This is a genomic window from Collinsella sp. AM13-34, assembly GCF_003473055.1.
GTDB lineage: Bacteria > Actinomycetota > Coriobacteriia > Coriobacteriales > Coriobacteriaceae > Collinsella.
Genome location: NZ_QRLE01000008.1, coordinates 1 through 114760, shown reverse-complemented (window position 1 = coordinate 114760; position 114760 = coordinate 1). Strand labels below are relative to the sequence as shown.

Genomic DNA, 114760 nt, shown 5'->3' with positions numbered 1-114760 from the left:
GGCGGAGGCAAGACGGACGCTAAACTGCGTGAGACCGCCGGGCAGCAGGCGGCCGAGCACCTCGCCGATAACAATAGCGGCAAGACCGATAACGATGGCGCCGGTACCCATGCCAATGTCGGCATACTTTTGGCTCTGGCAGATAAGCGCGCCAGAGAGGCCGATGAGGGCGTTGGAGAGCACGAGGGCGATCATCTTGGTGGAGTTGGTGTTGACGCCCAGGGCGCGGATCATGTACTCGTTGTTGCCGGTAGCGCGCAGTGCCGAGCCGATCTCGGTGCCAAAGAACCAATACAGGATGGCAACGATAGCCACGGCGAGCAAGATGCCCAAGATAATGGCAACGGTGGACTGCGGCAGGCCGGTCATGTTGCTGACGGACGAGAAGATGGTGCCCTTGGCGAGGATGGGCGTGTTGGACTTGCCCATGATGCGCAGGTTGATGGACCACAGGCTGATCTGCGTTAGGATTCCGGCAAGGATTGCGGGGATCTCAAAGACGGTGGTCAAAATGCCCGTGACGGCACCGGCGATGGCACCGGCGCACATGCCGGCAAGCACGGCGAGCAGCGGGTCGACGTTATTGTTGACGATGAGTACGGCGCAGACACAGCCGCCGAGGGCAAAGCTGCCGTCGCAGGTCATATCGGGGATGTCGAGCAGGCGGAACGTGATAAACACACCAAGCACCATAATGCCCCAGAGGACGCCCTGCGAAACGGCGCCCTGCAATGCAATGAGCATGCTTCATACCTCCTAGGATAGGGTGGACACGTGAGTCACCATGATAGCGGTAACAATGCATGAAAGAGCTGTGGCCGGATGTTTTGTCTCATCCGTAACAAGCAGGGCGAACGCCGGTCTTTGGCGTTCGCCCCTGTGGCTCAGATATTGAAAAACACGGCAACGGCGCGAGTATGGGCCCTAGGCACATCGCCGCGCATGCCGTTACTCGTCCAGAGCGGAAAGGTCGATGCCCAGAGCCTCGGCCATCTCGTCGTTCTTGACGACGACCAGGTCCTTGCTCGAGAGGTGCTTGATCGGCATATCCTCGGGCTTGGCCTCGCCCTTCAGGATCTTGACGGCCATCTCGCCCGCGGCGTAGCCCAGATCCTCGTAGTTGATGGAGAGGGTGAACAGGCCACCGGCCATGCACATGCCCTCCTCGCCAGTCACGTAGGGAAGCTTGTTTTCCTTGCAGATCTGGCCCACCTGCGAAGCGCCCGCGGCGATGGTGTTGTCGGTGGGGGAGTAGAGCGCGTCGACCTTGCCCACGGCGGACTCGACGACGGACTGGATCTCGTTGGAGCTCGAGACGGTGAAGTCGGTGTACTCCAGGCCCAGCTTGCCGAGTTCCTTCTTGGCGGCCTTGATTTGGACGTCGGAGTTGGACTCGGCGGTGCAGTAGAGCAGACCGACCTTCTTTACATCGGGCAGGACCTTCTGCATCATCTCGAGCTGCTCGGCGACCGGGGTGAGGTCGGAGGCACCGGTGACGTTGGTGCCGGGCCTGTCGTTGTCCTGGACCAGGCCGGAGGCGGCGTAGTCGGTGATGGCGCAGCCCACGATGGGGATATCGGCCGTGGCGCCGGCGGCGGCCTGCGCGGCAGGCGTGGCGATGGCGTAGATCAGGTCGACGTTGTCGCCCACAAACTTGTCGGCGATGGACTTACACGTGGACTGGTCGTTCTGGGCATTTTTCTGGTCGATCTTGACCTTGAGACCGCTCTTCTTGATGGCCTTGACAAAGCCGTCGTTGGCGGCGTCGAGTGCGGAGTGTTCGGTGAGCTGTAGAACGCCGACGGTGTAGTCGGAACCGGCGGCAGCGGAGCCGGAACCAGAGTTGCCGCCGCATCCGGCGAGCGGGGCGAGCGCGAGCAGGCCGGCGGAGACCAGAAGGCTCCTGCGGCTGATGGTGATGTCCTTCATATCATTACCCCCAGTATAAAAATGGCTGGAAACACTGCACTGGGACAAAGTGCAAGTGGAACTATAGTAGCGCTGATGTCCATTTTTACAACAGCCTGGCGGGTTTTTTAATACAGAATCGGATGGGCGGTACGGGTAGTCGAATGGGCGGCGGAGGGCCTTATGCGGCGGAGGAGGCGTCGTCCTCGTCCAGGGCGGCGAAGAGCTTCTTGCCGTCGAGGAGACGTGTGGTGACGTTTCTCATGCGGCCGATCTCAACGGTACGCAGCGTGTCGTCGGCGCCTCGCGCGTCATAGACCGTTCCCAGCAAATACGAGATGCCGTCTCGTTGCTTGATGGCAAAGGGCCGGAGTGTCATCCGCGCCACTTCGACCTCTCCGCGTGCCGTGACACTCGAAATATCAAAACTCACCGTGGTTCCGTGGTCGATGGCCTGCTCGATGAGCTCGCAGGCATCGATGCGCTTGACGGGCGTGCGTGTGGCCTTGGTGGATTTGTCGCCTGCGCTTGGAGCAGGCTCGGGTGCATCGAGGTAGCCGCGAACGTCGGCACTCGCCATGGCGACCAGGTGCTGCGCCATGCTCTTTCGAATGGCGATGGGCGTGGAGCGGTTGCGCATGACCATGCCGTGGAGCCGGATGATCTCTTCATCGGTGAGCGGGCGGGTAAGAAGTTTGTAGCCCACGCCGCGTTTGTACTCAATTTCGTATCCGGCATGGCGAAGCGCAGAGATGGCGGTGTAGATACTGCGCCGCGCCGCCGAGATGGGCATGCGGGCGGGGTCGTCGGGATGGGCGAGGCGCCGGATCAACTCATCGGAAAGCATGGCCTTGTCCTCGCCGGTGTTTTCGCTTAATAGTTGCAGGATGCGAACGGCGCGATAGGCTGCCATCGAGGCGGCGCCTCTAGTCGTGGTGTCGTAGGTTTCAACAGCGGCTTCGGTCATGGTGCCCACGTCCTTTCCGTTTTGGGTGGCGACGGTATGGAGCCTAGGACGTGGGGCTTTCCCAGGGGCGCAGGGCGCTCTGGGCGGTCGGTAGTCGTCGGCAAACGGCGGGTCGAGTTTTCAACAGCCCTGCTCAACTGACCAAAAACTTGCCAAAAGCTTGACGGGTGCTGTTGAAAAAAAGCGCCTCTCGACCGATGTCGAGAGGCGCTTGTGCGATGAGCGTTGGCGTGTGGCGACGCGAGCTAGCGTCCGACGATTAGAAGTCGGCGTTGCCCACGGTGCGCGGGTGCGGCAGGACGTCGCGGATGTTGCCCACGCCGGTCAGATACATGACCAAGCGCTCGAAGCCCAAGCCGTAGCCGGCGTGCTTGCAGGAACCGTAGCGGCGCAGGTCAAGGTAGTACTTGTACTGCTCGGGATTCATGCCCAGGTCCTTGATGCGGGCCTCGAGCAGATCCAGGCGCTCCTCGCGCTGGGAGCCGCCGATGATCTCGCCGATGCCGGGAACCAGGCAGTCGGCAGCGGCGACGGTCTTGCCGTCCTCGTTCATGCGCATGTAGAACGCCTTGATCTCGGCCGGGTAGTCGGTTACGAAGGTCGGGCGCTTAAAGTGCTCCTCGGTCAGGAAACGCTCGTGCTCGGTTTGCAGGTCGATGCCCCAGCTCACGGGATAGTCAAACTTGTGACCGGCGGCGACGGCCTGCTCCAGGATCTCGACGGCCTCGGTGTAGGTGACACGGGCAAAGTCGGAGTTGGCGACATGGTCCAGGCGCTCAAGCAGACCCTTGTCCACAAACTTGTTGAGCATATTGAGCTCGTCGGGGCAGGTTGCCATGACGTCCTTGAGGACATACTTGAGCATGGCCTCGGCGTTGTCCATGTAGTCGTTGAGGTCGGCGAAGGCCATCTCGGGCTCGATCATCCAAAACTCGGCGGCATGGCGCGTGGTGTTGGAGTTTTCGGCACGGAAGGTGGGGCCAAAGGTGTACACGTCGCCAAAGGCCATGGCAAAGTTTTCGGCATTGAGCTGTCCGGAAACGGTGAGGCTCGCATGCTTGCCAAAGAAGTCCTGGCTCCAGTCGACCTCGCCGGACTCGGTGAGGGGCGGGTTTTTGGGATCGAGCGTGGTCACGCGGAACATCTCGCCGGCGCCCTCGCAGTCACTCGTGGTGATGATGGGGGTGTTGACGTAGACAAAGCCCTGCTCCTGGAAGAAGCGGTGGATAGCGGCAGCCGCGACAGAGCGGATGCGGAACACGGCGCGGAACAGGTTGGTGCGCGGGCGCAGGTGCTGCTGGGTGCGCAGGAACTCGACGGTTGCGCGCTTCTTCTGCAGCGGGTAATCCGGGGCACTCGTGCCCTCGACCTCGATGGAGGTGGCAGAAAGCTCGAAGGGCTGGGGCGCATCGGGGGTCAGCTTGACGGTGCCGGTGCAAATGAGTGCGGCCGAGACGTTTTGATGGGCGATCTCGTCGTAGTTGTCGAGTGCCTCGCGGTTCATGACGACCTGCAGGTCGCGGAAGCAGCTGCCGTCGTTGAGCGTAACAAAGCCAAAGTTCTTCATGTCGCGGATGGACTTGACCCAGCCGGCGACGGTGACGGTCTGGCCGCCAAGCGACTCGGCATCGGCGTAAAGCTGCGCGATTTTGGTGCGGTTCACGTATCCTCCCATAACGGTTGAATGATAGTTATCCATACAGTTCGATATTCTAGCAGCTCGGCTCATTTGGGCTATACAGATAAGGCATTGGCGGGATGGTTTTTCAAACGAAAAGCGCCCACGGCAAATGCTCGTGGGCGCTTTTCGTGTTGCCTTTTGGCTGTGTGGCGCGGGGCCTGGCTACTTGGTCTTGGCTACCAGCAGCGGGTCGCCCAGCTTGACGAGCGGGTTGCCGCCGATAAGCGTTCCGGACTCGCCGACGTGGTCGATGCTCTTGAGGCGGTCGAGCTCAGAGATGATGACGGTCACGATGTCCTCGTGACCGGCGGCCTTGATAGCGTCGCGGTCGAAGCTGATGAGCGGCTGGCCGGCCTTGACCGTGTCGCCCATCTCGACAAAGCGGGCAAAACCCTTGCCGTTCATTTCCACGGTGCCCAGGCCAACATGGATGAACACGCGCAGGCCGTCCTCGGTGATCATGCCGATGGAGTGGTTGGTGACGGTGGTGGCGCCGATGCGACCGTTGGCGGGGGCGTAAATGGTGCCGGTAATGGGCTCGATGCCGTAGCCCTGGCCGAGCATGCCCGAGGCGATGGTCTCGTCGGGAACCTCACTCAGATTGACGAGCACGCCGTTGACGGGAGCGTAGATGACGCCTTCGCGGGTGGCGAAGCTTGCTGCGGGCGGAACGGACGCCTCGCCCGACGAAGTGAACGTGGACTTGAGCGAATCGAGCAGACCCATAGATGCCTCCAACGTATCAGGCGTGCATGTTGCACGCGTGTGGTTTGCCGGAAACGTTTCGTACGTGTTTCCCAGCACGGTCAGCGCTCCTATTTTACGCTGCCCAACGATACCTCTGAACAGCGATTTTGTGATATATCAGTTGAAGGCCAACTTATTGCGGGGGTGTTTCTGCGCCGCGGGCTCAAGTGGGGTACGCTAAGGTGCGAAAAACGAGTGCGCACGAATCGCACGGAGGGAGCACCTATGATTATTGAGAACCATGCGCTGTGGGGCGAGGAGCCGACCGAGGATTATCCGGCGACGTATACGTATCTGGGTGCCGAGCCGCTGCCCGACAAGCCCAATGGCCGCCGCCCCGCGGTGATCATCTGCGGCGGAGGCGGGTTTACGCATATCGCTCCGCACGAGCAGGACCCGGTGGCGTTTGCGTTTTTGGACCGCGGCTACCAGGCCTTTGTGCTCAACTATGTGACGAGCGCCACGGGCGACGTGAGCTTTCCGCACCCGCAGGCGGACCTCGCCAAGATGGTCGCTACCGTGCGCGCCAACGCCGACGAGTGGCATGTCGATCCCAAGCGCGTGTGCATCGTGGGTTTCTCGGCGGGCGGCATGATCTGCGCCTCGTTGGCAACGCAGTGGAAGACCGGACCCTTCGCGGGCCTTGCCGGGGCTCGTCCGGAGGATATTCGTCCCGACGCCGTGGTGCTGGGCTATCCGTTGCTCGACCTTGCCTATGTGCGCGATATGCAGACGCGCGACCCGCGCATCGACCTGCGCGTGCCCAAGACGGGTGGCAAGACAGGGCGCGATTTGCTCAACGACTATCTGTCGATGGTGACGGGCGGCGAGGCGACCGATGAGCACCTGACCGACATTTGCCCTACCACGCACGTTTCGCGCCAGATGCCCCCGACCTTTGTGTGGGGCGTTTCGGACGATAAGACGGCGCCGGTCGCGCAGGTCTACCCGTTCGCGCAGCGCATGGCCGAGGAGGGTGTTGCATGTGAGATGCACGTCTTTGACCAGGGTGGCCACGGCCTTTCGCTCGGCAACGCCAATACCGCGGTCGACAACGAGGACAAGCAGGTTTCCGTCCGCCCCTGGATTCGCCTAGCTTTCCGCTTTTTGGAACGCCATCTGTAAGAGGACGGACATCCCCTCAATAACTTGCGGTGAAATAGTTCCTATTTAAGCCCTCAACCAGCCCAAGCAGGGACTATTCCACCGCAACTTTGTTTTTGATGCCCCGCCCGGAAACTGCGTCCCGGTTTGGGCACGGATTCCGGGATGCAGTTTCCCGTAGGGCCTCGACTGGGAAAGCGCGTCCCGTTTCGGGCAGGGATTCCGGGATGCATTTTCCGCAAGAGGCCTGTTTGGGAAACCATATCCCGTTTCGAGCCAGAATTCTGGGACGCAATTTCCCCGAGAGGCCCCATCGGGAAACGGTATCCCGGAATTCGCCCGGATGGTGGGATGCGCTTTCCAGAAGGGCGTCGCTGATCCCTCGGGGACGGAGGAAAATGGATCAGTTTGGGCGGTGCTGGCGTCAAGGTTTAAGACCGATGTCGTCCCTTGTTGCTTTCCTACCAAACGGTGAACTGGGCGTTCTCCGTGTTCCAATGGACATCGCGAATGTAGTCTCGCACGGCCGCCGCATCCCGCGCTTCGAACAGCTCAAGAATGTGGGCATGCTCGGCATTGGCTATACCCAGCAGTTTGCACGCCGTCTCCTGATCGACGGTCTCGTAATCGCGTTTGATAAAGCAACGCTCGAGTTGCGAAATCATGTCGCGCAGACGGTCGTTGCCGCAGCGGTTGAAGTCCGTAAGGTGAAAGTCCCGCTGAATGTCGTCGTACTTTCGGATAAGACCGCCTTGGATCGCGAGGTCCATGGATCCAACCAAGAACTTTAGCTGCATGATGTCCTCTTCGGTCAGGAGGGGGCAGGCAAGGTATGCCGCCTGCCCGTCGAGCGGCCCCATAATCTCAAAGACTTCAACGGCGTTTTGCTGATCGAACCCACGGACGCGGAATCCGCGGCGGGGGAGGTTGTCCAGATAGCCGTCGCTTGCCAGCTGGATGAGCGCCTCGCGAACCGGCGTGCGCGACACGCCCATGGCATCGCAGATCGCTTGCTCGCTCACACGGTCGCCGGCCGAAAGCTCGCCGGCGTCTATGCGACTCGAAATATAGTCGTATACATGATCCTTCAAGGGTCTTCTGAGTGTTTCCATGAGCTTATATACCTTAACTGTATATTTTCAAATTTAAATACGTTTGGTTTGAATAGGCTAATTTGATTATAGAACGACCAGCTAAATCACGCTACCTGACCCTAGGAAGCAAAAATACGTTCACCGAAAAATATCTACCGTTCAGGATTGTATACAATATACAAAACAGCAAAGACACCCTAAGATAAAGCCATCGGAAGGAAGGCGGACGCAAGGAAGTCCGCTCAGTACTATGAGATCCAAGGAGGATTATCATGACCAAGTTCAGCCACGTCATCATCCGTCGTCCCGGCAAGTCCCTGAGCAATGGCATCACGAGCGCTCCCGAGCTTGGCCAGCCCATCTACGAGCGCGCTATCGAGGAGCATTACGATTACGAGCACGCACTCGAGCAGTGCGGCGTTGACGTGTCGGTGCTGCCGGCTCTCGAGCAGTATCCCGACAGCTGCTTCGTCGAAGATCCGGCCGTTATCACTCGCTGCGGCGCCATCATTACCAACCCCGGTGCCGATAGCCGCAACGGCGAGAAGGATGAGATCGAGCCGGCCGTCCGCCGCTTCTTTGACGACGAGCATGTTAAGCACATCGTTTCTCCGGGCACGCTCGACGGCGGCGACGTCATGATGGTCGGCGACCATTTCTACGTCGGTCGCTCCGCTCGCACCAACGAAGAGGGCATCCGCCAGTTCTGCGAGATTCTCGAGGGCTGGGGCCTCGAGGGTTCCGAGGTTCCGCTGGAGGAGGTCCTGCACCTCAAGACGGGCGTCAACTATATCGAGGACAACAACATGCTCGTCTCTGGTGAGTTCATCGATAAGCCCGACTTTGCCCAGTACAACAAGATCGTCGTGCCCGAGGACGAGGCTTACGGCGCCAACTGCATCTGGGTCAACGGTACGGTCATCGTTGCCGAGGGCTATCCGACCGTGCTCAAGGCCGTGCAGGATCTGGGCTACAAGACGCTCGTCGTCGACACCTCCGAGTATCGCAAGGTCGACGGCGGCCTTTCTTGCCTGTCGCTGCGCTTCTAACGCGATAGCTGTAACAGTCTGATGATCGCTTGACCGATGGCCCGGCACCCGATTCGGGACGTCCGGGCCATCTTTCGTTCGATCACATGATGAAGGGGGTGCACATACAATGGCCTCTAAAGCTCAAAATGAAGAGATTATCGACCCTAATGGCCTCGATCTCTTTCGTCTGACCATGATGGTCATCACTGCGAGCATTTGCGGCGGCATCTTTTCTCTTGCCGGCGATATGGCGGCAGGCGGAGCCAATACCGGCGCGGTTATCGTTTCGTGGGGAATTTGCTTCATTGGCGTCTTTGCGCTGATGATGGTATTCAACGGTTTATCTCAGGCTCGTCCAGACCTGACTGGCGGCATCTATGCATACGCTGCGGCCGGTTTTGGCGATTACGTTGGATTCAACTCCGCTTGGGGCTACTGGATCAGCGCATGTCTTTCCAATGTGAGCTTTGCGCTCTTGCTGTTTAGCGCGCTGGGCTATTTCTTCCCTGCGTTCGGTACGGGCAACAATATGCTTTCCATCGTCTGCGCCAGCGTGTTTTTGTGGTTCCTAACCGCTCTCGTGCTTCGCGGCGTTAAGGAAGCTGCCGGCATCAACACGATCGTCACCTTGGCGAAGCTGGTGCCGCTGGGGCTTTTTGTGCTGAGCATTGTGCTCCTGGGTAAGTTCAACGTCGATATCTTTATGGACAACTTCTGGGGAGAGCCGGCTGGCCCCGGTTTTGGTGAGCAGGTTGTCTCGACCATGATTGCCCTTGTCTGGGTCTTTACGGGTATCGAAGGCGCTGTCGTCATTTCGGGCCGTGCAAAGTATGTGCGCGACGTCGGTCGTTCGACGGCGCTTGGATTTGCAGCCGTGTTTACGCTGTATCTGATTATCTCGATGCTGTCGCTCGGCATTATGCCGCGCGAGGAGATGGCACAACTTGCAACGCCCTCCATGGCGGGAATTCTTGAGTGCGCAATCGGTCCGGTTGGTGCAGCCATCGTAAACCTTGGCGTTATTCTCTCGCTGGTCGGTGCGATGCTGGGCTATGTCATCATTGCATCCGAGACGCCGTTTGAGGCGGCGCGTCAGGGCTCCTTCCCGCTGGCGTTTGCTAAGACGAACAAGCACGATGCCCCGGTGGTAACGGTTCTCGTAAGCTCCGGCATCACGCAGCTCTTCTTGATTGTTTCGTATGTGGCGGCGAGCACCTACCAGTTCTTCTATAGCTGCGCGGTCAACACGATTTTAGTTCCGTATGTCTGTTCGGCTGCCTATTACATGGTGATCGGCTGGAAGAACGAGCATCTGGACGGGCCGCATGCGCCAAGCGTTGGCAAGGCACGCTTCTTCGGTACGCTCGGTTTTATCTACACGTTGTTCCTTGTGTGGTCGACGGGTCTTCAGGGCGTCATGATCACGACGATCCTTTTTGCCCCAGCCATCCCCGTCTATATTCTGGGCGAGCGCGGCCGCGGCAAGCAGGTGCTTCCGCATCTGCACGACAAGCTGATCGCAGCAGTGGTCATTGTCGTGGCAGTTATCTCGCTGTATCTGCACTTTGCCGGTATTGCGCCGATTGTCTAAGGCTACGGCGAGCTTCGTTGCTTGGTAAGCCAGCGGGCATCGCGCATCGGTGCTGCTCGGCATTCCATAACTGATGTGGGTCTCTGTAACGTGCCTTTTTGAACGCCCGCCAAGCCCGCGCAGGTGACATTTGTTGCCAGCGCGGGCTTTTGCAGTTGCGGTGAAACAGTTCCTGTTTTTGCTGGTTAAAGCATCAAACAGGAACTATTCCACCGCAACTTCGTTTTGATTCGCTGGGGGACGGAGGAAGCGACGATCCGGAATCCACCTGCACGGTCGTCGCTCCGCATCCCGTCCGTTGGCGCAAATGGTGTCAAAAGTAATCTGTCCCCCTTGCACGCTTGTTCCCCTTGCAGCAATCTGTTGATTGAACGTCATTGTGTACTCGCGGTTTCTGGGCAAGCCGTCTCGCAGCAAAGTAGACTAGATGCCCGTTTCAAAAAGTCTGCTTAGAGGAGGAGCCATGCTTGAGGGTACGTATGTGGTTTTGGCCCAGACGCCGGTGGGGAGCAAGCGCGGCGAGGTGACGTTTTCACATGGGGTGAACGGCGTGCTCAGGGCAGTACTAAACGTCAGGGGTCTCAATATCGCTCTCTCGAGTGCCCGCGCTGAGGGCGATTTCTTTGAACTCTCGGGTACTATCTCCCACGTCTTGATGGGCAAGGCGCCCTTTACATGCACGGGGTCAGTCGAGGGTGATCGACTCACTGCTACCGCGCGGTCGGGTTCCATTTCGATCTCGCTGAGCGGTATGCGCAAAGAGCTTTCGGGGCGCACCGCATAAAGTTTGCGCAGGTAAACATCGGTATTTGACTTTATAAAAAAGTCCAGAGCGCTATCATTTGTCGTTACGAGTTGGTTAGCCCCGGTAAACGGTTAACCGCGTCTAACGAAAGGATGAGCGCGTGAAGCTCGATACACTCGAGATTGGAAAGGACGCCGTTGTCGCATCGGTGGCATCGGACGATCAGGCACTCCGACAGCATATTTTGGACATGGGCCTAACGCCGGGCACCGAAGTCACCATGATGAAGTACGCTCCTATGGGCGACCCGCTCGAGATTCGCCTGCGTGGCTACGAGTTGACGCTGCGCAAGGACGATGCCGCTCGCATCGAGCTCGTGGGTGTTCACGATACAGATACGGGTCCGCGCGCTAACGCCGCAATCGGCACGACAGATCACCCGGCACTGGGCGAGGGGACGTATTCGCCTCGTGCTGCCAAGACGGCCGTGCCCGAGGGCGCACCGCTGCATTTTGCCCTCGCCGGCAACCAAAACTGCGGTAAGACCACACTGTTCAACCAGCTTACGGGCTCCAACCAGCACGTTGGTAACTTTCCCGGCGTAACGGTCGACCGCAAGGACGGCACCATCCGCAACCATCCTGAGGCAAGCGTTACCGACCTGCCCGGCATTTACTCCCTGTCACCGTACACGGGCGAAGAGATCGTCAGCCGCCAATTCATCTTGGACGAAACCCCCGACGCCATCATCGATATCATCGACGCCACCAACATCGAACGCAACCTGTACCTGACGCTGCAGCTTATGGAGCTCGACCGCCCCATGGTCATCGCGCTCAACATGATGGACGAGGTGACGGCCAACGGCGGCGCCGTGGACGTCAACCTGCTCGAGAGCCTGTTGGGCGTGCCTGTTGTCCCCATTAGCGCTGCCCGCAACGAGGGCATCGGCGAGTTGGTGGATCATGCCTTGCACGTGGCGCGGTTCCGCGAGCGCCCCGGTCGCCTGGACTTCTGCGCGCCCGATGGTCCAGACGGCGGCGCGCTGCATCGCTGCATTCACGGCATCGCCAACCTTATCGAGGACCATGCCGCGACGGCGCATATTCCGGTGCGTTTTGCGGCGACCAAGCTGGTTGAGGGCGACGAGCTGGTAACCGAGGCGCTTCACCTGGATCGCAACGAGCTCGACGCCATCGAGCACATCATTACCCAGATGGAGGGCGAGGCCGGCACCGACCGCCTGTCCGCGCTGGCCGATATGCGCTTTAGCTTTATCGGCGACGTGTGCGGGCGTTGCGTCGTCAAGCCGCACGAGAGCCGCGAGCACGTGCGCTCCGTCAAGATCGACCGCATCCTGACGGGTCGCTACACAGCCATTCCGGCGTTTCTGGTGATCATGGGCCTCGTCTTTTGGCTGACGTTTGGCGTGATCGGCGCGGCGTTGCAGGGGCTCATGGAGGACGGCATCGCTGCCATCATCGCCTCGGCCGATGCGGGCCTCAAGGCGTTCGGCACCAACGACGTGGTGCGCTCACTGGCTGTCGACGGCGTGCTTACGGGCGTGGGCAGCGTGCTGACCTTCCTGCCGATTATCGTCGTGCTCTTTTTGTTCCTTTCCATTCTGGAAGACTCCGGATACATGGCACGCGTGGCCTTTGTTATGGATAAGGTGCTGCGTCGCTTTGGCCTTTCGGGCCGCAGCTTTGTGCCCATGCTCGTCGGTTTTGGCTGCACCGTGCCGGCTATCATGTCGACCCGTACGCTCCCATCCGAGCACGACCGCAAGATGACGGTCATGCTCACGCCGTTCATGAGCTGCTCGGCCAAGTTGCCGGTCTACGGTCTGCTGTGCGGGGCGTTTTTCCCGCAGGCGACAGTTCCCGCCATGGTCTCGCTCTATTTGATTGGCATTGCAGTCGGTTGCATCGCGGCTTTGGTGCTCAACCGCACGGCATTTAAGGGCGACCCGGTACCGTTTATCATGGAGCTTCCCAACTATCGCCTGCCAGGCGTCAAGACGACGGTGATGCTGGCATGGGATAAGGCCAAGGACTTTATTACCAAGGCCTTTACCATTATCTTTGCCGCTACGGTGGTCATCTGGTTCCTGCAGACGTTCGACATCCGCTTTAATGTGGTCGCCGATCAGTCGCAGAGTCTGCTTGCCGGTCTGGGTAGCATCATCGCGCCGGTGTTGGCCCCGCTCGGCTTCGGCGACTGGCGCGCCTCGACGGCGCTCGTCACCGGACTTATCGCCAAGGAGAGCGTCATTTCGACCCTCACGGTGCTTTTGGGCACGACCTCGCCCGCGGCACTGTCGACCATGTTTTCGCCGTTTACCGCTTACGTGTTCCTGGTCTTTACGCTGCTGTACCCGCCCTGCGTAGCGGCAATCGGCGCCGTCAAGAGTGAGCTGGGCGGACGCTACGCCGTTGCCGTGTTCGCGTTTCAGGTGACGGTCGCCTGGATCGTGGCGTTTGTCGTGCATTCGGCGGGCATATTGCTGGGGTTGGCTTAGCTATTTATTGACGGCGCAACCCCTGTGTATTGAGTTGATTGCGACCCCGCATCTGTTGCTGACGGATGCGGGGCCGTTGCTATATAATCGCCCACCGCTCAGGACAATCGGAGAGGTTCCTACATGACTCAGGCAAGACAAGATGGCATCTCACTCAAGCAGTGGCTCCCGATTATCGGGCTCGCCTGTTGCGCGTTCGTATTCAACACGTCGGAGTTCATGCCCATTGGCCTTCTGACTGATATTGCCGCGTCGTTCTCGCTCACCGAGGCCCAGGCCGGCATCATGATCTCGGTCTACGCCTGGGGCGTCATGCTGCTGTCGTTGCCGCTTATGGTGTTTGCCTCGCGCTTCGAGTTCAAGCGCATGCTGCTCGGCGTGCTCGCCGTGTTCTCCTTGGGCCAGTTCCTGTCCGCTATGGCACCGACATATCCCATCCTGGTCTGCGCGCGCCTGGTGGTCGCCTGCGCGCACGCCGTGTTCTGGTCAGTCGCCTCGATTATGGCCTCGCGCCTGGTCGACACCCGTCACGGGGCGCTCGCCATCAGCATGATCGCCACGGGCTCGTCCATCGCGCAGATCTTTGGTCTGCCCCTCGGTCGCGCCATTGGCCTGGCCGTGGGCTGGCGCATGACATTCGCCGTGGTCGGGGCCCTCTCAGCTATCGCGGTCGTCTACCAGGCCGCGGTGTTCCCGGCCATGCCGGTGGGCGAGCGCTTTACGCTCAAACAGCTGCCCGAGCTGCTCAAGAACCCGTTCCTCATCGCGCTTTATGCGGTCACGGTCTTTATGGCGACCGGCTATTATGCGGGTTACAGCTATATCGAGCCGTTCCTGGCACAGGTCGCGCACGTCGACGCGGGCGCCATCACTATGACGCTGACGGCGTTCGGTTGCTCTGGTCTGCTCGGAAGCTGGCTGTTTGGCCGCCTGTTCGATGGGCACCGGTTCCCGTTTCTCGCGATTACGCTCTCCGGCGTGCCGGTGGCTCTGCTGCTCATGGGTCCGGTTGCACCGTCGCTCGTCGCCGTTCTCGCTGTTTGCGCGCTATGGGGCTGCTGCTCCACGGCCTTTAACGTGGCGTTCCAGGCCGAGCTCATCAAGTACACGCCGGCGGATTCGTCGGCCGTCGCCATGTCGATCTTCTCGGGCCTGTTCAACCTGGGGATCGGCACCGGTACGGCGATCGGCGGCGCCGTGGTGTCGGGCCCCGGCATCGCCTGGATCGGCTACGCAGGCGGCACGATCGCTGTCGTGGGCGTCATCCTCGCCATCACCGTACTGTTCCCAGCCATACGCCGCGCAAAGCCTGTCGCCTAATCATGTTCCCTCATCAGTTGCGGTGGAATAGTTCCTGTTTAAGGCCTCTGAAGGCTCAAACAGGAACTATTCCATCGCAACTTATTTTGGGGGAGAGGATACAAGCTGGGCATACAATGGATGTCGTTGTGTTGAGCTTACCGGGAGGTTGCTATGTGGGCATACGAGACGACGTTCTATCAAATCTATCCGCTGGGCTTTTGTGGGGCTCCGCGCGAGAATGCCGCGCCCGTTGCCGAGGATGAACTTTCCCAGGCTGCCAACGCCGCGCCCAACCCCGATGCTCCCATTATGAAAATCGCCCAATGGGCCGACTACCTGCAAGAGCTCGGCATCGGCGCCGTGCTCATCAATCCGCCGCTCGAATCCGACAGCCATGGCTACGACACGCGCAGCCTGCGCCACATCGACCGCCGCCTAGGTGGCGACGCCGATTTTGCCGCCGTGTGCGAGACGCTGCACGCCCACGGCATCCGCGTGGTGCTCGATGCCGTCTTCAACCACGTCGGTCGCGGCTTTTGGGCATTTCGCGATGTGCAGGAGCGCAAGTGGGACTCGCCCTACAAGGATTGGTTCCACATCAGCTTTGACGGTGACTCCTGCTATGGCGACGGCTTTTGGTACGAGGGCTGGGAGGGCCATTTTGAGCTTGTGAAGCTCAACCTGCAAAACCCCGCCGTGGTCGATTACCTGCTCGAGTCCGTGCGTCGTTGGGCCGAGGTCTTTGGCGTCGACGGCCTGCGCCTGGACGTTGCCTATATGCTCGACCGCGACTTTATGCGCCGCCTGCACGCCTTTACCCGTGAGCTTAAGCCCGACTTTGTGCTGATCGGCGAGACGCTTCACGGCGACTACAACCAGATCGTCAACGACGAGATGCTCGACTCCTGCACCAACTATGAGTGCTACAAGGGTCTGTACTCCAGCTTTAACTCGGTCAACATGTTCGAGATTGCCCACTCGCTGCATCGCCAGTTTGGTGGTGACCCGTGGTGCATTTATCGCGGCAAGCATCTGCTGTCGTTTGTCGACAACCATGACGTGCCACGCCTGGCGAGTATCCTGACGGACAAGTCCTGCCTGCGCCCCGCCTACGGCATGCTCTTTGGCATGCCGGGCATCCCATGCGTCTACTATGGCAGCGAGTGGGGGATTGCCGGCGAAAAGGGCGGCCCCGATGGTGACTGGGCGCTGCGACCTGCGCTCGATGAGCCTGCGCCCAACGAGCTGACGGCGTTCGTCACGCAGCTCACGCACCTTCGCTCGGCCGACGACGCGGCGGCCCGTGCCCTCAACTACGGTGCCTATCGCAACGTGGTGATCCAGAACAAGCAGCTGCTGTTCGAGCGCGCCTGCGACGGCGCGACGGTACTCGTGGCGGTGAATGCCGTGGACGAGCCTTACACCTTTGGCGCCGGCGAGCTCAATGGGTCTTTTGTCGACCTGCTTACCGACGGTGCACCTGCGGTTGAGCTTGCGGGCACGCTTGAGCTTGCGCCCTACGAGGTACGCTATCTGTTGAGGGCCTAGGCCATGGCTGCGTCCGACGAGGGCTATCAACATATTGAGCATGGGTTTGAACCCGTGTTCGACCAGCACTCGCGCGTTTTGGTGCTGGGGTCGTTTCCCTCAGTGCTTTCGCGTACCAATGCCTTTTATTACGGCAATCCCCAGAATCGCTTTTGGCGCGTGATGGCCGCGTGCCTCGGTGTGCTCGTGCCACCCAACGAGGGCGATCCTTTGGCAAGCGGTGAGCCCGCGACGCTCGATGCCTCCATTGCTGCCAAGCGATCCATGCTGCTGAACGGCGGCGTGGCCCTGTGGGATGTGATCGAGAGTTGCGACATTAAGGGCTCGAGCGACGCGAGCATTCGCAACGTTGTGCCGGCACATATCGAGCGCATTACCGATGTCACGCCGATTGAGGTCGTTATCTGCAACGGCGGCGCGGCCGGGCGGCTCTACAAACGCTATCTACAAGAGCGGACGGGGCTACCTGCCATCGTGCTGCCGTCGACGAGTCCTGCCAACGCGGCGTGGCGTTTGGAGCGGCTTGTCGAGCGTTGGAGTGAAGCCGTTGACTGGGCAGCTTATTAATTTAGATTATTGATTGAGTGCGGGCGCCGAGGTGTTTCAGAACGCCTCGCCAGATCGGCGCGGGCACGGCTGGCTCGGCGCAAACCATGCCATTGGTGTCGATGTCCTCGGCACTGCCGCCGCCGAGTCGCTGCGCATGCTCAACCGAGCAACCCATACGCACCGCACCCACGAGCTTGTCCATGGCTTCGGAAAACGGTCGGCGCAAGAGGCCCATGCGCGGGGAGTGGCGAAGCGCTGCGATGCCGCTGCCGGCGCAGATGGCAACGCCGCCACACCACGTTAGTTTACGGAGCTCGCAAGCTTCCCGCAGGCGCTTGACGGGCATGTGCGCCCCCTCGGTGCTTCTGTGGGCAACCTGCACGACGACATAGACGCGTGTCTCTGCATTCCCAAGGCGATCGAGCATCTGCTCGACAGTGATCATCGCCCCGTCATCAAATGCATCATCAACGGCGAGCACGAGGCCATCGGCGGCAGCATCGTCATCATCCGCCTTCAAGTCGACCGGTCGGGGGAGTACAGTGCCGGAAAGCTGTGCATAGGCGGCGATGGCATCCTGCAGGTCCCAGAGCAAAAACTCAAGATCGGCGCTCTCGGGAATGCTGATATACGCAATGGTTTGCAACGTCTTGGGCTTATCGCCGCGCGCGGTCGTCTCCATGTCGCCTCCTTTCCGGTTGGTTTCCGTTTAGGTTACACCGTCTGGCAGCGCCTCGCCGCGCTATCCTAGTGCAACCCTTACGAAAGGAACGCCATGCGCCTGCCCATGAATACCTCGCTTGCCACGCTCAAGCCTTCCGGCATCCGCCGAATCAACGCGCTCGCCGCTCAGCATCCGGGATGCATCGCGCTTGCGCTCGGCGAGCCTGATTTTCCCACGCCCGATGTGATTAGCGCCGAGGTGACCGCCGCGCTGGGCCGCGGCGACACGCACTATCCGCCCAACAACGGTCGCCCTGTCCTGCGCGAGGCACTGTCTGCTTACATGGGGGACGCGGGCCTTACGTTTTCGGCCGACGAGGTCATCCTGACCGACGGCGCGACCGAGGCCCTGTCGGCAACATTCATGGCTATGCTCAACCCCGGCGACGAGGTTATTATCCCCACGCCGGCCTTTGGCCTGTACGAGAGCATCGTCGTAGCCAATCACGCCAAAGCGGTCTTTTTGGATACGGAGCCTGCGCAATTTCAGATTGACGAGGAAGCGCTTCGCGCCTGTGTGACCCCGGCGACCAAGGCCATCGTTATCTGCTCGCCCAACAATCCCACGGGCTGCATTCTCAACGCGGCATCGCTCGACGCCGTGGCGCGCGTAGCGGAGCAGGCGGGCATCTACGTAGTCTGCGACGACGTGTACAACCGCCTCGTCTACGTGGATGGCTACGAGCGCTTTGCCCGGCGACATCCGGAGCTGCGCGAGCAGACGGTGATCATCGAGAGCTTCTCCAAGCCCTGGGCCATGACCGGCTGGCGCCTGGGTTGGCTCGCAGCCGCAGCCCCCGTCATCGCCGAGATTGCCAAGGCTCACCAATACTTAGTATCGAGTGCCGTCTCCTTCGAAATGGACGCCGCAGTCCGAGCCCTCACCGTCGACCCAACCCCCATGCTCAAAGTCTACCGAGCCCGCCGCAAACGCGTGCTCGCGGCCTTGGACGCCATGAGCCTCGACGCAGTAGAGCCCGCAGGAGCCTTCTACGCTTTCCCGAGCATCAAACAATTCGGCCTAACAAGCGAAGCCTTCTGCATCAAGGCCATCAAAGAGGCCAACGTAGCCCTAGTCCCGGGCGACTGTTTCGGCACCGAAGGCCACATCCGCCTCAGCTACTGCGTCTCCGACCAAGATTTGGACGAAGGCCTCCACCGCCTGTCCACCTTCATTTCGACTTTGTAGTCCTCAGGGATGCAACACATCAGCCCACCGACCCAGTCATTATGTGTGGGGCGCGCCGGTCAACGGACACGAGGATTCGCAGCAAAGGCAACGTAGCTCCGACCGGGAGGGGCAGGGCGAGTTTTCCGTAGATTCCGCACGAGCCGAAGGCCACTTAATGTGGCCTTCGTGCGAGCCCAGGACTTGACCGAGCGGAAAACTCGCCCTGCCCCTCCCGGTCGGAGCGTATGCAGGGTTTGTGTACAAATCCTCGTGTCCGTTGACCGACGCCGGGGTCCCCGCCATAATACTTTCGGTTCACGCACGAATCCGCTGCCAGAGACAGCCGGCGCAAACGGGCATTTGCCCGCGAGCTTAATGGGATATCCCGCCAGCCGAGGTGGTCGAGTAGATATGTCTTCTCGCCCCCGTCGCTCATGCAGCGCGGGGGCTTTCTTTTTGGACATGCCCCCGTCACGTCCTTGTGGCGGACCGTGCCCGGAAAGAATTCGAGGAGGTGTAATTCATGCCCCAGCAGTACAAAATCGACAAGGTTGCAGAGATCGAGTCCCGTATCGCCGAGAACGCCGGTCTGTTCGTCGTCAACTACAACGGTCTGACGGTTAAGCAGGCTCAGGAGCTGCGTCATCAGCTTCGCGAGTGCGGCGCCGAGATGAAGGTCTACAAGAACAACCTGGTCAAGATCGCTCTCAAGAACCAGGAGCAGCCCGAGCTCGACGAGATCCTCGCCGGCCCCGTCGCTTATGTGTTCTACGAGACCGAGCCGGTCGAGGCCGCTAAGGCCCTTAAGGACTTCTCCGCTAAGTCCAAGGGCGTCCTTGAGATCAAGGGCGGTATCTCCGACGGCAAGGCCGTTTCCGCTGATGATGTTAAGGCTATCGCCGAGCTGCCCACCAAGGATCAGCTTCTCGGCCAGATCGCCGGTCTCATCTCCGGTTTCGCTCGCGACATCGCTGTCTGCGTCAACGGCGTTTCCTCTGGTCTCGCTCGTTCGATCCAGCAGGTCTCCGAGCAGAAGGCAGCCTAGTCGCTGTTTTCACCCGCGGCGGCAACGCCGCACCCCAGGCGCATTCGCGCTGTGTTTTAACTGATCTCCGTGCACAGACACGGAAACCGAAAGGACTTAGAAATGGCTAAGCTTACCACCGATGAGATCATCGATGCTCTTAAGGAAATGACCCTTCTCGAGGCTTCCGAGCTCGTCAAGGCTATCGAGGACACCTTCGGCGTTTCCGCCGCTGCTCCTGCCGCTGTTGTCGCCGCTCCCGCTGCTGGCGCTGCTGAGGCCGAGGAGAAGACCGAGTTTGACGTCGTGCTCGAGGGCTTCGGCGACAACAAGATCCAGGTCATCAAGGCCGTCCGTGAGCTCACCAACCTTGGCCTGAAGGAGGCCAAGGAGGTCGTCGAGGGCGCTCCCAAGGCTGTTCTCGAGGGTGCCAAGAAGGAGGACGCCGAGGCTGCCAAGGAGAAGCTCGAGGCTGCTGGCGCTGCTGTCACCCTCAAGTAATCAGGCTTTCTCGCCAGATTTCTTTGCAGACGGGGTTCGCATTGCGAGCCCCGTCTTTTTTGTTTTTCGGTTCCTCGACATCGGTTGCTCAAACTGCCATGTTCTGTGATTTGCGTCGCAACGGGTGCCCTGCCGTTGGGCAATAAAATTGCACCATTCGAGCAATAATTTGCGTTGACCTGCTGAAGAATTGTCTCTGCCTTGTAGCGACATATAGTTCCAGCGGTAAGATGCTTGGGTATCGCAATTTGGTCTGCGGCTGTGCGCCGCACGCACGGGGCGCTTTTGCGCCTGCGAAAGGATCTTTGAATAACATGAAGGCAATCATCCCCGCCGCCGGTCTTGGCACGCGTTTTCTGCCTGGCACCAAGTGCACGCCCAAAGAGATGCTGCCGGTGCTCGACAAGCCCGTCATTCAGTACGTCGTCGAGGAGGCGCTCGAGCCCGAGGAGGTCGACGATGCCATCATCGTTACTTCTCCCGGTAAGCCCGAGCTGCTGAGCTACTTCCAGCCCGATCGCTCGCTCGAGAACCTGCTGCGCGAGCGCGGCAAGAACGCCTATGCCGATGCCGTCGCCCACGCTGGCGGTATGCCGGTCGACTTCCGTTATCAGTACGAGCCCAAGGGCCTCGGCCATGCTATCCGCTCTGCTGCCGACGCCGTGGCAGGGGAGAACTTCCTGGTTCTTCTGGGCGACTACGTTGTGCCTAATCGCGACATCTGCGACAAGATGCTCGCCGTTTCCAAGGAGCACGGTGGCGCTTCGGTTATCGCCGTTGCCGCGTGCGCTCCCGAGGAAGTCAGCCGCTATGGCGTCATCGCCGGTGATCGCGTGGGCTCTCTCGAGGGCTTCGAGAATGCTGCCGATGACGAGCCCGGTGCCGTTTGGCGCATCGGCGGTCTGGTCGAGAAGCCTGCTCCCGAGGCGGCTCCGTCCAACCTGTACATCGTCGGCCGTTACCTGCTGAGCCCGCTGGTCATGGACCTGCTCGCCGACCAGCAGGCCGGTAAGGGCGGCGAGATCCAGCTTACCGACGCCATGGCCCGCTCGCTCGACCGCGAGGCCATGTACGCTGTCGTCATCGACCCGCTCTCGGGCTACGACACCGGTACCCCGTCTGGCTGGATGGCCACCAACGCCCTCATGGCCGCAAGCGATCCTCGCTTTGCCAGCGCCTTCTGGGACGCCATCGACGAGCGCGGCGGTTTGATGCGCAAGTAAGCCTTCGGTCATCGACATTTACGGGTGCGGACTTCGGTCTGCACCCGTTTTTTATGCGAGCTACAGCTTAGCCCCGGAAAGTGCGACCCACAATTTGGTCGAATTCTGGGATGCGCTTTCCGGTTGGGGCATCTAGCGGAAACTACGACCCGGAATGTCGGCTCAGAACGGGACACGCTTTCCCGAACAGGGCTCAATCGGAAACTGCGCCCCAGTTTGAGGCCTCAAAACGGGATGTAATTTCCGTCCGGCCAACCCTCGCCGCCATTCTGCCGCTCAGAGGCCCGCACCAGCAGGCTCGTTCACAGAAAATATATGAACAGATGTTCGATACACATATATCTACCTGCGTGTTTTCTGTCGAAAATCTTTGCTACTCCAAAAACTCAATCGCGTCAAGGCTTTTCTTGCCCAACGGTCGGTACCTGATAAACTATTAGGTTGCGATAACTGGCGAAGCTATGCCTCGCCAACCCACCGAGCATTTCCGTGAAGGAGGAAAAACCTGGTGACCTACGCATACACTGCCACTGAGCGCAAGCGCGTCAGCTTCGGGAAAATCCCGGAGGCCATGGAGCTCCCCAACCTTATCTCTGTTCAAAGGGAATCCTTTGAGCGTTTTAAGGACGAGGGCCTTCGTGAGGCGTTCAAGGAATCCAGCCCCATCCAGAGCCAGAACCATGTTCTCGAGGTTACCTTCGGCGAGCATCAGTTCGGCGACCCCGCGCACACCGTCGAGGAGTGCCGCGAGAAGGATATGACCTATCAGGCTCCGCTTCTGACCGACGTTCGTCTCACCAACAAGGAGACCGGCGAGATCAAGGAGCAGCTTGTCATCATGGGCGACTTCCCCATGATGACCGATCAGGGCACCTTCATCATCAACGGTACCGAGCGTATCGTCGTCTCGCAGCTCGTCCGCTCCCCGGGCGTGTACTACAGCTCCGAGATGGATTCGGGCAAGCAGATCTACAAGGCCCAGATTATCCCGTCCCGCGGTGCCTGGCTCGAGTTTGAGGTCGACAAGCGCGACCAGCTCATGGTCTCCATCGACCGTAAGCGCAAGCAGAGCGCCACGATGTTCCTGCGCGCCCTTGGCATTGCCGTCACCAACGACGACATCATCGAGCTGCTCGGCAACTCCGATGTGATCAAGCGCACCCTGGAGCGCGACACCGCCCTCACCCGCGAGGACGCCCTCATCGAGATCTACCGTCGCCTGCGCCCGGGCGAGCCTCCCACCGTGGACGCTTCCCGCAGCCTGCTCGAGGGCCTGCTCTTTAACCCGCAGCGCTACGATCTGGCCCGCGTCGGTCGTTACAAGGTCAACAAGAAGCTCAACCTCACCACCGAGGAAGAGGTCACGGTGCTCACCGACGAGGATATCGTTGCGACGCTGCGCTACCTGCTGTCCCTCGCTGCCGGCGAGCAGGGTTTCAAGGTCGACGACATCGACCACTTCGGCAACCGCCGCATCCGTACCGTCGGCGAGCTCGTCGCCAACCAGTTCCGTATCGGTATGAGCCGTATGGAGCGCGTCGTCCGTGAGCGCATGAGCTCCCAGGACATCGACGAGATCACCCCGCAGTCGCTCATCAACATCCGCCCGATCGTGGCCTCCATCAAGGAGTTCTTCGGTTCCTCGCAGCTCTCGCAGTTCATGGACCAGGCGAACCCCCTGACCGGTCTGACCCATAAGCGCCGTCTGTCCGCACTCGGCCCTGGTGGTCTTGCCGGCCACAAGTCCGGCTCCAGCCGCCGCACCAACGTGCCGACGGCCGTCCGCGACGTTCACAATTCGCACTACAGCCGCATGTGCCCGATCGAGACCCCCGAAGGCCCCAACATCGGCCTGATCGGCTCGCTCGCCCTCTACGCCCGCGTCAACGAGTACGGCTTCATCGAGGCCCCGTTCCGTCGCGTCGAGAACGGCGTTGCCACCGATCAGATCGACTGGATGACCGCTGACGAGGAAGAGAAGCACGTCATCGCGCCGGCCAACACGCCGCTCGATCCCAAGACCAACGAGTTCATCACGACCGATGCCGAGGGCAAGATCGTCCGCCCGCACACCGTGATCGCCCGTACCCGCGACTTCGACGGTTCCTTCGGCGCTCCCGCCGACGTGCCCGTCGAGGACGTCGACTACATGGACGTCTCGCCGCGTCAGATGCTCTCCGTCGCAGCCACGCTGATCCCGTTCCTTGAGCACGACGACGCCAAGCGTACGCTGATGGGCGCCAACATGCAGCGTCAGGCCGTGCCGCTGGTTCACCCCGCCGCTCCCTATGTCGGTACCGGCATGGAGCGTCGCGCCGCTCTGGACTCCGGCGAGGTCACCCTGGCCAAGAACGCCGGCGAGGTCATCTTTGCCGACGCCGCCAAGATCATCGTCAAGCATGCCGGCGGCATGGACGAGTATCACCTGGCCAAGTACCAGCGCTCCAACCAGTCCACCTGCATCAACCACCGTCCGCTCGTGCGCGTCGGTGACACCGTTGAGCAGGGCGAGCCCCTGGCCGACGGTCCTTCGACCGATCACGGCGAGCTCGCACTGGGCCAGAACCTCACCGTGGCCTACATGCCGTGGGAAGGCTTTAACTACGAGGACGGTATCGTCGTGTCCGAGCGCCTGGTGGCCGAGGACCTGCTGACGACCATCAACATTACCCGTCACGAGATCGACTCCCGCGACACCAAGCTCGGCCCCGAGGAGATCACCCGCGAGATCCCGAACCTCTCCGAGGACATGCTTGCCAACCTCGACGAGGACGGCATCATCCGCATCGGCGCCGAGGTCGGCCCTGGCGACATCCTGGTCGGCAAGGTCACGCCTAAGGGCGAGAGCGCTCTGACCGCCGAGGAGCGCCTGCTGCGCGCCATCTTCGGTGCCAAGGCCCACGACGTCCGCGATACCTCCCTTAAGATGCCTCACGGCGCTTACGGCCGCGTTATCGATGTCGTCCGCTTTAGCCGCGAGAACGGCGACGACCTGGCCCCCGGCGTCAACGAGCAGGTGCGCGTCTACGTCGCCCAGCGTCGTAAGATCCAGCAGGGCGATAAGATCGCCGGCCGCCACGGCAACAAGGGTGTTATCTGTAACGTTCTGCCGGTCGAGGACATGCCCTACATGGCTGACGGTACCCCGATCGACGTTATCCTCAACCCGCTGGGCGTTCCTTCGCGTATGAACGTCGGCCAGCTGCTCGAGTGCCACCTTGGCTGGGCTGCTGCCTGCGGTTGGGATACCGAGCAGGCCGACTCCGACAAGTATGTCCCCGGTCCGTTCTTCACCGCCACGCCTGTCTTCGACGGCGCCAAGGAGGACGAGATCGCCGAGGTCATCCGTCGTGCCAACAAGAACATGCTCAACAAGGCCACCGCTGCCTTTGGCGATCACATGCGTCCCGAGTTCGTCACCCAGCTTGACGAGCGCGGCAAGACCCGTCTGTTCGACGGCCGCACCGGCGAGGAGTTCCGCGAGCCCATTACCGTGGGTACGTCCTACATCCTCAAGCTCGGCCACATGGTCGACGACAAGATCCACGCCCGTTCGACCGGCCCTTACAGCCTGGTTACCCAGCAGCCTCTGGGCGGCAAGGCCCAGTTCGGCGGCCAGCGCTTCGGCGAGATGGAAGTTTGGGCACTGTACGCTTACGGCGCTTCCAACGTCCTGCAGGAGATCCTGACCGTCAAGTCCGACGATACCGTGGGCCGCGTCAAGACCTACGAGTCCATCGTCAAGGGCGAGAACGTTCCTGTCCCGGGTATCCCCGAGTCCTTCAAGGTTCTCGTCAAGGAGATCCGCTCCCTCGCGCTGGACATCGAGCCCATGCACGATGCCGACGAGGACGCCTCCGCCCCTGTGACCGCCGAGGAGACCTCTGCTCTCGACGACCTGGCTGCGCTCGCCGGCGTTGACACCGACGTCGAGGCCGAGGATGCCGAGACCGCCGAGGCACCCGAGGCTGTCGCCGCCACGACCACTGATAAGGAGTAGTTGACTGTGGCAGATTTCGAAGCTACTGATTTTGACTCGGTAAAGATCTCCCTTGCCTCCGCCGACCAGATCCGTTCCTGGTCGCACGGTGAGGTCAAGAAGCCGGAGACCATCAATTACCGTACCCTCAAGCCCGAGAAGGACGGCCTGTTCTGCGAGAAGATCTTCGGTCCCGCCAAGGACTGGGAGTGCTCCTGCGGCAAGTACAAGGGCATCCGCTTTAAGGGCATCGTCTGCGAGCGCTGCGGCGTCGAGGTCACCTCGGCCAAGGTGCGTCGCGACCGCATGGGCCACATCGAGCTCGCCGCTCCCGTGTCCCACATCTGGTACTTCAAGAGCCCCACGAGCTTCCCGATGAGCCGTATGCTCGACATCAAGTCCAAGGACCTCGAGAAGGTTCTGTACTTTGCCAGCTACATCATCACCGAGGTTGACTACGAGGCTCGCGAGGCCGACGCTGACGACCTGCGCGAGGAGCTCGCCGCCGATCTGGAAGAGATCGATGCCGAGTGCGCCCGCCAGATCGAGTCCCTCAAGGAGCAGGGCGACCCCGAGAACTTTGACGAGTTCTCCGACGAGGAGCCGCTGACCCCCGAGGAGATCGCCTCTGGCATCGTCGACATCGAGGAAGAGTGCAAGGACGAGAAGCAGCTCCGCACGGACGCCTTCAACGCCTTCATGAAGCTCACCGAGCGCGACCTCATCTCCGATGAGCCGCTGTTCCGCGAGATGACCCGTTACTACTCCATGTACTTCAAGGGTGGCATGGGTGCCGAGGCCGTCCGCGACCTGCTCGCTGCCATCGACCTCCCCTCCGAGGCCGAGAAGCTCAAGGCCATCATCGCCGACGAGGATTCCCAGAAGCAGAAGCGCGAGAAGGCCGTCAAGCGCCTTGAGGTCGTTGACGCCTTCCTGAAGGGTGGCAACAGCCCCGCGAACATGATCCTGGACGTCATCCCGGTCATTCCGCCCGATCTGCGCCCGATGGTCCAGCTCGACGGCGGCCGCTTCGCCGCATCCGACCTCAACGACCTGTATCGTCGCGTGATCAACCGTAACAACCGACTCAAGCGCCTGCTCGACCTGGACGCCCCTGCGATCATCGTGAACAACGAGAAGCGCATGCTCCAGGAGTCCGTGGACGCCCTGTTCGACAACGGCCGTCGTGGTCGCCCGGTCTCTGGCCGTGGCGGTCGCCCGCTCAAGTCGCTCGCCGAGGCCCTCAAGGGCAAGCAGGGCCGTTTCCGTCAGAACCTGCTGGGTAAGCGTGTCGACTACTCCGGCCGTTCGGTTATCGTTACCGACCCCAAGCTGCTGCTGCACCAGTGCGGTCTGCCCAAGACCATGGCGCTGGAGCTCTTCAAGCCCTTCGTCATGAAGCGCCTGGTCGAGCTTGGCAAGGTCGAGAACATCAAGGGTGCCAAGCGCGCTATCGACCGCGGTGCCACCTTTGTGTGGGATATCCTCGAAGAGGTCATCGACGGCCGCGTCGTGCTGCTCAACCGCGCACCGACCCTGCACCGTCTGTCCATTCAGGCCTTTGAGCCGGTGCTGGTCGAGGGCAAGGCTATCCACCTGCACCCGCTGGTCTGCTCGCCCTTCAACGCCGACTTCGACGGCGACCAGATGTCTGTCCACGTGCCGCTGTCCAGCCAGGCTCAGGCCGAGGCTCGCGTGCTTATGCTCTCTGCGAACAACCTGCGCTCGCCGGCATCCGGCAAGCCGGTCAACATCCCCTCACAGGACATGATCATCGGTGTGTACTACCTCACCCAGGTCCGCGACGGTCTGCCGGGCGAGAACCACGTGTTCGCCAGCTTCGACGACGCGCTGCACGCCTATGACTGCCGCTCCGAGGTCGACATGCAGGCCAAGATTCAGGTCCGCGTGTCCGCTGCCGACGCCAATGTCATCAACGAGGACGGCACCCGTATCTTCCGCGTCAAGAACGGCAAGAATGAGTTCGTCGACTACGACGTCACCGGCAACAAGACCGCGCGCTTCGAGACCTCCATCGGCCGCATCATCTTCAACCGCCAGTGCCTGCCCGAAGACTACGAGTTCATGAACTACAAGATGGTCAAGGGCGATGTGGCCAAGCTGGTTGCGGACTGCTGCGATCGCTATCCCGAGGCCAAGGTCGGTCCGATCCTCGACGCCATCAAGTACTCCGGCTTCCACTACGCTACCCGCGCCGGCCTCACCATCTCGGTGTGGGACGCTCTCATCCCTGCCGAGAAGCAGGAGCTGCTCGACCGCGCCCAGACCAACGTCGACCAGATCAACAAGTACTTCGAGGAGGGCTTCATCAACGAGACGGAGCGCCACATCGAAGTCGTTAACGAGTGGACCGCTTGTACCGACAAGGTCGCAGCGCTCATGCTCGACTTGTTCGACGAGGAGAACCCGCTCTACATGATGGCCGACTCCGGCGCCCGTGGTTCTAAGACCCAGCTGCGTCAGCTCGGCGGCATGCGTGGCCTGATGGCAGACATGTCCGGCGAGACGATCGACCTTCCCATTAAGGCGAACTTCCGCGAGGGCCTGCTGCCGCTCGAGTACTTCATTTCGACCTACGGCGCCCGTAAGGGCCTGGTCGATACCGCATCCCACACCTCGGACTCTGGTTACCTGACCCGTCGTCTGGTCGACGTGGCCCAGGACGTCATCGTCCGCGAGGAGGACTGCGGTACGCACGAGGGCGTCACCTACAACCTCATCATCCCCGGCACCACCGACCTCAACACCGACCTCGTCGGCCGTTGCTTCATCGAGGACGTCGTGGCTCCCGATGGCACCGTGCTCTTTGAGCAGGACGGCTACATCGAGAAGGTCGCTGACATCCAGAAGATGGTCGATGCCGGCCTTAAGAAGGTCAAGCTTCGCGCACTGCTCACCTGCCGCTCCAAGTACGGCGTGTGCCAGAAGTGCTACGGCTGGGATCTTTCCACCCGTCGTCCGGTCGCCATCGGTACTGCCGTCGGCATTATTGCCGCCCAGTCCATCGGCGAGCCCGGTACGCAGCTTACGATGCGTACCATTCACTCCGGCGGCGTCGCTGGCGTCGACGATATTACGCAGGGTCTGCCTACGGTCAGCCGTATGTTCGATATCGTCGGCAACGTCAACGAGAAGATTCTGGGTCGCGAGGCCGAGCTGGCTCCGTACTCCGGCCACCTCTCGATTAAGCCCGAGAAGTCCGAGTACGTGTTGACGCTCACCGACTCCGAGGATCACACCCGTGTCCTCGACGAGCGTCGCGTCCCCGCTTCGGTGCGCTTTATGCCCGAGATCGAGGACGGCTGCGAGGTTCGCGCTGGCGACCAGATCACCAAGGGCTTCGTCAACTTCCGCAACCTGCGCAAGCTGACCGACATCGAGTCGACGATGCACACCTTCGTCGAGAGCGTCAAGGACGTTTACACCAGCCAGGGCGTCGACCTGAACGACAAGCACATCGAGGTGCTCGCACGTCAGATGCTGCGTCGCGTTCAGATCACCAACCCCGGCGACTCCAAGTACCTGCTTGGTCAGTACGTCGACCGCTACGAGTTCGCTGACGAGGTCGAGCGCGTTGCCCGTCTGGGCGGTCAGGCTCCCGTGGCCGAGCCCGTCATCCTGGGTACGCTCAAGGTCGCGTCCAACATCGACTCCTGGCTGTCGAGCGCTTCGTTCATCCGTACCGCCGGCGTCCTTACCGAGGCTGCCATCGAGGGCAAGGTCGACCACCTGCTCGACCTTAAGTCCAACGTCATCGTCGGTAAGAAGATCCCGGCTGGTACCGGCCTCAAACCGTATGCCAACGCCAAGCTGACGTATCGCACGGCCGACGGCTACGTGGACATCGACGGCCCGGCTTCGCCCAACGCCAAGTCGCTGCCTGAGTGGGCCCCTGTGGAGCTCAAGGACCTGGACGAGCAGCTCCCGCAGCAGCTCGACTGGGCCGGCTACGATGAGTTCGGTGGTGCTGACGGTTCGTTCACCCGCAACGGCCATACCATCTCCGCCGAGAAGGCTCGCCTGTACCTGTTCGACGACCTGGGCGTGTCGCAGCGCTGGACCAACAAGTTCAGCGAGGTCGGCATCGAGACGGTCGGCGACCTGGTCGGCAAGTCCGAGGAGGATCTGCTGCGCATCGATGGCATCGGTGCCAAGGCGATCGAGGAGCTCCGTGACGGCCTGGAGGCCCACGACCTGCTCTACATCCTCGAGAACAACGACGACGTTGCCGATGAGGAAGACCTCTCGCAGCTGCTGCAGATGGTCTTTAGCCCCGACGGTCCGGACGACATCCTGCTGGGCACCTCCGCCACGCCGACGCATCACACCGACGCCGACGAGGAGCTCCTGGGCGCCCCGATCGACGACAAGAAGGCTCCCGCCAACGGTGCCATCAACGAGGACATGGCTTCCCTCGACGAGCTGCTCAACCAGCTCGTGGACACCGACGACGCCGAAGAGGCCAAGGACAACGACGAGGAGTAATTAGTTCCGCCGTTCTAACGAACGGCGGCGACCTCCGTCGCTGCGCGGCCCCCAGAGCTACAATCTGTCATTCAAAAGGCAGGGCATGACCAAAAGGTCAATGCTCTGCCTTTTTCATGCCACCTTGTACGCTCTGGGGGCCGCTCGCTTGCGTATGCTCAACCTGTTGCGTTCCGTTGATCCCTTGCCAAAAAGGGATAGGTTTATTTTGGTCGGTTTTTCATGCTTGAATTTGAAACATTTCGCCCGACAAGAGCGTATCTATGGTGAGGGCCTCATCGAGAACCATTAATGTCACCGGGAGGTGATTATGGAAGAACAAGCTTTTAGACAGGCGGTCGAAGACCACCGGGATGTCGTGTTTCGGATCGCATTGACGTATCTGCGTGATCGCGCTGACGCCGACGATGTCGCTCAAGACGTCTTTCTTAAGTTGCTCAAAAGCGACGCGCAATTTGAAAACTGGGAGCATCTTCGTCGATGGCTTATCCGGGTCACGATCAATGAATGTAAATCTCTCTTTCGAAAGCCGTGGAGGCGCGTGGAGGATATTGAGAATCTGGCCGATTCGCTTTCGACGGCGCAGGAGGAGACCAAGGCGGTCCTGTCAGACGTTATGCGACTTCCGGAGCGATTCCGTATTCCTATCGTGCTCTATTACTATCTGGGCTTCTCGACTTCAGAAATTGCCGAGTTACTGCATGTGCCAGCCGCGACCGTTCGAACGCGTTTAGCTCGCGGCAGATCGAAGCTCAAGTTCATCCTAGAGGAGGGCGACCGTGAAATCCAACCAGATCAAGCAGGCCTTCGAGTCCGTCCAAGCCGATAGCGATCTTGCTGACCGTGTTCTTTATGCCGCTGCTGGCGAGCCGCTTCGCCGAAAGGGTCACGCGAAGCCTCTGTATGTTGCCGTAATCGGATGTCTTGCCGGAGTGCTGGCGACCGGAGGGGTCGCCTACGCTGTTGTCAATTCCAGTTATTTTGCCTCTGCCTGGGGAAACCATGGCAACGGAGAGTCCGTTACCTGGACAAATGGCGGCTCGTCGGGGACGAAATATACCTACACCAGAGAGTTTGGTGATGGTATCGCGCCCCAAAGCCTGGAGGGTGCAGTCCAGAAGGTCAATCTGTCCGTCGAGGGCAACGGCTATACGCTCGACATTCATGAGATGGCAATCGACGAGAACGGTTGCGGTGCTGTGACGTTTACATTGTCCAATCCGAATGGCGTTAACTACTACAAGCCGGCGGCAGAGCTTGGCGAACTTGTTCTCTATGGTGAAGAAGAAGGGGGCGTCAGTACACCCAGCATGAACTTCGGCGAGGAATGGGCTGATACACGCTGCACCATTGATAAAGACACATCAAGCGACACGGTCATTAACGGCACGATGTACTTTGCATCTTGGAATCGCGATCGAGATTTACGACATGCGGTCACCTGGAATATCAGTTGGACGGAGGGCAAAGGTGAGGATGCGAAGGTGATCGAGGTATCGACGCCAGAGTTTAACGTCGGAGCGCACGTCGATACAAAGGAGCTCCGCTCCGACGACTCGCCTCTCGAGATCAGCCCGTTTTCCATCCAGACGCACATCGATGATCTGGGCTATGAAGCAGTTGATCATAAACTGACCGTCAGCTACAAGGATGGATCGGAGCAGATTATCGAAGATGACGACGCAGGGGCGTACAATTTCTATGTTTCGATGGCACGCAATAGCGGAGAGAACATTTGGGTGCCAACGAAGTTGATTGATGTCGATCAAGTGGTCTCGGTAACCCTCGAGGGCGCGAGGTACACATCAACGGGGGAGACCGAAACGAAAGTACCCTTTACCATCGTCTATTCGTAAGGTCTAGGCCGCTTCCCAAGAGGGAAAGCGGCCTATTTTGCGTTATATGGACGGTTAGATTGAACGCTATTTGTCTGATTCTCTGAAGAACGTGGCAAATGGATGCGGATCACCGTGAAGAGCGGCGTTTTCCCAGATAAAACCGACCAAAATAAACCTGTCCCTTTTTGGCAGGTATAGACTTGCCCCCTTTTTAGTAGGGAACGTTGCCCCGACGAGCACGTCGGATCCCCGGCCCGGGCGGCCCGCTGTTTAAGTTTGTCGCGAGTTCCGCACGCAAAGGAAAGCACTTAATGTGCTTTCCGTCTTGCGCAGGACTGTAGAGCAGCAAACTTAAACAGCGGGCCGCCCGGGCCGGGGATCCGCCAGCGCGCACAGGAGGGGATTCCTTTTGTGTAGGCTTTGCGGAAATGTGCCAATTTTGGGATACGCCCGGCGGCGTGGTCTGTTGACGGCACAGCTAACGCCACGTATCCTATCGAACTGCGTGTTTCGTAGGGGGATGCTGACCCCTCGATTCAAGCCGTTGCACTTTACAGAAAGCTGGAATCATTCGAGAAGGAGTACGCTTTGCCTACTATTAACCAGCTGGTTCGCCAGGGCCGTCGTTCCGTGCCCAAGAAGTCCAAGAACGCTGCTCTGCAGCACAACTCCCAGAAGCGCGGCGTGTGCACCCGCGTCTTCACCACGAGCCCCAAGAAGCCGAACTCGGCTCTTCGTAAGGTTGCCCGTGTTCGCCTTGTCAACGGCATCGAAGTTACTGCTTACATCCCGGGTGAGGGCCACAACCTGCAGGAGCACTCCATCGTGCTCGTCCGCGGCGGTCGTGTCCGTGACCTCCCTGGTGTCCGTTATCACGTCATCCGTGGCGCCTACGACGCTGCTCCGGTCCAGAACCGTATGCAGGCCCGTTCCAAGTACGGTGCTAAGCGCCCCAAGGCTAAATAAGCCAGATAACGTTTTGATACTTTCGCCGTGTGCCGCCTAAGCGCCGCACGGTAGACACTTAAGGAGATTTCACATGCCGCGTCGTGCAGCAGCTAATCGTCGTGAGGTTCAGCCTGACGCCGTTTACAACAACCGCCTGGTGACTCAGCTCATCAACAAGGTCCTTCTTGACGGCAAGAAGGCCACCGCTGAGCGCATCGTTTACACCGCTTTCGAGATCGTTGCCGAGAAGTCCGAGGGTGGCGACGCTCTCGCTACCTTCAAGAAGGCTATGGACAACGTCAAGCCCACGCTCGAGGTTAAGCCCAAGCGTGTCGGTGGCGCTACCTATCAGGTCCCGATGGAGGTCAACTCCCGTCGTTCCACCGCTCTGGGTATCCGCTGGATCGTCAACTTCTCCCGCGCTCGCAAGGAGAAGACCATGGCCGAGCGTCTCGCCAACGAGATCCTCGACGCCTCCAACGGCCTGGGCGCTTCCGTCAAGAAGCGTGAGGACGTCTTCAAGATGGCCGAGGCCAACCGCGCGTTCTCTCACTATCGTTGGTAAGTTAAGGTAAGGAACTAACATGGCTAAGCCTAAGTACAAGCTTTCCGATACCCGTAACATCGGCATCATGGCTCACATCGATGCCGGTAAGACCACCACGACCGAGCGTATTCTTTACTACACCGGTAAGACCCACAAGATCGGTGAGGTCCATGAGGGCGCTGCCACCATGGACTGGATGGTTCAGGAGCAGGAGCGCGGCGTAACCATTACCTCCGCTGCTACCACCTGCTTCTGGAACAAGGACGGCAAGGACTACCGCATCCAGATCATCGACACCCCGGGCCACGTTGACTTCACCGCCGAGGTCGAGCGCTGCCTGCGCGTCCTCGATGGCGCTGTCGCCGTCTTCGACGCCGTTGCCGGCGTTCAGCCTCAGTCTGAGACCGTTTGGCGTCAGGCTTCTACCTTCAACGTTCCCCGCATCGCCTTCATCAACAAGTATGACCGCGTGGGCGCTGACTTCTTCAACGCTATCGAGACCATGAAGGATCGTCTCGACGCTAACGCCGTGGCCGCTCAGGTCCCGATGGGCGCCGAGGACAACTTCTGGGGCGTCATCGACCTGGTCACCATGACCGCATGGGACTTCAAGGCCGACGAGAAGGGCATGACCTACCCCGAGCCGATGGACGAGATCCCGGCTGAGTTCGCCGACATCGCTGCCACCAAGCGCGAGGAGCTCCTCGACGCTGCTGCCAGCTTTGACGACGAGCTCATGGAGAAGATCCTCATGGAGGAGGACTTCACCGTCGAGGAGCTCAAGGCTGCTCTGCGTAAGGGCGTTCTGGCCAACGAGCTCAACCTCGTCTTCGTGGGCTCCGCCTACAAGAACAAGGGCGTCCAGGAGCTGCTCGACGCTGTCGTCGACTACCTGCCCAGCCCGCTCGACGTTGAGGCCGTCACCGGTACCGATCCGGACACCGGCGAGGAGATCCAGCGTCATCCTTCCTTCGACGAGCCCTTCTCCGGCCTGGTCTTCAAGATCATGACCGACCCGTTCGTCGGTAAGCTCACCTACGTCCGCGTTTACTCCGGCCGCGCTGAGTCCGGCTCCTACGTGGTCAACGCTTCCAACGGTCAGCGCGAGCGCCTCGGCCGCATTCTCGAGATGAACGCCGCCGAGCGTATCGACCGTGACGACGCTGCCGCCGGCGACATCGTCGCTTGCGTCGGCTTCAAGAACTCCACCACTGGTGACACCCTGTGCGCCGAGGGCAAGGAGATCGTCCTCGAGAAGATCGAGTTCGCTAAGCCCGTTATCGACGTTGCCATTGAGCCCAAGACCAAGGCCGAGCAGGACAAGATGTCCCTGGCTCTGACCAAGCTCGCCGAGGAGGACCCGACCTTCCAGGTGTCCACCAACCACGAGACCGGCCAGACCATCATCGCCGGCATGGGCGAGCTGCACCTCGAGATCATCGTCGACCGTCTGCTCCGTGAGTTCAAGGTTGACGCTAACGTTGGTAAGCCCCAGGTTGCCTACCGCGAGACCGCTGGTCACGACGTCGAGAAGGCTGAGGGCAAGTTCGTCCGTCAGTCCGGTGGTCGCGGTCAGTACGGCCACGCCGTCATCAAGCTCGAGAAGATGGAGGAGGGCTTCGGCTACGAGTTCGTCAACGCTATCGTCGGCGGCGTCGTGCCCAAGGAGTACATCCCGTCCATCGACAAGGGCATCCAGGAGGCCCTGAACACCGGTGTTATCGCCGGCTTCCCGGTCCTCGACGTTAAGGTCACCCTGTTCGACGGTTCTTACCACGAGGTCGACTCCTCCGAGGCCGCCTTTAAGATCGCCGGTTCCATGGCTATCAAGGACGCCCTCAAGAAGTCCGATCCGCAGCTGCTCGAGCCGATCATGGCTGTCGAGGTCGAGACCCCCGAGCAGTACATGGGCGACGTTATGGGCAACCTCTCCGGTCGCCGCGGCAAGATCGAGGGCATGGAGGATCGCAAGAACAGCAAGCTCATCCGTGCCAAGGTGCCGCTGGGCGAGATGTTCGGTTACGCTACCGACCTTCGCTCCCAGACCCAGGGCCGTGCATCCTACACGATGCAGTTCGACTCTTATGAGCCCGCGCCCAAGTCCATCGTGGACGAGGTCATGAGCAAGAACGCCTAAGTTCGAGCTCCCTGTTACGTAATCCGCGAGAGCATCTCTCGCACTCTTTGGAGGTTTAAGTTGGCTACCCAGAAGATCCGCATTCGCCTCAAGGGCTATGATCACGAGGTCGTCGATCAGTCCGCGAAGCTCATCGTCGAGACCGCTCAGAAGACCGGCGCTCGCGTTTCCGGTCCTGTCCCCCTGCCCACCGAGCGCAACCTGTACACGGTTATCCGCTCGCCGCACGTGAACAAGGACTCCCGTGAGCAGTTCGAGATGCGCACCCACAAGCGTCTCATCGACATCCTCGACCCCACCTCGGGCACCGTTGATTCGCTCATGCGTCTCGACCTCCCCGCTGGCGTCGACATCGACATCAAGCTCTAAGCGATATCGCTCATAGCTTAAAGGGCCCCGCTGCCGTTACGGTAGCGGGGCCCTTTTGTTTTGAGCTTAGGTTTTAAGAGGCGAATAATGCTGCTGAGAGGATGGCTTTGGCACCCTATGCGCTCAAAGGGCGCAAGGATGCTTCTTCGAAGTGGAATGCGCGGAGCCCGCCCTCCGTCTCGATGTTCGCGCGACCATAATCGTCGACCGTTCTGAATATTCCTCGCGCCAGCTCTTCTCCAGCGGGGGAGCGGGCAATTACGTGGTTCCCAATCCAATTGAGGTGGGCGACATAATCATCGAGGATGGGCGCAAGCGGGCCGACGCTACTCTCCATTGTATTAAGGCACTTCTCCCAAGTGTCTACACCCTCAACGACCGCATGGTAGACCGCATCGAGCAGCGTATCGACCGTGGGAACATTCTTGTTGAGATCCGAGAGGCCGATTGCCGCCAGCCCGCCATCGGGAACCTCCGAGGGCACATAGTTCACATTGACGCCAATGCCGCAGACGGCGAAGGGTTTGCCTTCGTTATCGCGTGCTGCCTCGACTAAGATGCCGCCAAGTTTGCGCCCTCGAGCGACCAAGTCGTTGGGCCATTTGAGGCCAATCTCGTTTGCAAGACCCTGTTTTTCGAGCGCCTCGAGCACCGCTAGGCCGCTGACGGCAGCAAGACCAGAGTACTTCGCAGGATTAACGCATGGACGCAGGACAATCGAAAGCAATAGGTTGCCGGCGGTTGAATCCCACTTGTGGCCGCGCCGGCCGCGTCCTGCTGTCTGAGCCCGGGCGGCAAGTCCTGTGCCGTGCGGCGCTCCCTGTTTTCCTGCTTCGAGCAGGTCATCGTTGGTCGATCCGGTTACGTCGACTATCGTTAATTTGGCATCCATAACGGCTGCTACCTCCTTAATGAATAAGTGAATAACGCAATGGTGTCGAGAGAGACACAATGTGAAGCCTTTGTCGCATTTGGACAATTTAATGTTAACACGTTAACAACGACTGAAATGCGCTATCCTCTCTTGGTCGATGTAAACACGTCAACAACTCAAAGGAGGTTAGTGATGGGTTTCACGATTCTTGGAACAGGCTCGGCGCTTCCTAAGCGCAGTGTTTCCAATGACGAGCTGTCCGAGTTCCTCGATACCTCGGATGAGTGGATTTTTACCCGCACAGGTATCAAGAGCCGCCATGTATGCACCACCGAGTCACTTGACGACCTTGCCGTAGCGGCGAGCGAGCGGGCACTCCAGGTGTCCGGAATCGACGCGAGCCAGCTGGATTTGATCGTCTGCTCGACGACGACGGGTGACCACCTTGTTCCCGCCGAGGCGTGTGCCGTTGCTGAGCGACTGGGCGCGACGTGCCCTGCCTTCGATGTCTCGGCTGCCTGCGCCGGCTTCGTATTTGCGCTCGATGTTGCCGAGGGCTATATCGCCCGAGGACGAGCCAAGCATGTGCTTGTCGTTGCCGCCGAGCAGATGACGCGCGCGCTCGACTGGACCGACCGCGCCACCTGTGTGCTCTTTGGCGATGGGGCAGGCGCCGCGGTGATTGAGGCTGGGGGAGACAGCCCCCTTGCCGTTGAGCTTTCGACGGCGCCCGACGTCGAGACGTTGTGCGTTCCCGGTCTGGTCGGCACCTCGCCGTTTAAGGCCTCCGCAGATAGCGAGAGCGTGCTGTCCATGAATGGCCGCCGCGTGTTCAAGTTCGGCGTCAACGCGATTTGCGACACGGTCCATAAGCTTGCGAGCGATGCGGGCATTTCGGTCGAAGACATCGACCATTTTGTATTCCATCAGGCTAACGAACGAATCCTGAGTCAGGCGGTCAAGCGCCTCGGTGTGCCAGGCGAGCGCGTGGTTCGAACGCTGCGCGAGACCGGCAACATTTCGAGCGCCTGCATTCCTCTTGCGCTTGACCGACTGGCACGCACCGACGCACTGAATGCGGGCGACACCATCGCCTTGGTTGGATTTGGCGCCGGTCTGGATATAGGTGGCTATCTGCTTCGTTGGAAGTAGTCGCACATAGGAAATAAAAACGCCCTAGGGCACAACCAAAGGAGAACTACCATGGCAGATCAGAAGACCTTCGAGCGCGTTTGCGACGTTATCCGCGAGACCGCTGGCCTTGACGACGTCGAGATGAAGCCCGAGTCCACGCTCGAGGAGATTGGTCTCGACAGCCTGGGCACCGTCGAGATCCTCGTCGCCGTCGAGGATGAGTTTGGCATCCAGCTCGATACCGAGGAGAACCCCAAGACGGTCGGCGAGTTCGCCGATACGGTCGAGGCGGCATTGGAGAAGTAGTGATGCTCAAGTCTCCTCTCTGCGATCTACTCGGCATCGAAAAGCCCGTGTTCCAGGGCGGTATGGCCTGGATTGCCGACGCCTCGCTGGCATCTGCCGTGTCCGAGGCGGGCGGCTTAGGGATTATCGCGGCCATGAACGCCGACGCTAACTGGCTGCGCGACCAGATTCACGAGCTGCGCGCCAGGACGGATAAGCCCTTTGGCGTCAACGTTATGCTCATGAGCCCGTTTGCCGACGAGGTCGCGCGGGTCGTGATTGACGAGCGGGTGCCGGTCGTCGTGACGGGTGCCGGCAATCCCACCAAGTACATGAAGGCGTGGAACGAGGCGGGCATCAAGGTCATCCCGGTTGTTGCATCTGTGGCGCTGGCGCGTCTCGTGGCGCGTCGCGGAGCCACTGCCGTGGTTGCCGAGGGCACCGAATCAGGCGGCCATATTGGCGAGACCTCGACGATGGCATTGGTGCCGCAGGTTGTCGATGCGGTCGATATCCCTGTGGTGGCGGCGGGCGGCGTGGCCGATGGCCGTGGTGTGGCGGCCGCCTTTATGCTCGGCGCTGCTGGCGTCCAGGTGGGAACACGCTTTCTGGTCGCAAACGAGTGCACCGTATCCGAACAGTACAAAGAGCTGGTGCTCAAGGCAGGCGATACGTCGACGCGTGCGACCGGTCGCTCGACGGGACATCCGGTTCGCGCCCTCAAGAGCCCCTTCACCAACGCGTATGCCAAGAACGAGGCGGCGGGCGCAAGCCCCGAGGAGCTCGGGGCCATGGGCACGGGCGCGCTTCGTAAAGCCGCAAAGGACGGAAATTACGAAGAGGGTTCGTTTTTGTGCGGACAGATTGCCGGCATGGTCAACGAACGCCAGAGCGCACGCGAAATCGTCGACGATCTGGTCGATGGCGCCGAGCATGTCCTGAAGGGTGCGTCCGCATGGGTGGCGTAGCGTTTCTGTTTGCCGGTCAGGGTGCCCAGCATCCCGCGATGGGCGTCGACCTGATCGAGACATCGCCGGCGGCTGCCGAGGTGTTCGCCATTGTCGACGAGGTGCGCCCGGGGACCAGTGAGCAGTGCCGAAGCGCCTCCAAGGAGGAACTCTCGCAGACCGAGAACACGCAGCCGTGCGTGTTCGTTCACGATCTGGCAGCGGCTGCCGCCCTGCGTGAGCGCGGCGTGGTACCTGCCGCCTGTGCGGGTTTTTCGCTTGGCGAGGTCGCCGCGCTCACCTTTGCGGGGGCGTTCGATACGCGAGCGGGCTTTGAGCTCGTGTGCGAGCGCGCGGCGCTGATGGCCGCGGCTGCCGAGCGCCATCCGGGCGGCATGCGCGCCGTCATCAAGCTCGATGCGGCGCAAGTCGAGAACCTGGCAAAACAGGCCGGCGAGGACTGCTGGCCGGTCAACTACAACAGTCCGCAGCAGACGGTTGTTGCCGGAGCGCCCGAGGCGCTGCAGGAGCTCGACGTCCTAGTAAAAGAGGCTGGCGGCCGCGCTATGAAAGTCGCGGTGTCGGGCGCATTCCATAGCCCCTATATGGCCGAGGCGACTGAGGGGCTGGCGACGTATATCCAAGCCGGCCACGCGCCGTCACCGCTGCTGATTCCGGTCATGGCAAACATGACGGCGGCGCCCTATCCGGCGGACCCGCGAGCGGCATCGGATGTCTTGGCCAATCAGGTGAGTCATGCCGTTCGTTGGGTCGACACGCTGCATACTCTGCAGAATCAGGGCATCGACACGTTTATTGAGGTCGGCCCTGGCAAAACGCTGTCGGGCCTGGTCAAGCGTACGCTGGGCGACGTTCGCGTGTATTCGTGCGAAACGGCCGAGCAGGTCGCAGCTATTGCCGACGAGCTCGCATAGTTCACAGGGCTGTAACCCGAAAGGAATGACATGGGCAACTTGAACAACGGCGCGCTCGAGCGCAACGACTCACGTCGCGTGGCACTGGTCACGGGCGGCTCGCGGGGTATCGGCCGCGCCTGCGCTGTCGGTCTGGCGGAGGACGGCTTTGATATCGCCGTCGTCTATGCCGGCAGCGTCGATGCGGCGCGCAAGACGTGCGAAGCCTGTGAGGCGGTTGGCGCCACGGCACGCGCATATCAATGCGACGTGGCCGATCCCGCTGCCGTCAACGCGTGCGTGGAAGCGGTCCTCAACGACTTTGGTTCCATTTGGGCGCTCGTCAACAACGCCGGCATCACCCGCGATGGCCTGCTCATGCGCATGGGCGATGACGCATTCGATCGCGTGCTCGATGTCAATCTCAAGGGAACATTCAATATGACGCGCGCGCTCACCAAGACCTTTATGCGCCAGCGCGGCGGTTGCGTCGTCAACATGAGCTCGGTCGTGGGCCTGATGGGCAATGCCGGGCAAGCCAACTACGCTGCTTCCAAGGCGGGCGTGATAGGGCTTACCAAGGCGGTGGCGCGCGAGCTTGCGCCTCGTGGCGTACGAGCGAACGCGGTCGCCCCCGGGTTTGTCGAGACAGATATGACGGCAAAGCTCTCGGAGAAGGTGCGTACGGCAACCGAGGAACAGATTCCCCTTAAGCGCATGGCACGTCCCGAGGAAGTGGCCGGCGTGGTGCGCTTTTTAGCGAGCGATGCGGCTGCTTACATTACGGGCGAGGTCGTGCGCGTCGACGGCGGAATGGCGATGTAGAAACCAGGGCCGAAGAACGGCTTGGATGAGGAGACCATGATGGAACAGAGAGTTGCAATCACCGGCATCGGTGCCGTATCGCCGCTCGGCAACACCGCGCTTGCCACCTGGGCGGCCATGTGCGCCGGGACCTGTGGCATCGGCCCGATCACGCACTTCGATACCGATGCGTTTACCGTCAAGGTGGCGGCCGAAGTCAAGGGCTTTGACGGCAACGAGTACTTTGGCAAGCGTGACGCCAAGCATCTGGACCCCTGCGTTCAGTTTGCGATGGCGGCTTCGGACGAGGCAATGCACGATGCGGGCTTTGATGTCGAAGGCGCCATCGATCGTGAGCGCCTGGGCGTCTACGTGGGCTCGGGCGTGGGCGGCATGACGACGCTCGTCGACAACGTCCACACGATCGCCGATCGTGGACCTCGCCGCGCATCGCCCTATATGATTGCGATGATGATCCCCAACATGGCTTCGGGCAATATCGCGATCCGCCACAAGGCAAAGGGACCGACCCTGCCAGTCGTGACTGCTTGCGCGACCTCGGCCCATGCGGTGGGCGAGGCGTTCCGCGCCATCAAGCACGGCTATGCCGACGCGATCCTCGCGGGCGGCGCCGAGGCGGCCATTATCCCCGATGCCGTTGCAGGCTTTACGTCCTGCCGCGCATTGACCACCAACCCCGATCCTGCGACGGCTTGCCGCCCGTTCGATGCAGACCGCGACGGCTTTGTGATGGGCGAGGGCGCTTGCGTGCTGGTACTCGAGAGCATGGAACATGCGCAGGCGCGCGGTGCGCACATTTATGCCGAGGTCGTGGGCTACGGCAACACCGATGATGCTTATCACATCACGAGTCCCGATCCCGAGGCCGCCGGCATTGCCCGCGCGATATCGCTGGCGGTGGCCGAGGGCGACGTCAAGCCTTCCGAGGGCCTCTACATCAATGCCCACGGCACCTCGACCAAGCTTAATGATTCGTCCGAGACGGCGGGCATTAAGCGAGCGCTCGGCGAGGACGCGGCGCGCGCCGCACATGTCTCGTCGACCAAGTCGATGACGGGGCACATGATCGGTGCCACGGGGGCCATCGAGGTCATGGCCTGCGCCATGGCACTCGAGCAGGGCGTGGTGCCGCCGACCATTAACTACCACACGCCCGATTCCGCCTGCGATCTTGATTACACGCCCAATCGCGCGGTTCGCGCCGACCTTACCTGGGCGCTTTCGACCAACCTGGGCTTTGGCGGGCACAACGCCGCCATCGCGCTGCGTAGATATACGAGGAGCTAGAGCATGGATTCCAAAAGACTTGCCGAGATAGCCGATGTGATGGAGGACCGCGGCCTCACGCGCGTACGCGTTGAGGAGCCCGATGGCACCGCGGTCGAACTCGAGCGCGCGAGTGTGGCGCAGCCGGTTGCCGTGCCCATGCCTATGCCGGGTGCCGTGGCCGCTCAAGTTGCAGCTCCCACAGTCGCGCCTGCCGCACCGGAACCCGCCACGCAGACACCTGCCGCCGCGCCGGAGCCCAAGGGCACCGAGGTGACTGCTCCCATGGTGGGCGTCTTCTATGCTGCCCCTGCGCCGGGCGACGAGCCGTTTGTGCGCGTGGGCTCCAAGGTCAAGGCCGGCGAGACCCTCTGCATCATCGAGGCCATGAAGGTTCTCAACGAGGTGTCGGCCGAGGCAGACGGTGAGGTGCTCGAGATCTGCGTGGCCGACGGCGACCTCGTGGAGTTTGGCAGCTGCCTCATGAGGATCGGATAGGTGATATCCATGAACAAAGAAGAGCTCAAGAGGCTGTTACCGCATCGCGAGCCGATGCTTTTGCTCGACGAAGCCGAGCTGGTGGGCGACGAGGCCCACGGCAAGATCACGATTACAGGCGACGAGTACTTTTTGCAGGGACATTTTCCGGGAAACCCGGTCGTTCCCGGCGTGATTCAGTGCGAGATGCTCGCCCAGAACTGCTGCGTGCTGCTGATGGGCGATGAGGAGGCGCGCGGCGCGACGCCGTTCTACACGAGTCTGGACAAGGTGCGCTTTAAGCGTCCGGTGCGCCCGGGCGACACGGTGGATCTAGTGTGCTCCATCACGCGTGCGCGCGGGCCGTTCCGCTTTGCGACGGGTACTGCGAGCGTCAACGGTGAGGTTTGCTGCCGCGCCGATATGTCTTTTGCACTCGTGCACGAAAGTTAAGGAAGGCTTCATGTTCGACAAAGTGCTCATCGCCAACCGCGGCGAAGTCGCGGTCCGTGTTATCCGCGCGTGCCGCGATATGGGCATCAAGACCGTCGCCGTTTATTCCACGGCCGATGCGGACGCGCTGCACGTGCAGCTTGCCGACGAGGCGTATTGCATCGGCGGCCCGCGTCTTGCCGAGAGCTACCTCAACGACGATGCCGTGCTCACCTGTGCCGTAAAGTCGGGAGCTAAGGCAATTCATCCCGGCTATGGCTTTTTCTCCGAGAAGGCGAGCTTCGTGCGCGACTGCGACAAGTTCGGTCTGGCGTTTGTCGGTCCTTCGGCCGAGGTGATCGACAGCATGGGCGACAAGGACGCCGCACGCCGAACGGCCGCTGCTGCGGGCGTGCCCATCGTGCCGGGCTGCGATTTGCTCAAAAGCCCCGAGGAAGCAACGGCCGAGGCCGAGCGCATCGGCTGCCCCGTGCTTATTAAGGCGCGCGCGGGCGGCGGCGGTCGCGGTATTCGCAAGGTCGAGCGCGTGGAAGATGCGGCAAAGGCGTTCATCGAGGCGCGTGCCGAGGGTGAGGCCGTTTTTGGCGACGGCGAGTGCTACATGGAGAAGTTCGTTGCGCCGGCGCATCACGTTGAGGTACAGATTATGGCCGATAAGCAGGGCCATGTGTTTTCGCTCGGCGAGCGCGAGTGCTCGGTGCAGCGCCGCAACCAAAAGCTGATCGAGGAGAGCCCCGCGCCGTGCCTCGACGGACGCGATGATATTCGCGCGCGCATGCACAAGGCCGCGCGCGACCTGGCTCGTGCCGTTGGCTATGAGGGCGCTGGCACCATCGAGTTTTTGTACTCAGATGACGGCAATTTCTACTTTATGGAAATGAACACGCGCTTGCAGGTGGAGCATCCGGTTACGGAGTTTGTGACCGATACCGACCTGGTTAAGTGGCAGCTGCGCGTGGCTGCCGGCCAGCCTCTGCCCTTTGAGCAGGAGGACGTACCGGTCCGCAACCACGCCATGGAGTGCCGCATCAATGCCGAAACGCCGGACTTTCTACCGTCATGTGGAACGGTCACCGCGTTGCGTGTGCCGGGTGGTCCGCGCGTGCGCTGGGATTCCGCCATGTTTACCGGAGCGAAAGTTCCGCCGTACTACGACTCCATGCTCGGCAAGCTCATCGTGTGCGCGCCCACGCGTGACGGTGCCATTCGCAAGATGCGCTCGGCCCTGGGCGAGCTCGTGATTGAGGGCGTGAGCGAAAATAGCGAGCTTCAGCTCGACGTGCTGGCAAACGACGAGTTTTTGTCGGGCATGTATCACACCGATCTGATGGGGCATCTCTATGCTGATGAATAGAAAAGCGAAGACGGTCAATGTCCTTGAGGGGCCGATAACCGAGTCGTGCGCCGAGTTCCCCGCGCGCCACGTGTTTGTCAAATGCCCGGAGTGCCGCCGTGTGATCGATGAGGCGCGCCTGCACGACAACCTCGAGGTCTGCCCTCGTTGCGGCAAACACTTTCGCGTGAGCGGTCGCGCGCGCATGCGCATGACGGTCGACGCGGGTACCTTTGAGGAATGGGATGCCAATCTGGCGTCGAAGGACTTCCTCTCGTTTCCCGGTTATGCCGACAAGCTTAAGAGCGTGAGCGAGCGTTCGGGCGAGCGCGATGCCGTTGTGTGCGGCAGGGGCAAAATCTGCGGCTGCGATACCGCGCTCTTCTTTATGGATGCCAACTTTATGATGGGCTCAATGGGCTCCGTGGTGGGCGAGAAGATCTGTCGTGTCTTTGAGCGCGCGGCCGAGTTGGGGCTGCCGGTCGTTGGCTTTACCGTATCGGGCGGCGCCCGCATGCAGGAGGGCGTGACCTCGCTCATGCAGATGGCCAAGATTTCTGCAGCGGTTAGGCGCCACAGCGAGGCGGGCGGCCTGTATATCACGGTGCTCACCGATCCCACGACCGGAGGTGTAACCGCGAGCTTTGCCATGGAGGGCGACATTATCCTGGCCGAGCCCGATGCCCTGACGGCATTTGCCGGCCCGCGCGTGATCGAGCAGAACATGCACAAGCGTCTGCCCAAGGGATTCCAGCGTTCCGAGTTTTTGCTGGAGCACGGCTTTTGCGATGCCGTTGTTCCGCGTGGTGAGATTGCGCTCACGGTAGGCGAGCTGCTGGCGCTGCACGAAGGGCACGCGCCCGGCCTGGGGGCACCGCATGAGATCGTGCATACGGGTCGTCGCGACAAAAAGCTGGGACACTTGTTTAAGCGCTCGGCCGCACCAAAAAGCGCGCTCGAAATCGTCAAACAGACTCGCTCGGCGAACCGCGCCACGGCAGGCGAGATGATCTCGTTGGGTCTCGACGGATTCGTAGAGCTGCACGGCGACCGCTACTTTGGCGACGACGCCGCTGTGGTGGCTGGCATTGGCTGGAAAGACGGACGCCCCGTAACGGTCATCGCCATCGAGCGCGGTACCACGACCAAAGAGCGCATGCGTCGCAACTTTGGTATGGCACATCCCGAGGGCTACCGCAAGGCACGTCGCCTGATGCACCAGGCCGAAAAGTTTGGTCGGCCGGTTCTGTGCCTGGTTGATACTTCGGGCGCGTTTTGCGGCATCGGTGCCGAGGAGCGCGGCCAGGGCGAGGCGATTGCCCAGAATCTCATGGAGATGAGCGGCCTTAAGACGCCGATTGTCTCGGTGGTGACAGGCGAGGGCGGCTCTGGTGGCGCGCTGGCGCTGTCCGTGGCCGACCGCATCCTGATGCTCTCGAGCTCGGCCTATTCGGTCGTGAGCCCCGAGGCCTGTGCGTCGATCCTGTGGAAGGATACCGAGCGCGCGAATGAGGCCGCTGAGGCGCTTAAGCTCACGGCCCCCGATCTGTTGGCGCTCGGCATCATCGACGGCATTGTTGACGATAGGGGCCTGTCGCATGAGGAGATCGCCGGTGTCGTCATGTCCTCGGCATTTGATGCCTTCGATACGCTTGAGCAGCTCGACGACGCGACCCTCACAAACCTCCGCTACGAAAAGTACCGCGCAATCGGTCAGTACCGCACGATGTGACAAAGGGACAGCCCGCATGTCACATTGGGAAAGGCGTTCCATGTCACAAGTTTCTAACACCTCGTTTACAACGACGGTTTCATCAAACGCCATGGCCGTGGTGGACTATCTGTCCAAAAGCATGATGTCGGCGCTGCCGTTTATTGTTTGCGCGGCGTTGTTCCGCACCGCCGCCGTCATTATGGGCGAAGGCATGCTGGGCCTGTGGTCTGCCGATTCCGAAATCTATCGCCTGTTCTACAGTTGGCTCTATAACGCCGGCTACTACTTTTTGCCCATTTATCTTGGTTGGGCGGCCGCCCGCCAGCTCGGTTGCTCGGAGCAGCTGGGCATGATGCTGGGCGGCGTATTGATTGCGCCCGATCTGCTTAAGCTCGTCGATGCCGCATCGACGACGGGGGCATCTATGACTTTCGTGTATGGTCTGCTTCCCGCGCCGGTCAACGATTACACAACGACTGTTATTCCGGTTCTCATCTCGGTACCCGTGCTATGGCGAGTGGAGTGTTTCTTCCAGCGCGTTATCCCTAAGGCCGTGGCGTTTTCGTTTGTTCCGTTTGCAACCATGCTCGTCATGGTTCCGGTCTCGCTGTGTATTACGGCGCCGGCGGGCAGCTATCTGGGCATGCTGTTGGGACAGCTTATGTTTATGCTTGGCAATTCCGGTGGCATCGTGTCGCTGCTCACGCTTATGGGGCTTGCCGCGGGTTGGGAGTTTCTTAAGATCGCGGGTGTCAGCAACGTTGTCCTATCGCTCGCCTATGCGCAGTTTATGAGTGTGGGAACGGATTCGTGCATTCTGATCGCTGCGACGATGGCGACGTTCGCCGTTTGGGGTATGCCCTTTGGCGCGTCGCTCCGCGTTGCGGATAAGGACGAGAAGGCGCTCATGCTGGGCTATTCAATCTCGGGTATTCTTGGCGGCGTAAGCGAGCCAGCGCTGTACGGATGCGGCTTTAAATATGGCAGGTGTCTGACGTGCATGGCCGTTGGCGGCGCCGTCGGAGGCCTTGTTGCGGCCGTAGGCCACGTTACGGCTTATACTATCGGTATGACGAATGTTCTTATGGTCATTGGCTTTGCCACGGGCGGCATCTCGAATCTGCTGTGGTGCTGCGCTGCCGGCGGCGCAGCATTTGCGGTGTCTGCGGCGCTGAGCTACTGCTTTGGCGTGGTGCCGACAAAGGTGCAGGCGGCAGAAGACGAAGCTGATTCGCTCGAAACAGTGGCGAGCGCTGCTGAAGCAAGCGCATAAATCTGTGCGACAAAAGGACGATTCCTTTGTCATATTCCAAGGCTGCGGCCCGTGTGGGCTGCGGCCTTTTTGTATCTGGAGGACAAAGTGGCTACACTACAATCCGTTTGAGCAATAGATATATAGGTAGTACCGTGGGGACTGATGAGGATGGTCGAGTGGATTGTTCGTCGTGCGCAGGGCGACCGTGCGCGCGTGGGAACGTTGACGGGCATAGTGTGTATTCTCGCCAATGTTGCGCTTTGCGCTGCGAAGGGTGCAATTGGCGTGCTGTCGGGATCGGTTTCGATTGTGGCGGACGCCATGAACAACCTGTCCGATGCCAGCTCGAACATCGTGAGCGTGCTTGGCTTTAAGCTGGCGGGCAAGCCGGCCGACCCCGAGCATCCTTACGGACATGGCCGCTACGAGTATCTCTCGGGTCTGGTCGTGGCGGCGCTCGTGCTGCTGATTGGCGTTGAGCTGGTGAAGTCCTCGGTTGAGCGCATCATCCACCCCGAACCTGTCGAGTTCTCGCTTGCCCTGGTGGCAGTCTTGGTGCTTTCGATGATTGTTAAGCTCTGGATGGCGGCCCTCAACCAAAAGCTCGGCGATCGCATTGAGTCCGAGACGCTGCATGCGACCGCTCAGGACTCAAAGAACGATGTCCTAGCTACGGGTGCTGTGCTGGCGTGCGCAATTGTTTCGCAGGTGACGCACATCAATCTTGACGCATGGGTCGGCCTTGCCGTTGGCGCCTATATTGGCTGGAGCGGCTTTGAGCTCATCCAGGATACGGTGAGCCCGCTTTTGGGCCAGGCACCCGATCCAAAGCTGGTCAAGCACATTCGAGACAAGATCATGAGCTACCCCGGCGTTTTGGGCGTTCACGATTTGATGGTTCACGACTACGGCCCGGGCAGGAAGTTCGCAAGCGCTCACGCCGAGATGGCAGCCGAGGCCAGCCCGCTGGAAAGTCACGACACGCTCGATAACATCGAGCAGTCGTTTAGGGTCGAAGACGGCATGATCGTCACGCTCCATTACGATCCCATCGTGACCGACGATCCAAAGGTGGCGAGCATGCGTCTGCGCATCAACGCTATGGCTCAAGAGATTGATAGCCGCCTCTCGATCCACGACCTACGCTGTGTTCCGGGCCCCACGCACACCAACGTGATCTTTGACTGCGTGCGTCCCTCGGATCTGCAGATGAGTGCCGAAGACTTAAAGCACGCGCTGACACAACGGGTCGAATCGGAATATCCCAAGTCGATTGCCAAGATCACGATCGACGAAGACTACGTAGGGCATACCCACGAGTAAGGCTGTGCCGGCAAAGCAGGTTATGCAGAAGGGGAGAGCATGAAGAAGCTGTATCTACTCCGCCACGGTCAGACGGAGTTCAACGTCAAAAAGCTGGTCCAGGGCCGCTGCGATTCACCGCTGACCGACCTGGGTCGTCAGCAAGCCGGGATGGCAGCCGCGTGGCTCAAAGCCCACAACGTCGTTCCCGACAAAGTGGTCTCTTCGCCCTTAGGCCGAGCCATGGACACGGCAAGTCTCGTCGCAACCGAACTCCTCGGCCGGGATGCAGCAGTCGAGCCCTGCGAAGGCATCATCGAACGCAGCTACGGCACCTTCGAAGAAGGCCCCCACGACGCGCTACCCACCGACGTCTGGGATCCAGGTGAGGAGTTGGTTCCCTTTGGAGGAGAAGGAAGTCATGCCCTGCAGGAGCGCATGGTAGGCACCCTCACCAATCTCATGGGCGCTGAGGGCATCGAAACCCTCCTAGCAGTAAGCCACGGAAGCGCCAGCCGCCAATTCATCAAGGCCGCAGCCCCAGAGGGCTTCGAGCTCCCAACAAAACTCCCCAACTGCGCCATCATGATTTTCGATTTTGATGAGGCGGAGCCACAAGTAGAGGGCGAGCCAATGCAATGCAAGTTCACCCTCCAGCAAATAGTGGACCCCCAACAAAGTCATTAGCCTGAGCGAGCAAGGTTTAGCAGACATCAACGTGGCGTTCCCAATGTGCGGCGGAGGGGGCGGGCCTGAGACATATTAAGGTTGTCGCGAGTTCCGCACGAACAGGAGAGCACTTAATGTGCTCTCCGTCGTGAGCAGGACTGTAGAGCAGCAACCTTAATATGTCTCAGGCCCGCCCCCTCCGCCGCACACTGGGAACGTGCCACGCACTTTACCTGCGTAAACAATGTGAGTGAAATATGAATCTCGATGGATACGCCCGCAGCCGTGTATACTAAACAGCTGTGTGTAACCAGGGGAGTATTCTGGCTGGACAAAATGCCTGCTTAATAGGGTTGTCAGGTAGTCCGGGCGAAATACAAGGCTGGGGAGCACGTCGTGTAAGTAGTGGTCCTCTAGGGGCGTACGCTCGGTGGTGTACGCATTGTCCCAAGACCACGCGAGAGTTGGGATCATATCTTGATCAGCATGATTCTCGGCCGCAAGATTGGCATGACCCAGGTTTGGGACGAGAACGATAACGTCGTTCCCGTCACGGTCATCCAGGCTGGCCCCTGCGCTGTCTCGCAGGTTAAAACTCAGGCAACCGACGGCTATGACGCCGTCCAGATCGGTTTCGGCGACATCAAGGCCAAGAACGTGAACAAGCCCATGGCTGGTCACTTCGCCAAGGCTGGCGTCGAGCCTGTCCGCTTCCTTCGTGAGGTCCGCGTCGAGAACGGCGAGGAGCACAAGGTCGGCGAGGTCGTCACCGTCGCTGATTTCGCTGATGTCGAGAAGGTCGACGTCATCGGTACCTCCAAGGGTAAGGGCTTCCAGGGTCGCATCAAGCGCTGGGGTCAGCGCCGCGGTCCTATGACGCATGGTTCTCACTTCCAGCGTCACCCCGGTTCTATCGGTCAGTGCGCCTATCCTGCGCGCGTCCTCAAGGGCGTCAAGATGGCCGGTCACATGGGTAACGAGCGCGTTACCGTCAAGAACCTTTCCGTTGTCCGCATCGATGCCGAGCAGAACCTCATCTTGGTCAAGGGCGCTGTCCCGGGTGCCAAGAATGGTCTCGTCGCCATCCGTATGGCCTAAGGGCCCAGCCCATTTAGCCCAGCGTCATACCAAGGAGAACACTTAAATGGCAAAGTTTGAAGTAAAGAACAGCGAGGGCAAGAAGGTCGCCGAGGCCGAGCTCGCCGCTGAGGTGTACGGCATCGAGCCGAACATCCACGTTATGCACCACATCGTCAAGTGCCAGATGGCCTCTTGGCGTCAGGGCACCCAGTCTGCTAAGGGTCGCTCTGAGGTTTCCGGTGGCGGCAAGAAGCCTTGGCGTCAGAAGGGCACCGGCCGTGCCCGCCAGGGTTCCATCCGTGCTGCCCAGTGGCGTCACGGTGGCGTCGTCTTCGCCCCCAAGCCCCGTTCCTACGCTAAGCGTATGAACAACAAGGAGGTCAAGCTGGCTATGCGCTCCGCGCTGTCCGCCAAGCTGGCCGATGGCGAGCTCGTGCTCGTCGACGACTACGGCTTCGAGAAGCCTTCCACCAAGGCTGCCGTCGCCATGCTCAAGGCTCTCGGCCTTGAGGGCAAGCGTCTGACCATCATCGTTCGCGATGAGGACGTCAACGCCTACCTGTCGTTCCGCAACATTCCCAAGACGTTCATCATCACCGCTGACGAGGCCAACACCTACGATCTCGTCAACAACAACGCTGTGCTGATGCCCGCCGACATCGCCGCTCACTTCGGGGAGGTGCTTGCATAAATGACCGCCCACGAGATCATCATCCGTCCGATCGTGTCCGAGCGTTCCTTCTCCGGCATGGAGCAGAACAAGTACACGTTCGAGGTCGCCAAGGATGCTAACAAGTATCAGATCAAGGACGCTGTCGAGGAGATCTTCGGCGTCAAGGTCGTTCGCGTGAACACCTTGACGGTCAAGCCCAAGACCAAGCGCGTGCGCTATGTCGCCGGCAAGACCCGTTCTTGGAAGAAGGCCATCGTCACGCTGGCCGAGGGCGACACCATCGAGGTCTTTGGCAACCAGGCCTAAGACTCGCTGCTGTTGAGTGAGCTCATGCCTCCCAAATAGGGGAGGCGAGAGCTCAAGGTTTCGGGCGTATAAAATGGACACGCCCGGAACCGTGTATACGTCCGGTGTCATCGCACCCGAGGCAGAACCTCGAATCCCTGTCTGCGATGGCTAACGGATTCCTATTGAAAGGGATTGTAATGGCTGTAAAGCACCTTAAGCCGACCTCCGCTGGTAGGCGTTGGCAGACGATCTCCGATTTCTCTGAGATCACCTGCACCAAGCCCGAGAAGTCTCTTCTCGAGCCCCTGCCCAAGAAGGCCGGTCGTAACAACAACGGCCGCATCACCACCCGCCACCAGGGCGGCGGCGTGAAGCGTCGTTACCGCGTGATCGACTTCAAGCGCAACAAGGACGGCGTGCCCGCCAAGGTTGCCACGATCGAGTACGATCCGAACCGTTCCGCTCGCATCGCTCTGCTGCACTACGCTGACGGTGAGAAGCGCTACATCCTGGCCCCCAAGGGCCTCGAGGTCGGTCAGACCATCATGTCCGGTTCTGACGCCGACATCAAGCCGGGCAACGCTCTGCCCCTCGCCGACATCCCCGTCGGTACGCTCATCCACGCCGTCGAGTTCCAGCCGGGCAAGGGCGCTGCTATCGCCCGTTCCGCCGGTAACTCCTGCCAGCTGATGGGTAAGGAGGGCAAGTACGCTATCGTCCGTATGCCTTCCTCCGAGATGCGCCGCATCCTCGTTACCTGCCGCGCCACCGTCGGTGAGGTCGGCAACGCCGATCACGCCAACATCGTCATCGGCAAGGCCGGCCGTAAGCGTCACATGAACGTGCGCCCGACCGTCCGCGGTACCGTCATGAACCCTGTCGACCACCCGCACGGCGGTGGCGAGGGCAAGAACCACACCTCTGGTCGTCCCTCTGTTACCCCCTGGGGTAAGCCGACGAAGGGCCTTCGTACGCGCAAGAAGAAGAAGGTCTCGAACCAGCACATCATTCGTCGCCGTAAGAAGTAATTTCGGATACCGAGTTTTAGGAGAAAGCACTTATGAGCAGAAGTCTCAAAAAGGGCCCGTTCGTGGAGACTCGCCTTCTCTCGCGTATCACCGCGATGAACGAGGCTGGCAAGAAGGACGTTGTGAAGACCTGGTCCCGCGCGTCCACCATCTTCCCCGAGATGGTTGGTCACACCATCGCCGTCCACGACGGCCGCAAGCATGTGCCCGTGTATGTTACCGAGTCCATGGTTGGTCACAAGCTCGGCGAGTTCGCGCCGACTCGTACGTTCCGTGGCCACAAGGCCAAATAGGGGGTTAACCGTAAATGGCAACTAAGTCTATTGAAACTGAGGCCACCGAGGTTCGCGCCGTCGCTAAGTACGTGCGTGTTTCCCCCAGCAAGGCCCGCCTGGTGGTCGATCTGATCCGCCGCAAGCCTGTCGCTCAGGCCTTCGACATCCTCCACTTCTGCGACCGCGCCGTCGCCGTGGATGTCGAGAAGGTTCTCCGTTCCGCCGTTGCGAACGCCGAGAACAACAACGGTCTGCGTGCCGACAACCTGGTTGTCGCCGCTGCCTATGTTGACGAGGGTCCGACGCTTAAGCGCATCCGTCCCCGCGCCAAGGGTTCCGCTTCTCGCATTCTGAAGCGTACTTCCCACATCACCGTCGTCGTTGCTCCTCGAAAGGAGGCGTAAAGCTGTATGGGTCAGAAAGTCTACCCCACCGGCTTCCGTCTTGGCATCACCGAGAACTGGCGCTCCCGCTGGTTCGCAGAGAAGGATTACGCTAAGACCCTCGGTAACGATCTCGAGATCCGCAAGTACCTCGAGAAGCGTCTTTCCCGCGCAGCTGTCTCCCGCGTCGAGATCGAGCGCGCTGGCGACAAGGTGAAGGTCATCATCCTCACCGCTCGCCCCGGCGTTGTCATCGGTAAGAAGGGTGCCGAGATCGATACCCTCCGCACCGAGCTCGAGAAGGTCGCTGGCGTCTCCAAGGGCCAGCTCTCCGTCGACGTTGTCGAGATCAAGCGCCCCGAGCTCGACGCCAACCTCGTTGCTCAGTCTATCGCCGAGCAGCTCGAGGGCCGCGTTGCCTTCCGTCGCGCTATGCGCAAGGCTGTCCAGTCTGCCCGCAAGGCCGGCGCTAAGGGCATCCGTATCCAGTGCTCCGGTCGTCTCGGCGGTGCCGAGATGGGCCGTCGTGAGTGGTACCGCGAGGGTCGCGTGCCTCTGCACACCCTCCGTGCCAAGATCGACTACGGCACGGCTGTCGCCAGCACCACCATGGGCGCTTGCGGCGTGAAGGTCTGGATCTACCTGGGCGAGAAGCTCCCGGGCCAGCCTGTTCCCAACCCTGCACTCGAGGGCTCTTCCCGTCCTCGTCGTCGTAACTCCGAGAGGAGGGGTCAGTAGTGCTTGCCCCTAAGCGTATTCTTCACCGCAAGGTGCAGCGTGGCTCCATGAAGGGCCAGGCCAAGGGTAATACCGAGCTGCATTTCGGCGAGTTTGGTATCCAGGCTCTCGAGGCCCATTGGATCACCAACCGTCAGATCGAGGCCGCTCGTATTGCCATGACCCGCTACATGAAGCGTGGCGGTCGTGTCTACATCACGATCTTCCCCGATAAGCCCATCACCAAGAAGCCTGCCGAGACTCGCATGGGTTCTGGTAAGGGTAACCCCGAGGAGTGGGTGGCCGTCGTCAAGCCCGGCCGCATCATGTTCGAGGTCAAGGGCGTGCCCGAGGAGGTCGCTCGCGAGGCTCTGCGTCTTGCACAGCACAAGCTTCCCATCAAGACCAAGATTGTTGCTGCCAAGAACGCTGAGCAGCGCATCGAGAAGGAGATGGCTGAGGAGGCCGCTCTCGAGGCCAAGTGGGCTGCTGAGGACGCCGCCGCCGCCAAGGAGGAGAACTAATGAAGCCCGCAGAGATTCGTGAGCTCTCGGACGCTCAGCTCGTTGAGAAGCTGAAGGAAATGCGCGCCGAGCTCTTTAACCTTCGTTTCCAGATGGCCACCAGCCAGCTGGACAACACCGCTCGCGTCAACACCGTGAAGAAGGACATCGCTCGCGTCCTCACGGAGCAGCGCGCCCGCGAGATCGCAGCGGAGAAGTCCGCTGTCGCCGAGTAGGACCTAAGGAGAGAACATGACTGATTCGCGTAACTCGCGTAAGGTCCGTACGGGTGTCGTTACCTCCGTCTCCGGTGCCAAGACCATTGTTGTCACCATCACCGAGCGCAAGCGTCACCCCAAGTACGGCAAGATGATGACCAGCTCCAAGAAGCTGCACGCTCACGACGAGGAGTGCACGGCTGGCGTGGGCGATACCGTCCGCGTTATGGAGACCCGTCCTATGTCCAAGATGAAGCGTTGGCGCCTCATCGAGGTCGTCGAGCGCGCTAAATAAGCAGTCGCTCTTACGACTTGTACGTTTCCGAAGATGTGCGTATGCCTGGCTTGCATACCACGGGCCGTATAAAGGCTGCGCACCTCTCTTCGGTTCTTAGTTCGGAGGAACATCTACCATGATTCAGATGCAAACCATGCTGAACGTCGCCGACAACTCCGGCGCTCGCAAGATTCGCTGCATCAAGGTGCTTGGCGGTTCCAAGCGTCGTTATGCAGGCATCGGCGATGTGTTCATCGGTGCTGTCCAGGAGGCTACCCCTGGCGCCAACGTCAAGAAGAAGGACGTTGTCCGTTGCGTCGTCGTTCGCACCGTTAAGGAGATCCGCCGCAAGGATGGCTCCTACATTCGCTTTGATGAGAACGCCTGCGTTGTCATCAACAACGATGGTTCGCCCGTCGGCACCCGTATCTTCGGGCCCGTCGCTCGCGAGCTTCGTGACAAGAAGTACATGAAGATCGTCTCGCTCGCTCCCGAGACCCTGTAGTTAGGGGAGATATATGTATATCAAGAAGGGCGATAAGGTCCAGGTTCTCTCTGGTAAGGATCGCGGCAAGCAGGGCGTTGTCCTGCGTGCTCTCCCCGCCGAGAACAAGGTCGTTGTCGAGGGCGTTTCGGTCGTCAAGAAGGCCGTCAAGCCCAACGCTGCCAACCAGCAGGGCGGCATCGTTTCGCAGGAGGCTCCCATCGACGCCTCCAACGTCAATCTCGTCTGCCCCGAGTGCGGTAAGGTTACCCGCGTCGGTCACGAGAAGGACGGCAAGAACAAGCTGCGCGTCTGCAAGAAGTGCGGTCACAAGTTCTAAGCTGCCCGCAACATCAAGTTGCTAGCAAAGGCCCGGATGCCACGGCACCCGGGCCTTTTTCTATCCCCACTCGATGGCTTCGGTTCTGCCGTCCCGTCATTCCGGTTGCATCCAGTTTTCGGTGCCGTCTCGAATCGAGTGCCGCCAGGTGACACCCTGTCGCGTTTCGTCGGCTTCGGGGACAAAAGTCGGGACAACTCCAAAAACTATTTTCGAACTCAGGGCTTTGAGTTTTTGTTTTTGTCCCAAAGGGCGCGGCGGGATGCCTTTGGAGGCTCGATAGCGCCGAAAACGCCCGTTTTGAAACTTAAATGCCTTTTCGCGTGCAAGCCGCCAGCTGCAATAGGAAGTGAATCAACGCAGGTGGCTTTCAAGCAGTTTGCAAAACTGCAGGTCGCAGGTCTTCATTGCCAGTAGGAGAAATGAGTAGTCTCAGGTGGCTTGCCCATGAGTTGACGAACGGGATTTGAGATTACGCTGACGTCCGGAAACGCTTCGAGCACGGCGTTACGTTTTTGGGGTTTGGGCGTAGCCCCTGCACCCGCGAGCGCGGGCCTTAAGCCCGCCGAGAGGGTGACGCGTCGAAAACGAAGGGGAAAGAGAGAAGGGGCCGTCCCTATCATTCAGGTTGCGACCGAAGAAGACAAGGAGACCCCCTGAGCCTGAATGATGCCCCACAGACCGCGTCCGACCGAGCTCAAGCCGAGCTTTTCCTGACGTCCGCCTTCGCGGAGATGATGGCTGGATTGGCTATGGATTGGCAACACTTATTTGGACGATTCCGGGAGGGACGGCCCCGCCTCCCTGAACTCGACCGGCGACATGTAGCCCAGCGTCGAGTGGATCCTGAAGTTGTTGTACCAGTGCACGTAATCCAAGAGCTTGGCTCGGAGCTCGCGCGTCCCTCCTCGGTCCTTCGGAGTGGCCGACGATCTCCCCGTTGCAGAGGTCGACGAGCAGGCAGACGTAGCTCCACGACGTCCCGACGCGCACGCAGGCCAAGTCGCTGCATATATGGGTGCACGGCGCCCTGCCGCCGAAGCCGCGCGCGACGACGTTCGACACGTCGGCCTCGTTGACCGCCCCGGGGTGCACCTTGAACCTCTTCCTGCCGTATGCGCCGGCCAGGCCGTTCTCCCTCATGATGCGGCAGACGCGGCGCCGGCTGACGGTAACGCCCGACCTCCCGGGCGACGCCTTGATCTTGCGCGATCCGTTCCGGCCCTTGCTGGCGGCGTGCGCCGCCGCGGCCGCCGTCGCCCCCGACATTAAGGTCCTCAAGGGCCGCGTCGTCTCCGGCGACCAGTTCGTCTCGCCCGCGGAACAGAAGGAGCGAATCCTCGCGACCTTCGGCGACCTGTGCTGCGAGATGGAGGGCTGCACCATCGCGCAGGCCGCCTATCTCAACGGCGTGCCCCTCGTCGTCGTGCGCGCCATCAGCGACAAGCCCTGCGCCGAGGGCCGGGTCGTCGACTACAACACCTTCGAGAAGAAGGCCGCCTGCGACTGCGCCCGCATCGCCGCGCGCATGGTTAAGCTTTAGGCCCTGCGCGCCGGGGCCCTTTCCAAAGCGAAGTGTCGAGCCGAAGTGTTGAGCGTCGGCCCTGAATGTTCAATGGCCGTTGTTTTCTGCCCCTCAAGTGGTGGACTTTTCCTCGGAGCTGTTGATTCCCCCACGCGCCCCCTTCCGTTCTCTGTTCTCCCCTTATACTCCTTGTACGAGGAGGTAAGAAGTCATGGACAAGACCACACAGGACAGCTTGGCAAAGAAACCCGTCGACATGAGGGACAGGATTCTCGAGCATCTCGAGGCCCTCACCTCTGCCGTCTCGCTCGACGACCTTGCCCGTCTGTCCACCTCCGACATCGCCGAGACGCTCATCATCTCCAGGAGCCTGGCGAGCCAGTACCTCAACGACCTTGTTCGCGCCGGTCTTGTGGTTAAGGTGGCGGGCAGGCCTGTCCGTTATTTTCATCGCCGCGCGTTCCAGAAGCGTTTTCAGGTAAAGCTCTCTGCAAGCGAGTACGCCTCGCTCGCCGACCTCATCCAGGCGACGGGAATCGCCGATCACCGCGACTTCGCGCGTGCCGTGGGCTTCGACATGAGCCTCAGCTCCGTTGTCGAGCAGTGCAAGGCTGCGGTTCAGTACCCTCCGTTTGGCCTGCCCATCCTCTTGAGCGGCGGCGTGGGTGTCGGTAAGTCTTTCCTTTCTCGCCTTGTGTACGAGTACGGCAAGAACCAGGGCTTGCTGTCCCGCGACTCCTCCTATGTGCGCATCGACTGCGCCGGGGTCCCGGACGCCGCCTCGTTCAACGGGCTTCTTGACGAGTCGATCGCGAAAGCGCGCGGGGGTGTGGTCTTTGTCAACGGCATCGAGGCACTCTCTCCCTCTGCGATGGAGCACTGCCTTGCGACGGCCCTCGGGCTCGATGCCTCCCAGGATGCGCCGCGCGCTCGCCTCGTTCTTTCGACGACGCTTTCCGCCGATGACCTGAAGGTTTCCTCGGCCTACAGCAAAATGCCCATCTGTGCCCGCGTCCCCTCACTCAAGGAGCGGACCCCCGAGGAGCGCGAGGATCTCATCTTGAGCTTCCTGCGCAGCGAGGGGTGCCGAATCGGTTCTGATGTGAAGATCAGCCGCGGCGCATACCGTTGCCTCGTGAACGCGGACTTTTCCGATAACATCGCCGGCTTGCGCGCCTGCGTGACGAACTGCTGCGCCAAAGCGTTCCTCAATCGCGAGGGCGACTACGTCGTCGTTCGCCCGTATCTTCTTCCCAGCGGGCTCCTCTCCTCCGCGCAGATCGATCAACAGCCCGACGATGGCGTTCTGATCGACGCGTCTCTGGATGCCGCCGAGAGCACAGGGCCGGTCGAGCAGGCGCTCGATGCCCTGTGCTCCCTCGATGAGCGATTCTGCGCCGGGGAGCTCTCTGTCTCCGAGCTTGTCTCGCAAGCTGTCTCCGCTGTGCGCGGCGTTGAGGATCACTTGATCTTCGACCACGGCGTCGCCTCCTCGAGGTCGCGCGCCTTCGAGCGCGTCGTGGGCGCGGTCCTTGCCGACGCAGGCTCTTCTTATGGCATCGAGCTTTCGAGGAAGGTCGCTTTTCTACTGGCCCAGGAGATTTGCCTGCAGTTGTGGCCGGGTATCGGCCTGGCTAAGCGAAAGTCTGCCTGTGCGGAGCAAATCTCCCATCTCCTCGGTGCCGTGACCTCCGAATTGCCGTTTGCCTCGAGTGTCTCCGATCAGGTCGCCGCAGACGTGGAAGGGGCGCTGGGAATCTCGCTCGATCACTTCACGAAGACGCTTCTGACGCTGTGCGTCGCATCGGAGTCTCGCGATGCGAAGACCCTTCGGACGCTCTGCGTCATCTTGTCCCACGGCTACTCAACGGCGACGAGCATCGCCGACGCGGCGAACCGTATGCTCGGCATGCATGTGTACGAGGCTGTCGACATGCCCTACGACCAGCAGCTGAAGGACATCGTCGGTCCGCTCCAGCGCCTCGTCGACCGCCATTCCTACTGCACCGGGGTCGTGTTCCTCGTCGACATGGGCTCCTTGGAGGAGGCCTATAAGGCCCTCGAGAACGTTACCGACTCCACTATCGGCGTGGTGAACAACGTCTCTACCGGTCTTGCGCTCGAGATCGGGGTCGGGCTGCTCGGCGGCAAGTCCATCGCCGAGATTCTTGGCGATGCGACCGCCGCGTGCGTGACGCACTGCAAGGTGATCGAGCGCGTCAACCGTGAGGACGCCATCGTCTTCTGCTCCGAGTCCGGGGTCGACGCCGCGGAGAGGATACGCCAGCTCGTCTCGCAGAGCCTCCCGCGCACCATAGGCGCGCGCCTGCTCACGAGGCCCTTCAAGCAGCTCGTCGCGAACGGGTCGAACGACGCCGTTTTCTCCGAGCACCGCGTCTGCGCCGTCATCGGCACGGGAGACCCCGGGGTCGCCTCCGTCCCCTTCGTCGCCCTCGAGGACATCATGTCGACGGCGTCCGCCTCTAAGGTTGATGCCGTGTTCGGCAGGTGGCTTGACGCTTCCGAGCTCTCTTCTTTCCACGAGAAGCTGCTCTCGAACATGACGCTGCAGAACGTCATCCGCTCCATCACCATCCTCGACCCGGAGCGGCTATTCCATGAGATCGAGAGCGCCGTGCACGAGCTTCAGCGCAGGACAGGCGAGAAGATCGGCAGCAACGCCATCATTGGGCTCTACGTTCACCTCTGCTGTCTCGTCGAGCGCCTTGTTACCAGAAACCCCATTGAGACCTACGTTGGCCAGGACCGCTTCGAGGAGGAACGCGCCGATTTCATCGAGTCCTTCAGGCAGAGCTTCTCGAGCATCTCGACGCGCTATCGCGTAGAGGTTCCCGTAAGCGAGATCGCATATGTCTTCGACTACATAAGCGTGAGCGCCGCCCCGGCGCGAGAAGAGCGCCTCGGCTCCTCGGACCTCCTGCTCGACGAGTGACCTTCCCCGCGCCGCCGCAAGCTGACCGCGCGTCCTCAATAATCCGATAACCCCTTGCCCGGCGCGAATCCGGATAGCGCCGAGGCAGTACCGAACGTAAAACTTCATTTGATAGGAGCAAACATGAGTGTTGTTATGGCACGAATCGACAATCGCCTGCTTCACGGCATCATCGTGACGCAGTGGGCCCCGGTGTCGGGCGCGACCCGAGTCATGGTCATCGACGACAAGGTCGCCGGCGACGAGGTCCTGAAGTCCACCATGAGGATGGCGCGCCCCGCGGGCATGGCCGTTTCGATCATCTCCGAGCAGACCGCGCTCAAGAACTTCGCCGCGGGCAAGTACGACCGCGAGAAGGTCTTCGTCATCGCCAAGGAGCCCGAGACGATGCTTCGCCTGGTCGAGTCGGGCGTCGAGCTCCCGTCGCTGGTCGTCGGCGGCTCGCTCGTCAAGGAGGACGGCATCCAGCTCACCCAGCGCGCCTACGCCTCCGCCGAGAACGTCCAGAGCTACAAGGCGCTCATCGCCCGTGGCGTCAAGGTGACGGCCCAGTTCGTGCCCGCCGACAAGCCCGTCTCCGTCGCAGACCTCATCTAAGGGGGAAATATGGTCAACTTCACTATCCTGCAGGTCGTCCTTTTGACCCTGCTGGCCTTCATCAAGCACGTGGACTACTACGGCATCCCGATGATCTTCGTCAATTACGCCGTTTTCTGGGGCCTCATCACCGGAGTCGTCATGGGCGACTGGAAGACCGGCCTTGTCATCGGCGGCACCATTCAGCTCATGCAGCTCGGCGTCGCGGGCTTCGGCGGCTCCTCCATTCCCGACTACGGCACGATGGCCATCATCGCCACCGCCTACGGCGTGACCCTGGGCTCCGACACGGGCCTCGCCATCGGCCTGCCGGTCGGCATGCTCGGCATCCAGCTCGACGTCGTCGCCAAGATCCTCAACGGCTTTGTCGTCGAGAAGTCCCAGAAGTTCTGCAACGAGGGTAAGTTCAATCAGATGAACGCCATCCTGTGGGTCTGCCCCGCGCTCTTCGGCCTGTGCGCCGCCCTGCCCGTCTTTGTCTCCGTGACGCTCGGCCAGCCCGCCGTCAACTGGCTCCTCGAGGTCATGCCCCAGTGGTTCCTCTCCGGCCTCACCCTCGCCGGCAAGATGCTCCCGGCCGTCGGTATCGCCATGCTGCTCCGCTACATGCCAACCGCCAAGTACTTCCAGTACCTGCTCGCCGGCTTCTTCCTCTCGGCCTTCCTGAACGTGCCCATCATCGGCGCCGCCATCGTCGGCGTTGCCCTCGCGATTGCGTTCTACCAGCGTGCCGAGAGGGACACCGAGCTCGCCGCCCACGCTTCCGCAGACGCCTTCATCGGAGAGGATGAGTAACCATGGAAAACGAGAACATCACCGCCGTCGCCGAGGGCAAGCCCTCCGGCTACAAGGTCACCAAGAAGGACCTGCGCAACGCGAACTGGCGCTGGCTCATGAGCGTGTGCACCTTCAACTACCAGACCCAGCAGGGCGCCTCAGTCGCCTACGCCCTCTCGCCGGTCCTGAGGAAGATCTACACGAACGACGAGGACTATAAGCAAGCGCTCAACAACCACTTCCGCTACTACAACACCCAGCCTTGGCTCGCCGCCATCATCCTTGGCGCCTGCGTGGCCATGGAGGAGCGCGACGGCCTAGCGGCGGCGGACGCCGTCCAAGACCTGAAGATCGGCACCATGGGACCGCTCGCCGGCGTCGGCGACTCCCTGCTCATGACCATGATCCCGACCATCATGGGCTCCATCGCCGCCTACATGGCCATCGAGGGCAACCCCGTGGGAGCCGGCATCTGGTTCGCGCTCATCCTGGCCATCTTCTGGGTCCGCATGCACGCCCTCGAGTTCGGCTACAAGCAGGGCGTGAAGCTCGTCACCGACTTCAGCGAGAAGCTTCCCAACCTCACTGCCGCCGCCTCCGTGCTCGGCCTCACCGTGGTCGGCTGCCTCATCGCCTCGGTCATCGGCGTCACCTGCCCGATTAGCTTCAGCTTCGGCGACGTCGCGATGGAGATTCAGCCGCTGCTCGACAAGATCCTGCCTGCCATGATCCCCGCCGCCATCACGGGAAGCGCGTATTACCTTCTTACCAAGAAGAACGCGAGCATGACGGCCCTCATCCTCGTGGTGATCGTCCTCGCGATGGTCGCCTCCGCCGCCGGCATCCTCGCCTAGCTTCGACCCAAGAGATTGGTGAATCAATGAGAAAGATAGTTGTGGCGAGCCATTCCCTTCTCGCCCAGGGCTTCAAGGACACCCTCGAGTTCCTTACGGGTAAGGGCGACGCCGTCAACGCCGTGTGCGCCTACGTGAACGACAACGGCGAGGGGCTCGACGCGGCGGTCGAGGCGGCTCTTTCGGGCACTGACGAGGTCGTCGTCCTCACCGACGCGTACGGCGGCAGCGTGAACCAGCGCTTTTCCCGCTTCGCCTCCGACCGGATCCACGTGATCGCGGGTGTCAACCTCCCGCTCGCCATGACGGTCGCGCTCGCGCGCCCCGACGAGAAACTCGACTTCGACGCCCTCGTCAACGAGGCGCGCCAGCAGATCATCTACGTGAACGGTGCCAGTTCCGCCGAGTGCGACGACGACGAATAGAGGAGGTCGACGATGAGAGAGTTCCTTAAGGACGTGTGGATGCACGGCGGTGAGGAAAGCCGCGCCATCACCCCCGAGAACATCACGGGCGAGAAGGGCCGCGCCGCCATGTCGGCCAGCCACCTCGGCGTCGGCCGCAAGGGCTCGTGCTGCGTGCCCCTTGAGTCCGGCGAGACCATCACGCTCGCGGACATCGAGGGCCCCGGCATCATCCGCCACATCTGGATGACCGTCCCCGACAAGACCGCCGCCGGCAGCTTCGTCATGCGTGACCTCGTGCTGCGCTTCTACTGGGACGACGAGGAGACCCCCTCGGTCGAGTGCCCTGTCGGCGACTTCTTCTGCAACGGCTTCGGTGAGCGCGCCATCGTCAACTCGATGCCCATCTGCGTGAACCCGACGGGCGGCATGAACTGCTACTTCGAGATGCCCTTCAGGAAGCGCGCCAAGGTCACGCTTACGAGCGAGCACCCCGGGTTCATTAAGTACATCTTCTACACGTTCAACTACGCGCTCACCGACGTGCCGGACGACGCCATGTACTTCCACGCCCGCTTTAACCGCGAGCGCAGCACCCGCAGGGGCGTCGACTACACCGTGCTCGACGGCGTGCGCGGCAAGGGCTACTACGTCGGCACCTACATGGCCCTGTGCGCCCTGGAGCGCTATTGGTGGGGCGAGGGCGAGATGAAGTTCTTCCTCGACGGCGACGAGGAGTTCCCCACGGTCACCTCGACGGGAGCCGAGGACTACTTCGGCGGTGCCTGGGCCTTCCTCGACAGGCCGCCCCACGCGCTGCCCGAGGCGCAGTGCTTCAACACGCTGTTCGCCGGCTACCCGTACCGCTCGACGCGCGACGCCACGCGCGACCGCTTCAGCGCGGGCAAGCCGAACCCGAATCCGATGCTCGCGACTAACGACGACGCGCTGCCCAGGCACGGCCTCTACAGGTGGCACCTTCCCGACCCGATCTCGTTCAAGGAGGACCTGCGCGTGACGTTCCAGGACCTCGGCAACGACGACATCAAGCTCTACGAGCGCGAGGACGACATCTCCACCGTCGCCTACTGGTACCAAAGCGAGCCGCACGCCGTGCTCGCCCCGTTTGCCGCAAGGCAGGACCGCGTGCCCAGGTAGGGTCGCCTCGAAACAAGCCAACGTTATGGGCGCCCGCGGTTGACCATGACTGCGGGCGTCCCTTTGTAAGGAGGATCACATGAGCGAAAAGCAAATGAGGCTCGGCGCCCTCGAAGCCGGCGGGACCAAGATGGTCTGTGCCGTGGTGTCCGGCGACGGCGAGGTCCTCGACCGTATGGAGACCCCGACGCTTACGCCCGCCAAGACCGTCCCGCAGATGATCGAGTGGTTCACCGCCCGCGATGTGGACGCGTTGGGCATCGGCGCCTTCGGCCCGACCTGCGTCGACCCCAACGACGAGCGCTACGGCTCCATCCTCCAGACGCCCAAGCTCGCGTGGCGAGGCCATGGTCTTCGCGCCGCGTTCGCCGACGCCCTCGGGATTCCGGTGGCCTACGACACGGACGTGAACGTTGCCTGCCTCGGCGAAGTGGTCTTCGGCTGCTGCAAGGGGCTCGAGGACGCCGTCTACGTGACCATCGGCACCGGCGTGGGCGCGGGCGTCATGTGCGCGGGCAGACTCCTTCACGGCATGCTGCACCCCGAGGCCGGTCACATGCTGGTAAGGACCCGTCCCACCGAGGAGGGACGCTGCGTCTGCCCGAGCCACGCGAGCTGTCTCGAGGGGCTCGCCTCCGGCCCCGCCATCGCCGCGCGCTGGGGAAAGCCCGCGGCCGAGCTCGCGGACAACGATGAGGTGTGGGCGCTCGAGGGGGATTATCTGGGGCAGATGTGCGCGAACCTCGTGCTCATGTACTCGCCTCGCCGCATCGTCCTCGGCGGCGGCGTGATGCACCAGGAGCAGCTCTACGGCATCGTCCGCAAGAAGACCCTCGAATATCTGGGTGGCTACATCCAGACCGCCGAGCTTAAGGACATGGAGAGCTACATCTGCGCCCCGGGCTGCGGCGGCGACCAAGGAATCCTCGGCGCGGCCGAGCTGGCAAGAAGGGCGCTCGCGTAACTTGCGCTCTCTCCGCCATACAACGCGTTAAGAAAAGACGAGCGCTTCTTGCCAATTGAGCGGCAAGAAGTGCTCGTCTTTTGCATTTGTTTTTGGGGCAGGACGCCCCGCCTCCACTAGAGTCCCTGGACCGCCACACCCACGAGGTTTGGACCGGTGTGGACAAGAAGCGCGGGGCTGATGTCGGAGCGGACGACATCCACCGCGTTGGCCACGCGCTCGCACAGGGCCTGCTCCATGCGGTCGTAGAGGTCGGCGTGGGCCGAGGTGCGGCTCGCGGCAAAGCGCACCTCGGGGTGCTTCTCGACGATGGCGGCGATGAGCTTGGCCTCGGTGCGATGCGGTACTTGCACAGCCATTTCGTGTGCGCGAGGCTGTTGGCTTTCTGGGCCACAGCAATCACCTTCCCCCTAGTATGATGACCTGAACAATCCTCATGCTAGGGGGAAGGTTTTTGTCGCGTAGCGGAAATTGGCCTCCACCCGCTGAGCGGGTGGCTTTCTATGCCGCGCGTGCCGCGCGGCACGGACTAAAGTCCATGAATAAAAACGAGGAAGGCCACGTCCGGCCTCCCTCGCAAAGGGTCTCTGATTACTCCCACTCATTGGGGACAGACTTAAATGAGTGCTCTTGAAATGCCGGCGCCTGGGGACGTTCTTTTTCTGTCTGCAGTTTGGAACGTTCCTTTTCTGTCGGCAGTTTGGGACGGTCCTTAGAGCTGCAGCGCGCCATGAGCGACGAGGCGAAGCGGATCATCCTGTCTTTTGAGTTCTAAGCATAAGCCCCTGTCTCTGAGCAATGGCCGGTTCGCATTTGTGCGCATTTACGTGCGTGGGATTGCGTGAATATGCGTATAGATGCGCCGTTTACGGGATAAAAATGACCGTTTAGCGGTGAGATACGCAAAAACGCGCACAGAAGCGCGTGTTTGTGCGAATATAGAGCTGTCAGAAAGCAAGGCGTTCTATGACACAGGAGGCACATAATGGCAGATTCCAAGCAGGCTCCGCTCGACGCCGCGGCAGCCGCCAAAGCAGCGTTCGCTTCGGTCCAGGACAAGCCGTTCCCCGACGATATTTTTACGGCTCCCGAGCTCCATTGGGCCGTCATCGGTTGCGGCGTTATCGCCAACCAGATGGCTCAGTCCCTTGCTCTTGCCGGTCGCAAGCTTGCGGGCGTCGCCAACCGTACGCCGTCCAAGGCTCAGGCTTTTGCCGAGCAGTATGGCATCGAGAAGGTCTACGACACGGTTGAGGACCTCTACGCCGATCCTGGCATCGACGCCGTCTACATCACTACCCCGCACAACACTCATATCACCTATCTGCGCGCTGCCCTGGCAGCCGGCAAGCACGTGCTCTGCGAGAAGGCCATTACCCTCAATTCCGCTGAACTCGATGAGGCCCGTGCCATTGCCGCCGAGCACAACGTGGTCCTTATGGACGCTACCACGGTGCTCCACATGCCCTTGTATCAAGAGCTGCGTCGCCGCATGGATGCCGGCGAGTTCGGCCGCATGAACCTCGCTCAGCTCAACTTTGGTAGCTACAAGGAGTACGGCGACCTGACCGACCGTTTCTACAATCGCAACCTTGCCGGCGGTGCCATGCTCGATATTGGTGTGTATGCCCTGTCCGTCATGCGCCTGTTTATGGCGAGCCAGCCCGCCGAGGTCGTGTCTCTAGGCAACACCTGCGAGACTGGAGTCGATGTTGCGGGCGGCATCGTCTGCCGCAATGCCGAGCAGCAGCTGGGCGTCGTGAGCCTTACGCTTCACTCCAAACAGCCCAAGCGCTCGGTCATCAGCTTTGACAAGTGCTACATCGAGGTCAACGAATATCCGCGTGCCGATCACGCGACCATCGTGTGGACTGCGGACGGCCACCGCGAGGAGGTCCACGCAGGCACCGAGGCTTACGCCCTGTGTTATGAGATGGCCGATCTTGAGAAGGCCGTTGCCGGCGACGACTCCAAGCGCGAGCTTCTGGATTATGCTTCTGATGTTATGGAGCTTATGACCAAGCTTCGCGCCGATTGGGGAGTCGTGTACCCCGAGGAGGAGTAAGCGATGCTTGCGGAAGATAGGCTCAACGCAATCGTGTCGATGGTGCAGCAGACGGGCTCGGTTACCGTACCGGAGCTTGCTGAGGCCCTGGGCGTGACGGCGTCTACCATTCGGCGCGACCTGCAGACGCTCAATCGCGCACACCGTATCGCCAAGGTGCACGGTGGGGCGACGAGCCTTGAGCGCGCGCACGTGACGCGCGACCTAACGCTTAATGAGCGCAGCGATCTCCATAACGACGACAAGGAACGTATCTGCGCCCGTGCGGCGGCGCTGGTGGAGCCCGAGAGCTTTGTGTACATCGACTCGGGCTCGACGACGCTCAGGCTCATCGAGCATCTTCCACACCTTGAAGGTGTCACCTATGTGACTGATTCCGTGCTCCATGCTCAGCATCTCGCTTTGCGCGGCATGCGTACCGTGGTGCTGGGCGGCGAGCTCAAACCCGAGACCGAGGCGCTCGTTGGCCCCGATGCCTTGGCAACCTTAGACCGTTACAACTTCAACTGCGGCTTTTGGGGCTCTAACGGCATTGCCGCCGAGCAGGGCTTCACGGCGCCCGATATCGAGGAGGCGCAAGTAAAGCGTATCTCGATGCGCCATACGGCCAAGCGCTTCGTAATCTCGGACGCCAGTAAATTTGGCATGGTGGCGCCCGTCAAGTTCGCGGACTTCCGCGATGCAACGATTATTACCGCAGGCGAGGTCCCCGCCAAGTACCGGGCAATGGACAACGTCGTCACGGTCTAACGGCAGGGACGGGCTAAGGCCAAAACCACCGCGAAGGTGCCCGTCCCCATTGTGGTGGTTAGTAATGAAAACTGAGTAGTTTTCTCAATAGAAAAGCGGCAACGTCCATTACGGGCGTTGCCGCTTTCGTTGTCTACCGGTTTAGTCTAAATCTGTAACAACTGGACCGCTTAAAGTGGGCTAGGTGTTACTGATTGAAATACTTCCGAATTGCGCCGTTCCTTTGTCTCAATCTGTAACATCTGGGACTGATTTTGCCGAGTTATTGTTACAGATTGAGATTTTCCCTTGAGGGGGATTCGAATGTCTCGATCTGTAACAGATAGACCGGAAAATGGGCTCTAACTGTTACAGATCGAGACGTTTTGGGACCGCGGCTGAGTCATCGTGGCGGTATGACGTTTGACCAGATAAAACCTGTCAAAATAAACCTGTCCCTTTTTGGCAGGATTTAGGGCTCCCAGGGGCAGGGGGCTTCGATGTGGATGTGCTCGCCGGTTACGGGATGCGTGAAGGATACGCTGTGGGCGTGGAGCATCAGGCCGCAGGGACGCGGCGTTCCGTACAGGTCGTCGCCAATCAAGGGATGATGCTCGCTTGCCAGGTGCACGCGGATCTGGTGCTTGCGGCCGGTGAGCAGCTCGACATCAATATACGAGCGCGTAGGCAGGCCACGGCGGCTCTTAAGGCGCTTGAGTACCTTGACGCGCGTCTGAGACGGCTTGCCGCTGGCGCCAACGCGCATCTTGCGGCTATCGTGGCGGTCGCGGGCGATAGGCTTGTCGATGAGCTTCTCGTTCCAGTCGATTTTGCCCTCGGCGAGCGCTAGGTAGTGCTTTTCGAACGCGTGGTCGATAATCATCTGGTCAAAGGCGGGCTGCGTCTGCTTGTCGAGTGAGAACAGCACCACGCCGGTGGTGTCGCGGTCCAAGCGGTTGAGCGGCTGCATGTCGGTCGCGGCAAAGCCGTCGCCCATCGCCAGCAGCAGGTCGCTGGCGTAGTCGGTGAGCGTGCGCTCGCCGGTGCCGTCGCCGTGGACGATCATGCCGGCGGGCTTGTCGATGGCCATGAGCCAGGCGTCGCAGTAGAGGACTTGAGGTTCTTCGTTCACGTGTAAGCCTTTCGGTTAGCTGATTCCCACAAACATGCAGCCCGAGGTGGCACCGCGCAGGCGGGCGGCGGGCTTGCGGCCGGCTTGCGCTGCCTCGACGGCGCGGCGGACGCGAGCGGTGGCGCGGCCCACCTCATCCGTCTCGAGCAGTGTGCCGTCCACCATAAGACGACGGACGCCGGCGTCGAGCAGCTGTGGTACCTGCGGCGTGAGGTCGATGGGGTAGGCGTCGTACAAGCGTGAGCGGCCGTGGATGTCGGTACGCACCGGCATGACCTTTCCGTCGATATTCTTGAGCGAGAGCTTACGGGCACGCAGGCGGCAGCTGGCACAATCGTGGATGCAACCGTTGGCAACCTGCAGAATGCAATGCTCGCTTGTCATAACGCGCGGGCGGCCAAAGACGGTGATGCCTAGAGCCGCGGGCGCGGCGGCGCCGAGCGAGACAATCTCGTCGAGCGTGATCTCGGGCGAGAGCCAAAACGCACCGGCTCCGCGCTCGGCAAGCGCCTCCATGCAGGGCGTGTTGTGCACCGGCAGGCAAGAGCGAATCTCGGCCGTGGCGCCAACCTGGGCGGCCAGGGCAAGCTCAGAGATGTTGCCAATAGCGACCGTGGCGCCGGCAACAACCCATGGGTCAACGCGGACGTGGTCAACGGCGCGGCAGACCTCGTCGAGTGCGGGCACAATACCCTGCTCAAATGCATCGGCAGGGGAGAGTCCGACAGCCTCGAGCGCGTCGGTGGTCATGTAGATGCGCGCTACACCCTCGGCGCGAGCGGCCTCGGCGGCCTCGAGCGAGGTGACGGTGGCGCAGATCTGCGGCTCATCGCGGTAGTGCTCGGGCGCGGGGCGGGAATCACTGGTTACAATCGCCGGCAACTCGAGCGCTTTCGCGCGCTCCTCGTACGGCGCCAGAATGGCCTCCTCCAATGCTTTACAGGCGGCAGCGCGCACCTTGTGCACGGCGGAGAAGCCCATACCGCAGCCCTCATCGAGCGCCACGTCAAAGCTCGCTGCGTCGAAGGGCGAGGAGCCCATGCGGCCCACATGCTCAACCAGGTCTGCCGCCTCGACGGCGCGGGTCTTGGCGGCCTCGACGGTGAAGCCCGTGGCGGTGGCGGTGAGCGCGGGGTTGTCACAGCAGGTGAGTGTGACGGTAAACGGCTCGCCCAGGCGCGCCACGACGGACACGTCAACAGCTCGGCGGCGCAGCACATCGCGCTTGAGCGCGGCGCCGGCGGCGTCGATGGCACGCTGACTGCGAATCACGCGGACGCGGCAGCCCTCGGGCATGCTGCGGGGCACGCGGCACTCGATGATGTCGCCGGCAGCGGCATCATCGGCGGCAATGGTGGTCAGGAACTGGTCAAACTCGTTATCGTGGCGAAGCTCCAGCAGGTCGCCCTTGCCCACGGGCTCAAACAGCTCAATGCGGGCGATGGCGGCGCGGCGACGGCGGTCGTCGGGCTTGAGTCCGCGTACATCGCGGTTGGCCAGACGGCTGCCCAGCACCGTGCCCACAATCTGGCCGCGGTTGTTGGAGCGCTCGTAGCTCATCATCTCGTCGCCCGAGGTGCCATCCTGGTAGGCGTGCGTAAAGTCGCGATTAAAGCAGCGTTTGAGCTGGCGCTGGCGGGCGGCATTCTCATCCTTAGAGGTCGAAACATCGGCAAGCATGTCATCAATCTGATGACGATACACGTCGACGATGGAATACACGTAATCGGGGGCCTTCATACGGCCCTCGAGCTTGAGCGATGCGGCGCCGGCGTCATACAGACGGCGAACAAGCTGCGACGTGTTGGTGTCGCGCGGGCACAGCGCGCGCTCGCGACCGGCAGGGGAGAGCGAGCGGCCGTTCTCGTCGATCAGCTCGTAAGGCAGGCGACAGGGCTGAGCGCACATGCCGCGGTTGGCCGAGCGGCCCGCCATGGCAAAGCTCGACAGCAGGCACAGACCCGAGTAGCAAAAGCAGATGGCGCCATGGCTAAAGACCTCAAGGTCCACATCGGGCGCGGCGTCGTGGATGGCGGCGATCTCGTCGATGGAGAGCTCGCGCGAGAGAGTCACGCGGTCGGCGCCCTGCTCACGGCACCAAAGGGTTCCGCGGTCGTCGTGGATGTTCGCCTGGGTCGAGATATGTGTCTCGATGCCGGGCATGGTACGCTTAACCTCAAAGAACAGACCCCAGTCCTGGATAATGAAGGCATCGGCGCCCAGCGTGGAGCAGCGATGGATGAGTTGCAGCGCATCGCCCATCTCGGACTGCTTGATGACGATGTTGACCGTGACGTAGACGCGCGACCCGGCTAGATGCGCGGCGCGGCAGGCCTGCTCAAAGGCCTCGTCGGTAAAGTTGGTTGCCTTGCGGCGGGCGTTGAAGCTGCCCATGCCACAGTAGATGGCGTCTGCCCCCGCGGCGAGTGCGGCGGCAAAGGGCTCGGGCCCTCCGGCGGGCGCCAAAAGCTCGGGCCTGCGGTTGGTGGTTCGACTGGCGGTTGCGGTCATATCCTGCCTTTCAAAATGCTCAGATATTCAAAAGTATAGTGGTGCCGTTGCGGCAGGCGATGCCCGTGCTCCAAGCGGGATAAAGTCTTCAGCAGCTTGGGCTGGCTGACCCCGTGGAGAACCGTTCAGCGGTTCGGGGAAACCGTTGGGCGATAAAATATTCTCGCAAGCTGATAATATTCTTGCATCAAACGGAAACCTTGAGTAATATCCCAATCAAGCGCGGTGTTCAGACCGAATTGTGCCTCCCGGTGCGAACGCCGCGCTCACGCTCTCTATTTGATCGTAAGGAGAAAAACATGAGCAAGACCGTCGTGTCTTCCGATAACGCACCCGCAGCCATCGGCCCGTATTCCCCCGGTATCCAGGCCGGCAACATGGTGTTCCTGTCCGGCCAGCTGGGCATCGACCCCGCAACCGGCAAGATGCCTGAGGGCGTCGAGGCCCAGGCCAAGCAGTCCCTCGCCAACGTCGAGGCCCTGCTGACCGCTGCCGGCGCCACCTTTGCCGATGTCGTCAAGACTACGGTCTACCTGGCCGACATCGCCGACTTCGCCGCCGTGAACGAGATCTACGCCTCCAAGTTCGAGGCCCCGTTCCCCGCGCGCAGCGCCTTCCAGGTTGCCGCCCTTCCGGCTGGCGGTCTGGTCGAGATCGAGGTCGTCGCCGCCCTCTAAGGCGTTGGCAACAACTAAACATGACATGCAAAAAGACCCTGCAGCGCGTGCGAGCTGCAGGGTCTTTTGTCAAGTGACGGATCGCTTGTGGGGCCGCGCTCCATTTTGCTCGTTAGCCCTCCTTGCGAACTTTTTGCAGGTAGCGGTAGACGCTGGGCTCCGAGATGCCCAGCGCGGTGGCGGCGCAGGCCACGGCGCCCTTGAGCATGAACACCCCGTTGCCGTTGAGGTGGCGAATGACGTCCACGCGGTCGCTCTGACCAAGCGACGCTACATCCAGCCCGCGCGCGCTCAGCAACTCGGCAATGCTGCGGTCGATGAGCTCCTGTGTGGACTCCGAAAGGCTTTCGACCTCGATAGGGGCGGGCTCCGTGCGCGTCGGCGCCGCGTCGAAGCACGCCATGAGCTGCTGCGCCATGGCGTTGATGGAGCGTACCGTGGAAAGGTCGGTGTTGACGCAGAGCATACCGACGATCTCGTCATTCTCGCGGATAAAGTACGTCGCTGACTCCAACGTCTTGCCGCCGGCACCGCGCCCCTCGTAGCCCGTAATAAACGGCAGGTCGCAATACTTGGGGTCGTGCATGATCTTGAGCGCCAGATCGGTGGCGGGACCGCCGACCTTACGGCCGCTCACGATGCCGTTGCGAATATCGACGATGGCGTGGTCGGGATCCGAGAAATCGTGCAGCACGATTTCGCTGTTCTTGCCGAGTACCTGCTCCAGAAAATCGACCATCGGCAAAAAGCGACGTACGGTCTCGTTCACGGGCAACTCCTTTGGGTGAAATCGGAAATGTTCATAACAATTTTTTCTCATGGTAACACGCTGCCCATCATCTCGTATATCCGCAGGTACATTGCGTAATGCAGACGAACGGTAGGAATTTAGCGGTAAACGGTTGACCAAAAGAAAAGTTAGATGTTATTTTGACCAGACACTTTCCTGACCTGCGGAAATGCGTGATTTCAGCTGAAGAATAGTCTGATAACAAAAAATTATTATTGAGAATGAGAATCATCTTTAATACGATATGCAATGAAGGCACAACCTCAACCCCGCACTGCGTCACAATAGAGCGTTAGATGCGAAAACAACTACTTCGAGGATTGGTGGTCAAATGACCCAGGAGACGGTTACGAACGGCACTGAAGCCCTGTTCACTCGCGAAGGCATGCCTCCCGTTAAGGAAATGATCCCATGTGCCCTTCAGCACGTACTGGCATCGTTTGCCGGCATCATTACCCCGGCGGTCATCATGGCCGGCGTCTACGGCTTTAATAGCCAGCAGAGCACCGACATCATCCAGGTCGCGCTCATTCTTTCGGCGATCGATACGGCCCTTCAGGCCTTCGCTCCCTTCCGTCGCATCGGCGGCGGCCTGCCCATCGTCATGGGCGTTTCGTTCGCGTTCCTGCCGGCCCTGCAGGCCATGGGTGCCTCGGGCTTTAGCTTTGGTGCGCTGCTGGGCGGCGAGATCGTCGGCGGCGCCGTCGCGGTCCTCTTTGGTCTGGCTTACAGCAAGATTAAGTGGCTATTCCCGCCTGTCGTGACCGGTACGGTCATCTTCTCCATTGGCGTCTCTCTCTATCCCACGGCCGTCAAGTATATGGCCGGCGGTATGGGTACGCCGCTGTGGGGCACTCCGCAGGCCTGGTGCGTCGCTCTTATCACCTTCGCCGTGGTCTTTGCGCTCGCCAACTTTGGCAAGGGCACGCTCAAGCTGGGATCCGTGTTCTTTGGCATGATCGTCGGCATGATCGTCTCCATCCCCTTTGGCATGATTGACTTCTCCAGCGTCGCCACCGCTCAGGTCTTCGCCCTTCCCAAGCTCATGCCCTACGCGCTCGAGTTTGATCCCGAGGTCTGCATTACCCTCGCCGTCGTGTTCCCCATGGTTGCCATCCAGGTTATCGGTGACGTCTCCGCCGCCTGCCTGGGCTCCATCGACCGTATGCCCACCGAGCGGGAGCTCTCCGGCGCTATCGTGTCCCAGGGCCTCACCTCTATGGTCGGCGGCCTGCTGGGCGGTCTTCCCACCAGCGCCCTTGGCCAGAACGTGGGCATCATCTGCTCCAACAAGGTCGTCAACAAGTGGGTCTTTGTGATCATCGCGGCCGTCTTTGCCATCGCCGGTCTGTTCCCGCAGCTCTCTGCCGTCCTTTCCGCTATCCCGCAGCCCGTCATCGGCGGCGCGACCGTCGGCGTCTTTGGCACCATCACCATGAACGGCGTGCGCATGTTCACCCGCGAGGGCCTCACGCAGCGTACTACCACCATCGTCGGCACCTCCGTCGTCTTTGGCCTGGGTATCTGGATGGCCAGCGGCTGCCTTGCCGGCGAGGGTATGCCCGCCTGGGTGTCCACCGTCATCGGCTCCAATGCCGTAACCCCCACCGCCATCATGGCCATTGTCCTTAACCTGATCCTTCCGCAGACGCCGGTCGTGGCTCAGCACATCGATGCTGCCAAGGACGCTGCCGTGGATCTGGTCTTGCCCGAGAGCAAGAAGTAACCAATTCGGTGCTATTCGTCGGCGGACGCATCGCCTCGTCCGCCGACGTCATGCGGCGTCAAGCCGCACTTCAAAGGGTTTGTCCCTTTGGTGAAGCGTTGACGGGAGAGGGCCCGTTTCCGGTGTAGGCCGGCGCTTCGCACTCCGCCATGTCAGAGGTGTCAAACCCCGCCCCTGATGTTGAAGGGAGCATCCATGCTTCTGGTCGCTAACGGTTCCGTCTTTACCCGCAACGCTCAGACCCCGTTCATTCCAAACGGTGCGGTCGCCATTGACGGAGATACGATCGTCGAAGTGGGCCCCGAGTGCGAGCTCAAGGCCAAGTACCCGGATGCCGAGTACGTCGATGCCCAGGGCAACCTCATCATGCCCGGACTTATCAACTGCCACACCCACATCTACTCGGGTCTGGCTCGCGGCCTTGCCATTAAGGGCTGCAACCCCACCAACTTCCTGGAGAATCTTGAGCAGCAGTGGTGGAAGATCGACGACAACCTGACGCTCGACGGCACCAAGGCCAGCGCCTATGCCACGATTCTGGACTCCATCCGCGATGGCGTCACCACGATCTTCGATCACCACGCGAGCTTCTGCGAGATTCCGGGCAGCCTCTTTGCCATTAAGGATGCCGCGCAGGAGCTGGGCATGCGTTCGTGCCTGTGCTACGAGGTCTCCGACCGCCGCGGTCAGGAAAAATGCGACCAGGCCATTGCCGAGAACGCCGAATTTGCCCAGTGGGCCGCCAAGGAGCGTCGCGATAACGACAACCACATGATCGCCGCCATGTTTGGCGGTCACGCCACCTTTACGCTTTCGGACGAGACCATGGACAAGATGGCCGAGGCCAACAACGGCCTGACCGGCTTCCACATCCATGTGTGCGAGGGCATGAATGACGTGTGGGACTCCCGCCTCAACCGTGGTGGCATCAGCCCCGTCGAGCGCCTGCTGCAGCACAACCTGCTGGGTCCCGACACCATGCTCGGCCACTGCATCCACGTGACGCCCGCCGAGATGGATATCGTCAAGGAGTCTGGCACCTGGCTCGTCAACAACCCCGAATCCAATATGGGCAACGCCGTGGGCTGCGCCCCCGTGCTCGAATTCTTCCGCCGCGGCATCCCCGTGTGCATGGGCACCGACGCCTACACCCACGATATGCTCGAGAGCCTTAAGGTTTTCCTGATCATTCAGCGCCACAACGCCGCTATGCCCAACGTGGGCTGGTGCGAGGCCATGACGATGCTGTTCGAGAACAACGCCAAGATGGCGAGCAAGTACTTCGATCGCAAGCTCGGCGTGCTTGAGCCCGGCGCCGCCGCCGACGTCATCGTCATGGACTACAAGCCCTTTACGCCGCTGAGCGAGGAGAACATCGACGGCCACATGCTCTTTGGCATGATGGGCAAAAACTGCCGCACCACCATCATCAACGGCCGCGTCCTGTACAAGGATCGCGAGTTCGTTGGCATTGATGAGGACAAGATCAACGCGTGGACCATGGCCGAGTCCAAAAAGCTCTGGAGCACGCTCAACGATCGCACGTACTAATTACAAGTAGATTCACGCGCGTCGGATGTTTCGCCGCATCCGACGCGCGTATAGGCGACCTCCGCGGGGTCGCCGGCGCTGTGCTAGCGCTACGCCGTATTTGCGCCCGCCGCGCGGTCTCGCCGGGCGTTACAGAGAGGAGCTCACTATGAGCGACATCATGAGGCCGATCCCGTTTTCGCAGCTGATGAACTGGATCATCGAGGAGCACAAGACCCAGGACGCCATCTTTGGCGTGCGCAAGATGGTCACGACCAACCAGGAGGGCGCGCTTCCCATTTTTGACGAGCGCATCGAGACTCCGTTTGGCCCGGCTGCCGGCCCCAACACGCAGCTGGCCCAGAACATCGTGGCATCCTACGTTGCCGGTTCCCGCTTCTTTGAGCTCAAGACCGTTCAGGTTATGGACGGCGAGGAGCTCTCCAAGTGTGTGAACAAGCCCTGCATTGTGGCGCAGGACGAGTGCTACAACTGCGAGTGGTCGACCGAGCTCGAGGTTCCGCAGGCCTTTGCCGAGTACGTGAAGGCATGGTTCGCCTGCCACCTGATCGCTCGCGAGTACGGCCTGGGCAGCCCGGACGGCTTTGTCTTCAACATGTCCGTGGGCTATGACCTCGAGGGTATTAAGAGCCCCAAGGTCGACGCCTACATCGAGGGCATGAAGGACGCCAGCGGCTCCGAGGTTTGGAACGAGTGCCGCACATGGGCGCTTGCCAACCTGGACAAGTTTGAGCATGTCGATGCCGCGTTTGTCGAGTCCATCCCGGCGCGCGTCTCCAACTCCATCACCGAGTCTACCCTGCACGGCTGCCCGCCGGCGGAGATCGAGCGCATCGCGACCTATCTGATCACCGAGAAGGGCCTCAACACCTACATCAAGTGCAACCCCACGCTGCTGGGCTATGAGTTTGCCCGTCAGCGCCTGAACGAGCTGGGCTTTGACTACATCGTCTTCGACGATACACACTTCCGCGAGGACCTGCAGTGGGCCGACGCCGTGCCCATGTTCGAGCGCCTGATTGCCCTGTGCGCCGAGCGCGGCCTGGAGTTTGGCGTCAAGCTGACCAACACGTTCCCCGTCGACGTGACGAGGAACGAGCTGCCCTCCACCGAGATGTACATGTCGGGCCGTTCGCTGTTCTCGCTGACCATCGAGGCCGCCCGTCGCATTACCGAGCAGTTCGATGGCAAGCTGCGCATCAGCTACTCCGGCGGTGCCACGGTCTACAACATCCGCGCCCTGTATGACGCCGGCATTTGGCCCGTTACCTTGGCGACTGACGTGCTCAAGCCCGGTGGCTACGAGCGCTTTAGCCAGATGGCCGGCGAGTTTACCGATCTGGATGGCAAGCCGTTCGCGGGCGTTTCGCTCGAGGCCGTGACGGCGATCCAGACCGACTCGCTCACCAACCCGCTCTACAAGAAGCCGCTGCGCCCGCTGCCCGACCGCAAGGTCGCCGGCAAGAGCCCGCTTTCCGACTGCTTTACCACGCCGTGCCGCACGAGCTGCCCCATCCAGCAGGATATTCCCGCCTATCTGGCGGCTGTTGACGAGGGCCGCTACGAGGACGCACTCAACATCATCATCGAGCGCAACGCCCTGCCGTTCATCACCGGCACTATCTGCCCGCATCCTTGCGGCCGTGCCTGCGAGCGTGCATTCTACGAGCCCGAGGGCGCCCAGATTCGCGCCAGCAAGCTCAAGGCCGCCCGCGAGGCCATGACCGCCGTGCTGCCCAAGCTGCGCGCCCAGGCTATCGCCAACGACGGTGAGCGCAACGTTGCCGTTATCGGCGGCGGCCCGGCCGGCCTGGCGACGGCGTTCTTCCTGACGCGTGCCGGCGTGCCCGTCACCATCTTTGAGGCCCGCGATTCGCTCGGCGGCGTGGTCCGTCACGTGATCCCCGAGTTCCGCATCTCGAGCGACGATATCTCCCACGATGCCGAGCTCTGCCTGGCCTTTGGCGCCAAGGTTCAGCTTAACGCTCGCGTTGGTTCCATTGACGAGCTCAAGGCCCAGGGCTTTACCGACGTGGTCGTGGCCACCGGTGCCTGGATGCCCGGCTCTGCGGGCTTGGGCGAGGGTGCCGAGCTCGATGTGCTGGAGTTCCTCGAGGCCGCCAAGAAGGGCGAGAAACTCGAGCTGGGCGAGGACGTCGTGGTCATTGGCGCCGGCAACACCGCCATGGACGCGGCCCGCGTGGCCAAGCGCCTTGCTGGCGTGAAGAACGTGCGCCTGGTGTATCGCCGCACCAAGAAGCAGATGCCCGCCGACGAGGAAGAGCTCGATCTTGCTCTTGCCGACGGCGTTGAGTTCTGCGAGCTGCTGGCGCCCAAGGCGCTTAACGGCTCCGTGCTGACCTGCGACGTTATGGAGCTCGGCGAGCCGGATGCAAGCGGCCGTCGCAGCCCCGTCGCCACGGGCGAGACCGTCGAGCTTTCCGCCACCACGGTGATCTGCGCCGTGGGCGAGGGCATCGATGCCAGCCTGTACGATGCCGCGGGCGTCGAGCACGACCGTCGCGGCCGTCTTGCCGCCACCTCCACCGGCGTCGAGGGCGTTTGGGCTGCCGGCGACTGCCGTCGCGGTCCTGCCACCGTGGTCGAGGCTATCGCCGATGCCGCCGAGGTCGCCCGTGCCATCGCCGGTGCGGACTTTAACAAGTACGCCGACTGCAACGAGCAGGCCGGCCGCGAGGACACCTGCTACGAGCGCAAGGGTACGCTCTGCCGCGACAAGCGCAACTGCACAAAGACCCGCTGCCTGGGCTGCGGCTCGGTGTGCGAGGTCTGCTGCGACGTGTGCCCCAACCGCGCCAACGTGGCAATTAAGGTGCCGGGCCTGGCCAAGCATCAGGTCGTCCATGTCGACGGCATGTGCAACGAGTGTGGCAACTGCGCCGTGTTCTGCCCCTACCAGGAGGGTCGTCCCTACAAGGACAAGCTCACCCTGTTCTGGAGCGAGCAGGACATGGAGAACTCCGAGAACGAGGGCTTCCTGGCCGTGGACGAGGACCACTTTAAGGTCCGCGTCGCCGGCACGGTCCGCACCGTCTCGGGCGATGCCGTCAACACCGGTCTGCCTGAGGCCGTCCGCCTGACCATCAGGGCTGTGCGCGACAACTATTCGTACCTTCTTAAGAAATAGGCGAGTCTCTTATGGCCAAATCCATTCAACATAACGTGGCCTACGTTGCCTGCGGAAGCGGTTGCGCCTCCGCAGGCGGCGACGCCCGCTGCAGCGAAGGCTGCATTGGCTGTGGCGCCTGCGTCACGGCATGCCCCCACGGCGCCATTGCGCTGGTCGATGGCATCGCCCGCGTGGACCGCTCCAAGTGCACGGGCTGTGGCCTGTGCGGCATGGCGTGCCCGCAGCGCGTGATTGCCTTCGTCCCCGGCTACCAGAACATTCTGGTGCGCTGCAACAACACCGATAAGGGCGCCATTGCGCGCAAGGTCTGCGACACGAGCTGCATCGGTTGCGGTATGTGCGCCAAAAAGTGCCCTGCCGGCGCTATCCGCATCGAGGACAACTGCGCCCATATCGACGGTGTGGACTGCCTGTCGTGCGGCATGTGCGCCGTCGTCTGCCCGCATGGCGCCATCCACGACCGCACCGGCATCGCCGCCGGCGTGTAGAAGGGAATCACCATGGCACAGGAATTCACTTTTACCGTTAACGGCGTCGAGCGCACGACGACGGAGAATAAACCGCTGCTGCGTTACCTGCGCGACGACCTGCACATCCATTCCGCCAAGGACGGCTGCTCCGAGGGCGCCTGCGGCACCTGCACCATCCATGTAGACGGCGCGGCCGTCAAGGCGTGCGTGCTGACCGCCGCTCTTGCCGCCGGCCGCAACATCGTGACCGTTGAGGGCCTGCCCGAGGACGTGCGCGAGGCCTTTGTGTACGCCTTTGGCGCCGTGGGCGCCGTGCAGTGCGGTTTTTGCATCCCCGGCATGGTCATGGCGGGTGCGGCGCTCATCGCCGAGGACCCCGAGCCCACCGAGGAGCAGATCAAGTACGCCATCCGCGGCAACGTCTGCCGCTGCACCGGCTACAAAAAGATTATCGAGGGTATTTCGCTGGCCGCTGCGGTACTCCGCGGCGAAAAGCAAATCGACGAGGGCCTGGAGCGCGGCGATGACTACGGCGTGGGCAAGCGCGCCTTCCGTATCGACGTGCGCAAGAAGGTGCTCGGCGAGGGCAAGTATCCCGACGACATCGACGAGCTCGATCAGCCGGGCCTGACCTATGCCAGCGCCGTGCGCTCCAAGTACCCGCGCGCCCGTGTGCTCTCCATCGATACCTCCAAGGCCGAGGCCCTGCCCGGTGTGGTGGGCATCCTGCGCGCCGAGGACGTGCCGGTCAACCAGGTCGGCCACCTTATCCAGGACTGGGACGTCATGATCGCCCAGGGCGATATCACCCGCTGCGTGGGCGATGCCATTGTGCTGGTGGTTGCCGAGGACGAAGCGACGCTCGAGAAGGCCAAGAAGCTCGTAAAGATCGATTACGAGCCGCTGGAGCCCGTGCGCAACATTGTCGAGGCCAGGGCCGCCGACGCCCCACGCCTGCACGACAGCTTCTTTGCCTTTGGCAACACGGTGGAGCTCAAGGACAACGTGTGCCAGAGCCGCCATGTGACGCGCGGCGACGCCGCCAAGGCGCTGGCAGAGAGCGCGTTCACCGTGACACAGCGCTTTACCACGCCCTTTACCGAGCATGCCTTCTTGGAGCCCGAGTGTGCCGTTGCCTTCCCGTACAAGAACGGCGTCAAGGTGCAGTCGACCGACCAGGGCGCCTACGATACGCGCAAAGAGTGCGCCCATATGTTTGGCTGGGATAGCGAACCCGAGCGTGTGGTCGTCGAGACCATGCTCGTGGGTGGCGGCTTTGGCGGCAAGGAGGACGTTTCGGTCCAGCACCTGGCCGCGCTCGCCGCATATAAGTTCCAGCGTCCTGTGAAGTGCAAGCTCACGCGTGCCGAGTCGCTCGCTTTCCATCCCAAGCGTCATGCGATGGACGGCACCTTTACGCTGGGCTGCGACGCCGAGGGCATCTTTACCGGCCTGGACTGCGAGATCAACTTTGACACCGGCGCCTACGCGTCGCTGTGCGGCCCGGTGCTCGAGCGCGCCTGCACGCATGCCGTCGGCCCCTACAAGTACCAGAACACCGACATCCGCGGCTTCGGCTACTACACTAACAACCCGCCTGCCGGCGCGTACCGCGGCTTTGGCGTTTGCCAGTCCGAGTTTGCGCTCGAGAGCCTCATCGACCTGCTGGCCGAGAAGGTCGGTTTGGATCCGTGGGAGATTCGCTACCGCAACGCCATCGAGCCGGGCGAGGTTTTGCCCAACGGCCAGATCGCCGATTGCTCCACGGCGCTTAAGGAGACGCTGCTCGAGGTCAAGGATGCCTATTACGCGCATCCCGGACACGCCGGCATCGCTTGCGCCATGAAGAACGCCGGCGTGGGCGTGGGTCTGCCCGATGCCGGCCGCTGCAAGATTCGCGTCGAGGACGGCGTGGCCGTGGTCTATGCCGCCACGTCCGACATCGGCCAGGGCTGCAACACGGTCTTTTTGCAGGACGTTGCCGAGGCCTGCGGTCTGCCGCTGAGCTGCATCGCCAACGGCGAGTGCTCTACCGAGAACGCTCCCGACTCCGGCACCACGTCTGGCTCGCGTCAGACGGTTGTGACCGGCGAGGCCGTGCGCGGCGCCGCCTTCTTGCTGCGCGATGCCATGGTTGGCATCGAGGCCGGCAAGCCTGCGCCTACCGCCCCGGTGAGCGCCCATGGCGACGGCGTCAAGATCGAGTACGACGACGGCCGCGCCTATCAGCTGCGCACGCAGGAACTCGTCGCCGGCCAGGGTATGCATCCTCAGGATCCCGCGGCCGCCATCAAGGCACTCGAGGGATGCGAGTTTGGCTACGTGTACCTGGAGCCGACCGACAAACTGGGTGCGGATGTTCCCAACCCCAAGAGTCACATCTGCTACGGCTTTGCCACGCATGTGGTCATTTTGGATGATGACGGTCGCGTGAGCGAGGTCTATGCCGCGCACGATTCCGGCAAGGTGGTCAACCCCATCTCCATCCAGGGTCAGATCGAAGGCGGCGTGCTCATGGGTATGGGCTATGCGCTTACTGAGGACTGGCCGCTCAAGGACTGCGTACCCCAGGCAAGGTACGGTACGCTCGGGTTGTTCCGTGCCCCCGAGATTCCGGATATCCACGCCATCTACGTGGAGAAGGACGAGCTGCTGCCCGTGGCATACGGCGGCAAAGGCATCGGCGAGATCGCAACGATCCCCACGGCGCCCGCCGTACAGAACGCCTACCGCGCGTTTGACGGCAAGCTGCGTCCAAATCTGCCCATGGTGGATACGCCGTACAGCCGCGCTCGTCACCGCGGGTAGGGTAGAACGCGGACGCCCATTGCTGACGGGCTGTTCGCGCTCAACATCAACTGTATATGCTGCGCCTTTGGCCCCGGCTCCATCGCGAGCCGGGGCTTTTTGTTTGGAGCGCCTCCGCATACGGAAACTGCGTCCCGGAATCGTGCCCCAGAATGGGATGCGGTTTCCGCTGAAGGACTCAACCGGAAAGCACAACCCGTTCTGAGGCCGGATTCCGGGATACGCTTTCCGCTAGGCCCGCCATCCGGAAAGTGCATCCCGTTTTGAGCGTCCAAGCTGGGACGCGCTTTCCGTTGGCGTGGCCGTTGGGAAAACGCGGCCCAGATAGGGGGGATGCGATCCGGCGATGCGCGGCCTAGCAGCTCCTACAGCTCCACGTCGTTGAGCCATGTCGGCAGCGCGGTCTGCCGGATGCCTGCCGTCTGCAGCTTTTTGGCGAGCATTCCTGCCGAGCGGACCTCGTTCATGGTAAAGCGCAGCAGAGGGTGACCGTAGAGCGATAGGTGCGCCTCGCGCTGTCGTTCGGCAACGAGCGCTTCGGCGGTGGTGCGTCCGGCCAGCATGGTCTGGTCGGTATATTTGATGAGCCCGTCGAGCTCGCCCAGTGTGAGTTCCCGCGCCTGGCGCTCCCAGGCAAAGTCCGTTCGTATGGGCTTGGTCGAATTGAAGGGGCCCGTCAGCTCGTATTGAAGCCAGTCGGGCGCAAAGCCCGTCTCGATCATGACGGCTCGGGCGACCGATTCCCCGCCGCTCTCGGCGCGGGCGTCGGCATATCGAAGCGTTGTGAGGGCGGTGCGAATCGCGCGACCATTGCGGGCAGTCGCTCGTTGCTCAACGGCCTCCATCAGCTGTTCCCGTGCAAGGCCGAGCTTTAAGATCGCCGAATCGGCAATGGGCATGCCGTCGGCAAAACCAGTTTGCAGCAGGCAATCTGTGACCGTTTGGATGGGCGGCGTTACCGATATGCCGGCTCTGCGTATTGCTCCGGCCGGCTCAATCTGGTGCCGCTGAATATGTGCGCCCGGACGAGCCGACGGCTTTGTCGAGCTGCAAACATGCACGACGTTCAGGTGTCGCCACGAGACCTCGAGCCCAAGCAGACAGGCGGCCGAAAACGAGCAGAACGTCCAATCGGGGTGGATGATCGCAAGGGTGCGGATAATCTCGCAATGACGTTGCGCTCGGTTGAGTTCATCCCAGCGCATTTTGCGTGCGAACAGTCCCGGCATGGGCGAGACGATCGCGCTGCCGATGCGCCGAAGGAGCGCTTTTCGGATCGCCGCGCTTGGGGGAATCAGACAACGCCCCTCTTGTTCGGCTTGAGTGAGCAGTTGGTCGATGAGTTGGTCATTGCAATGGGTCATGAGCTACCGCCTCCTTTTGGGTAGCAAAAACGTATCAGCTGGAACTTGCCGCTCAGCTGACCAAAAGCTGACCAAAATCTAACCATGCAGGTAGATGGCCTGTTTTCGGCGACATTTTTACATTCGAATCGGTGGGCGGTAATCGGCGACCGTGAACGGTAGCTAGATATGAAACCTTGGTAAGTTTAGGGACGTGTACTTTTTTGAAAAAGAGCATTCTATCTGCTGTTTTGTGTTTCTGGATCGCATATTTGAAGGCATGTGATAAGGGCTGCGGATCGTCGTCTGTGTCGGCGGAAACCGTGACCCGGAATTGCCGCTCGGAATGGGGCGCGCTTTCCGGGACGCCCCTCAACCGGAAACTGCGTCCCAGACTTCGGCCCCAGAGTGGGATGTATTTTCCGGTAGAAGTTTCAGTGGAAACCGCATCCCAGAATTTAGGCTCAGAACGGGACGCGCTTACCTGATAGCATGCTTGGCGGAAGCTACGGCCCAGTATTTGGCTCCAGAACGGGATGCGTTTGCCGGGACGGTCCGCGTGCGGTGGTGTAACGTCCCTTTTGCGTGGCCCGCTTGTCGAATTACGTTATAGCTAGCTATATTATAGGAAGGTATAATATAGCTAGCTATAACGTAAAGGAAGGATAGCCTATGTTTATCGGAAGAACAGCGGAAATGTCCGAGCTCAATCGACTGTATGGCACGGGCTCCTTTGAGATGCCTGTGATTTACGGCCGCCGTCGCGTAGGTAAAACGCGCCTTATCACGGAGTTCATCCAAGGCAAGAAGGCTATTTACTTTCAAGCACGTCGTACCAATGCAGAGGCAAACCTGCACGGCTTTAGCCAGGCGATACTTGCAGGCTCGGTTGGTGCTGCAGGCGTGTCGTTTCGTAGTTTTGACGAGGCGTTCGATGCATTGGCCACCATGGCCCGCACGGAATGTTTGATTGTCGTGATTGACGAGTATCCCTATCTCGCCCAATCGAATCCCGAGATCAGCTCGTTGTTGCAAGATAAGATCGATCACTTGTACAAAAAGACCAAGCTCATGCTTATCCTGTGCGGGTCGTCTCTTTCGTTTATGGAAGAACAGGTGCTGGGCTACGAGAGCCCGCTATACGGTAGGCGTACGGCTCAGTTTAAGATCATGCCGCTCGATTTTACGACGACCCTCGGTCTGTGGCAGGGCATGGAGCGCGAAGATGCAGCGGTTTGCTACGGCATGACGGGCGGCATTCCCGCATATATCGAGAAAGTCGATCCTGCCGCACCGCTCAAGGACAACATCAAACGTCTTTTTCTTACTCCTACGGGCTATCTCTTTGAGGAGCCGAGCAACCTGCTAATGCAAGAGTGCCGCAATCCCGAGCAATATGATGCGATCGTGCAAGCAATTGCTCAGGGGCGCTCGAAGATCTCAGAGATTGCGAGCTCTACGGGAATTCCTGCGAGCAACGTAAAGAGCTATGTGGATAAGCTGGCGTCGCTTGGGATTGTCGAGCGCGAGCTGCCCCTAAACGAGACGAGCAATAAGCGAGCCGTGTATCTGCTGAGCGACCAGATGTTTAGGTTCTGGTACAAGTTTGTGCCGCAGAACATTGGGCTGATTCAAAACGATATGGCCGAGATGTCGTATAAGCGCATTGAGCCGCACGTATCGGATTACATGGGTACGGTCTTTGAGCTTATATGCAGACAATACGTGTACGAACTCGCGCGCGCGGGCCAGCTCGATGTGGTTCCGGCGATCGTCGGGCGCTGGTGGGGGACGGACAATCGCACACATACGCAGGAAGAAATCGACTTGATTGTTGACGATGGCGAGGGCACTGCGCTGTTTGTGGAGTGCAAATGGCGCAATGAGCCGGTGGGCGAAGACGTGCTGCAAAAGCTCGTGCACCGAAGCGAGCTCTTTAGACGGCAACGAAAAAGCTATGCACTTTTCTCAAAAAGCGGCTTTACGCAGGGATGTCGGGACGCCGCAGAGAGTAGGGGAGACGTCAAGCTGATCTCGTTTGCCGAGATGTGCGAGCGGAGATAACCAAGCGCGCTCTGATGTAATGCTCGGAATGGGTTGCGCTTTCCTTTTGCGACCTTTGGCGGAAAGTGCGTTCCAGATTTCGGCTTCAGAATGGGATGCCGTTTCCGGATCGGCCCTCAGGCGGAAACTACGACCCGGAATTTGGCTCCAAACCGGGATGCGCTTTCCCGGCGGAGTCTCTGGCGGAAATTGCACCCCGGAATGAGCGCTCAGAGTGGGACATGCTTTCCTAACGAGGCCGCATGCGGAAACTACGTCCCGGATTCGATGCTCAGGACGGGATACCGTTTCCGATAGAGGCATGGGGTGGAAAGCCTCCCAGTTCTAATGTTCAAGAAATGGGAGGCAGCTCATCGCGAGCCGGGGCCTTTTGTTTGGAGCGGAGGCAGCATCCCGGAATTCGGGCAATCCGGTGGTCAGGGGTTGAGCGAGCGTCGCGCTAAGGATGTCAAGCGTAAAACCTTCAATGAAAACAGCGTAAAACCTTCAATGAAAACAGCGTAAAAACTACATCTGTAACGGCGTAAAAACTACATCTGTAACGGCGTAAAAACTACATTGAAAGTAGCGTAAAATCAGCATTGAGAATGGCGTAATTTCGCATATCGCGTGATAGAGAGGGACGGCCGTCTATGGATGCACCAAAGAGATTGACCCAAAAGGGATATAGGCCCCGGCTCATAGAGGAGCGCCTCGACACCCTTATGCGGGCGTTTGGCTGTGTGGAGATCAACGGCCCCAAATGGTGCGGCAAGACCTGGACGGCGCTCTCTCGCTCGGCGAGCGTCTCCAGGCTCGATGAGCCTGCGCAGCGCGCGGCGGCAGAGGTCGACCCAAGCCTGGCGCTCATCGGCGATGCGCCACACCTGGTCGATGAATGGCAGGAGGTGCCCGAGGTTTGGGATGCCGCCCGGCGCTTCGTGGACGCGAGCGGCAACGAACGCGGGACACTTTTGCTCACGGGATCGACCGCGCTCAAAAGCGAGGAGCGCAGCCATGTTCGTCATTCCGGCACGGGTAGGATCGCCCGTCTGTCAATGCGCCCCATGGCCCTGTGTGAGTCGGGCGACGGCGAGCCGCTCGTGTCACTGGCAAGCCTCTTTAAGGGCGAGGGTTTTGCCCCTCAGCGTTGCGAGAGCACGGTGGATGACGTCGCACGCTGGTGCTGCAGGGGCGGTTGGCCTGCAAACCTTGGGCTTTCGGAAGAGCTTGCGCGAGAGACGGCAAGCCAGTACGTGCACTCGGTGCTCGACGTCAACGTGCTGGATGAGGGCATGTCGCCCGAGCTTGCACACGGCCTTTTGCGAGCTCTTGCCATGAACGAGAGCCAGGCTGTCACGTACAAGACGCTCATAAAGGACGCCTCGTACGGTGAGGCGGGCCCCGACGAGAGGACCATCGCTGCGTACTTGGACCTCTTCAACAGGCTCAAGCTGACCGAGGACCTGTGCGGATGGGAGCCGCCCATGCGCTCGAAGGCCCGCGTTCGCGTGCGCCCCAAGCGCTACTTCTGTGACCCGTCACTTGCGGCGGCGTTGCTGGGGGCTACCCCCGAGCGGCTGCTTGGCGATATGCAAACGCTGGGGATGCTCTTTGAGAACCTTGTTCTGCGCGACGTGCGCGTGTTCCTTTCCACCTACGGCGGTGTTGACAACAGTGTCCATTATTTCCGAGATGAGAAGGGCCTTGAGGTTGATCTGATCGTTGAGCACGACGGGCGCTGGGGAGCCATCGAGGTCAAGCTGAGTGATGCGAAGGCAGACGATGGAGCGAGAAATCTCAAGGCGCTGGAGAGGAAAGTGCTCTCCAATCCTGCCGCCCAGAATGCCGCGCCGGCGTTTTTGGCGGTCATGGTTGGAAAGGGGAGCATTGCCTACACACGCGACGACGGCGTGGCGGTGATCCCCATGGCGGCACTTGGGGCGTAGTGGTCTTGCGGGGCGTGCCGTGCTTCCTTTACCGAAAATCCATTTGGTAAACCAGATACTCGCGGATAGAATAAAGTCGACGGCAGCCCAAGTTCTGGAGAGCTGGGCAGCGCCGTTGCTTGGTCAAGAGGTCAGTGCCTTAATGGCAGCGACTTGTTATGCTTCGAATGCTGCTTGAGTGCCTCGGAAAGTTCGATAAGCGCCGTGAAGAGCGAGACCAAAGCAACCAAGAGCTCTACGAGCTCTGATGGGCCCGGGATGACCTCTGATTCAAGTCGCCGGGCCTCAATCTTTTTTATGCATTTGAATAGAGCGGGCGGCACTCTTGGGGCCGTCTGTGTGGCGAGTGCCTGGCGCATGGCATTGCGTCTCGCTTTCATGTCCGCACGGGCACCTATCCTTACGGCAATATAGCCGCCTATGTAGCAAGCGGCAGTTGACGGAGAAAGGCCCTAACCGTGTCAGCTGAAAAGATGCCGTGTTTCACGGCTATCGATACGACGAACTTTGCGCGCCAGATTGTGCTGGACGTTGAGTTTGCGCCGGTGCCAAAACAGCGCCAGCGCCATGGGCTGCGCAATGAGATTATTGAGGTCGGCGCCGTCAAGCTCGATTACCACGGCAACGTTATGGGCGAGTTCTCGCAGTTTGTGCAGACGGAATTTACCGAAGGCGTTGCGTTTCCCGTCCGCGAGCTTACGGGGATATCGGCCGTGGACACCGCGATGGCCGATCCGCTCTATGTGGTGATCAAAAGGCTCAGCGATTGGATCGGTCGCTACTCCGCCCAAGTGGTCTGTTGGAGCGGGACGGACCGTCGACAGCTTTTGACCGAGTGCCAGGCAAAGCACATTGATCTTTCCGCATTTCCTACGGACTGGGCCGACCTGCAGGCGTTTTACACCTCGATCATGGACGTGGGCAGCCACGGGTGCGTCTCTTTGAGTGACGCGGCGACGTGGTTTGGCATCGAGTTCGACGAGTCGACGGGCCACGCCCACAGCGCCCTTGCCGATGCGCGCGTGACCGCCAAGCTGCTCAAGCAGATGATGGACGGGAACTACCGTGTGAGTCCGCACGCCCAGGAGATCCGCCAACGATGGGGGATGGGCGAGCGAGCCCAGACGCGTCTTTCCAGCAAGTGCCCCGAGCTGGGAGACCTGCTGCTGAAGCTGAAAGCGGAGGGGAGGTAGACCTTTTGAGAACGCCATTCGGTTTGGCATGGCGGGATTGTAAGCGCGACTTCGCCCTGCTGTTTGAATCGAAGCGTCAACCAGTATGACGAGCTGTCTGGTCTGTCTGCCTACACCCCTGCAATCCCGCGCGCGGCACTCAGCAGCTCATACTCCCTTTGGCTCCGCTGGCGCAGCTCGGCCGCGCGCACGGCGTCGCGGCACAGGTCCAGGAATACCTCGGCGCCCTCGCAGAAGCACTCGCGTGCAAAGGCGCCAGATCCGTCCGCAACGCACTTGCCGTCTGCAAACAGCTCCCAGATAGACGGCTCACGCGAGTCATCTCCGAGCAACTTGATCTGCAACACATGTGGATTGCCAGCGGTGCAGAGCTCTTCCTCGAGCTTCTGTACTGTAAAGCGCATCTGGTGGGAGAGGCTGCTCTTGACCATGGCCGAGGCGTAGCCATTTGGCTTATCCAGAAGATGCATGTGATTCGGTTTGACGACCAGGTTGTGGAAGTTGCGCTCGCTGCGCACAGAGAAATTGTCCATACGGACTCCTTTCATCGATGTTGGCAGGGCCACCGTGCCTCTTGGCCGGTTGGCGTCGGGATCGTGGAGCCAACTCTCTACCCCGACTCTGGATAAAACGCGCCCGCTCCTTGCGGGCACGATGGAGTCTATCAGCACGCGCGGACAGAAATCAAGCGCCGCCTGCGAAATGATGTGCAGACGGCGCTTGATTACACGGCAATTATCCGGAAAAGTGTCGAAATCAGCCGTATGAAAGTACGGAAAAGTGTCGAAATCGCCACCTCAAAAGTACGGAAAAGTGTCGAATCCGACGGTCTAAACATCCGGAAAAGTGTAACCGGATGACAAAACAGCACGTAGAAGCTGGTGCTACATACGGACGCTTCAGCCGCTCCCAACCCTTGCTACTCGTCGTCTCCGTCGTTGGGGTCGCCCTTGAGGGTGTTGATGTCCAGGTACTGGTTGTCGTCCTCTGCTTTCTGCGTTTCCGATTCAGACGCAGTGGGGCCGCGGAACAGCTGGAATCCCTCAAACGCAATCACGCCGAGCAGAGCGATGATGATGGCGATAAAGACAACCTTTGCCGCATGCGAAAACTCCGAAAAGCGCGGCGGTTCTTCTTCGGTGTGGTAATCGGCGGCGCGCTTATCGTCGGTGCCGTGGGTATACGACGATGCCGAGGCTGCCTTTACGCTCGCTTGGTTGTAATCGGGGGCGGGCGTGGCAGCAAACGGGTCACGAGAATAGCCGCGCGACGCTTGGCCGTAATCCTCGGTTTCGATGCGGCTGGCGCGAGGCTGTTCGCTCGGGCGGTTGGCGTATGCTGCGGTGTTGTCGTATGCGGAGTCGCGTTCCTCGGCAGCCGCAAACAGGGGGTTTACCGGAATGTTGAGCGCCGGCATGCCGCCCGAGGTCTCGTCCAAATCTGCCGCCGCCCAGGAATCAAAGGCAAACTGGCGGTTGGAAAGATCATCCAGATCCATGACAGGCGGCTCGAGCTCGGGCTCGGGAGCCGTGTATGCCGGCTGCTGCGGGGCAGCGTAGCGAATTGTGCTGTCTGCCGTGGGGCGCTGTGCCGCTGCAGCGAGAAACGCCGCCGTCTCGGACGGGTCGCTTGCGGGGCGGGGAGTGGGCGTGGGCGCCGAAGTGGGTGTGGGCGCAGACGCGGGCGTCGAAACAGGCGACTGCGCAGGAGCCGGCGCAGATGCGGGCTTAGGCGCAAGTGCGGGATTGGGGCTTGACGGGCGAGCCCCGCCGCCCATGAGTTCGTCGGCGGTCCACGGGCGATCATCCATCACGTCGTCAAGGCTCAGCGAAAACAGGTCGTCTTCACCCTCATCGAACATGCGGTGCACATGTCCACCAATTGCCGGAATCAATCCGCGACCGGTGCATGATGCCTTGCTCAACGCCATTCTGTTCCACCCTTTCGAAATACTAATGACATCGATTATATGGAACTTCCCAAGCGGCTCGGTCTTGGATTCGAGCTTTCCAGAACTCGCGCCCAAAAGGGGAGGGGCAATCTAGGCGAGTGCCTACTTGTCGCCGGCCGCCGCCTTGGCCTCATTGAGGTAGCTATAGAAGCTGTACTTGGAGATGCCAAAGAACTCGCAGGCGCGTTCGCTCGACTTGGAAATGAGGAAGGCGCCGCGACGGTCGAGGTAGCCAATGGCACGAATGCGCTCGTCTTTGGTCATGAGTGCCGCGGGCTTGCCCACAAACTGTTCGCACTCGTGCAGCAGGTCCTCGAGCAGGTCGCCGATGTTCTTGGTAATGGGCTCGGGCTCGGTGTAGCCCGTGCCGCCGGTGCCGGTAAAGGCGTCGAGCGAACGCTCAAAAGCCTTCATAAGCGTAATGTCAAAGTTGATGCCCAAAATGCCGACGGGCTTGCCCTCATCGTTGCGGATAAAGATGGTCGAGGACTTGAGCAGCTTGCCATCGGCGGTTTTGGTGAGGTACGGCTCGCGGTCGTGCACGTCGGCGGTGCCCTCGTGCATGGATTCAAGCACAATATGGCTGGGGCCGTCACCCAGTTTGCGCCCGCTGACGTGGCCGTTTTCGATCACTACGATGGAGCGGTCCACGTCCTCGGTCTCCAGGTCGTGGACGACGACTTCGCAGTTGGGGCCAAATTGGAGCGCCAGACCGTGTGCAAGGCGCTTGTAAAACTCAATCTGTGCGGGGGTCATGGGTGCCTTCCTAAAAATTAGTTTGGGCTCACTGTGCCATAAACCCCACTTGTTCGCAAATAACGAAAGTGTCGCTGTGTTATGTGACCGTTCGGCGGCGAAAAGGTACCGATTACGGCAACAAACAATTTGTTAGGTTTTCCAATCAAAAAGTGTGATAGAACAGTGCTAACAAACTTTTTGTTTGGCATCCACATAAAAGTTCAGCCGTGTGAATGGGATCGGGCTGAAACGCGTATGCGGGGGCCGGCAAGAGAGAACTTAAGGAGTTCACCGTATGGCCGATAAGATCCAGTGGGCGGGCAACACGATGCCCAAGAGCGATGACAAGCACTTGGGAATCATGAGCCTCGACCACGTGAAGAAGGCCCGCGCCTTCCACCAGTCGTTCCCCCAGTACACCGTCACTCCGCTTGCCCGCCTGGATGGCCAGGCCGCGCGCCTGGGCCTGTCCAACCTGTGCGTTAAGGACGAGAGCTATCGCTTTGGCCTCAACGCCTTTAAGGTCCTGGGCGGTTCGTTTGCCATGGCCAACTACATTGCCGACGAGACCGGCAAGGACGTTGCCGAGTGCACCTTCGATTACCTGACCTCCGATCAGCTTGCCAAGGACTTTGGCCAGGCTACCTTCTTTACCGCCACCGACGGCAACCATGGCCGCGGCGTGGCATGGGCTGCCAACAAGCTGGGCCAGAAGGCCGTCGTGCACATGCCCAAGGGTTCCACCAAGCCACGCTTCGATAACATCGCCGCCGAGGGCGCCACGGTGACCATCGAAGAGGTCAACTACGACGAGTGCGTGCGCATGGCCGCCGCCGAGGCCGATGCCTGCGAGCGCGGCGTCATCGTTCAGGACACCGCCTGGGAGGGCTACGAGAAGATCCCGTCCTGGATCATGGAGGGCTACGGCACCATGGCTTCCGAGGCTGCCGAGCAGCTGCGCGAGATGGCCATCAACCGCCCGACGCACGTGTTTGTCCAGGCTGGCGTGGGTTCGCTCGCCGGCGCCGTGGTGGGCTACTTCACCAACCTGTATCCCGATAACCCGCCCACCTTCGTCGTGGTCGAGTGCGCGCCTGCCGCCTGCCTGTACAAGGGCGCTGCCGCCGGCGACGGCGACCCGCGCATCGTGGACGGCGACATGCCCTCCATCATGGCCGGCCTGTGCTGCGGCGAGCCCAACATCTTGGGCTGGGATATCCTGCGCAACCACACCACCGCCTTCGTGTCCTGCCCCGACTGGGTCACCGCTCGCGGCATGCGCACCCTGGGCGCTCCCGAGAAGGGCGACCCGCGCGTCATCTCCGGCGAGTCCGGCGCAGTGACCACCGGCCTGGTCGAGACCCTCATGCTCGACCCCGAGTACGCCGAGCTCAAGGAGCTCATCGGCCTGGACAAGACGAGCTCCGTGCTCTGTTTCTCCACCGAGGGCGACACCGATCCGGATCAGTACCGTCGCATCGTCTGGGAGGGCGAGTATCCGACCTGCTAGCAGACTGACCTGTCCGGAGGCAGCCGGAGGACTTTACTCCCTGCTCGGACAGTCCTGCTCGCACGGAGAGCACATTAAGTGCTCTCCGGCTCGTGCGGAACTCGCGACGGAGCAAAGTCCTCCGTCCGCCTCCTATGGCTACTTGCTTGTGGGGTGCTCGACCTCACGCTGCTTGGCACAAGTGATCTATCTGAAATATCTACCTGTAGGTAAACCCTTGTAGAAAGGTTGACTGTTATGACTAAAGAACTCGATTTTGATGCCATTAAGGCTGCTGCGGAGTCCCATCGTGCTGATATGACTCGCTTCCTGCGCGCTATGATCTCTCACCCCTCTGAGTCCTGCGAGGAGGGTGAGGTTGTCGCCTGCATCAAGGCCGAGATGGAGAGCCTTGGCTATGACGAGGTCAAGGTCGACGGCCTGGGCAACGTTATGGGCTTTATGGGCGAGGGCGACAAGATCATCGCCATCGACTCTCACATCGACACCGTCGGCATCGGCAACATCGAGAACTGGGATGCCGATCCCTATGAGGGCTACGAGACCGACGAGATCATCTACGGCCGCGGCGGCTCCGACCAGGAGGGCGGCATGGCTTCTGCTACCTACGCTGCCAAGATGATGAAGGACATGGGCCTCATCCCCGAGGGCTACAAGATCATGGTCGTCGGCACCGTCCAGGAAGAGGACTGCGACGGCATGTGCTGGCAGTACATCTACAACAAGGACGGCATTAAGCCCGAGTTTGTCATTTCCACTGAGCCCACCGACGGCGGCATCTATCGCGGTCACCGCGGCCGCATGGAGATCCGCGTCGACGTTCACGGCACCTCCTGCCACGGTTCCGCTCCCGACCGCGGCGACAACGCCATCTACAAGATGGCCGACATCATCGCCGACGTCCGCGCCCTCAACAACAACGGCTGCGACGAGTCGACCGACATCAAGGGCCTCGTCAAGATGCTCGACCCCAAGTACAACCCCGAGCACTTTGAGGATGCCCGCTTCCTGGGCCGCGGCACCTGCACCGTCAGCCAGATCTTCTACACCAGCCCCAGCCGCTGCGCCGTCGCTGACTCCTGCGCCATCTCCATCGACCGTCGCATGACCGCCGGTGAGACCTGGGAGTCCTGCCTGGACGAGATCCGTAACCTGCCGGCCGCCAAGAAGTACGGCGACGACGTGAAGGTCTCCATGTACATGTACGACCGTCCGTCCTGGACCGGCGAGGTCTACGAGACCGAGGCTTACTTCCCCACGTGGATCAACAAGGAGACCGCTCCGCACGTCAAGGCCCTCGTCGACGCCCACAAGGCCATGTTCGGTGACGAGCGCATCGGCTGCGAGCCCAGCATGGACAAGCGCACCGGTCGTCCGCTGTGCGACAAGTGGACCTTCTCCACGAACTGCGTTTCCATCCAGGGCCGCTATGGCATCCCCTGCGTCGGCTTCGGCCCGGGTGCCGAGTCTCAGGCTCACGCCCCCAACGAGGTCACCTACAAGGACGACCTGGTCACCGCTGCCGCCATGTATGTGGCTGCCCTGAACCTCTACGATCCGAGCCAGGCCGATGGCGACGCCACCGTGTTCCGCGCCGGTCTGACCAACAACAAGATCGATTAGTCCCATTCCTCGATCTTGTTGAGCCGGGGACAGCTCGTGTCCCCGGCACCCCCTGTTGACTTGGGGCCCGCGGTCGTTATCTCCCATGCTTCCTCGACGGTAGCGGGTCCTCGTCATAGTGCTCTGCATGTTCTAGCCACACGCGCATGCCGGAGCACATCTACTCATTGCAATCGTTTCATCTTTGGAAAGGATATTTACATGGACGCCAAGTTTACCGAGCTCGTCGAGCAGCTGAACGGCCTCGATTTTAAGGGCATGTACGGCAGCGACTTCCTGCACACCTGGGATAAGACCACCGATGAGCTCAAGGCGCTCTACATCGTCGCCGACGCCCTGCGCGAGCTGCGCGAGAACAACGTTTCGTCCAAGATCTTCGATTCGGGTCTGGCTGTCTCGCTGTTCCGCGACAACTCCACCCGTACGCGCTTCTCCTTCTCTAAGGCAGCCAACCTGCTCGGCCTTGAGCTGCAGGACCTGGACGAGAAGAAGTCCCAGATCGCTCACGGCGAGACCGTCCGCGAGACCGCTACCATGATCTCCTTCATGGCCGACGTCATCGGCATCCGCGACGACATGTACATCGGCAAGGGCGACGCCTACATGGCCGAGGTCTCCGAGTCTGTCCAGCAGGCCTACGAGGACGGCGTTCTGGATCACCGTCCCACGCTCATCTCCCTGCAGTCCGACTCCGATCACCCCACGCAGTCCTCTGCCGACATGCTCTACCTCATCAACGAGTTTGGCGGTCTTGAGAACCTCAAGGGCAAGAAGGTTGCCGTCACCTGGGCCTATTCGCCCTCTTACGGCAAGCCGCTGTCCTGCCCGCAGTCGCTGATCAGCCTGCTGCCCCGCTTTGGCATGGACGTCACCCTGGCTCACCCCGAGGGCTACGACCTCATGCCCGAGGTCGTCGAGCGCGCAAAGGGCTATGCCGCCGAGTCCGGCACCACCTTTAAGCAGGTCAACACCATGGCCGAGGCCTTCGAGGGCGCCGACATCGTGATTCCCAAGAGCTGGGCTCCGTTTGCCGCCATGGAGAAGCGCACCAACCTGTACGCCGAGGGCGACGACGCCGGCATCGCCGCGCTCGAGAAGGAGCTGCTCGCCCAGAACGCCACCCATCAGGACTGGTGCTCCACGACCGAGCTCATGGAGAAGACTGCCAACGGTCAGGACACCATCTTTATGCACCCGCTGCCTGCCGACATCTCCGGTGTCTCCTGCGAGCACGGCGAGGTCAACGCCGACGTCTTCGACATGCACCGCGTGGGCATGTACAAGGAGGCCAGCTACAAGCCGTACGCTATCGCAGCCATGATGTTCCTGCAGAAGGTTGCCGATCCCGCCGCTACCCTCAAGGCCCTCGACGAGCGCAACACCGCCCGTTGGTTCCAGGCCTAAAGCCGGGTTGAGGTAAGCCATGTAAAGGGGGCGCTCTGCCAACCGGCGGGGTGCCCCTTTTTTGCATCGCGGGCGTGCGGGATAAGCGCCTTCGATGTGGATGCCCGCGGCGCGAGTTATGGGTACGATGGTTTCAGGGGAGGTATCACCATGAAACTTGGTTGCGTGATTATGGCTTCGGGCGAGGGCAAGCGGTTTGGCTCTAACAAGATGCTTGCCGATATCTATGGCGAGCCGCTGATTGCCCGGACCATCGATTCGGTTCCCCGGGGCTTTGACGTTGTGGTTTCGACGCGTTGGCCCGAGGTCGCCCAGATTTGCGAGGACAAGCATTGCCCGTATGTGCTGCACGATGGCAAGCTCAGGAGCGAAAGCGTCCGTGCGGGCCTTTCGTGGGGGGTCGATCGCAACTGGAAAGGCTGCCTCTTTTTGCCGGGCGACCAGCCGCTCGTGAGTTCGGATTCTTTTGAGGCCATGGTTCGCGCGTTTGATGAGCGTGGCCGCAAGTATCCGGTGCGTCTTGCGTGCAACGGTGAGCCTTCGAGCCCGGTGCTCTTTCCGGCGGAACTGTTCGATGCACTTATGTGTCTTGAGGGTAAGGACGGCGGCGGTTCGATCCTCAAGGACCGTACCGACGTGGTGCTGGTCGAGGCGCGTGCCTACGAGCTGTGGGACGTCGATACCGTCAAGGGACAGCGACGCATAACGGAGCATATCGCCGCCTGCTCGTATTTTGATCGCGTGGCCAACTGCATCAATCAATAAGGAGCAATTATGATTATCATCAAAAACGGCGCACTCGTGACGCCCCAGGGGCTTCGCCGCGCCGATCTTGCCATGGATGGCGATAAGATCGTACGGATTGCCGCGGCGATTGAGCCGGCCGAGGGCGATACCGTCGAGGATGCTGCGGGCTGCTGGGTGTTCCCGGGCTTTATCGATGGGCACACGCACATGCAGTGCTGGACCGGCATGGATTGGACAGCCGATAGCTTTGAGACCGGCACGCGCGCGGCTGCCTGCGGCGGCACGACGACCATTGTGGACTACGCGACGGCCGATCGCGGCGTGACCATGCCCGATGCCTTGGTCGAGTGGCATCATCGCGCCGACGGCACCTGCACCGCCAACTATGCCTTCCATATGGCGCTTGCCGAGTGGAATGAGCGCAACCGCGCCGATCTTTCGGCCATGCGCGAGGCGGGCGTGTCGTCGTTTAAGACCTACTTTGCCTACGACCATCTGCGCCTGGACGATGCCGAGACGCTCGAGGTGCTGGAGGAGCTCAAGCGCGTGGGCGGTATCCTGTGCGTGCATTGCGAGAACGGCACGTTGGTCAACGCGCTGCAGAAGCGCGTGTTTGATCAGGGTATCCACGGGCCCGAGGGCCATGCGCTCAGCCGTCCGGACGTGTGTGAGGCCGAGGCCGTGAGCCGCCTGCTGTATCTGGCGCACTTGGCCGGGGACGCTCCGGTCAACGTGGTGCACCTTTCGACCAAGCTGGGGCTCGAGGCCATTCGCGCTGCCAAAGCGCACGGGCAGAAGAACATCTATGTCGAGACCTGCCCTCAGTATCTGATGCTCGACGACACCTGCTATCTGGAGCAGGGCGAGGACGGCTTTGCGGGCGCCAAGTACGTGATGAGCCCGCCGCTGCGCCATGCCGGTGACCGTGCCGCGCTGCGCGAGGCGCTTGTGGCTGGCGAGATCGATACGATTGCGACCGATCATTGCAGCTTTAACCTGCACGGGCAAAAGGACCGAGGACGCGATGATTTCCGCGCGATTCCCAACGGCGGGCCCGGCGTGGAGCATCGTCCCGTTGCGATTGCCACGAGCTTTGAGGGACAGCTGGGTCCCGAGGATCTGTGCCGCTTGATGAGCGAGAATCCGGCGCGCGTTTTTGGCATGTATCCGCGCAAGGGCTGTCTTGCCGAGGGCTCCGATGCCGACGTGTGCGTGTGGGATCCCAAGGCGCGCTGGACGATTAGCGCCGCGACGCAGCATCAGGCCGTGGACTACACGCCGCTCGAGGGCTTTGAGGCACATGGCCGCGCCAAGGCCGTGTTTGTGAACGGCGTGCTGGCGGCACGCGACGGCGAGCCCACCGGAGCCCAACCCGGCCGCTACGTCCCCCGCTAGCAGCAAAGATGCCGTGTCCCCTCCGCAGTTGTGGTGAAATAGTTCCTGTTTAGCCGCCAAATAGGCCGTTTCAGGAACTATTCCACCGCAACTTATAGGTCTGGTGGGGCAGCGCCGGCTACTTGAGGTTGGTGGCGACGATGGGGCGGTCGAGAGCTGTCTCGAAGCGGTCGGCCATCGTGGGGTCGCTGAGCGTGTCGACTTGGTTGAGCATGACGCGTGCGGTGCAGAGTCCCAGCGCCTGCATCTCGGCATTGAGCACCTGGGCGACGCGCCCTGGGGTGGCAGTGTCGGTGGGCTCGCAGCCGCAACGCTCGCAGAAGAGCTCGGGGCGGTGGACAACCTCGGCGACGGGCTTGCCCAGCCCCGAGGCGCCGACGACCCAGACAACGTTTGCCGTGGCGGCTGGAATTACCGGCTCCCAGGCGGCATGCGCCTTGAGCGGGAGTCGCTTGCTGCCATCTGCCTCGGCCAACACATAGTCAAAGCGCTGTGCCAGCTGGTCGAGCGGCTCGGCGGGGGCGGAGAGCTTGCCTGTCTCCGGGTCCAAAACACCTGCCTGGCAGATGCCTCCGCGGACAAGTCCCGCGCATGCCTCGCAGGTGCAGCCGGGAACATGCAGGGCCCCCGGCTTCCATGGCGCGGCGTCCAGGCGACGGCTCGACCCGTCCCATGGCACGCCGGCGACGGGAAACATGTGCGTGGTAGTGCAGAGGAGCACGCGGCCGCCAGCGCGCATAAGCTCAAGGCCCAGCGTCTTCAGCAAGGTCGACTTGCCGCCACTGCCGATAATTGCGGTCATGCCCGGCTCGATCTTGAGCGCGGAGGCAAGGTTTCCGCTCGTCGTTTCCATCTGTTCACCGCCGTATAATACTGTGATAATAAATAATCATCAGAGTAGCGGTCGAACCGCTTTTGCTCTGATCAAACCGTAGCACAGGGAGGTGCCCCGGGAATGCTCGTTTATGTTCGCGGCGCTGGCGATATCGCCACGGGTGTCGCTGCCCGTTTGGTGCGCGCCGGCGTGTCGGTTGTCATGGCCGATATCGCGGTTCCCACGTGCATCCGCCGCACAATCAGTTTTTGCGAGGCCATTCGCCTGGGTGAGGTCGAGGTCGAAGGCATTCGCGCTCGCTTGGCACGGACGCCGGCTGAGGTGCTTGCGATTACCGAGGCTGGAGACGTCGCCGTTGTGGTGGACCCCCAGGCCAAGATGCTCGATGAGCTTAAACCCGCGGCTGTGGTCGATGCGATTTTGGCCAAGCGCAACCTGGGCACCACGCGCGACATGGCGCCTGCCGTCATCGCCGTGGGGCCGGGCTTTACCGCGCCGGTTGACTGCGACGCCGTGGTCGAGACCATGCGCGGGCATTTCCTGGGCCGTGTCATTACCCAAGGTTCGCCCCAGCCCAACACGGGTGTGCCGGGCTTGATCGGCGGCTATGGCAAGGAGCGCGTTATCCATAGCCCCGCCGCCGGCGTGTTTCGGTCCGACCGCGCAATCGGCGACATCGTGAGCGCCGGAGACGTGATTGGCTACGCGGGCGATACGCCCATGTATACGCAGATCGATGGCTGTCTGCGCGGGCTTTTGGCGAACGGCGTGCAGGTGACTGAGGGCTTTAAATGCGCCGATGTCGATCCGCGCGGCGACGCCAGCTACATCAACTATATTTCGGACAAGGCGACATCGGTCGGCGGCGGCGTGCTCGAGGCACTCGCTATGCTCACCGATGTCTTTAGAGGATAGAAGGCGGCAATGGAAAAGCTCGATGTGGTGAATGCTGCGCTTGGCGCTCTGAAGGCCGGTAAGACGTGCGAGCTCGTGGTCGTGGCCGGCACGGCAGGGTCATCGCCGCGCGGCGTGGGCGCCTGGATGGCCGTCTTTGCCGATGGCAGCCAAGCGGGCACCATCGGCGGCGGCAAAATCGAGCTCTTTGCGCTGGACGAGGCTCGCGAGCTGCTGGCCGGGGGTAAATCGCGTCTGGTCCGCTACACCATGGGCGGCGAGAACTCCGATACCGGCATGATCTGCGGCGGAGCCATCTGCCTGTGCTACCTGCATCTGGATGCGACTCAGGCGCCGTTGTTCCAGTCGGTTGCCGACGTCTTGGCGTATCGACGTATCGGCGACTTCACCATCGATTTTGAGCCGTTTATCGCAAACGCGCTCGAAGGCGATGTTGCCGAATACCATGGCGAGGAATCGCGCCGCACCATTGCGGGCTGCCCCGGGCTTTCGCTGGTGGAGGAGGGGAGTAAGGTCACCTATACCAACGCTGCCTCCGAGATTCCCCCGGCGCACATCGAGACGCTCTGCCCCGAGGGTCTGACCTACATCTTTGGCTGCGGGCACGTGGGCGCCGCGACGGCGCGCGTGCTCACGGCGGCGGGCTTTGCCGTCGTGGCCTGCGACGACCGTCCCGGCACGCTGACCCCCGAATGGGTGCCCGGTGTCTACGATCGTCGCCTGGTCGATTACAAGAACCTGAGCGAGCTGTGCCCCATCGGTCCGCGCGATCTGGTAGTCGTCGCCACGGCGGGCCACAAGTCCGATATCGATGTGGTGATTCAGGCGATGCGCGCCAAGCCCGCTTACCTGGGCTGTCTGGGTTCGCGCCGCAAGACGGCCTTTGTGCGGGCTCGCTTGGAGCAGGAGGGCTTTACGCAGGAACAGATCGACGGGCTGCACCTGCCGATCGGCGTTGCCATCGAGGCCGAGGACCCCGAGGAGATCGCCATCTCCATAGCCGCCGAGATGATCCACCTGCGCCGCACCAAGCTCGTCCCCCGCAAGCGCTAGTCGCATCCCCATCAATAAGTTGCGGTGAAATAGTTCCTAGATAAGCCTGACGGGCGGTCAGCCAGGAACTATTTCACCGCAACTGCTGTTTGACCCTGGGGGATGCAGGATTGCGGGTCAAAATGCTACCTGTGCCATATGCCCTATAATGTCCGCCCGTTGAGCGGCATGGGGCCGCTGCCTGGGGTATGGGAGGCGCAAATGGCAGAGTCAGCAGCAGGGGACGCCCTGTTCGAGCGTACGGGAAAAGTTTCGTTTGTGCAGGTATTGCCCCATGCACTGCAGCATGTGCTGGCGGCATTCGCGGGTATCGTCACGCCCGCTATCATCATCGCGTCGGTCTGTGGCTTTACCCCTCAAGAGGAAGCCGCTGTCATCCAGGCGTCGCTCGTCCTCTCGGCGCTCGACATTTTCCTTCAACAGTTCCCCATAAAAGGTGTCGTCGGTTCGGGCCTGCCCATCGTGATGGGCGCGAGCTTCACCTTCGTGCCGGCGCTCAAGGCGGTCGGTCTCGAGCTTGGCTTTGAGGCCGTGCTGGGCGCCCAGGTAATCGGTGGCGCGCTCGTCGTGCTCTTCGGCCTGCTGTTTAGGCGCGTGAGTTTTCTGTTCCCGGCCCCGGTGCTCGGCACCGTCATCTTTGTCATTGGCCTGTCTCTGTGCCCGGTCGCTGTGGCTTCTATGGCGGGCGGGGAGGGCGCTGCTGATTTCGGCAGTGTCACCAACTGGGCCGTCGCGCTCGTGACGTTTGTCGTCACCTTTGTGGCCGGTAACTACGGCAAGGGCGCGCTTAGGCTGGGCAGCATCCTGGCCGGTATCTGCGCGGGCTTTGTTTTGGCTGCGGTGTCGGGCATGGTCGATTTCTCGGCCATCGCGACTGCCAGCTGGTTCGCCCCGCCGGCTCTGGGCGCCCATCGCCTAGTGTTCGACCCGGCCGCGTGCGCCGTCGTGGGCGTCGTCGCCATTGTCAACGCCGTGCAGGTCATGGGCGAGTTTGCCGCCGTGTCGTCCGCTGCGCTCGATACCCCCGCGACCGATAGCCAGATCTCGGGTGGCCTGATCGCCAACGGCCTGGTCGGTATGCTGTCAGGCTTTTTGGGCGGCGTCCCGACGGCAACCTTTGGCCAGAATGTGGGCATTATCGCCGAGAACAAGGTCGTCAACCGCATGGTCTTTACGCTTGCCGCCGCCATCTTGCTCATCGCGGGCCTGCTGCCCAAGTGTGCGGCGGTACTCACGTCCATTCCGCAGCCGGTAATCGGCGGCGCCACGATCGGCGTGTTCGCGACCATCGGTATGAACGGTGTGGTCATGTTTGCCCGCCACGGCCTGCCTCAGCGCGATACCACGCTCATGGGTCTCTCTATCGCCTTTGGCACGGGCATTGAGCGCACGGCCGGCGCGCTTGCCGGCGCTGGATTCCCCGCATGGGTTGGCACCGTCTTTGGCGGATCCTCCATTGCCGTCGCCGCGCTCGTTGCTGTGATCCTCAACTTGGTCCTCCCGCGCCAAAAATAACGCCCCATATATGAGTTGCGGTGGAATAGGGACTGTTTAAGCCTTTTAAGCCATCAAACAGTCCCTATCTCACCGCAACTGCTGTTTTCCTCCGTGCCCTAGGGATCAATTTGTGCGGGGGAGTTGTGGAGTTGTGCAGGCAGACGAGGTTTTTCTGGAAATACGCTCCCGATGCGCGTATAGTACCGATTGTTTTGTCGGCTCCTGCTGCGTCGAGTCCAAACCGCGAAATGCCATGAGCGGCGCGGATGCAGCCAGGAGGCACGAGGACAACCCATCGTGGCCACGCCCCGTGCTTAAAACCCCAAGAAGGAGTGAACAATGGCAGAAGAGAAGTATGTGCCGCGTCTGAAGACCAAGTACAACAACGAGGTCAAGCAGCAGCTTCAGGACAAGTTCCAGTACGAGAACGTCATGATGATCCCCAAGTTTGAGAAGATCGTCGTGAACATGGGCGTCGGCGAGGCCGCTACCGATTCCAAGGCCATCGACGGTGCCGTGCGCGACCTGCGCGCCATCACCGGCCAGCAGCCGATGATCACCCGTGCCCGCAAGTCCATCGCTACCTTCCGCCTGCGCGCTGGTATGCCGATCGGCTGCAAGGTTACCCTGCGTGGCGACCGTATGTGGGAGTTCTTCGATCGTCTGACCTCCGTCGCGATCCCCCGTATCCGCGACTTCCGCGGCATCTCCGCCAAGAGCTTCGACGGCCGTGGTAACTTCTCCATGGGCGTCACCGAGCAGCTCATCTTCCCCGAGATCGACTTCGATTCCGTCGATCACCAGCGTGGTATGGACATCACTTTCGTGACCACCGCCAACACCGATGAGGAGGCCAAGGCCCTTCTGGACGCCTTCGGTTTCCCGTTCAAGAAATAGGTTCACCTGCCCTATAAGCGCCGTTCCCACAAGGGGGCGGCGTTTGGGGCGAACAATACTCTATGTGAGGAGGATATAAGTGGCTAAGACATCGATGATCGTCAAGTGCAATCGCAAGCAGAAGTTCTCTACTCGTGAGTACACGCGCTGCCAGCGCTGCGGCCGTCCGCACTCTGTGTACCGCAAGTTCGGCCTGTGCCGTGTCTGCTTCCGTGAGCTTGCACTCAAGGGCGAGCTTCCCGGCGTTAAGAAGGCCAGCTGGTAAGTCACAACCAGCGTTTCAAGCATCCGTTTGGAACAGGGAAAACGCGCTAGTTAGGCTTTGCCGTTAAGGGCGGCGAAGAACCAAGAGCACGTGTTCATCAAGAACGAAGGAGAATCTGTATGAACCTTACAGACCCGATCGCAGATATGCTTACGCGCATCCGTAACGCTAACTCTGTGAACAAGGCCACGGTCTCCATGCCGAGCAGCAAGAAGCTCGTCGAGATCGCTCGTGTTCTGCACGAGGAGGGCTACATCGAGGGCTACGATGTCGAGGACACCGTTCCCCAGAAGACTCTGCACATCACGCTTAAGTATGGTCCCAAGAAGGCTAAAGTCATCAACGGCATCCGCCGCATTTCCAAGCCGGGCCTGCGTAAGTACACCGGCGTTGCCGACATGCCCCGCGTCCGCGGTGGCCTTGGTACCGCCATTATTTCCACCAGCCATGGCGTCATGACCGACCGCGATGCTCGCAAGCACAACGTCGGCGGCGAGATCATCGCTTACGTCTGGTAATTCGCTCGGTAGGTAGAAGGAAAGGAGATCACCGTGTCTCGTATCGGTAATAAGCCTGTCCAGATTCCCGCCGGAGTCGAAGTGGCAGTCAACGGCAACAACGTTGTCGTCAAGGGCCCCAAGGGCCAGCTCGAGCTCGATGTCTTTGAGAAGCTCGCTATCAACATCGAGGACAACGTCCTCACCGTTTCCCGTCCCGACGACGAGCGTGAGACCCGTGCCCGCCACGGCCTCACCCGCGCCCTCATCCACAACATGGTGGTTGGCGTTTCCGAGGGCTTCGAGAAGAAGCTCGAGCTCGCCGGCGTCGGTTACCGCGTGCAGCAGAAGGGCAAGAACCTCGAGTTCTCCCTGGGCTTCTCGCACCCCGTGATCGTCGAGGCTCCCGAGGGCATCACCTTCGAGGTTCCCGACAACACCCACGTGAACGTCAAGGGTATCAACAAGCAGCAGGTCGGTCAGATCGCCGCTGAGATCCGCGGCCATCGTCCTCCCGAGCCTTACAAGGGCAAGGGTATCCACTACGTTGGCGAGCACATCCGCCGCAAGCTGGGTAAGGCCGCCAAGTAGTCGTAACCGACTCACTCGCATAAGACCAGCACCCCGTCAGGTGCTGGCAAGATCAACCTTTTTAGGAGTTTACGTATGAACAAGCATAAGGCGAAGCTGGAAGGCCTCAAGCGTCGTCAGCGTCGTGTTCGCGGCAAGGTCTCGGGTACCTCCGAGCGTCCGCGTCTTCGCGTGACCCGTACTAACGCCAACATCTATGCCCAGATCATCGACGACAGCAAGGGCTCCAGCCTGACGCTCGTCTCTGCCTCGACCCTCGAGGCCGAGTTCAAGGGCACCCACACCTCGAACAAGGAGGCTGCGGAGAAGGTCGGTCAGCTCGTTGGCAAGCGCGCCATCGAGGCCGGCATCACCAAGGTCGCCTTCGATCGCGGTGGCCGTATCTACCATGGCCGCGTCAAGGCCCTCGCCGACGGTGCTCGTGCCGCCGGTCTCGAGTTCTAGGAGGTATGTAGCACATGGCTCGTAATCAGAAGCAGCAGCGCGAGGCCTCCGAGTTCGAGGAGCGCGTCGTTTACATCAACCGCGTGTCGAAGACCGTCAAGGGTGGTCGTCGCATGAGCCTCGTCGCTCTCGTCGTCGTTGGCGACGGCAAGGGCAACGTCGGCGTTGGCATGGGCAAGTCCGCTGAGGTGCCCCTGGCCATCTCCAAGGCGTCTCTCGATGCCAAGAAGAACATGTTCCACGTGCCGGTGACCGAGCAGGGCACCATCCCGCACGAGGTTCTCGGTCACTTTGGTGCCGGCCGCATCATCATCAAGCCCGCTGTCGAGGGTACCGGCGTTATCGCCGGCGGCGCTGTGCGTCCCCTCTTCGAGCTTGCTGGCATCAAGAACGTCCTGTCCAAGTCCCTCGGTACCGACAACGGCCTCAACATCATCAAGGCTGCCGTCGAGGGCCTCAAGGAGCTCTCCAGCCCTGAGGACGTCGCGGCTCGCCGTGGCCTGACGGTCTCCGAGATGTTCGTCGGTAAGGAGAACTAAGCATGGCTGACACCATCAAGATCAAGCAGGTCCGCAGCACCAACGGTTGCAAGCAGGACCAGGTCCGTACTGTCCGTGCCCTCGGTCTCCACAGGATCCGCGAGGTTCGCGAGATTGCTGACAACGAGTCCGTCCGCGGCATGATCTTCAAGGTCAAGCACCTTGTCGAGATTGTAGAGGAGTAGCAAATGCAGCTTCACGATCTTACTCCCGCGCCCGGTTCCACCAAGAACCGCAAGCGCGTCGGCCGTGGCAATTCTTCGGGTCACGGCACCACTTCTGGCCGCGGCCAGAAGGGCCAGGGTTCCCGCTCTGGCGGCACCAAGGGTGCCGGCTTCGAGGGTGGCCAGACTCCGCTGGCTATGCGTCTGCCCAAGCTTCCGGGCTTCCGCAACCCCCGTCGTATCGAGTACACCGCTGTTAACGTTGAGCGTCTCGAGCGTAAGTTCGAGGACGGCGCCGTGATCGACGGTGCCGCTCTTAAGGCCGCTCGTATCACCAAGAGCGAGTTCGAGCCCGTCAAGGTGCTCGGCAATGGTGAGCTCACCAAGAAGTTCACGGTCAAGGTCGACAAGGTCAGCGCTTCTGCGCAGGCCAAGATCGAGGCCGCCGGCGGAAAGGTCGAGCTGCCGTGCTAAATGGTCTTAAGAATGCTTTCCGCATCAAAGAACTGCGCGAAAAGATTCTTTTTACCATAGCTATGCTCGTCGTGTACCGCATTGGTGCGCACGTTCCTGTGCCCGGCATTCCCTTCCAGGGGATGCTGGGCCTTTTCTCGACCGATAACAATTCGGTCGCCGCAGGTGCTATGGCCCTCCTGAATCTTTTCTCTGGCGGCGCGTTGAGCTATGTGTCGGTGTTTTCGCTGGGCATCATGCCTTACATCACCAGCTCGATCATCCTCCAGATGCTCCAGGCCGTCGTGCCTTCCCTGCACGAGCTTGCCCGCGAGGGCGAGGTCGGTCAGACCAAGATTACGCAGTATTCGCGTTACCTCACCCTGGCTCTGGCAATCCTCAACTCCGTGGGTTACCTCTTCCTCTTTAAGAGCTTCGGCATTAGCTTCAACGGCGCCGGCGCTCCCGAGATCATCTTCGACCTCATGGTCGTCGGCACGCTCACCGCGGGTGCCATGCTGATCATGTGGATTGGTGAGCTCATCACCCAGCGTGGTATCGGCAATGGCATGTCGCTGATCATCTTTGCGAACATCATGGCCGGTCTGCCGCAGGCTATCTTCTCCAGCACCGAGGGCAATGCCGGTGGCATCATCACCATGGTGATCATCTGCGCCATCATCCTGCTGGTTATTCCGCTGATCGTTTTCCTTGAGCGCGGCCAGCGCCGCATCCCGGTCTCCTATGCCAAGCGCGTTGTTGGCCGTCGCATGATGGGTGGCCAGACCACCTACCTGCCCATCAAGGTCAACACCGCGGGCGTCGTGCCGATCATCTTCGCTTCGGCGCTGCTGTACTTCCCGGCTCAGATTGCCGTGTTCTTCCCCGGCATCGGCTGGATCCAGGCAGTTGCCTCTGCGCTTTCAACTGGTTGGCTCAACTGGGTGCTTAATGTTGTCCTCATCGTGTTCTTCGCGTACTTCTACACCTCCATGGTGTTCAACCCCGATGACACGGCCGACAACCTTAAGAAGCAGGGCGGCTTTATTCCGGGCGTGCGTCCGGGTAGGGCTACCGCGGCCTACATCAAGAACGCGCTCAACAAGATCACGCTTCCCAGCGCTGTCTTTTTGGCGCTCATCGCCATCGTGCCTTCGATCATCTTCTCCTTCACGGGTAACCATCTGATCCAGGCATTTGGCGGCACGTCCATCCTCATCATGGTCGGCGTCGTGCTCGACACGGTCGACAAGCTCGAAGGCCAGATCAAGATGTATGATTACGATGGATTCTTTAAATAGGCTAGAGGAGGATTGCTCATGAACCTCGTATTGCTCGGAGCTCCGGGTGCCGGCAAGGGCACCGTTGCACAGGAGCTCGTCGCCGAGTTCGGCGTCGCTCACATTTCCACGGGCGACCTGCTGCGTGCTGCCGTCAAGGGTGGCACCGAGCTTGGTATTCAGGCTAAGAAGTACATGGACGCCGGCGAGCTCGTTCCCGACCAGCTCGTGATCGACCTTGTCAAGGAGCGCCTTGCCGCCGATGACGCCCAGCAGGGCTTCATCCTCGACGGTTTCCCGCGCAACACCGCCCAGGCTGTGACGCTCGATTCCGAGCTCTCCGCCATGGGTCGCGAGATCGACTGCGCCCTTCTGGTCGACGTGGCCCCCGAGGTCATCATCGATCGTCTGTCTTCGCGTCGCACCTGCCGCGCCTGCGGTTACACCGGCACCGCTGCCGATGCTACCTGCCCCAAGTGTGCCGGCGAGATGTATCAGCGCGACGACGACAAGCCCGAGACCATCAAGAACCGTCTCGACGTCTACGAGAAGTCCACGAGCCCGCTCGTCGACTACTATCGTGGCCAGGGTCTGCTCAAGTCGGTCAACGGTGACCAGGCTCGCGAGACCGTGTACGGGGATGTCAAAGAGGCTCTCGGTCTATGATCAAGATTAAGTCTGCAACGCAAATCGAGCAGATGAAGAAGGCAGGAGCGCTATCTAAGATGGCGCTCCGCCACGTTGGAGCCATGGTGCGCCCCGGCGTTTCGACTTTTGAGCTCGATCAGCTCGCGGAGCAGATTATCCGCATGCATGGCGGCACCCCGGCCTTTAAGGGTTACGGCGGGTTCCCGGGAACCATTTGCGCATCGATCAACGATGCCGTGGTCCACGGTATTCCCAACCCCGACATGATCCTGCGCGATGGCGATATCATTTCCATCGATACGGGAGCCGTTGTCGACGGTTGGGTCGGCGATAACGCTTGGACGTTTTTCGTTGGCACCCCAACGCCCGAGGCCAAGGCCCTGTGCGAGGTTACGCGCGATTGCCTTAAGGCTGCCATCGAGCAGGCTGTCCCCGGTAACCATATCGGGGATGTTGGTTATGCCGTTCAGTCTCTCGCCGAGTCTCACGGCTATGGCGTTCTTCGTGACTATGTTGGCCATGGCATTGGCCGCGTGATGCACGAGGACCCCAACGTTCCTAACTATGGAAAGAAGGGGAGGGGCGTTCGCCTCCAGGCCGGCATGGTCATTGCCATCGAGCCGATGGTTACGATGGGTTCCAACCATGTGAGCACGGGCTCCGACGGTTGGATTGTTACGACCAACGACCACCTGCCCGCCGCGCACTACGAGAACACCGTCGCCATTACCAATGACGGTCCGGTGATTCTCACCACGGATGCCCAAGGTGCTTGGTGTTCGCTCCAAGGCGGAGAAATGTAACAAGTTCCACTTAGTTGTGGAGCCATTACGAAGTTATTACGATGCGTGCATACGTGTTGTAAAATACTCAATCGCTGTCGTTTTCTAGAGAAAGATGATTGCTTGTGAAGAAGGAAGACGCAATTGAGCTCGAGGGTACGGTAAAGGAACCGCTGCCCAACGCCATGTTTAAGGTCGAGCTCGAGAACGGTCATTCGGTTCTGTGCAACATTTCTGGCAAGATCCGAATGAATTACATCCGTATTCTCCCCGGTGACAGGGTTGTCGTGGAGCTTTCCCCGTACGACCTGACCCGCGGCCGCATCACCTATCGCTACAAATAGCGGCACGCATACACGCACTCCATTTCCGACTGCAGGCTTAGCTCAACCTACGGTCGGATTGTGTGTGAAGACCAGCCATAGTTTTAAACGCCTGCGGCTGGGCGAGTAGATAGTAGGGAAGTAGTTTGAGCGCTACCGAAAGGAAGAACGATGAAGGTACGTCCTTCGGTCAAGAAGATGTGCGATAAGTGCAAAATCATTAGGCGCCATGGCAAGGTCCTCGTCATTTGCGAGAACCCCCGTCATAAGCAGCGCCAGGGTTAAGAGAGGAGACTACGTTGGCCCGTATTAATGGTGTCGACCTCCCGCGTGAGAAGCGCGTTGAGATCGGTCTGACCTACATTTACGGCATCGGCCGCACCACTGCGACGAAGATCTGCGTCGAGTGCAACGTTAACGTGGATACGCGCGTTAAGGACCTCACCGAGGATGAGGTTAACGCCATCCGCGATTATATCGATAAGAACCAGATCATGGTTGAGGGCGACCTCCGCCGTGAGCGCAACCAGAACGTCAAGCGCCTTATGGACATCGGCTGCAACCGCGGCCTTCGTCACCGCAAGGGCCTCCCGGTCCGCGGCCAGCGCACCCACACTAACGCTCGTACCCGCAAGGGCCCGAAGCGTCAGATCGGTGCTAAGAAGAAGAAATAAGGAGCGCTAGATAGATGGCTACTGCTAAGAAGAACGTTCGCGCTGCCCGTCTGAAGCGCGCGGACCGTAAGAATATTTCCGTGGGCCAGGCTCACATTCGTTCTACGTTTAACAACACGATCGTTTCGATCACCGATCCCCAGGGCAACGTCATTTCCTGGAAGTCGGCTGGCCAGGTGGGCTTCAAGGGCTCCCGTAAGTCCACGCCGTTCGCTGCCCAGATGGCTGCCGAGGCTGCTGCCAAGCAGGCCATGGAGCACGGTATGAAGAAGGTTTCCGTCTTCGTCAAGGGCCCCGGCTCCGGTCGTGAGACCGCCATCCGCTCCCTCCAGGCTGCTGGCCTCGAGGTCTCGAGCATCCAGGACAAGACCCCCATCCCGCACAACGGCTGCCGCCCCAAGAAGCGTCGCCGCGTGTAACTGAAAGGATCGTATCAATATGGCAATCGACAGGACTCCTGTTCTTAAGCGCTGCCGTCAGCTCGGGATCGATCCCGCTGAGCTCGGTTACAGCAGCAAGAAGGAATCTATCCGTCAGCCCAAGCGCCGTCGCAAGGAATCTGAGTACGGCATGCAGCTGCGCGAGAAGCAGAAGGTCAAGTTTATCTATGGCGTTCTGGAGAAGCAGTTCCACGGCTACTTCAACAAGGCCCGCAAGATGAACGGCGTCACCGGTGAGAACCTCATGATCATCCTTGAGTCTCGCCTCGACAACGTTGTCTTCCGTCTTGGCTTCGCCCGTACCCGCAAAGAGGCTCGTCAGTCCGTCCGTCACGGTCACTTCACCGTGAACGGCAAGCGCGTGGACATCCCGTCCTACCGCGTCAAGGCCGGCGACGTCGTCGCTGTCGGCGAGAAGTTCCGTGACCTCCTCCCCATCAAGGAGGCCCTGATTTCCTCCGAGCGCTTTGAGGTCCCTGGCTGGCTCGAGGTCGATATCGAGAAGCTGTCTGGTAACGTGCTCGCTCTGCCGACGCGTGAGCAGATCAGCGGTGATATCAACGAGCAGCTCATCGTCGAGCTCTACTCTAAGTAGTCCATCCGGGCTGCTGAGGCTGGAGGTAATACATGTCAGAATTCATTAGGCCTCAGGTTCAGGTCGAAGAGATCAACGAGACGTCTGCTCGTGTCTCCGTCGAGCCGCTCGAGCGTGGTTACGGCGATACGCTGGGTAACTCCCTTCGTCGCGTTCTTCTGTCCTCGCTCGAGGGTGCCGCCGTCGAGGCTATTCAGATCGATGGTGCGCAGCACGAGTTCATGACCATCCCTAACATGGTCGAGGATGTCACCGACATCGTCCTGAATGTCAAGGGTCTTGTCTTCAGGGCTCTCGGCACGACCGACGAGGCGACCGCCACCATCTCGGTTGACGGCCCCTGCGAGGTCACCGGTGCGGACTTCTTTATTCCGTCCGAGTTTGAGCTGGTCAACCCCGAGCAGCACATCGCTACGCTCACCGAGGGTGGCCATCTCACCATGAGCATGCGCATCGGCTATGGCCGCGGCTATGTCTCTGGCGAGGCTAACAAGCGCGACAACGATCCCATCGGTGTGATCCACGTCGACTCGCTGTACTCGCCGGTTTCCCGTTGCGCCAAGCTCGTTGAGGCTTGCCGTGTCGGTCAGCACACCGACTACGACCGCCTTGTCCTCGAGATCGAGACCAACGGCTCCATCGCTCCGCGCGACGCCGTGGTCCAGGCTGCCAATATCATCAACCAGCATATGGCTGCCTTTATGAACCTTGCCGAGACCCCCGAGGTCGAGGAGGAGGCTTCGATCTTCGCTCCCGAGGTCACCAACGACAACGCCGAGCTGGACAAGCAGATCGAGGATCTGGACCTTTCCGTCCGTTCCTACAACTGCCTTAAGCGCGCCAGCATTCACTCGGTCCGTCAGCTCGTTGAGTTCTCGGAGAACGATCTGCTTAACATCCGTAACTTCGGTGTTAAGTCGATCGAGGAAGTGAAGGACAAGCTTGAGTCCATGGGCCTGAGCCTGAAGGCTTAATGCTTCGCATATTTGAGGAGAAACTAGACCATGCGTCACAACGTTAAGAAGGGCCTGAAGCTCGGCACCGATGCGAGCCACACCAAGGCCATGAAGAAGAGCCTGGCCAAGGCCCTCTTCGAGAACGACCGCATCAAGACCACCGAGACCCGCGCTAAGGCGCTGCGTTCGGTCGTCGATCCGATCATCACCTGGGCCAAGAAGGGCGACCTGCACTCTCGTCGTCTGGCCATCGCCAAGCTCGGCGATAAGCAGCTCGTTGCCGAGATCTTCGACAAGGCTGCCCAGGGCATGTGGCAGGACCGCAACGGCGGTTACACCCGCATCATGAAGCTCGGCAACCGTAAGGGCGACAACGCTCCTATCGTTATCATGGAGCTCGTCACCGAGCCTTGCACGCCTAAGGCCAAGAAGGCTGCTCCGGCCCCCAAGAAGGCCGCTGCTCCCAAGAAGGTCGAGGCCGTCGAGGAGGCTCCTGCTGAGGAGACCGCTGAGTAGACAATCCGTCTGCATAGGCTATATTCGAGGGGTACGTTCGCGTACCCCTCTTTTTTTGTCGCGATACCGTTGATTGTTTGTTGGGAGCGCCCATGACCGCGCCGTCTGATTTCAATTCGATTCCTGAGCTCGATGCCACGCTTGTATTCTGTGTTGCCTATGATGGCTCGTCCTATAGCGGATTTGCCGAGCAGCCGGGCCAGACGACCGTTGCGGGCGAGTTGCGCCGCGCTATCGAGACGCTGCTGCGCCGCCCGATCGATCTGACGTGTGCGGGTCGTACCGATGCCGGCGTGCATGCGGTGGCCCAGTACATTAGCGTGCCCGTAACGGACGCTGAGCTTGCTCTGACGCGCCGTAGGTGGCTGAGGGCTATGGATGCCCTCCTGCCCAAAGATATCGCCATAAACGAGGTCTACAAGGCCCGTAGGGGCTTTTCTGCCCGCTTTGACGCGCGGTCCCGTACGTATACGTACCGTATTGCCGATCGCGATGCGCGCCCCGTGCTCTCGCGCGGTGCGGTGTGGTGGCATCGCTATCCCCTCGACGTCGATGCGATGGCGGCCGCCTGCCCTGCGCTTTTGGGCGAGCAGGACTTTAAGAGCTTTTGCAAGGTTGCCTCTGCTGTGGGCAAGCCCACGCACCGCTGCGTGATGCGTGCGGAGTTTGGCCACGAGGTCGCTTTTGGCGAGGATATCCTGACCTTCACTATCGAGGGCAATGCGTTTTTGCACTCGATGGTGCGTACCATTGTAGGAACGCTCGTGGAGATTGGCATGCATCGTCGCGATCCCCAGTGGATGCGCGAGGTTATTGACGCCCGTGACCGAACCGCTGCGGGTCCCACGGCGCCTGCCTGCGGCCTTACGTTTATGGGTGTGGATTACGGCCCCGACGAGCTTGTCGTTCTCGACTAGGGGAGTGCTCGGCGCGTCTGTGCCTTGCACATACTATGTGTGAGCTGCGCGTGTGCAACATCTGTTCTTGGCGTGCAACATGTTAGGCGGCTCGTTGCTTTTATAGCTCGGGTGTACCATGAACGACAGTTTGATTTGGTGCTATCGAGAGGATGGAAAACTTGGTTCGACGTGGCTCGCATCCGCGACTTTCGGTGATCCTTGTGGTAGAAGGTTCGCCCAGCTATGCGATGCGTGCGCTCGAGAGTATCCAGAACCAAGACCTCTACGATTTGCAGATTGTCGTTGTCTGTCGCGATACTGCGCCCGGTGTGCGCCATTCGCTTCAAGTTGCTGCCGACAGGGACATCCATATTGATTTGATTGACGTCGAGGACGCGAAGCACAGCGCTTGTCTTCGTGCCGGTTTTGCTGCCTCGCGCGGCTCTCAAATCATCGCTATGAACGCCGATGAGTGGTTTGCTCCGCAGTCCCTTTCCAAGATGGTCGATATCGCGTGCGATACTGCGGCAGACATAGTGTTCCCCACGGTGTCGCTCGACCGCTATGATGCACATCGAGAGCGCCATTCGCGTGTCTTGGATGCTGCCTCTATTGCCATAGAAGACGAGTCTTCTATGGTGACTGGGCTGCCCCAGTTGATTTTGGGCGGCCTAGTCGCTCAGACCTCTGGCGTGATGTATAGCCGTCCGCTGTTTGAGGCATGCCTGTCGCGCGGCAAGGCGTACCGTACGGTTGAGTTTATGGCTTATGCGCTCTCGCAGGCACGATTCGTGTCCGGCTGCGGCGACGCTTGTTTCCACGCGGCGGCACCTAAGCTTACAGATGCCTTTGATCCCACCATGTATGCCAGGATATCCGATGACACTCGAGCGCTCGACGAGCTTGCGGACTCACTCTCGGAAGCAGATAGCGGTGGTCGGCTCAAGCTGGCAAGCCAAAAGTTCTACTTTGCCGGACTGGTCGCCTGCATCGAGAATTTGTGTCTGAGCCCGCATGGGGTGTCGTCAATCGAGCGTTCCGCCCGCATGCGTGATATGCTCGAGGCGCCTCGAACCCGTCAGATGGTCGCCGCGCTCAAGGATAACCATCGGGGACTCGGTCTGTTGTTTGGGCCGATCGCCAGCGCCAAGCCCGCGCGCTGCGTGATGTGTACGCATCTGGCAGCTTTTCTTAACCGGACGGGCGCAAAAACCGCCTAAACGGCTCATTACGAAACAAACTTGCATAGAAGGTTGATTTCCGATCTCAGCCGAACACATTGAGCAAATAG

General features: G+C 60.9%; 109 protein-coding genes, 1 pseudogene and 1 riboswitch (1 of these 111 cut by a window edge). Of the genes and pseudogenes, 92 read left to right on the top strand and 18 right to left on the bottom strand.

Features of this window, described 5'->3' with window-relative positions; translation table 11 throughout:
* From DW151_RS04970 to DW151_RS04950, 5 genes are all read right to left on the bottom strand, one after another.
* Positions 1-744, bottom strand: the 5' portion of a protein-coding gene (locus DW151_RS04970) for an ABC transporter permease (RefSeq protein WP_118334752.1). It extends 180 nt beyond the left edge of the window; only the first 744 of its 924 coding nucleotides appear in the window; the start codon lies at positions 742-744; the stop codon falls past the left edge of the window.
* Between the two features lie 204 nt (positions 745-948).
* Positions 949-1929, bottom strand: a complete 981-nt coding sequence (locus tag DW151_RS04965; protein WP_117716452.1) for an ABC transporter substrate-binding protein — start codon at positions 1927-1929, stop codon at positions 949-951.
* Between the two features lie 160 nt (positions 1930-2089).
* Positions 2090-2875 carry a hypothetical protein gene (locus DW151_RS04960; protein WP_118334750.1) on the bottom strand — a complete coding sequence of 262 codons (786 nt, stop codon included), beginning with the start codon at positions 2873-2875 and terminating at the stop codon, positions 2090-2092.
* A gap of 259 nt (positions 2876-3134) precedes the next feature.
* A complete protein-coding gene (asnS, locus tag DW151_RS04955) occupies positions 3135-4538 on the bottom strand; it encodes an asparagine--tRNA ligase (RefSeq protein WP_118334749.1) in 1404 nt (467 codons plus the stop codon).
* A 180-nt stretch (positions 4539-4718) separates the two neighbouring features.
* Positions 4719-5282, bottom strand: a complete 564-nt coding sequence (locus tag DW151_RS04950; protein WP_117583092.1) for a PTS glucose transporter subunit IIA — start codon at positions 5280-5282, stop codon at positions 4719-4721.
* A 246-nt stretch (positions 5283-5528) separates the two neighbouring features.
* Between DW151_RS04950 and DW151_RS04945 the strand changes: the two genes are divergently transcribed.
* The gene (locus DW151_RS04945) at positions 5529-6428 is read left to right on the top strand and encodes an alpha/beta hydrolase (RefSeq protein WP_118334747.1); all 900 of its coding nucleotides are present in this window, start codon (positions 5529-5531) and stop codon (positions 6426-6428) included.
* Positions 6429-6868: 440 nt separating this feature from the next.
* Here the strand turns inward: DW151_RS04945 and DW151_RS04940 are convergent, their stop codons facing one another.
* Positions 6869-7498 (bottom strand): GntR family transcriptional regulator, encoded by a 630-nt coding sequence (locus DW151_RS04940; protein WP_233543352.1) that lies wholly within the window; start codon positions 7496-7498, stop codon positions 6869-6871.
* 275 nt (positions 7499-7773) lie between these two features.
* Between DW151_RS04940 and DW151_RS04935 the strand changes: the two genes are divergently transcribed.
* From DW151_RS04935 to DW151_RS04905, 7 genes are all read left to right on the top strand, one after another.
* Positions 7774-8550 carry a dimethylarginine dimethylaminohydrolase family protein gene (locus DW151_RS04935; RefSeq protein WP_117583089.1) on the top strand — a complete coding sequence of 259 codons (777 nt, stop codon included), beginning with the start codon at positions 7774-7776 and terminating at the stop codon, positions 8548-8550.
* A 109-nt stretch (positions 8551-8659) separates the two neighbouring features.
* Positions 8660-10123 (top strand): basic amino acid/polyamine antiporter, encoded by a 1464-nt coding sequence (locus DW151_RS04930; protein WP_117765088.1) that lies wholly within the window; start codon positions 8660-8662, stop codon positions 10121-10123.
* A gap of 463 nt (positions 10124-10586) precedes the next feature.
* Positions 10587-10907, top strand: coding sequence for a hypothetical protein (locus DW151_RS04925; RefSeq protein ID WP_118334744.1), 321 nt, complete (start codon positions 10587-10589; stop codon positions 10905-10907).
* 121 nt (positions 10908-11028) lie between these two features.
* Positions 11029-13389 carry a ferrous iron transport protein B gene (gene feoB / locus DW151_RS04920; RefSeq protein WP_118334743.1) on the top strand — a complete coding sequence of 787 codons (2361 nt, stop codon included), beginning with the start codon at positions 11029-11031 and terminating at the stop codon, positions 13387-13389.
* A gap of 123 nt (positions 13390-13512) precedes the next feature.
* Positions 13513-14709, top strand: a complete 1197-nt coding sequence (locus tag DW151_RS04915; protein WP_118334741.1) for an MFS transporter — start codon at positions 13513-13515, stop codon at positions 14707-14709.
* A gap of 153 nt (positions 14710-14862) precedes the next feature.
* Positions 14863-16239, top strand: coding sequence for an alpha-amylase family glycosyl hydrolase (locus DW151_RS04910; protein ID WP_118334740.1), 1377 nt, complete (start codon positions 14863-14865; stop codon positions 16237-16239).
* Between the two features lie 3 nt (positions 16240-16242).
* Entirely contained in the window at positions 16243-16806 is a 564-nt protein-coding gene (locus tag DW151_RS04905; RefSeq protein WP_118334738.1) for a uracil-DNA glycosylase family protein, read from the top strand.
* A gap of 1 nt (position 16807) precedes the next feature.
* Here the strand turns inward: DW151_RS04905 and DW151_RS04900 are convergent, their stop codons facing one another.
* Positions 16808-17470, bottom strand: coding sequence for a hypothetical protein (locus tag DW151_RS04900; protein WP_118334737.1), 663 nt, complete (start codon positions 17468-17470; stop codon positions 16808-16810).
* Positions 17471-17563: 93 nt separating this feature from the next.
* Here DW151_RS04900 and DW151_RS04895 point away from each other — a divergent pair, with 93 nt between their 5' ends.
* The 12 genes from DW151_RS04895 (at position 17564) to rpsJ (ending at position 35754) form a co-directional block, all read left to right on the top strand.
* Positions 17564-18700: a pyridoxal phosphate-dependent aminotransferase gene (locus tag DW151_RS04895; protein WP_118334735.1), complete on the top strand. Its 1137-nt coding sequence runs from the start codon at positions 17564-17566 to the stop codon at positions 18698-18700.
* Between the two features lie 505 nt (positions 18701-19205).
* A complete protein-coding gene (gene rplJ / locus DW151_RS04890) occupies positions 19206-19727 on the top strand; it encodes a 50S ribosomal protein L10 (RefSeq protein ID WP_089572500.1) in 522 nt (173 codons plus the stop codon).
* A gap of 102 nt (positions 19728-19829) precedes the next feature.
* Positions 19830-20207: a 50S ribosomal protein L7/L12 gene (gene rplL, locus DW151_RS04885; protein ID WP_006235005.1), complete on the top strand. Its 378-nt coding sequence runs from the start codon at positions 19830-19832 to the stop codon at positions 20205-20207.
* Between the two features lie 314 nt (positions 20208-20521).
* Complete coding sequence (locus DW151_RS04880) at positions 20522-21430, top strand: UTP--glucose-1-phosphate uridylyltransferase (protein WP_118334734.1); 909 nt, start codon at positions 20522-20524, stop codon at positions 21428-21430.
* Positions 21431-22001: 571 nt separating this feature from the next.
* Positions 22002-25430, top strand: coding sequence for a DNA-directed RNA polymerase subunit beta (locus DW151_RS04875; RefSeq protein ID WP_233543353.1), 3429 nt, complete (start codon positions 22002-22004; stop codon positions 25428-25430).
* Between the two features lie 6 nt (positions 25431-25436).
* Positions 25437-29915, top strand: coding sequence for a DNA-directed RNA polymerase subunit beta' (locus DW151_RS04870; protein ID WP_199579893.1), 4479 nt, complete (start codon positions 25437-25439; stop codon positions 29913-29915).
* A gap of 310 nt (positions 29916-30225) precedes the next feature.
* Positions 30226-30744 carry an RNA polymerase sigma factor gene (locus tag DW151_RS04860; RefSeq protein ID WP_187364957.1) on the top strand — a complete coding sequence of 173 codons (519 nt, stop codon included), beginning with the start codon at positions 30226-30228 and terminating at the stop codon, positions 30742-30744.
* A complete protein-coding gene (locus DW151_RS04855) occupies positions 30695-31771 on the top strand; it encodes a DUF4179 domain-containing protein (protein WP_118334728.1) in 1077 nt (358 codons plus the stop codon). Before DW151_RS04860 ends, DW151_RS04855 begins: the two co-directional genes overlap by 50 nt.
* 570 nt (positions 31772-32341) lie before the next feature.
* A complete protein-coding gene (gene rpsL / locus DW151_RS04850) occupies positions 32342-32719 on the top strand; it encodes a 30S ribosomal protein S12 (protein ID WP_006235012.1) in 378 nt (125 codons plus the stop codon).
* A gap of 73 nt (positions 32720-32792) precedes the next feature.
* Entirely contained in the window at positions 32793-33266 is a 474-nt protein-coding gene (rpsG, locus tag DW151_RS04845) for a 30S ribosomal protein S7 (protein ID WP_006235013.1), read from the top strand.
* A 19-nt stretch (positions 33267-33285) separates the two neighbouring features.
* Entirely contained in the window at positions 33286-35385 is a 2100-nt protein-coding gene (gene fusA, locus DW151_RS04840) for an elongation factor G (RefSeq protein WP_022094183.1), read from the top strand.
* Positions 35386-35445: 60 nt separating this feature from the next.
* On the top strand, positions 35446-35754 hold the full coding sequence (gene rpsJ, locus DW151_RS04835) for a 30S ribosomal protein S10 (protein WP_022094184.1): 309 nt from the start codon (positions 35446-35448) through the stop codon (positions 35752-35754).
* 115 nt (positions 35755-35869) lie between these two features.
* Here rpsJ and DW151_RS04830 read toward each other — a convergent pair whose 3' ends face one another.
* Positions 35870-36646, bottom strand: a complete 777-nt coding sequence (locus DW151_RS04830; RefSeq protein WP_118334726.1) for a biotin--[acetyl-CoA-carboxylase] ligase — start codon at positions 36644-36646, stop codon at positions 35870-35872.
* A gap of 174 nt (positions 36647-36820) precedes the next feature.
* Here DW151_RS04830 and DW151_RS04825 point away from each other — a divergent pair, with 174 nt between their 5' ends.
* From DW151_RS04825 to rplX, 25 genes and pseudogenes are all read left to right on the top strand, one after another.
* A complete protein-coding gene (locus tag DW151_RS04825; protein WP_118334724.1) occupies positions 36821-37780 on the top strand; it encodes a 3-oxoacyl-ACP synthase III family protein in 960 nt (319 codons plus the stop codon).
* Positions 37781-37831: 51 nt separating this feature from the next.
* The gene (locus DW151_RS04820; RefSeq protein WP_006235019.1) at positions 37832-38068 is read left to right on the top strand and encodes an acyl carrier protein; all 237 of its coding nucleotides are present in this window, start codon (positions 37832-37834) and stop codon (positions 38066-38068) included.
* 2 nt (positions 38069-38070) lie between these two features.
* A complete protein-coding gene (gene fabK, locus DW151_RS04815) occupies positions 38071-39015 on the top strand; it encodes an enoyl-[acyl-carrier-protein] reductase FabK (RefSeq protein WP_118334723.1) in 945 nt (314 codons plus the stop codon).
* Positions 39003-39929: an ACP S-malonyltransferase gene (locus DW151_RS04810; RefSeq protein WP_118334721.1), complete on the top strand. Its 927-nt coding sequence runs from the start codon at positions 39003-39005 to the stop codon at positions 39927-39929. The genes fabK and DW151_RS04810 overlap by 13 nt, the downstream gene beginning before the upstream one ends.
* Before the next feature lie 30 nt (positions 39930-39959).
* Positions 39960-40733 carry a 3-oxoacyl-[acyl-carrier-protein] reductase gene (fabG, locus tag DW151_RS04805; protein WP_089572490.1) on the top strand — a complete coding sequence of 258 codons (774 nt, stop codon included), beginning with the start codon at positions 39960-39962 and terminating at the stop codon, positions 40731-40733.
* 39 nt (positions 40734-40772) lie between these two features.
* Entirely contained in the window at positions 40773-42020 is a 1248-nt protein-coding gene (gene fabF / locus DW151_RS04800; protein WP_117629228.1) for a beta-ketoacyl-ACP synthase II, read from the top strand.
* A gap of 3 nt (positions 42021-42023) precedes the next feature.
* On the top strand, positions 42024-42497 hold the full coding sequence (gene accB / locus DW151_RS04795) for an acetyl-CoA carboxylase biotin carboxyl carrier protein (protein WP_118334720.1): 474 nt from the start codon (positions 42024-42026) through the stop codon (positions 42495-42497).
* A gap of 9 nt (positions 42498-42506) precedes the next feature.
* Positions 42507-42929 carry a 3-hydroxyacyl-ACP dehydratase FabZ gene (gene fabZ, locus DW151_RS04790; RefSeq protein ID WP_118334718.1) on the top strand — a complete coding sequence of 141 codons (423 nt, stop codon included), beginning with the start codon at positions 42507-42509 and terminating at the stop codon, positions 42927-42929.
* A gap of 10 nt (positions 42930-42939) precedes the next feature.
* On the top strand, positions 42940-44283 hold the full coding sequence (locus DW151_RS04785) for an acetyl/propionyl/methylcrotonyl-CoA carboxylase subunit alpha (RefSeq protein WP_117647602.1): 1344 nt from the start codon (positions 42940-42942) through the stop codon (positions 44281-44283).
* On the top strand, positions 44270-45994 hold the full coding sequence (gene accD / locus DW151_RS04780) for an acetyl-CoA carboxylase, carboxyltransferase subunit beta (RefSeq protein ID WP_118334717.1): 1725 nt from the start codon (positions 44270-44272) through the stop codon (positions 45992-45994). Before DW151_RS04785 ends, accD begins: the two co-directional genes overlap by 14 nt.
* A gap of 40 nt (positions 45995-46034) precedes the next feature.
* Positions 46035-47249: a PTS transporter subunit EIIC gene (locus DW151_RS04775; RefSeq protein WP_118334715.1), complete on the top strand. Its 1215-nt coding sequence runs from the start codon at positions 46035-46037 to the stop codon at positions 47247-47249.
* Positions 47250-47399: 150 nt separating this feature from the next.
* Entirely contained in the window at positions 47400-48554 is a 1155-nt protein-coding gene (locus DW151_RS04770) for a cation diffusion facilitator family transporter (protein ID WP_233543351.1), read from the top strand.
* A gap of 39 nt (positions 48555-48593) precedes the next feature.
* Positions 48594-49220, top strand: coding sequence for a histidine phosphatase family protein (locus tag DW151_RS04765; RefSeq protein WP_118334712.1), 627 nt, complete (start codon positions 48594-48596; stop codon positions 49218-49220).
* Between the two features lie 459 nt (positions 49221-49679).
* Positions 49680-50300: a 50S ribosomal protein L3 gene (gene rplC, locus DW151_RS04760; RefSeq protein WP_089572481.1), complete on the top strand. Its 621-nt coding sequence runs from the start codon at positions 49680-49682 to the stop codon at positions 50298-50300.
* A 46-nt stretch (positions 50301-50346) separates the two neighbouring features.
* Positions 50347-50973 carry a 50S ribosomal protein L4 gene (gene rplD / locus DW151_RS04755; RefSeq protein WP_006235032.1) on the top strand — a complete coding sequence of 209 codons (627 nt, stop codon included), beginning with the start codon at positions 50347-50349 and terminating at the stop codon, positions 50971-50973.
* Positions 50974-51261, top strand: coding sequence for a 50S ribosomal protein L23 (rplW, locus tag DW151_RS04750; RefSeq protein WP_006235033.1), 288 nt, complete (start codon positions 50974-50976; stop codon positions 51259-51261).
* Between the two features lie 179 nt (positions 51262-51440).
* Positions 51441-52271, top strand: coding sequence for a 50S ribosomal protein L2 (gene rplB, locus DW151_RS04745; RefSeq protein ID WP_055250219.1), 831 nt, complete (start codon positions 51441-51443; stop codon positions 52269-52271).
* 32 nt (positions 52272-52303) lie between these two features.
* Positions 52304-52564 (top strand): 30S ribosomal protein S19, encoded by a 261-nt coding sequence (gene rpsS / locus DW151_RS04740; protein ID WP_006235035.1) that lies wholly within the window; start codon positions 52304-52306, stop codon positions 52562-52564.
* Positions 52565-52578: 14 nt separating this feature from the next.
* Positions 52579-52950: a 50S ribosomal protein L22 gene (gene rplV / locus DW151_RS04735; RefSeq protein WP_006235036.1), complete on the top strand. Its 372-nt coding sequence runs from the start codon at positions 52579-52581 to the stop codon at positions 52948-52950.
* Positions 52951-52956: 6 nt separating this feature from the next.
* Complete coding sequence (gene rpsC, locus DW151_RS04730; RefSeq protein WP_006235037.1) at positions 52957-53667, top strand: 30S ribosomal protein S3; 711 nt, start codon at positions 52957-52959, stop codon at positions 53665-53667.
* Positions 53667-54062: pseudogene (rplP, locus tag DW151_RS04725) on the top strand (50S ribosomal protein L16); the annotation flags it as partial. The gene rpsC and the pseudogene rplP, both read left to right, overlap by 1 nt.
* A gap of 107 nt (positions 54063-54169) precedes the next feature.
* A complete protein-coding gene (rpmC, locus tag DW151_RS04720) occupies positions 54170-54385 on the top strand; it encodes a 50S ribosomal protein L29 (protein WP_006235039.1) in 216 nt (71 codons plus the stop codon).
* A gap of 16 nt (positions 54386-54401) precedes the next feature.
* Positions 54402-54662, top strand: coding sequence for a 30S ribosomal protein S17 (rpsQ, locus tag DW151_RS04715; protein WP_006235040.1), 261 nt, complete (start codon positions 54402-54404; stop codon positions 54660-54662).
* Positions 54663-54780: 118 nt separating this feature from the next.
* On the top strand, positions 54781-55149 hold the full coding sequence (gene rplN / locus DW151_RS04710; RefSeq protein WP_006235041.1) for a 50S ribosomal protein L14: 369 nt from the start codon (positions 54781-54783) through the stop codon (positions 55147-55149).
* Positions 55150-55162: 13 nt separating this feature from the next.
* On the top strand, positions 55163-55468 hold the full coding sequence (gene rplX / locus DW151_RS04705; RefSeq protein WP_006235043.1) for a 50S ribosomal protein L24: 306 nt from the start codon (positions 55163-55165) through the stop codon (positions 55466-55468).
* A 767-nt stretch (positions 55469-56235) separates the two neighbouring features.
* Here the strand turns inward: rplX and DW151_RS10750 are convergent.
* The gene (locus tag DW151_RS10750; protein WP_231501554.1) at positions 56236-56337 is read right to left on the bottom strand and encodes an IS3 family transposase; all 102 of its coding nucleotides are present in this window, start codon (positions 56335-56337) and stop codon (positions 56236-56238) included.
* 329 nt (positions 56338-56666) lie between these two features.
* Between DW151_RS10750 and DW151_RS04695 the strand changes: the two genes are divergently transcribed.
* From DW151_RS04695 to DW151_RS04660, 8 genes are all read left to right on the top strand, one after another.
* A complete protein-coding gene (locus DW151_RS04695) occupies positions 56667-57011 on the top strand; it encodes a 5'-methylthioadenosine/S-adenosylhomocysteine nucleosidase (protein ID WP_233502308.1) in 345 nt (114 codons plus the stop codon).
* 193 nt (positions 57012-57204) lie between these two features.
* A complete protein-coding gene (locus DW151_RS04690) occupies positions 57205-59946 on the top strand; it encodes a PRD domain-containing protein (protein WP_118334710.1) in 2742 nt (913 codons plus the stop codon).
* Positions 59947-60069: 123 nt separating this feature from the next.
* Positions 60070-60543 carry a PTS sugar transporter subunit IIB gene (locus DW151_RS04685; RefSeq protein ID WP_089572478.1) on the top strand — a complete coding sequence of 158 codons (474 nt, stop codon included), beginning with the start codon at positions 60070-60072 and terminating at the stop codon, positions 60541-60543.
* 9 nt (positions 60544-60552) lie between these two features.
* On the top strand, positions 60553-61338 hold the full coding sequence (locus DW151_RS04680) for a PTS sugar transporter subunit IIC (protein ID WP_089572477.1): 786 nt from the start codon (positions 60553-60555) through the stop codon (positions 61336-61338).
* A gap of 2 nt (positions 61339-61340) precedes the next feature.
* On the top strand, positions 61341-62174 hold the full coding sequence (locus DW151_RS04675; RefSeq protein ID WP_089572476.1) for a PTS system mannose/fructose/sorbose family transporter subunit IID: 834 nt from the start codon (positions 61341-61343) through the stop codon (positions 62172-62174).
* A 26-nt stretch (positions 62175-62200) separates the two neighbouring features.
* Positions 62201-62599, top strand: a complete 399-nt coding sequence (locus tag DW151_RS04670) for a PTS sugar transporter subunit IIA (RefSeq protein WP_089572475.1) — start codon at positions 62201-62203, stop codon at positions 62597-62599.
* Positions 62600-62611: 12 nt separating this feature from the next.
* Entirely contained in the window at positions 62612-63736 is a 1125-nt protein-coding gene (locus DW151_RS04665) for a glycoside hydrolase family 172 protein (protein ID WP_199579892.1), read from the top strand.
* Positions 63737-63815: 79 nt separating this feature from the next.
* A complete protein-coding gene (locus DW151_RS04660) occupies positions 63816-64700 on the top strand; it encodes an ROK family protein (RefSeq protein ID WP_197032763.1) in 885 nt (294 codons plus the stop codon).
* A gap of 116 nt (positions 64701-64816) precedes the next feature.
* Here the strand turns inward: DW151_RS04660 and DW151_RS04655 are convergent, their stop codons facing one another.
* Entirely contained in the window at positions 64817-65059 is a 243-nt protein-coding gene (locus DW151_RS04655) for a hypothetical protein (protein ID WP_117862208.1), read from the bottom strand.
* A 626-nt stretch (positions 65060-65685) separates the two neighbouring features.
* Between DW151_RS04655 and DW151_RS04650 the strand changes: the two genes are divergently transcribed.
* Positions 65686-66765 (top strand): Gfo/Idh/MocA family protein, encoded by a 1080-nt coding sequence (locus tag DW151_RS04650; RefSeq protein WP_118334709.1) that lies wholly within the window; start codon positions 65686-65688, stop codon positions 66763-66765.
* 3 nt (positions 66766-66768) lie between these two features.
* Entirely contained in the window at positions 66769-67515 is a 747-nt protein-coding gene (locus DW151_RS04645) for a DeoR/GlpR family DNA-binding transcription regulator (RefSeq protein ID WP_117778548.1), read from the top strand.
* Between the two features lie 451 nt (positions 67516-67966).
* Here the strand turns inward: DW151_RS04645 and DW151_RS04640 are convergent, their stop codons facing one another.
* Positions 67967-68626 (bottom strand): RluA family pseudouridine synthase, encoded by a 660-nt coding sequence (locus DW151_RS04640; protein ID WP_233543350.1) that lies wholly within the window; start codon positions 68624-68626, stop codon positions 67967-67969.
* 15 nt (positions 68627-68641) lie between these two features.
* On the bottom strand, positions 68642-71137 hold the full coding sequence (locus tag DW151_RS04635; protein ID WP_118334707.1) for a U32 family peptidase: 2496 nt from the start codon (positions 71135-71137) through the stop codon (positions 68642-68644).
* A gap of 299 nt (positions 71138-71436) precedes the next feature.
* Here DW151_RS04635 and DW151_RS04630 point away from each other — a divergent pair, with 299 nt between their 5' ends.
* Complete coding sequence (locus DW151_RS04630; protein WP_055285184.1) at positions 71437-71814, top strand: RidA family protein; 378 nt, start codon at positions 71437-71439, stop codon at positions 71812-71814.
* Between the two features lie 112 nt (positions 71815-71926).
* Here the strand turns inward: DW151_RS04630 and DW151_RS04625 are convergent, their stop codons facing one another.
* The gene (locus DW151_RS04625) at positions 71927-72583 is read right to left on the bottom strand and encodes a transcriptional regulator (RefSeq protein ID WP_233543349.1); all 657 of its coding nucleotides are present in this window, start codon (positions 72581-72583) and stop codon (positions 71927-71929) included.
* 352 nt (positions 72584-72935) lie between these two features.
* Here DW151_RS04625 and DW151_RS04620 point away from each other — a divergent pair, with 352 nt between their 5' ends.
* From DW151_RS04620 to xdh, 5 genes are all read left to right on the top strand, one after another.
* Positions 72936-74330 carry a uracil-xanthine permease family protein gene (locus tag DW151_RS04620; RefSeq protein ID WP_055285183.1) on the top strand — a complete coding sequence of 465 codons (1395 nt, stop codon included), beginning with the start codon at positions 72936-72938 and terminating at the stop codon, positions 74328-74330.
* A 195-nt stretch (positions 74331-74525) separates the two neighbouring features.
* A complete protein-coding gene (gene ssnA, locus DW151_RS04615; RefSeq protein WP_118334706.1) occupies positions 74526-75881 on the top strand; it encodes a putative aminohydrolase SsnA in 1356 nt (451 codons plus the stop codon).
* 148 nt (positions 75882-76029) lie between these two features.
* Complete coding sequence (ygfK, locus tag DW151_RS04610; protein WP_118334704.1) at positions 76030-79029, top strand: putative selenate reductase subunit YgfK; 3000 nt, start codon at positions 76030-76032, stop codon at positions 79027-79029.
* Positions 79030-79040: 11 nt separating this feature from the next.
* On the top strand, positions 79041-79520 hold the full coding sequence (locus tag DW151_RS04605; protein WP_118334703.1) for a 4Fe-4S binding protein: 480 nt from the start codon (positions 79041-79043) through the stop codon (positions 79518-79520).
* A gap of 12 nt (positions 79521-79532) precedes the next feature.
* Positions 79533-82310 carry a selenium-dependent xanthine dehydrogenase gene (xdh, locus tag DW151_RS04600; RefSeq protein ID WP_118334701.1) on the top strand — a complete coding sequence of 926 codons (2778 nt, stop codon included), beginning with the start codon at positions 79533-79535 and terminating at the stop codon, positions 82308-82310.
* A 365-nt stretch (positions 82311-82675) separates the two neighbouring features.
* Here the strand turns inward: xdh and DW151_RS04595 are convergent, their stop codons facing one another.
* Positions 82676-83674 carry a hypothetical protein gene (locus DW151_RS04595; RefSeq protein WP_118334700.1) on the bottom strand — a complete coding sequence of 333 codons (999 nt, stop codon included), beginning with the start codon at positions 83672-83674 and terminating at the stop codon, positions 82676-82678.
* A 651-nt stretch (positions 83675-84325) separates the two neighbouring features.
* On the opposite strand from DW151_RS04595, the gene DW151_RS04590 reads away from it, so the two are divergent.
* The 3 genes from DW151_RS04590 (at position 84326) to DW151_RS04575 (ending at position 88838) form a co-directional block, all read left to right on the top strand.
* The gene (locus DW151_RS04590) at positions 84326-85717 is read left to right on the top strand and encodes an ATP-binding protein (protein WP_118334698.1); all 1392 of its coding nucleotides are present in this window, start codon (positions 84326-84328) and stop codon (positions 85715-85717) included.
* Between the two features lie 632 nt (positions 85718-86349).
* Entirely contained in the window at positions 86350-87645 is a 1296-nt protein-coding gene (locus tag DW151_RS04585; RefSeq protein ID WP_118334696.1) for an ATP-binding protein, read from the top strand.
* A 458-nt stretch (positions 87646-88103) separates the two neighbouring features.
* Positions 88104-88838 (top strand): 3'-5' exonuclease, encoded by a 735-nt coding sequence (locus DW151_RS04575; RefSeq protein ID WP_147351763.1) that lies wholly within the window; start codon positions 88104-88106, stop codon positions 88836-88838.
* Between the two features lie 110 nt (positions 88839-88948).
* Here the strand turns inward: DW151_RS04575 and DW151_RS04570 are convergent, their stop codons facing one another.
* The 3 genes from DW151_RS04570 to DW151_RS04560 form a co-directional block, all read right to left on the bottom strand.
* Entirely contained in the window at positions 88949-89371 is a 423-nt protein-coding gene (locus DW151_RS04570) for a hypothetical protein (RefSeq protein ID WP_118334692.1), read from the bottom strand.
* 8 nt (positions 89372-89379) lie between these two features.
* Positions 89380-89470: riboswitch (SAM riboswitch) on the bottom strand.
* A 287-nt stretch (positions 89471-89757) separates the two neighbouring features.
* A complete protein-coding gene (locus DW151_RS04565; protein WP_118334690.1) occupies positions 89758-90768 on the bottom strand; it encodes a hypothetical protein in 1011 nt (336 codons plus the stop codon).
* Between the two features lie 123 nt (positions 90769-90891).
* The gene (locus DW151_RS04560) at positions 90892-91545 is read right to left on the bottom strand and encodes a transcriptional regulator (protein WP_117564173.1); all 654 of its coding nucleotides are present in this window, start codon (positions 91543-91545) and stop codon (positions 90892-90894) included.
* 277 nt (positions 91546-91822) lie between these two features.
* Between DW151_RS04560 and dpaL the strand changes: the two genes are divergently transcribed.
* The 5 genes from dpaL (at position 91823) to hydA (ending at position 98206) form a co-directional block, all read left to right on the top strand.
* Complete coding sequence (dpaL, locus tag DW151_RS04555; protein ID WP_055252227.1) at positions 91823-93037, top strand: diaminopropionate ammonia-lyase; 1215 nt, start codon at positions 91823-91825, stop codon at positions 93035-93037.
* Positions 93038-93274: 237 nt separating this feature from the next.
* Positions 93275-94660, top strand: coding sequence for a YgeY family selenium metabolism-linked hydrolase (locus tag DW151_RS04550; RefSeq protein ID WP_099432046.1), 1386 nt, complete (start codon positions 93275-93277; stop codon positions 94658-94660).
* Positions 94661-94861: 201 nt separating this feature from the next.
* Complete coding sequence (ygeW, locus tag DW151_RS04545) at positions 94862-96064, top strand: knotted carbamoyltransferase YgeW (RefSeq protein WP_055252229.1); 1203 nt, start codon at positions 94862-94864, stop codon at positions 96062-96064.
* Positions 96065-96214: 150 nt separating this feature from the next.
* A complete protein-coding gene (locus DW151_RS04540; RefSeq protein ID WP_117655005.1) occupies positions 96215-96829 on the top strand; it encodes a nucleotidyltransferase family protein in 615 nt (204 codons plus the stop codon).
* Positions 96830-96838: 9 nt separating this feature from the next.
* Positions 96839-98206: a dihydropyrimidinase gene (gene hydA, locus DW151_RS04535; protein WP_118334688.1), complete on the top strand. Its 1368-nt coding sequence runs from the start codon at positions 96839-96841 to the stop codon at positions 98204-98206.
* Positions 98207-98324: 118 nt separating this feature from the next.
* Here the strand turns inward: hydA and yqeC are convergent, their stop codons facing one another.
* Complete coding sequence (gene yqeC, locus DW151_RS04530; RefSeq protein WP_118334687.1) at positions 98325-99059, bottom strand: selenium cofactor biosynthesis protein YqeC; 735 nt, start codon at positions 99057-99059, stop codon at positions 98325-98327.
* Between the two features lie 102 nt (positions 99060-99161).
* Between yqeC and yqeB the strand changes: the two genes are divergently transcribed.
* The 23 genes from yqeB to DW151_RS04415 all read left to right on the top strand — a co-directional run bounded on the left by yqeB (position 99162) and on the right by DW151_RS04415 (position 114689).
* Complete coding sequence (yqeB, locus tag DW151_RS04525) at positions 99162-99956, top strand: selenium-dependent molybdenum cofactor biosynthesis protein YqeB (RefSeq protein ID WP_118334685.1); 795 nt, start codon at positions 99162-99164, stop codon at positions 99954-99956.
* Between the two features lie 9 nt (positions 99957-99965).
* Positions 99966-101009, top strand: a complete 1044-nt coding sequence (locus DW151_RS04520) for an XdhC family protein (RefSeq protein ID WP_118334684.1) — start codon at positions 99966-99968, stop codon at positions 101007-101009.
* A 201-nt stretch (positions 101010-101210) separates the two neighbouring features.
* Positions 101211-102524, top strand: a complete 1314-nt coding sequence (locus DW151_RS04515; RefSeq protein ID WP_158571654.1) for a uracil-xanthine permease family protein — start codon at positions 101211-101213, stop codon at positions 102522-102524.
* A 321-nt stretch (positions 102525-102845) separates the two neighbouring features.
* Positions 102846-103403 (top strand): 50S ribosomal protein L5, encoded by a 558-nt coding sequence (gene rplE / locus DW151_RS04510; protein ID WP_006235260.1) that lies wholly within the window; start codon positions 102846-102848, stop codon positions 103401-103403.
* A gap of 79 nt (positions 103404-103482) precedes the next feature.
* Positions 103483-103668 (top strand): type Z 30S ribosomal protein S14, encoded by a 186-nt coding sequence (locus tag DW151_RS04505; protein ID WP_022094280.1) that lies wholly within the window; start codon positions 103483-103485, stop codon positions 103666-103668.
* 119 nt (positions 103669-103787) lie between these two features.
* On the top strand, positions 103788-104186 hold the full coding sequence (gene rpsH, locus DW151_RS04500; protein ID WP_006235262.1) for a 30S ribosomal protein S8: 399 nt from the start codon (positions 103788-103790) through the stop codon (positions 104184-104186).
* Between the two features lie 33 nt (positions 104187-104219).
* Positions 104220-104756: a 50S ribosomal protein L6 gene (rplF, locus tag DW151_RS04495; RefSeq protein WP_117564182.1), complete on the top strand. Its 537-nt coding sequence runs from the start codon at positions 104220-104222 to the stop codon at positions 104754-104756.
* Between the two features lie 75 nt (positions 104757-104831).
* The gene (gene rplR, locus DW151_RS04490) at positions 104832-105200 is read left to right on the top strand and encodes a 50S ribosomal protein L18 (RefSeq protein ID WP_006235264.1); all 369 of its coding nucleotides are present in this window, start codon (positions 104832-104834) and stop codon (positions 105198-105200) included.
* A 14-nt stretch (positions 105201-105214) separates the two neighbouring features.
* On the top strand, positions 105215-105739 hold the full coding sequence (rpsE, locus tag DW151_RS04485) for a 30S ribosomal protein S5 (RefSeq protein ID WP_055252236.1): 525 nt from the start codon (positions 105215-105217) through the stop codon (positions 105737-105739).
* A 2-nt stretch (positions 105740-105741) separates the two neighbouring features.
* Positions 105742-105924, top strand: coding sequence for a 50S ribosomal protein L30 (gene rpmD, locus DW151_RS04480; protein WP_006235266.1), 183 nt, complete (start codon positions 105742-105744; stop codon positions 105922-105924).
* 3 nt (positions 105925-105927) lie between these two features.
* Positions 105928-106377 (top strand): 50S ribosomal protein L15, encoded by a 450-nt coding sequence (rplO, locus tag DW151_RS04475; protein WP_006235267.1) that lies wholly within the window; start codon positions 105928-105930, stop codon positions 106375-106377.
* Positions 106371-107657, top strand: a complete 1287-nt coding sequence (gene secY, locus DW151_RS04470; protein WP_089573561.1) for a preprotein translocase subunit SecY — start codon at positions 106371-106373, stop codon at positions 107655-107657. Before rplO ends, secY begins: the two co-directional genes overlap by 7 nt.
* An 18-nt stretch (positions 107658-107675) precedes the next feature.
* Positions 107676-108302 (top strand): adenylate kinase, encoded by a 627-nt coding sequence (locus tag DW151_RS04465; RefSeq protein ID WP_055252238.1) that lies wholly within the window; start codon positions 107676-107678, stop codon positions 108300-108302.
* Positions 108299-109087, top strand: coding sequence for a type I methionyl aminopeptidase (map, locus tag DW151_RS04460; RefSeq protein ID WP_006235270.1), 789 nt, complete (start codon positions 108299-108301; stop codon positions 109085-109087). The genes DW151_RS04465 and map overlap by 4 nt, the downstream gene beginning before the upstream one ends.
* Positions 109088-109191: 104 nt before the next feature.
* Positions 109192-109410, top strand: coding sequence for a translation initiation factor IF-1 (gene infA, locus DW151_RS04455; protein ID WP_035137443.1), 219 nt, complete (start codon positions 109192-109194; stop codon positions 109408-109410).
* 150 nt (positions 109411-109560) lie between these two features.
* Positions 109561-109674: a 50S ribosomal protein L36 gene (gene rpmJ, locus DW151_RS04450; protein ID WP_006363204.1), complete on the top strand. Its 114-nt coding sequence runs from the start codon at positions 109561-109563 to the stop codon at positions 109672-109674.
* Positions 109675-109688: 14 nt separating this feature from the next.
* On the top strand, positions 109689-110063 hold the full coding sequence (gene rpsM / locus DW151_RS04445) for a 30S ribosomal protein S13 (RefSeq protein ID WP_022094275.1): 375 nt from the start codon (positions 109689-109691) through the stop codon (positions 110061-110063).
* 14 nt (positions 110064-110077) lie between these two features.
* Positions 110078-110482, top strand: coding sequence for a 30S ribosomal protein S11 (gene rpsK, locus DW151_RS04440; protein ID WP_006235274.1), 405 nt, complete (start codon positions 110078-110080; stop codon positions 110480-110482).
* Positions 110483-110501: 19 nt separating this feature from the next.
* The gene (gene rpsD / locus DW151_RS04435; RefSeq protein WP_006235275.1) at positions 110502-111098 is read left to right on the top strand and encodes a 30S ribosomal protein S4; all 597 of its coding nucleotides are present in this window, start codon (positions 110502-110504) and stop codon (positions 111096-111098) included.
* 32 nt (positions 111099-111130) lie between these two features.
* Positions 111131-112072 (top strand): DNA-directed RNA polymerase subunit alpha, encoded by a 942-nt coding sequence (locus tag DW151_RS04430; RefSeq protein WP_006235276.1) that lies wholly within the window; start codon positions 111131-111133, stop codon positions 112070-112072.
* Between the two features lie 30 nt (positions 112073-112102).
* Positions 112103-112570, top strand: coding sequence for a 50S ribosomal protein L17 (gene rplQ / locus DW151_RS04425; RefSeq protein WP_006235277.1), 468 nt, complete (start codon positions 112103-112105; stop codon positions 112568-112570).
* 92 nt (positions 112571-112662) lie between these two features.
* Complete coding sequence (gene truA / locus DW151_RS04420; protein WP_117629206.1) at positions 112663-113487, top strand: tRNA pseudouridine(38-40) synthase TruA; 825 nt, start codon at positions 112663-112665, stop codon at positions 113485-113487.
* Between the two features lie 203 nt (positions 113488-113690).
* Positions 113691-114689, top strand: coding sequence for a glycosyltransferase (locus DW151_RS04415; protein WP_158571653.1), 999 nt, complete (start codon positions 113691-113693; stop codon positions 114687-114689).
* Positions 114690-114760: the final 71 nt, after the last annotated feature.

Coding starts and splice junctions, on each gene's coding strand:
- DW151_RS04965 (WP_117716452.1), bottom strand. CDS start 1,929: ATGAAGGACATCACCATCAGCCGCAGGAGCCTTCTGGTCTCCGCCGGC.
- DW151_RS04960 (WP_118334750.1), bottom strand. CDS start 2,875: ATGACCGAAGCCGCTGTTGAAACCTACGACACCACGACTAGAGGCGCC.
- DW151_RS04950 (WP_117583092.1), bottom strand. CDS start 5,282: ATGGGTCTGCTCGATTCGCTCAAGTCCACGTTCACTTCGTCGGGCGAG.
- DW151_RS04945 (WP_118334747.1), top strand. CDS start 5,529: ATGATTATTGAGAACCATGCGCTGTGGGGCGAGGAGCCGACCGAGGAT.
- DW151_RS04935 (WP_117583089.1), top strand. CDS start 7,774: ATGACCAAGTTCAGCCACGTCATCATCCGTCGTCCCGGCAAGTCCCTG.
- DW151_RS04930 (WP_117765088.1), top strand. CDS start 8,660: ATGGCCTCTAAAGCTCAAAATGAAGAGATTATCGACCCTAATGGCCTC.
- DW151_RS04925 (WP_118334744.1), top strand. CDS start 10,587: ATGCTTGAGGGTACGTATGTGGTTTTGGCCCAGACGCCGGTGGGGAGC.
- DW151_RS04915 (WP_118334741.1), top strand. CDS start 13,513: ATGACTCAGGCAAGACAAGATGGCATCTCACTCAAGCAGTGGCTCCCG.
- DW151_RS04910 (WP_118334740.1), top strand. CDS start 14,863: ATGTGGGCATACGAGACGACGTTCTATCAAATCTATCCGCTGGGCTTT.
- DW151_RS04905 (WP_118334738.1), top strand. CDS start 16,243: ATGGCTGCGTCCGACGAGGGCTATCAACATATTGAGCATGGGTTTGAA.
- DW151_RS04900 (WP_118334737.1), bottom strand. CDS start 17,470: ATGGAGACGACCGCGCGCGGCGATAAGCCCAAGACGTTGCAAACCATT.
- DW151_RS04895 (WP_118334735.1), top strand. CDS start 17,564: ATGCGCCTGCCCATGAATACCTCGCTTGCCACGCTCAAGCCTTCCGGC.
- rplJ (WP_089572500.1), top strand. CDS start 19,206: ATGCCCCAGCAGTACAAAATCGACAAGGTTGCAGAGATCGAGTCCCGT.
- rplL (WP_006235005.1), top strand. CDS start 19,830: ATGGCTAAGCTTACCACCGATGAGATCATCGATGCTCTTAAGGAAATG.
- DW151_RS04880 (WP_118334734.1), top strand. CDS start 20,522: ATGAAGGCAATCATCCCCGCCGCCGGTCTTGGCACGCGTTTTCTGCCT.
- DW151_RS04875 (WP_233543353.1), top strand. CDS start 22,002: ATGGAGCTCCCCAACCTTATCTCTGTTCAAAGGGAATCCTTTGAGCGT.
- DW151_RS04860 (WP_187364957.1), top strand. CDS start 30,226: ATGGAAGAACAAGCTTTTAGACAGGCGGTCGAAGACCACCGGGATGTC.
- rpsG (WP_006235013.1), top strand. CDS start 32,793: ATGCCGCGTCGTGCAGCAGCTAATCGTCGTGAGGTTCAGCCTGACGCC.
- fusA (WP_022094183.1), top strand. CDS start 33,286: ATGGCTAAGCCTAAGTACAAGCTTTCCGATACCCGTAACATCGGCATC.
- DW151_RS04830 (WP_118334726.1), bottom strand. CDS start 36,646: ATGGATGCCAAATTAACGATAGTCGACGTAACCGGATCGACCAACGAT.
- DW151_RS04825 (WP_118334724.1), top strand. CDS start 36,821: ATGGGTTTCACGATTCTTGGAACAGGCTCGGCGCTTCCTAAGCGCAGT.
- DW151_RS04820 (WP_006235019.1), top strand. CDS start 37,832: ATGGCAGATCAGAAGACCTTCGAGCGCGTTTGCGACGTTATCCGCGAG.
- fabK (WP_118334723.1), top strand. CDS start 38,071: ATGCTCAAGTCTCCTCTCTGCGATCTACTCGGCATCGAAAAGCCCGTG.
- DW151_RS04810 (WP_118334721.1), top strand. CDS start 39,003: ATGGGTGGCGTAGCGTTTCTGTTTGCCGGTCAGGGTGCCCAGCATCCC.
- fabG (WP_089572490.1), top strand. CDS start 39,960: ATGGGCAACTTGAACAACGGCGCGCTCGAGCGCAACGACTCACGTCGC.
- fabF (WP_117629228.1), top strand. CDS start 40,773: ATGGAACAGAGAGTTGCAATCACCGGCATCGGTGCCGTATCGCCGCTC.
- accB (WP_118334720.1), top strand. CDS start 42,024: ATGGATTCCAAAAGACTTGCCGAGATAGCCGATGTGATGGAGGACCGC.
- fabZ (WP_118334718.1), top strand. CDS start 42,507: ATGAACAAAGAAGAGCTCAAGAGGCTGTTACCGCATCGCGAGCCGATG.
- DW151_RS04785 (WP_117647602.1), top strand. CDS start 42,940: ATGTTCGACAAAGTGCTCATCGCCAACCGCGGCGAAGTCGCGGTCCGT.
- accD (WP_118334717.1), top strand. CDS start 44,270: ATGCTGATGAATAGAAAAGCGAAGACGGTCAATGTCCTTGAGGGGCCG.
- DW151_RS04775 (WP_118334715.1), top strand. CDS start 46,035: ATGTCACAAGTTTCTAACACCTCGTTTACAACGACGGTTTCATCAAAC.
- DW151_RS04770 (WP_233543351.1), top strand. CDS start 47,400: ATGGTCGAGTGGATTGTTCGTCGTGCGCAGGGCGACCGTGCGCGCGTG.
- DW151_RS04765 (WP_118334712.1), top strand. CDS start 48,594: ATGAAGAAGCTGTATCTACTCCGCCACGGTCAGACGGAGTTCAACGTC.
- rplD (WP_006235032.1), top strand. CDS start 50,347: ATGGCAAAGTTTGAAGTAAAGAACAGCGAGGGCAAGAAGGTCGCCGAG.
- rplW (WP_006235033.1), top strand. CDS start 50,974: ATGACCGCCCACGAGATCATCATCCGTCCGATCGTGTCCGAGCGTTCC.
- rplB (WP_055250219.1), top strand. CDS start 51,441: ATGGCTGTAAAGCACCTTAAGCCGACCTCCGCTGGTAGGCGTTGGCAG.
- rpsS (WP_006235035.1), top strand. CDS start 52,304: ATGAGCAGAAGTCTCAAAAAGGGCCCGTTCGTGGAGACTCGCCTTCTC.
- rplV (WP_006235036.1), top strand. CDS start 52,579: ATGGCAACTAAGTCTATTGAAACTGAGGCCACCGAGGTTCGCGCCGTC.
- rpsC (WP_006235037.1), top strand. CDS start 52,957: ATGGGTCAGAAAGTCTACCCCACCGGCTTCCGTCTTGGCATCACCGAG.
- rpmC (WP_006235039.1), top strand. CDS start 54,170: ATGAAGCCCGCAGAGATTCGTGAGCTCTCGGACGCTCAGCTCGTTGAG.
- rpsQ (WP_006235040.1), top strand. CDS start 54,402: ATGACTGATTCGCGTAACTCGCGTAAGGTCCGTACGGGTGTCGTTACC.
- rplN (WP_006235041.1), top strand. CDS start 54,781: ATGATTCAGATGCAAACCATGCTGAACGTCGCCGACAACTCCGGCGCT.
- rplX (WP_006235043.1), top strand. CDS start 55,163: ATGTATATCAAGAAGGGCGATAAGGTCCAGGTTCTCTCTGGTAAGGAT.
- DW151_RS04690 (WP_118334710.1), top strand. CDS start 57,205: ATGGACAAGACCACACAGGACAGCTTGGCAAAGAAACCCGTCGACATG.
- DW151_RS04685 (WP_089572478.1), top strand. CDS start 60,070: ATGAGTGTTGTTATGGCACGAATCGACAATCGCCTGCTTCACGGCATC.
- DW151_RS04680 (WP_089572477.1), top strand. CDS start 60,553: ATGGTCAACTTCACTATCCTGCAGGTCGTCCTTTTGACCCTGCTGGCC.
- DW151_RS04675 (WP_089572476.1), top strand. CDS start 61,341: ATGGAAAACGAGAACATCACCGCCGTCGCCGAGGGCAAGCCCTCCGGC.
- DW151_RS04670 (WP_089572475.1), top strand. CDS start 62,201: ATGAGAAAGATAGTTGTGGCGAGCCATTCCCTTCTCGCCCAGGGCTTC.
- DW151_RS04665 (WP_199579892.1), top strand. CDS start 62,612: ATGAGAGAGTTCCTTAAGGACGTGTGGATGCACGGCGGTGAGGAAAGC.
- DW151_RS04660 (WP_197032763.1), top strand. CDS start 63,816: ATGAGCGAAAAGCAAATGAGGCTCGGCGCCCTCGAAGCCGGCGGGACC.
- DW151_RS04655 (WP_117862208.1), bottom strand. CDS start 65,059: ATGGCTGTGCAAGTACCGCATCGCACCGAGGCCAAGCTCATCGCCGCC.
- DW151_RS04650 (WP_118334709.1), top strand. CDS start 65,686: ATGGCAGATTCCAAGCAGGCTCCGCTCGACGCCGCGGCAGCCGCCAAA.
- DW151_RS04645 (WP_117778548.1), top strand. CDS start 66,769: ATGCTTGCGGAAGATAGGCTCAACGCAATCGTGTCGATGGTGCAGCAG.
- DW151_RS04635 (WP_118334707.1), bottom strand. CDS start 71,137: ATGACCGCAACCGCCAGTCGAACCACCAACCGCAGGCCCGAGCTTTTG.
- DW151_RS04630 (WP_055285184.1), top strand. CDS start 71,437: ATGAGCAAGACCGTCGTGTCTTCCGATAACGCACCCGCAGCCATCGGC.
- DW151_RS04620 (WP_055285183.1), top strand. CDS start 72,936: ATGACCCAGGAGACGGTTACGAACGGCACTGAAGCCCTGTTCACTCGC.
- ssnA (WP_118334706.1), top strand. CDS start 74,526: ATGCTTCTGGTCGCTAACGGTTCCGTCTTTACCCGCAACGCTCAGACC.
- ygfK (WP_118334704.1), top strand. CDS start 76,030: ATGAGCGACATCATGAGGCCGATCCCGTTTTCGCAGCTGATGAACTGG.
- DW151_RS04605 (WP_118334703.1), top strand. CDS start 79,041: ATGGCCAAATCCATTCAACATAACGTGGCCTACGTTGCCTGCGGAAGC.
- xdh (WP_118334701.1), top strand. CDS start 79,533: ATGGCACAGGAATTCACTTTTACCGTTAACGGCGTCGAGCGCACGACG.
- DW151_RS04595 (WP_118334700.1), bottom strand. CDS start 83,674: ATGACCCATTGCAATGACCAACTCATCGACCAACTGCTCACTCAAGCC.
- DW151_RS04590 (WP_118334698.1), top strand. CDS start 84,326: ATGTTTATCGGAAGAACAGCGGAAATGTCCGAGCTCAATCGACTGTAT.
- DW151_RS04585 (WP_118334696.1), top strand. CDS start 86,350: ATGGATGCACCAAAGAGATTGACCCAAAAGGGATATAGGCCCCGGCTC.
- DW151_RS04570 (WP_118334692.1), bottom strand. CDS start 89,371: ATGGACAATTTCTCTGTGCGCAGCGAGCGCAACTTCCACAACCTGGTC.
- DW151_RS04565 (WP_118334690.1), bottom strand. CDS start 90,768: ATGGCGTTGAGCAAGGCATCATGCACCGGTCGCGGATTGATTCCGGCA.
- DW151_RS04560 (WP_117564173.1), bottom strand. CDS start 91,545: ATGACCCCCGCACAGATTGAGTTTTACAAGCGCCTTGCACACGGTCTG.
- dpaL (WP_055252227.1), top strand. CDS start 91,823: ATGGCCGATAAGATCCAGTGGGCGGGCAACACGATGCCCAAGAGCGAT.
- DW151_RS04550 (WP_099432046.1), top strand. CDS start 93,275: ATGACTAAAGAACTCGATTTTGATGCCATTAAGGCTGCTGCGGAGTCC.
- ygeW (WP_055252229.1), top strand. CDS start 94,862: ATGGACGCCAAGTTTACCGAGCTCGTCGAGCAGCTGAACGGCCTCGAT.
- DW151_RS04540 (WP_117655005.1), top strand. CDS start 96,215: ATGAAACTTGGTTGCGTGATTATGGCTTCGGGCGAGGGCAAGCGGTTT.
- hydA (WP_118334688.1), top strand. CDS start 96,839: ATGATTATCATCAAAAACGGCGCACTCGTGACGCCCCAGGGGCTTCGC.
- yqeC (WP_118334687.1), bottom strand. CDS start 99,059: ATGGAAACGACGAGCGGAAACCTTGCCTCCGCGCTCAAGATCGAGCCG.
- yqeB (WP_118334685.1), top strand. CDS start 99,162: ATGCTCGTTTATGTTCGCGGCGCTGGCGATATCGCCACGGGTGTCGCT.
- DW151_RS04520 (WP_118334684.1), top strand. CDS start 99,966: ATGGAAAAGCTCGATGTGGTGAATGCTGCGCTTGGCGCTCTGAAGGCC.
- DW151_RS04515 (WP_158571654.1), top strand. CDS start 101,211: ATGGCAGAGTCAGCAGCAGGGGACGCCCTGTTCGAGCGTACGGGAAAA.
- rplE (WP_006235260.1), top strand. CDS start 102,846: ATGGCAGAAGAGAAGTATGTGCCGCGTCTGAAGACCAAGTACAACAAC.
- rpsH (WP_006235262.1), top strand. CDS start 103,788: ATGAACCTTACAGACCCGATCGCAGATATGCTTACGCGCATCCGTAAC.
- rplR (WP_006235264.1), top strand. CDS start 104,832: ATGAACAAGCATAAGGCGAAGCTGGAAGGCCTCAAGCGTCGTCAGCGT.
- rpsE (WP_055252236.1), top strand. CDS start 105,215: ATGGCTCGTAATCAGAAGCAGCAGCGCGAGGCCTCCGAGTTCGAGGAG.
- rpmD (WP_006235266.1), top strand. CDS start 105,742: ATGGCTGACACCATCAAGATCAAGCAGGTCCGCAGCACCAACGGTTGC.
- rplO (WP_006235267.1), top strand. CDS start 105,928: ATGCAGCTTCACGATCTTACTCCCGCGCCCGGTTCCACCAAGAACCGC.
- DW151_RS04465 (WP_055252238.1), top strand. CDS start 107,676: ATGAACCTCGTATTGCTCGGAGCTCCGGGTGCCGGCAAGGGCACCGTT.
- map (WP_006235270.1), top strand. CDS start 108,299: ATGATCAAGATTAAGTCTGCAACGCAAATCGAGCAGATGAAGAAGGCA.
- rpmJ (WP_006363204.1), top strand. CDS start 109,561: ATGAAGGTACGTCCTTCGGTCAAGAAGATGTGCGATAAGTGCAAAATC.
- rpsK (WP_006235274.1), top strand. CDS start 110,078: ATGGCTACTGCTAAGAAGAACGTTCGCGCTGCCCGTCTGAAGCGCGCG.
- rpsD (WP_006235275.1), top strand. CDS start 110,502: ATGGCAATCGACAGGACTCCTGTTCTTAAGCGCTGCCGTCAGCTCGGG.
- DW151_RS04430 (WP_006235276.1), top strand. CDS start 111,131: ATGTCAGAATTCATTAGGCCTCAGGTTCAGGTCGAAGAGATCAACGAG.
- rplQ (WP_006235277.1), top strand. CDS start 112,103: ATGCGTCACAACGTTAAGAAGGGCCTGAAGCTCGGCACCGATGCGAGC.
- truA (WP_117629206.1), top strand. CDS start 112,663: ATGACCGCGCCGTCTGATTTCAATTCGATTCCTGAGCTCGATGCCACG.